The 110,757-nt window shown below is 66.1% G+C and carries 82 protein-coding genes, 1 tRNA gene, 4 other RNA genes and 2 pseudogenes; 35 read left to right on the forward strand and 54 right to left on the reverse strand.

Features of this window, described 5'->3' with window-relative positions:
* The 5 genes from LL972_RS07850 to LL972_RS07870 form a co-directional block, all read right to left on the reverse strand.
* Positions 1-4,242: RHS repeat domain-containing protein (locus LL972_RS07850; protein WP_228327110.1), on the reverse strand; the 4,242-nt coding region annotated here is incomplete at its 3' end.
* Positions 4,243-4,381: 139 nt separating this feature from the next.
* A complete protein-coding gene (locus tag LL972_RS07855; RefSeq protein ID WP_228327111.1) occupies positions 4,382-4,702 on the reverse strand; it encodes a hypothetical protein in 321 nt (106 codons plus the stop codon).
* A 364-nt stretch (positions 4,703-5,066) separates the two neighbouring features.
* A complete protein-coding gene (locus LL972_RS07860; RefSeq protein WP_228327112.1) occupies positions 5,067-5,288 on the reverse strand; it encodes a hypothetical protein in 222 nt (73 codons plus the stop codon).
* Between the two features lie 209 nt (positions 5,289-5,497).
* Positions 5,498-9,352, reverse strand: a complete 3,855-nt coding sequence (locus tag LL972_RS07865) for a translocation/assembly module TamB domain-containing protein (protein WP_228327113.1) — start codon at positions 9,350-9,352, stop codon at positions 5,498-5,500.
* The gene (locus LL972_RS07870) at positions 9,349-11,130 is read right to left on the reverse strand and encodes an autotransporter assembly complex protein TamA (RefSeq protein ID WP_228327114.1); all 1,782 of its coding nucleotides are present in this window, start codon (positions 11,128-11,130) and stop codon (positions 9,349-9,351) included. The genes LL972_RS07865 and LL972_RS07870 overlap by 4 nt, the downstream gene beginning before the upstream one ends.
* A 238-nt stretch (positions 11,131-11,368) precedes the next feature.
* On the opposite strand from LL972_RS07870, the gene LL972_RS07875 reads away from it, so the two are divergent.
* The gene (locus tag LL972_RS07875) at positions 11,369-14,065 is read left to right on the forward strand and encodes a TonB-dependent receptor domain-containing protein (protein WP_228327177.1); all 2,697 of its coding nucleotides are present in this window, start codon (positions 11,369-11,371) and stop codon (positions 14,063-14,065) included.
* Between the two features lie 225 nt (positions 14,066-14,290).
* On the opposite strand, the gene LL972_RS07880 is transcribed toward LL972_RS07875, so the two are convergent.
* The 3 genes from LL972_RS07880 to glyQ all read right to left on the reverse strand — a co-directional run bounded on the left by LL972_RS07880 (position 14,291) and on the right by glyQ (position 19,277).
* Positions 14,291-15,880: a tetratricopeptide repeat-containing sulfotransferase family protein gene (locus LL972_RS07880; protein ID WP_228327115.1), complete on the reverse strand. Its 1,590-nt coding sequence runs from the start codon at positions 15,878-15,880 to the stop codon at positions 14,291-14,293.
* Complete coding sequence (gene glyS, locus LL972_RS07885; RefSeq protein ID WP_228327116.1) at positions 15,880-18,075, reverse strand: glycine--tRNA ligase subunit beta; 2,196 nt, start codon at positions 18,073-18,075, stop codon at positions 15,880-15,882. The genes LL972_RS07880 and glyS overlap by 1 nt, the downstream gene beginning before the upstream one ends.
* Before the next feature lie 293 nt (positions 18,076-18,368).
* Positions 18,369-19,277 carry a glycine--tRNA ligase subunit alpha gene (gene glyQ / locus LL972_RS07890; RefSeq protein WP_228327117.1) on the reverse strand — a complete coding sequence of 303 codons (909 nt, stop codon included), beginning with the start codon at positions 19,275-19,277 and terminating at the stop codon, positions 18,369-18,371.
* Between the two features lie 90 nt (positions 19,278-19,367).
* Here glyQ and LL972_RS07895 point away from each other — a divergent pair, with 90 nt between their 5' ends.
* From LL972_RS07895 to LL972_RS07905, 3 genes are all read left to right on the forward strand, one after another.
* Positions 19,368-21,182 carry a GspE/PulE family protein gene (locus LL972_RS07895; RefSeq protein ID WP_228327118.1) on the forward strand — a complete coding sequence of 605 codons (1,815 nt, stop codon included), beginning with the start codon at positions 19,368-19,370 and terminating at the stop codon, positions 21,180-21,182.
* A 492-nt stretch (positions 21,183-21,674) separates the two neighbouring features.
* Entirely contained in the window at positions 21,675-22,439 is a 765-nt protein-coding gene (locus LL972_RS07900; protein WP_228327119.1) for a glutamine amidotransferase, read from the forward strand.
* 45 nt (positions 22,440-22,484) lie between these two features.
* On the forward strand, positions 22,485-23,384 hold the full coding sequence (locus tag LL972_RS07905; RefSeq protein WP_228327120.1) for a BPSS1780 family membrane protein: 900 nt from the start codon (positions 22,485-22,487) through the stop codon (positions 23,382-23,384).
* A 294-nt stretch (positions 23,385-23,678) separates the two neighbouring features.
* On the opposite strand, the gene tatC is transcribed toward LL972_RS07905, so the two are convergent.
* From tatC to LL972_RS07925, 4 genes are all read right to left on the reverse strand, one after another.
* Positions 23,679-24,416 (reverse strand): twin-arginine translocase subunit TatC, encoded by a 738-nt coding sequence (tatC, locus tag LL972_RS07910; protein ID WP_104534832.1) that lies wholly within the window; start codon positions 24,414-24,416, stop codon positions 23,679-23,681.
* Positions 24,413-25,075 carry a Sec-independent protein translocase protein TatB gene (gene tatB / locus LL972_RS07915; protein ID WP_228327121.1) on the reverse strand — a complete coding sequence of 221 codons (663 nt, stop codon included), beginning with the start codon at positions 25,073-25,075 and terminating at the stop codon, positions 24,413-24,415. The genes tatC and tatB overlap by 4 nt, the downstream gene beginning before the upstream one ends.
* Positions 25,076-25,090: 15 nt before the next feature.
* Positions 25,091-25,318 carry a Sec-independent protein translocase subunit TatA gene (gene tatA / locus LL972_RS07920; RefSeq protein WP_228327178.1) on the reverse strand — a complete coding sequence of 76 codons (228 nt, stop codon included), beginning with the start codon at positions 25,316-25,318 and terminating at the stop codon, positions 25,091-25,093.
* Between the two features lie 73 nt (positions 25,319-25,391).
* Positions 25,392-26,294 (reverse strand): lipid-binding SYLF domain-containing protein, encoded by a 903-nt coding sequence (locus LL972_RS07925; protein WP_228327122.1) that lies wholly within the window; start codon positions 26,292-26,294, stop codon positions 25,392-25,394.
* 152 nt (positions 26,295-26,446) lie between these two features.
* On the opposite strand from LL972_RS07925, the gene hemH reads away from it, so the two are divergent.
* Positions 26,447-27,412 (forward strand): ferrochelatase, encoded by a 966-nt coding sequence (hemH, locus tag LL972_RS07930; RefSeq protein ID WP_228327179.1) that lies wholly within the window; start codon positions 26,447-26,449, stop codon positions 27,410-27,412.
* Between the two features lie 2 nt (positions 27,413-27,414).
* On the forward strand, positions 27,415-28,281 hold the full coding sequence (locus tag LL972_RS07935) for an alpha/beta fold hydrolase (protein ID WP_228327123.1): 867 nt from the start codon (positions 27,415-27,417) through the stop codon (positions 28,279-28,281).
* Positions 28,282-28,423: 142 nt separating this feature from the next.
* On the opposite strand, the gene LL972_RS07940 is transcribed toward LL972_RS07935, so the two are convergent.
* Positions 28,424-29,209 (reverse strand): SprT family zinc-dependent metalloprotease, encoded by a 786-nt coding sequence (locus LL972_RS07940; RefSeq protein WP_228327124.1) that lies wholly within the window; start codon positions 29,207-29,209, stop codon positions 28,424-28,426.
* Positions 29,210-29,866: 657 nt separating this feature from the next.
* Between LL972_RS07940 and LL972_RS07945 the strand changes: the two genes are divergently transcribed.
* Positions 29,867-31,159: a DEAD/DEAH box helicase gene (locus tag LL972_RS07945; protein ID WP_228327125.1), complete on the forward strand. Its 1,293-nt coding sequence runs from the start codon at positions 29,867-29,869 to the stop codon at positions 31,157-31,159.
* A 60-nt stretch (positions 31,160-31,219) separates the two neighbouring features.
* On the opposite strand, the gene LL972_RS07950 is transcribed toward LL972_RS07945, so the two are convergent.
* Complete coding sequence (locus LL972_RS07950; protein ID WP_127169788.1) at positions 31,220-31,552, reverse strand: DUF6172 family protein; 333 nt, start codon at positions 31,550-31,552, stop codon at positions 31,220-31,222.
* Between the two features lie 220 nt (positions 31,553-31,772).
* Entirely contained in the window at positions 31,773-32,177 is a 405-nt protein-coding gene (locus LL972_RS07955; RefSeq protein ID WP_228327126.1) for a winged helix-turn-helix transcriptional regulator, read from the reverse strand.
* A 156-nt stretch (positions 32,178-32,333) separates the two neighbouring features.
* Between LL972_RS07955 and LL972_RS07960 the strand changes: the two genes are divergently transcribed.
* Complete coding sequence (locus LL972_RS07960) at positions 32,334-33,062, forward strand: SDR family oxidoreductase (protein ID WP_323134211.1); 729 nt, start codon at positions 32,334-32,336, stop codon at positions 33,060-33,062.
* A 330-nt stretch (positions 33,063-33,392) separates the two neighbouring features.
* On the opposite strand, the gene LL972_RS07965 is transcribed toward LL972_RS07960, so the two are convergent.
* From LL972_RS07965 to LL972_RS07980, 4 genes are all read right to left on the reverse strand, one after another.
* Positions 33,393-34,199 (reverse strand): oxidoreductase, encoded by an 807-nt coding sequence (locus LL972_RS07965; protein WP_228327128.1) that lies wholly within the window; start codon positions 34,197-34,199, stop codon positions 33,393-33,395.
* Positions 34,200-34,333: 134 nt separating this feature from the next.
* Positions 34,334-37,426, reverse strand: coding sequence for an efflux RND transporter permease subunit (locus LL972_RS07970; protein ID WP_228327129.1), 3,093 nt, complete (start codon positions 37,424-37,426; stop codon positions 34,334-34,336).
* Positions 37,423-38,565 (reverse strand): efflux RND transporter periplasmic adaptor subunit, encoded by a 1,143-nt coding sequence (locus LL972_RS07975; protein ID WP_228327130.1) that lies wholly within the window; start codon positions 38,563-38,565, stop codon positions 37,423-37,425. The genes LL972_RS07970 and LL972_RS07975 overlap by 4 nt, the downstream gene beginning before the upstream one ends.
* 78 nt (positions 38,566-38,643) lie before the next feature.
* Positions 38,644-39,261 (reverse strand): TetR/AcrR family transcriptional regulator, encoded by a 618-nt coding sequence (locus tag LL972_RS07980; protein WP_228327131.1) that lies wholly within the window; start codon positions 39,259-39,261, stop codon positions 38,644-38,646.
* Between the two features lie 88 nt (positions 39,262-39,349).
* Between LL972_RS07980 and LL972_RS07985 the strand changes: the two genes are divergently transcribed.
* Positions 39,350-40,825 carry an efflux transporter outer membrane subunit gene (locus tag LL972_RS07985; RefSeq protein ID WP_228327132.1) on the forward strand — a complete coding sequence of 492 codons (1,476 nt, stop codon included), beginning with the start codon at positions 39,350-39,352 and terminating at the stop codon, positions 40,823-40,825.
* A gap of 266 nt (positions 40,826-41,091) precedes the next feature.
* On the opposite strand, the gene LL972_RS07990 is transcribed toward LL972_RS07985, so the two are convergent.
* The 4 genes from LL972_RS07990 to LL972_RS08005 all read right to left on the reverse strand — a co-directional run bounded on the left by LL972_RS07990 (position 41,092) and on the right by LL972_RS08005 (position 44,306).
* Entirely contained in the window at positions 41,092-41,529 is a 438-nt protein-coding gene (locus LL972_RS07990; protein WP_228327133.1) for a VirK family protein, read from the reverse strand.
* A 138-nt stretch (positions 41,530-41,667) separates the two neighbouring features.
* On the reverse strand, positions 41,668-42,099 hold the full coding sequence (locus tag LL972_RS07995) for a VirK family protein (RefSeq protein WP_228327134.1): 432 nt from the start codon (positions 42,097-42,099) through the stop codon (positions 41,668-41,670).
* A 480-nt stretch (positions 42,100-42,579) separates the two neighbouring features.
* On the reverse strand, positions 42,580-43,989 hold the full coding sequence (locus LL972_RS08000) for an FAD/NAD(P)-binding protein (protein WP_228327135.1): 1,410 nt from the start codon (positions 43,987-43,989) through the stop codon (positions 42,580-42,582).
* 242 nt (positions 43,990-44,231) lie between these two features.
* Positions 44,232-44,306, reverse strand: a non-coding RNA gene (locus LL972_RS08005) — sX9 sRNA.
* Positions 44,307-44,519: 213 nt separating this feature from the next.
* Between LL972_RS08005 and LL972_RS08010 the strand changes: the two genes are divergently transcribed.
* Positions 44,520-45,296, forward strand: a complete 777-nt coding sequence (locus LL972_RS08010) for an SDR family NAD(P)-dependent oxidoreductase (RefSeq protein ID WP_429002129.1) — start codon at positions 44,520-44,522, stop codon at positions 45,294-45,296.
* Positions 45,297-45,465: 169 nt separating this feature from the next.
* Here the strand turns inward: LL972_RS08010 and LL972_RS08015 are convergent, their stop codons facing one another.
* The 8 genes from LL972_RS08015 to glgA all read right to left on the reverse strand — a co-directional run bounded on the left by LL972_RS08015 (position 45,466) and on the right by glgA (position 58,707).
* Entirely contained in the window at positions 45,466-46,098 is a 633-nt protein-coding gene (locus tag LL972_RS08015; protein ID WP_228327136.1) for an NAD(P)H-binding protein, read from the reverse strand.
* A 16-nt stretch (positions 46,099-46,114) separates the two neighbouring features.
* A complete protein-coding gene (gene glgX / locus LL972_RS08020) occupies positions 46,115-48,277 on the reverse strand; it encodes a glycogen debranching protein GlgX (RefSeq protein WP_228327137.1) in 2,163 nt (720 codons plus the stop codon).
* A 125-nt stretch (positions 48,278-48,402) separates the two neighbouring features.
* A complete protein-coding gene (locus LL972_RS08025; protein WP_228327138.1) occupies positions 48,403-48,576 on the reverse strand; it encodes a DUF2934 domain-containing protein in 174 nt (57 codons plus the stop codon).
* 13 nt (positions 48,577-48,589) lie between these two features.
* Positions 48,590-51,193, reverse strand: coding sequence for a malto-oligosyltrehalose synthase (gene treY / locus LL972_RS08030; RefSeq protein ID WP_228327139.1), 2,604 nt, complete (start codon positions 51,191-51,193; stop codon positions 48,590-48,592).
* Positions 51,190-53,139, reverse strand: a complete 1,950-nt coding sequence (locus LL972_RS08035; RefSeq protein ID WP_228327140.1) for a 4-alpha-glucanotransferase — start codon at positions 53,137-53,139, stop codon at positions 51,190-51,192. The genes treY and LL972_RS08035 overlap by 4 nt, the downstream gene beginning before the upstream one ends.
* Positions 53,136-54,893 (reverse strand): malto-oligosyltrehalose trehalohydrolase, encoded by a 1,758-nt coding sequence (treZ, locus tag LL972_RS08040; protein WP_228327141.1) that lies wholly within the window; start codon positions 54,891-54,893, stop codon positions 53,136-53,138. The genes LL972_RS08035 and treZ overlap by 4 nt, the downstream gene beginning before the upstream one ends.
* A 2-nt stretch (positions 54,894-54,895) precedes the next feature.
* A complete protein-coding gene (locus LL972_RS08045) occupies positions 54,896-57,127 on the reverse strand; it encodes a 1,4-alpha-glucan branching enzyme (RefSeq protein WP_228327142.1) in 2,232 nt (743 codons plus the stop codon).
* Positions 57,124-58,707, reverse strand: a complete 1,584-nt coding sequence (glgA, locus tag LL972_RS08050; RefSeq protein WP_228327143.1) for a glycogen synthase GlgA — start codon at positions 58,705-58,707, stop codon at positions 57,124-57,126. Before glgA ends, LL972_RS08045 begins: the two co-directional genes overlap by 4 nt.
* A gap of 485 nt (positions 58,708-59,192) precedes the next feature.
* Here glgA and LL972_RS08055 point away from each other — a divergent pair, with 485 nt between their 5' ends.
* A complete protein-coding gene (locus LL972_RS08055) occupies positions 59,193-60,821 on the forward strand; it encodes a GGDEF domain-containing protein (protein ID WP_228327144.1) in 1,629 nt (542 codons plus the stop codon).
* 110 nt (positions 60,822-60,931) lie between these two features.
* Here LL972_RS08055 and LL972_RS08060 read toward each other — a convergent pair.
* Positions 60,932-62,235, reverse strand: a pseudogene (locus LL972_RS08060) (glycoside hydrolase family 10 protein).
* Positions 62,236-62,664: 429 nt separating this feature from the next.
* A complete protein-coding gene (locus LL972_RS08065; protein ID WP_228327145.1) occupies positions 62,665-63,606 on the reverse strand; it encodes a DUF808 domain-containing protein in 942 nt (313 codons plus the stop codon).
* A gap of 241 nt (positions 63,607-63,847) precedes the next feature.
* Between LL972_RS08065 and LL972_RS08070 the strand changes: the two genes are divergently transcribed.
* The 3 genes and pseudogenes from LL972_RS08070 to LL972_RS08080 all read left to right on the forward strand — a co-directional run bounded on the left by LL972_RS08070 (position 63,848) and on the right by LL972_RS08080 (position 68,195).
* On the forward strand, positions 63,848-65,572 hold the full coding sequence (locus LL972_RS08070; RefSeq protein WP_228327146.1) for an ABC1 kinase family protein: 1,725 nt from the start codon (positions 63,848-63,850) through the stop codon (positions 65,570-65,572).
* A gap of 387 nt (positions 65,573-65,959) precedes the next feature.
* A pseudogene (locus tag LL972_RS08075) lies at positions 65,960-68,067 on the forward strand (phosphoglycerol transferase I).
* Between the two features lie 51 nt (positions 68,068-68,118).
* A non-coding RNA gene (locus LL972_RS08080) (sX9 sRNA) lies at positions 68,119-68,195 on the forward strand.
* A 627-nt stretch (positions 68,196-68,822) separates the two neighbouring features.
* On the opposite strand, the gene LL972_RS08085 is transcribed toward LL972_RS08080, so the two are convergent.
* Entirely contained in the window at positions 68,823-71,246 is a 2,424-nt protein-coding gene (locus tag LL972_RS08085) for a DUF3772 domain-containing protein (protein WP_228327181.1), read from the reverse strand.
* Positions 71,247-71,598: 352 nt separating this feature from the next.
* Here LL972_RS08085 and LL972_RS08090 point away from each other — a divergent pair, with 352 nt between their 5' ends.
* Positions 71,599-71,940, forward strand: a complete 342-nt coding sequence (locus LL972_RS08090; RefSeq protein ID WP_104534447.1) for an HPF/RaiA family ribosome-associated protein — start codon at positions 71,599-71,601, stop codon at positions 71,938-71,940.
* A gap of 164 nt (positions 71,941-72,104) precedes the next feature.
* Here LL972_RS08090 and LL972_RS08095 read toward each other — a convergent pair.
* Positions 72,105-72,181 (reverse strand) — tRNA-Arg (locus LL972_RS08095).
* Positions 72,182-72,409: 228 nt separating this feature from the next.
* On the opposite strand from LL972_RS08095, the gene ubiA reads away from it, so the two are divergent.
* Entirely contained in the window at positions 72,410-73,315 is a 906-nt protein-coding gene (gene ubiA, locus LL972_RS08100) for a 4-hydroxybenzoate octaprenyltransferase (protein WP_228327147.1), read from the forward strand.
* Positions 73,316-73,429: 114 nt separating this feature from the next.
* On the opposite strand, the gene LL972_RS08105 is transcribed toward ubiA, so the two are convergent.
* The gene (locus LL972_RS08105) at positions 73,430-74,155 is read right to left on the reverse strand and encodes a ComF family protein (protein WP_228327148.1); all 726 of its coding nucleotides are present in this window, start codon (positions 74,153-74,155) and stop codon (positions 73,430-73,432) included.
* A 49-nt stretch (positions 74,156-74,204) separates the two neighbouring features.
* Between LL972_RS08105 and bioB the strand changes: the two genes are divergently transcribed.
* The 5 genes from bioB to bioC all read left to right on the forward strand — a co-directional run bounded on the left by bioB (position 74,205) and on the right by bioC (position 79,576).
* Positions 74,205-75,239 (forward strand): biotin synthase BioB, encoded by a 1,035-nt coding sequence (bioB, locus tag LL972_RS08110; protein ID WP_228327149.1) that lies wholly within the window; start codon positions 74,205-74,207, stop codon positions 75,237-75,239.
* Between the two features lie 97 nt (positions 75,240-75,336).
* Positions 75,337-76,542 carry an 8-amino-7-oxononanoate synthase gene (gene bioF, locus LL972_RS08115; protein WP_228327150.1) on the forward strand — a complete coding sequence of 402 codons (1,206 nt, stop codon included), beginning with the start codon at positions 75,337-75,339 and terminating at the stop codon, positions 76,540-76,542.
* A gap of 295 nt (positions 76,543-76,837) precedes the next feature.
* Positions 76,838-77,599 (forward strand): pimeloyl-ACP methyl ester esterase BioH, encoded by a 762-nt coding sequence (gene bioH, locus LL972_RS08120; RefSeq protein ID WP_228327151.1) that lies wholly within the window; start codon positions 76,838-76,840, stop codon positions 77,597-77,599.
* 43 nt (positions 77,600-77,642) lie between these two features.
* On the forward strand, positions 77,643-78,425 hold the full coding sequence (locus LL972_RS08125) for an SDR family oxidoreductase (protein WP_228327152.1): 783 nt from the start codon (positions 77,643-77,645) through the stop codon (positions 78,423-78,425).
* A gap of 266 nt (positions 78,426-78,691) precedes the next feature.
* Positions 78,692-79,576, forward strand: a complete 885-nt coding sequence (gene bioC / locus LL972_RS08130) for a malonyl-ACP O-methyltransferase BioC (protein WP_228327153.1) — start codon at positions 78,692-78,694, stop codon at positions 79,574-79,576.
* Between the two features lie 169 nt (positions 79,577-79,745).
* Here the strand turns inward: bioC and LL972_RS08135 are convergent.
* Positions 79,746-79,821: non-coding RNA, sX9 sRNA (locus tag LL972_RS08135), on the reverse strand.
* Positions 79,822-79,921: 100 nt separating this feature from the next.
* On the opposite strand from LL972_RS08135, the gene lpxO reads away from it, so the two are divergent.
* Positions 79,922-80,827 carry a lipid A hydroxylase LpxO gene (gene lpxO / locus LL972_RS08140; RefSeq protein WP_104598001.1) on the forward strand — a complete coding sequence of 302 codons (906 nt, stop codon included), beginning with the start codon at positions 79,922-79,924 and terminating at the stop codon, positions 80,825-80,827.
* 206 nt (positions 80,828-81,033) lie between these two features.
* Here the strand turns inward: lpxO and LL972_RS08145 are convergent, their stop codons facing one another.
* The 3 genes from LL972_RS08145 to LL972_RS08155 form a co-directional block, all read right to left on the reverse strand.
* Positions 81,034-81,453, reverse strand: a complete 420-nt coding sequence (locus tag LL972_RS08145) for a nuclear transport factor 2 family protein (protein WP_228327154.1) — start codon at positions 81,451-81,453, stop codon at positions 81,034-81,036.
* Between the two features lie 80 nt (positions 81,454-81,533).
* Entirely contained in the window at positions 81,534-82,151 is a 618-nt protein-coding gene (locus LL972_RS08150; RefSeq protein ID WP_228327182.1) for a YdcF family protein, read from the reverse strand.
* The gene (locus LL972_RS08155; RefSeq protein WP_228327155.1) at positions 82,136-83,095 is read right to left on the reverse strand and encodes a pyridoxal-phosphate dependent enzyme; all 960 of its coding nucleotides are present in this window, start codon (positions 83,093-83,095) and stop codon (positions 82,136-82,138) included. Before LL972_RS08155 ends, LL972_RS08150 begins: the two co-directional genes overlap by 16 nt.
* A gap of 157 nt (positions 83,096-83,252) precedes the next feature.
* Between LL972_RS08155 and LL972_RS08160 the strand changes: the two genes are divergently transcribed.
* From LL972_RS08160 to LL972_RS08170, 3 genes are all read left to right on the forward strand, one after another.
* A complete protein-coding gene (locus tag LL972_RS08160; protein ID WP_228327156.1) occupies positions 83,253-83,720 on the forward strand; it encodes a hypothetical protein in 468 nt (155 codons plus the stop codon).
* A 581-nt stretch (positions 83,721-84,301) separates the two neighbouring features.
* Complete coding sequence (gene mnmG / locus LL972_RS08165) at positions 84,302-86,206, forward strand: tRNA uridine-5-carboxymethylaminomethyl(34) synthesis enzyme MnmG (RefSeq protein WP_228327157.1); 1,905 nt, start codon at positions 84,302-84,304, stop codon at positions 86,204-86,206.
* Between the two features lie 219 nt (positions 86,207-86,425).
* Complete coding sequence (locus LL972_RS08170; protein ID WP_429002131.1) at positions 86,426-87,136, forward strand: DUF2490 domain-containing protein; 711 nt, start codon at positions 86,426-86,428, stop codon at positions 87,134-87,136.
* A gap of 129 nt (positions 87,137-87,265) precedes the next feature.
* Here the strand turns inward: LL972_RS08170 and LL972_RS08175 are convergent, their stop codons facing one another.
* The 3 genes from LL972_RS08175 to LL972_RS08185 all read right to left on the reverse strand — a co-directional run bounded on the left by LL972_RS08175 (position 87,266) and on the right by LL972_RS08185 (position 89,416).
* Entirely contained in the window at positions 87,266-88,234 is a 969-nt protein-coding gene (locus tag LL972_RS08175) for an alpha/beta hydrolase (protein WP_228327158.1), read from the reverse strand.
* Positions 88,235-88,285: 51 nt separating this feature from the next.
* The gene (locus tag LL972_RS08180; protein WP_228327159.1) at positions 88,286-88,456 is read right to left on the reverse strand and encodes a hypothetical protein; all 171 of its coding nucleotides are present in this window, start codon (positions 88,454-88,456) and stop codon (positions 88,286-88,288) included.
* A 99-nt stretch (positions 88,457-88,555) separates the two neighbouring features.
* On the reverse strand, positions 88,556-89,416 hold the full coding sequence (locus tag LL972_RS08185) for a PA4780 family RIO1-like protein kinase (RefSeq protein ID WP_228327160.1): 861 nt from the start codon (positions 89,414-89,416) through the stop codon (positions 88,556-88,558).
* A gap of 147 nt (positions 89,417-89,563) precedes the next feature.
* Here LL972_RS08185 and LL972_RS08190 point away from each other — a divergent pair, with 147 nt between their 5' ends.
* The gene (locus LL972_RS08190; protein WP_228327161.1) at positions 89,564-90,421 is read left to right on the forward strand and encodes an IclR family transcriptional regulator domain-containing protein; all 858 of its coding nucleotides are present in this window, start codon (positions 89,564-89,566) and stop codon (positions 90,419-90,421) included.
* 16 nt (positions 90,422-90,437) lie between these two features.
* On the opposite strand, the gene LL972_RS08195 is transcribed toward LL972_RS08190, so the two are convergent.
* The 9 genes from LL972_RS08195 to LL972_RS08235 form a co-directional block, all read right to left on the reverse strand.
* Positions 90,438-91,364, reverse strand: coding sequence for an alpha/beta hydrolase (locus tag LL972_RS08195; RefSeq protein ID WP_228327162.1), 927 nt, complete (start codon positions 91,362-91,364; stop codon positions 90,438-90,440).
* 264 nt (positions 91,365-91,628) lie between these two features.
* On the reverse strand, positions 91,629-92,033 hold the full coding sequence (pcaC, locus tag LL972_RS08200) for a 4-carboxymuconolactone decarboxylase (protein WP_228327163.1): 405 nt from the start codon (positions 92,031-92,033) through the stop codon (positions 91,629-91,631).
* A gap of 271 nt (positions 92,034-92,304) precedes the next feature.
* The gene (gene pcaD, locus LL972_RS08205; protein WP_228327164.1) at positions 92,305-93,093 is read right to left on the reverse strand and encodes a 3-oxoadipate enol-lactonase; all 789 of its coding nucleotides are present in this window, start codon (positions 93,091-93,093) and stop codon (positions 92,305-92,307) included.
* 10 nt (positions 93,094-93,103) lie between these two features.
* On the reverse strand, positions 93,104-94,456 hold the full coding sequence (locus LL972_RS08210) for a 3-carboxy-cis,cis-muconate cycloisomerase (protein WP_429002130.1): 1,353 nt from the start codon (positions 94,454-94,456) through the stop codon (positions 93,104-93,106).
* Between the two features lie 341 nt (positions 94,457-94,797).
* Positions 94,798-95,361 carry a protocatechuate 3,4-dioxygenase subunit alpha gene (pcaG, locus tag LL972_RS08215; RefSeq protein WP_228327166.1) on the reverse strand — a complete coding sequence of 188 codons (564 nt, stop codon included), beginning with the start codon at positions 95,359-95,361 and terminating at the stop codon, positions 94,798-94,800.
* A gap of 4 nt (positions 95,362-95,365) precedes the next feature.
* Entirely contained in the window at positions 95,366-96,094 is a 729-nt protein-coding gene (gene pcaH / locus LL972_RS08220) for a protocatechuate 3,4-dioxygenase subunit beta (protein WP_228327167.1), read from the reverse strand.
* 80 nt (positions 96,095-96,174) lie between these two features.
* Positions 96,175-97,383 carry a 3-oxoadipyl-CoA thiolase gene (gene pcaF / locus LL972_RS08225; RefSeq protein ID WP_228327168.1) on the reverse strand — a complete coding sequence of 403 codons (1,209 nt, stop codon included), beginning with the start codon at positions 97,381-97,383 and terminating at the stop codon, positions 96,175-96,177.
* Positions 97,380-98,168 (reverse strand): CoA-transferase subunit beta, encoded by a 789-nt coding sequence (locus tag LL972_RS08230; RefSeq protein ID WP_228327169.1) that lies wholly within the window; start codon positions 98,166-98,168, stop codon positions 97,380-97,382. The genes pcaF and LL972_RS08230 overlap by 4 nt, the downstream gene beginning before the upstream one ends.
* Positions 98,165-99,028: a CoA transferase subunit A gene (locus tag LL972_RS08235; protein WP_228327170.1), complete on the reverse strand. Its 864-nt coding sequence runs from the start codon at positions 99,026-99,028 to the stop codon at positions 98,165-98,167. The genes LL972_RS08230 and LL972_RS08235 overlap by 4 nt, the downstream gene beginning before the upstream one ends.
* A gap of 255 nt (positions 99,029-99,283) precedes the next feature.
* On the opposite strand from LL972_RS08235, the gene LL972_RS08240 reads away from it, so the two are divergent.
* The 8 genes from LL972_RS08240 (at position 99,284) to glpK (ending at position 107,521) form a co-directional block, all read left to right on the forward strand.
* The gene (locus LL972_RS08240; RefSeq protein WP_016904721.1) at positions 99,284-100,360 is read left to right on the forward strand and encodes an aromatic ring-hydroxylating dioxygenase subunit alpha; all 1,077 of its coding nucleotides are present in this window, start codon (positions 99,284-99,286) and stop codon (positions 100,358-100,360) included.
* 21 nt (positions 100,361-100,381) lie between these two features.
* Entirely contained in the window at positions 100,382-101,185 is an 804-nt protein-coding gene (locus tag LL972_RS08245) for a GntR family transcriptional regulator (protein ID WP_228327171.1), read from the forward strand.
* Entirely contained in the window at positions 101,178-102,161 is a 984-nt protein-coding gene (locus LL972_RS08250; protein ID WP_228327172.1) for a PDR/VanB family oxidoreductase, read from the forward strand. The genes LL972_RS08245 and LL972_RS08250 overlap by 8 nt, the downstream gene beginning before the upstream one ends.
* 59 nt (positions 102,162-102,220) lie before the next feature.
* A non-coding RNA gene (locus LL972_RS08255) (sX9 sRNA) lies at positions 102,221-102,311 on the forward strand.
* 11 nt (positions 102,312-102,322) lie between these two features.
* Positions 102,323-103,150 (forward strand): DeoR/GlpR family DNA-binding transcription regulator, encoded by an 828-nt coding sequence (locus LL972_RS08260; protein ID WP_228327173.1) that lies wholly within the window; start codon positions 102,323-102,325, stop codon positions 103,148-103,150.
* A 223-nt stretch (positions 103,151-103,373) separates the two neighbouring features.
* On the forward strand, positions 103,374-104,888 hold the full coding sequence (gene glpD / locus LL972_RS08265) for a glycerol-3-phosphate dehydrogenase (RefSeq protein ID WP_228327174.1): 1,515 nt from the start codon (positions 103,374-103,376) through the stop codon (positions 104,886-104,888).
* A gap of 178 nt (positions 104,889-105,066) precedes the next feature.
* Entirely contained in the window at positions 105,067-105,888 is an 822-nt protein-coding gene (locus LL972_RS08270) for an MIP/aquaporin family protein (RefSeq protein WP_104650579.1), read from the forward strand.
* 133 nt (positions 105,889-106,021) lie between these two features.
* Positions 106,022-107,521 carry a glycerol kinase GlpK gene (gene glpK, locus LL972_RS08275; protein ID WP_047126261.1) on the forward strand — a complete coding sequence of 500 codons (1,500 nt, stop codon included), beginning with the start codon at positions 106,022-106,024 and terminating at the stop codon, positions 107,519-107,521.
* Positions 107,522-107,656: 135 nt separating this feature from the next.
* On the opposite strand, the gene LL972_RS08280 is transcribed toward glpK, so the two are convergent.
* Complete coding sequence (locus tag LL972_RS08280) at positions 107,657-108,169, reverse strand: nuclear transport factor 2 family protein (protein ID WP_104583857.1); 513 nt, start codon at positions 108,167-108,169, stop codon at positions 107,657-107,659.
* 259 nt (positions 108,170-108,428) lie between these two features.
* Entirely contained in the window at positions 108,429-109,613 is a 1,185-nt protein-coding gene (gene pobA, locus LL972_RS08285) for a 4-hydroxybenzoate 3-monooxygenase (RefSeq protein WP_228327175.1), read from the reverse strand.
* 98 nt (positions 109,614-109,711) lie between these two features.
* Here pobA and LL972_RS08290 point away from each other — a divergent pair, with 98 nt between their 5' ends.
* The gene (locus LL972_RS08290) at positions 109,712-110,608 is read left to right on the forward strand and encodes a helix-turn-helix domain-containing protein (protein WP_228327176.1); all 897 of its coding nucleotides are present in this window, start codon (positions 109,712-109,714) and stop codon (positions 110,606-110,608) included.
* The last annotated feature ends 149 nt before the right edge of the window (positions 110,609-110,757 follow it).

Raw genomic sequence — 110,757 nt, forward strand, 5'->3', positions numbered from 1 at the left:
ACGCCCGCCGAGTTCCGTGATCAACATCAACCGCAGACCTCTAGTTTTGGCTGGCATTGAATTAGGGGGAGTCGACAGAACGATATCTGCAGCAGAACGCTTGACATGCGAAACCCCAGTCAATGGAGTGCATGTTCCGTCCTGCGTACAGGCAAGCACACGATACGAATAGGTTCCCGAGGGGCGGGACAACGAAGTCCACGTGGCTTGATCGCCCTCGTAAACAGAAGTCCACGTCAATCCGTCGATACTTTCCTCAACCACATAGCGCACGCTTCCAGGAGTAGCGGCCCAGGTTAAAGCGTCCTTCATTGCAGGCACCTGTCCAAACGGCCACTCAACTTCCGCCACGTTGCTGCCGCCCAGCAAAACATATTCGGTCATTTTGGAACGGCGTTGATTCTTCTGAAAGCGCAGAACTCCAGATTGATCATACATCGACCCTACGCTGCCGCTCGATTGTGTTGCCTGGGTTCGCCTACCGTTGCCGTCGTACCGATAGTCTTCCTTATTTGTCGCTGCACGCAAGCGATTCCCAAAGTCGAAGACGTACGCCTGCCCATTCTTATTGGTGAGATTGCCCTGCAGATCGTACGCAAAACCGACGACGGTGCTTCCGGAGCACTCGTTGATCTTGATATTGGTGAGATGCCAATACGGATCGTAGCAATAGTAGTGCTCGCGCCCGGGTGCTCTAACATAGGTCAGATTATCCAGGGAGTCGTAGCGATACTCAGCGTTGCCGAACATAGGAGATACAGTAGACCTCAAACGATCCAGCCCGTCATATGTCATCGTTCGGTTACCGCGCTGATTGCGGCCAGTCGCCCCGTCTGTAATGGCTGCAACATTACGGTTTGCGTCATAGTCATAGCCATCACTAAATACGACATTGCCACCAAAGGCATCTTCGCTCGTGTCTGGCAGCTGTCGTGCGTTCTGCACCATATTGTGAAAAATGCCATTTCCATATGTAAACTGCCGAAGCGCTCCGTTTGGATAATAGCTAGCGCCTGTCGCGTAGCTCCCGGATCGTGTGGCTTGGCCCAACGCGTTTGGAGCGTAGTCAACAGTCATACCCGTAGGATAACGCTGCATCGCCAAGTGACCGTTTGCATTGTAGATCGAGCTAATCGCCCAGGTTTCTCCATCCGCCTGCCCTTGACTCTCGCCAATAAGAAAACGACGCCTGTTGTAGGTGTAACTGTTGTAATTGGCTACACCGCCGTTGATTGTGGTTATCTGCTTAACTAAACCATCCGGCCAGTACGTCCGGCGCTGATTCCCGTTTCCATCAGGGAAGAGCAGCGCAGTTAAACGACTGCGCGAATCATAGGTTCTATCTACTCGACGCGCCGCGATCGTGGCACTTGTTCCATTCAGATCACAACCCACATCCGCTGGAAGTCCGGCAGCTGACCATTTCATGTTTCCCGCAGGGTCGTATCCCATCAAGGTGGCGCCCGTCTCAGGCTCCACTGAACGGCACAGCTCTTGATTACCGTTGTAGGCGTAACTACGCGTAAGCACCTGAGATGAATTTGCGTTACGCCGGGTGATCGATGTTGGTTTACCAAATAGATCCCGCGGAATATCGGTGTAGGTTCCTTCCGGGTGCTGGATCCAAACAGGCTTGTCATAGGCTGGCTGATCGAAGACTTGATAGCCTGTAACAGTGACCTGTCCGCGCGGATCGGCGACGCTGGTTTGATTACCGGCAAGATAACTAGTAACTGTGTTTAGTCGACCGAGTTCAGAGTCTTGGGAGGACAAGGTCATTCTTCCCAGCACGTCGTAGCCGTTCCGATAACCCGTGTTGAGCGCACTGCTGTTTCCCGCGTACGAAGAAAAGATCAATTGCCCCATACTATCGTATGAAAAACTCTGAAACCGCTGCGTACCAGACTCGTTTGCTGCGTCGTACTCCCGCGTCAGTAGCGGTTGCATCATTGCATCGAAATAAGTGATCTTGCGAGCGTTGCCGGTGGCTACCGTTTGGCGCCAATGACCTGCCGCAATGTCGTATTCCTGAGCGCCCACTTGCTCGAAGGATTGCACGGTCGCATTCCAAGCAGAGCTATCGTTCGTAGGATAGGCAATTGCAGACAGGCGGCCCATTGCATCGTAGCTATAATTGGTTGTGTAACCATTCTGATCAGTCGCTGACGTTATCCAGCCACTGTCGTTGACGTATGCAGAGATTGCAGTCCCATCCGAAAAACGAATCGACTGAGGTATACCTCTTTTCCATAATCCAAGCGTGGTAGAGTTATTATTTCCATCTATGACGGAAGCGATTGTGCCATCGCTGTTATAACTAATTGTCTGCTTCATTTTTCCGAAATTATTGATTACGGTTGGCTGCGCATTGCCGTTGTACGATATTTGCCTTTCGACTAGCCCGGTATCACTGTTCGTCGAGCTGGCCTCCTGGCCAAGCACCCATTTCTGGATATTGTCGTAGTATGCTTTAACGTCGGTTCGCCCGTACCACGGCGTATACCTCAAGACAGTAATCGGCCTCGCAAAAGTGTCGTAGTTGCCCACTGAGTATGTGTAGGCCGTACCGTCTTGTCCGATTACTCTGGAGCCGAGCGGGGAAACACGAGTCATTTGATCAGAATTTAAATTGGCGGCAAACCCTGTTCCAAGACGAGCTGGCCAAGGGCCATTAGTAGCCGAGACATACCAATTTTGTTCAGTTCTAACCAAATTTGTCCCGATAGCTCCCGAAAATTGCTCCGATTTAAGTAATTGGCTTTCACTTACGTCAAATCTATTACTGTACGTGTAGCGAGTTGCGCTTCCGTTAGGCCCTATAACATCGGTCCAGACCGTCGAAGAGCAGCCGGCTCCACAGTCTTTGCTCCAGCTATTGTTTGGGACCGAATAAGCGTATGACCATATCCGTGAGGCAACGCCAGGCCCATAGAATTCTTTCTTAGCAAGCGTTCGAGAGACATATACATTGGGATGAACAAGCGTTCTTCGATTGAATGAATTATCACAAAGATAAGGTACGTACGAACGACCTCTGATAGTCGATCCCACTGTAAAAGCGCCCGTCAGCCCTGACGGGTGGCGCATAGTTCCTATGGCGGTAACTGTGCTCGGCCTGGTGACAAAAGAGCATCCGTTATCGGTCGGATATACGACGGCGGAATATCCTGGTGCTGTCCCTAATGCTCCGACATCAAAAGCCCACGAGGAGCCATCGGGTTGGATAATTGATACCAGATGAGTACGCCCGTCCGATAACACGCCGTATCGGTATGACCAAGCCCTCGATGGAATATCTGAAGTCTGAAGTACTGCAGAGGTGATACGTATTCCCCCTTCAGTTGTTCCGCCTATTCGCTGCGACCACGATTCATAACTCAAAGTGAGCAAACGGCCATCGCTCGCGGCGATTCTAGCTAAATTACCTTCTGAGTCATATTGATAGATGAGCGTGTTTCCGAATCTATCTTCCACCTTGGAAACAAGACGCATCGCTATACTCCGCGCTACTCCTCCGAAGTTTGGCTGAGCGAAGCCGACGTTGGTGTATGGCTTGGTGACAGCCCAGTCCATCCAGTACTTCGTGCCCTCGGGAGAGACCACAAAAAATCCGTCACCGACCACACCGTTTGCGGCTCTTTGCAAGCAACCAATCGCCCATTGGCTTTTAGTTACCAGTGAAAAGTTGACCGCTGCGCCATCTACGGTCATAGCTTGTGGAATATTTCCGTTCGCTCCATCTTTCGCTAACAACTCCTGACGGCCGCTTCCGGGAATAACAAGCTGATAACCTCCCCACCATTGTTCACTGGGATAAAATATCGGCCTAGACGAAGCACTGCTATTCAATACAATTGTCGGGGCGGGTGAGATATTCTTGCACCCCAGGCCAAATCTTTCGGCGCCAATTATGGTTTCAATTTTTGGAATTTCTAGCCGCCAATCAGCAAACGCGCGCGAGGGTGCTTCCGCGAAACTGCGATCATTAATTTCTAAAGTTCTCGAAAGCTCAATGGGAAGCCCTTGACCTTCTTGGACTATGTCAGCTTGCCGGAACGAAATCGCTCCTGTGTAGAGGTCGATCAGTTCGCCAAAGGGCTTTTCGCCAAGCGGCTGCACTGTTTGGGAACTGCGCACGCGCTTGTCGAACTCTGATTCAGGAGAAACCATTTGTGCCTGCAAGGGCAGCGCTAAAAAAATAGCGCCTAATGCGATTAGGCTTTTATACTTTTCGCCCAACATATATTTACCTTGATTTATATTGACTTGATAGCTCTATCGGCGGACGAATAAGTAATGCGCGATCTTTCTTAAAAATCTTGATCGCACTTAAATATCCATGCTTGGAGGACTGCTTTAGAGCCGATATTTAGATGCGCCATTATTCTTCAAGATATAAAAACTTACCCTTACAAGATTGATCATTATCATCAACTATGATCGTTATCTTCTTTCCGGCAGTCATTGCCGCAATCAGGACGGCATAGATCGCCTTGTTGTTTTCGGTGTTTGAATTCGACCAGTACACTGGCTTCCCGGCAGGACATACGGCATTTCCTTCGGTCAGGATAAATGGAATTTGCGTTGGCATATAAGTCGCCTCGACCCGAACCACGCGTCCGGTGATGTACTGCAATGCAGCCGCAGGACCCGATATCGCAAACATTCCCAAAACCATGGCTAGTCCTGCAAAAATCTTCATCATTTCCTCGTGATTATTTTATTGACCATATCTGCTTGCAGAACGTCCTGTAAGTCGACATGCATGCATTTGATGCGCAGTGGAAGCGGCCTTAAGACGATCGTAGTAGTGGCTTTCAATATCTGTCTGCGTCAACTAGTTGAAGACATCGCGTCCTAGCAACACTGTCAAAGTCGACTTGTATGAACCGTAAGAACCTCCCGACCCGTGCTCCAGACAGTCCAATGGTCTGCGAGCTCCCGTAGACCATTCCGCAGACGTTGGTACGTTGCCAAACGCATCGCCAATATCTTGGTGCGCCCACCAAATCCACAGTCGCCTTTTTCTACAATCAGCTGCACATCAAGATCACGCGTACACGCTGTCAGAGCCATGGCAGCAGTTCTTGGTATGCCGCATGGTTGCGATCGATAACGAAGTCGTTTGGACCAGCGGTGCAACCTGTGATCGACCCAGTGGAATGATGTAGAGCGATCCCCTCGCCATACCAGCCATTCTCTACGTAAGTGATTTTTCCGGGGCCAGTGCCCTCGGCGGCCATGGTCGCACCAGACAATGACGCCACCAGCGCCAGCAAATACTGCAAGCACGATCTTTTACCAAGATGCACCTTAGCTTCCCTTGCTATCAGCTATAAAACGATATCAACGGCCACAAACAGCGCCACGCATGTGCGCAGGCTAGTTAGTAGTTACGTTCCCCTGGTACCCCTGCACGACAAGCAAAGCTGGCCACCCCGGCAGAATGAACAGCCAAGTCAGCTTTGTCAATATGTGATGAAGAGCAAGCGGCGGGTTACTTCTCCCGCCGCCAGTTCACCGACCCCTTGGTCTCCACCGTGCTGGATTCGGCTTCGATATCGAAGCCGCGGCTGAGCAGGTATTTGAGCGTCAGCACCGAGCCGCTGCCGACCATCGAGACGCCGTAGCCGACGTAGAGTTTGGGCGAGAGGTACTTGCCGAAGCCCACCACCGAGCCGACGGTGCTGGATTCGCTGACCCCCGCTTCGTCCAGGCCGAGCTTGGCGCCGATCTGCGAGGCGATCAGGCTGCTGCCGGCCGACAGGGCGGCCGAGGCGGCGCTGACCTGCTGGGTTTCGTCGCTGCTGGCGGTGGACAGGCCGCGGCCGAGCACCAGGTAGGACAGTGCTTCGGATTGCGACATCGCCGGCTCCGACCACACATCGGCACGCGGCGATTCGGCACGGCCGCTGACGTCGATACCGGCGGTGACATCGCCGACCTTGCGTTCGGCGCGCAGGCTCACGCGTGGGTCGGAAACGATGTTGTTGTTCCAGGTCAGCTGGCCGCGGCTGATGGTCAGATCCTGGCCATAGGCCTTGTAGCGGCCGCGCACGTCCAGCCCGCCGTTGGCGGTCATCTCGCGGCCCGGGCGCGCGCGGATCTGCATCTGCCCGCTCAGTCCACCCTTCAGGCCGAAGCCGCTCATATTGACCTTGTCGCCAAGCACGATGGCCAGGTCCATATCCAGCGGCGAGGCCGGCGCTTCTTCCGGGTCCACCGGGTCCAGCACCACCACGTCCTCGGACACCGAGGTGCCGCGATCCAGGCGTTCCAGGTCGATATCGGCTTCGGGCACGGTGACCTTGCCGCGCAGTTGCATGGTGTTGTCGGTGATGCCGAACTGCATGTCCGGATTGGCGATGATGCGCAACTCGCTGGTGTTGTAGGCCAGCACGTTCTGGCCGCGGATATTCAGCAGCAACGGCGTGCTGGTGCCGAACCACGACAGCCCGCCATCGATGTTGAGCGTGCCTTCGCCCGACTTGGCCGATGCGGTGATCTTGGCCGAGCCATCCGGCAGTGCGTCGAAGCGCCCCTTGCCCTCGCTCAGGGTCAGGCCCATCGACGGATATTCGGCGGTGAAGTTGCTCAAGGTGGCATCGCCGCCCAGCAGCGGTTTATCGCGGGTGCCGCGCAGGCTCACATGGCCTTCGACCAGGCCCTTGGGCTGCACCACATCGGCCACCACCAGCTCCAGCCAGTACAGTCGCGACATATTGAGATACAGCTCACCGTTGAGCGGCGCGTAGGCATCCCAGCCGGTGTTGAACTTGGCATCGACAAAGCCGGCGCCCTGGAAGCCGATACCCAGCTTGGCCTGGATCTGCTGCGGGGTGAAATCGGCCTGCACGCTGAACTGGTCGTAGCGCAGCAACTCGCCGCGGTTGGGATTGCCGGCCACCGCCGCGTAGCGGGTTTCGCCGAGGCGAATGCCGCCTTCGGGCGAGGCGATGCGGAACGAGCCTTCCCAGGCATTGCCGCGCGGCTTGAAGCTGCCATCGAGCGCCAGCTCGCCGCGCAGATAGATCTGCCGCCCCTCCTGCTTGGGCAGCCACGGCTGCACCAGCGACAGCGGCAGCGCATCGCCGTGCACCACCATGCCCTCGCGCGGCCAGTTCGCGCTGGCGCACAGCGCGCCACCGGTGGCTGCGCCCAGGCAGGTGTCCGACAGCGTGAATGCCGCACCGTCGGTGCTGAACTGCGCCGGCTGACGCAACGCCCAGGCGTCGCCCTTGGCCGGTGCAATCCGCAGCGTGGCGACCTGGCCCTGCCAGCGCTCGCCGTTGCGACGGACATCGCCCTGCAGGGCGAGGTTGGCCATGCTGTTGGCGATATCGGCATCCAGGCGCAGCGCTTCCACCGCGCCGCGTGCCTGCACGCGCACGCTGTCCAGCACCACGCCGGCTTCGATCGCGGTGCCCTGCAAGGCCAGTTGCCCGTCGCTGCCGCGCCACGGCAGCCGCCCACGCAGACTGATGCTCTGCGCGCTGTAGTCGTTCCAGCGCAGGCCGTTGCCGACGATGTCGGCAGTGATGTCCGGGGCATCGCGCTTGCCGCTGACCTGCAGCTGCCCGCGCACCGTGCCAGTGGCGCCGGGCAGGACATCGTCCAGCTGCAGCGGCTGCAGTTGCGCGGCAATATCCAGTTGGTCGCCGACCTTGCCCTTGGCGTTGATGCGGCTATTGCCCAGCGACAGCTGCAATTCGCCCTCGCCCTGTTCACCACGCAAGGCGAACTTGCCGTTGGCCGATAGCGCGCGCTGACGCAGCTGGCCGGTCAGGCTCGGAATATCCGCGGTGGCTTCGAAACCCGGCGACACGCCACCGGCCGGCGCCGGCAACTGGCGGCCCTTGGAGGCGACCTTGCAGGAGAGATTGCCGTTCCAGCCCGGCGCGAAATAGCCCGGATCGAACTTGGCCAGCTGGGCAGTGACATCCCATTGCAGCTCCGGCGTCCAGCCCACTTCGCCGGTGAGATCCAGCGAGCCGCCCGGGGTTTTGGCCTGCACCTGCTTGAGCTGTGCGCGTTGATCGTTGCCGCGGCTGTCGAACACCAGCGCGGCCTGCTGCCCATCGCGCTCCAGCGTGGCGCGGCCGATCGCCGCCCACGCCTTCAGGTTACCGGCCACGCCCAGGCGCGCATCGACCAGTTCCACCGGCACCACCGGCGCATCGGGGGTGGCCGGGTCCGGCGTCGGGGTGAAGCGCAGGCCACTGGCGTTGACCGCAAAACGGAAGCTCGGATTCTGCGTGTCGCGGAAATCCGCAGTCCCACGCAACTGCGCGCGGCCTTCGAAGGCATCGATCACCAACGGCTCGACCGTGATCACCTGGTCCAGCAGGCTGATGTGTGAGGGCTGCAAGCTGGCGCTCAACTCGCCCTGCTTGATGCTGCCTTGCAGGTCGGCATTGCCGCCCTTGCCGGAGGCCTGCAGGTTCAGCGCGATCGGTGTGGCCGGGGCGGCGTACTGCCCATTGGTGGCCGGCATCAGCAGCGAGGTATCCAGCGCCTCGGTGACGGCCTTGAAGGTCCAGGTCGGATCATCGCGCCCGGTGAACACTAGGCTGGCCTGCAGTGGTGCCGGCGCGCGGCCGGCGATGGCCACTTCCATCTTGTCCAGATCACCGCGTGCCACCAGCCCCAGGCTGGCCGGGGTGCGCCCACGTGCGGCCGGCAGCACCGCAGTGGCGGTGAGGTCGGCGCGGTAATCGTCGTTGGGCACGTAGTCACCGTGCAGGCGGAAGTCGCCCATGTCGGTATCGACCACCAGATTGCGCGTGCGCAGTTCGCCGGTGGCCACTTCCAGCCCGCCCTGCACCTTATGCAGGACGATCATCGGCTGCTGCAGCTGGGTGATGCGCAGGTTCTCCACGTCGATCTTGTCGGCCTGGATCGCCAGCGGCACGTTGATCTGCGGCAGCGACTCGGGCCAGCTCGGCAGCGTGAACGGCTCATCGCTCTTGCCCAGATTCAAGGTGGCATTGCTGACCTGCACGGCATCCAGTTGCAGCTTGCGCCCGAGCAACGGGCGCAGGTCCGGTTCCAGATACACGCGCTCGGCGGTGAAGTGGATGTCCTGATACCGGAAATCGACATCGCGCAAGGTCAGCGGGCCGGCCACCGGGCCTTCGACCTTGCCGTAGGTGAAGCTGGCACCGACCGGCAGGCGCGCGGTGACCTGGGCCAGCAATACATCGCGCCCGGCCACGGTCTGCAGCAGCCAGTACACCGCGATCAGGGCCAGCAACACCAACCCCAGCAAGGTCAGCCCGGAGCCCACCCAGAACCGGCGGCGGCGGTAGAAACGCGCGCGGCGCGGCGCGGGGGGCGGCGTCGGTGTGCTCACAGGTTGGCCCCGATATCGATATAGAGCTGGAACTGCGAGTCGGGGTCGTTCAAGCCATGCGCGATGTCCACGCGCACCGGGCCCACCGGCGAGCGCCAGCGCAGACCGAAGCCGATACCGGTGTGCCAGTCGGGCGTGTCGTCGAACGCGCTACCGCTATCGACGAACACCGCGCCACCCCAGGGGCCACCCTTGAGGTAATGCTCGTATTCGGCGCTGGCGGTCACCACGTTCTTGGCACCGAGCGCGAATTCGTCCGGCTTGGGCGTGCGCGGGCCGACTTCGCGGAAGGCATAGCCGCGGATGCTGTTGGCGCCACCGGCAAAGAAGCGCAGGCTCGGCGGCATCGCCACCAGGTCGCTGGTCCAGGTGGTGCCGCCTTCGCCGCGCAGGATCACCCGGCCATTGTCGCCGGCGCCCAGGAACCAGCGCAGCTGGCCGTAGAGCTGGCCAAAGTTGGTATCCGAGCCGGCGCCTTCGGCACCGCCGCGGATGAAGGCCTGCCCGGACACGCCGCTGCGCGGAAACAGGCGGTCATCAACATTGACGTAATTGACCTGCAACTGCGGATAGATCAGCGTGGAGGTCTCGTAGACCGCATCGGTGAAATCGCTGCCGCTGCTGAACCGCCAGCGCTCGCGCAAGGCGTTGATCGAAGCGATCGCACTCCAGTGCTCGTTGATCTGGCCGCTGCGGCTGCCGGTGAGTTTGACGTTGCGCAGGTCGATGTATTCGGTCTGCTCGTCATAGAGCCGCGCCGAGGCGGTGTACCAGCCATCCAGCCAGCGGAACGCCGGCACGCGGTAGCTGGTGGTCAGGCTCTTGCGGTTCTGCGCGTAATCCAGCTGCGTGTCCATCTTGTGGCCGCGCGAATTGACATAACGCCGCTCCACCCCGCCACGCACACCGGCGCCGCTCTCGCTGCCGTAGCTCAGGCCCGAGGTGTACACGGTGCGCTTGGCACGGGTGAGCTTCACATCCACCGGCACCCGGCCCTGGTCGTCGGCTTCTTCCGGCTTGGGCTGGATGTCGATGGTGCTGAAGTAATCCAGCTTGGTCAGCGACTCGCGCAGGCGATCCAGCTTGCCTTCGTGGTAGTAGCTGCCCTCGTCCCAATACACCAGCGGCTCGAACAGGCCGGGGCGGAAGTAGTCGTAGTCGAAGCGCACCTTGCCCATGTCGTAGCGGCGGCCGCTATCCCAGTTCAGATCGATATCGGCAGCGTGCTCGGCGCGCGTCACCGCAACGCGGCGCTGGGTGAAGTCGGCATCGAAGTAACCGCGCTCGGCCAGACGGCGAGTGATGCGCACCTTGCTCGCTTCGTACTGCGGATGGCTGAAGACCTGGCCTTCGCGCGGTTCGAATTGCTTGAGATCCTGGCCCAGGTAACGGTCCTGCTCGGCCCAGCCGGTGATGGAGATATGTGATTGCCGCACGCGCACCGGTTCGCCGCGCTCCACGGTGATCACCACCGTCACCTTGTCGCCGCTGCGCGGCGCGGCCAGATCGATGGTTGGCGAGTAGTAGCCAAACGGTTCCAGCGCTTCGCGCGTCTGGCGTTCGGCCTGCGCCAACAGATATTCCAGTCGCGACTCGCCCTGCTCCTTACCGACGGCCTCATACAGAGACAGGGAGACCTCGATGTTCTCGATCATCTCGGCGTCGGCGTCGTCGTCCAAGCCCTTGATTTCGATCTTGTCGATGGTGGCCCGGGCAACCGCTTGCAGCGGAACGAGCAGAGTGCACAGCAGGGAGAGAGCAAACGCGACTTTAAGCATCGGCAAAGGATACCTAGCCTAGGCGTGAAGGGACAAAAAATCTGAGCAATCTCGACTATACGGAGGCGTGGGGGCTGGTTAGAGTCGGGGTGTTGTTAACGTTTCGTTGACAGCGATGCCACGCGGCCCTCCCCCGATCGCCGCGCCCTGTTCCACACCTTTGGAGAGAGAGGTTTCCATGAAGCGCCATTTGTTGGTCAACGCCGTATGCGCCGCCCTGGCCATGCCATCGCTTGCGATGGCCCAGAGTCAGAGTCAGGAGGCAGTGACGGAATTGAACAAGATCACCGTGACAGGCTCATTGATTCCACGATCGCAGGTCGAAACAGCCACCCCGGTGTTCTCCATCACCGCCCAGGACATCCAGCGCCGCGGCTTCAAGGATGTCTACGATGTGCTGCGCTCGCAGCCGATGGCCACCGGCTCGGTGCAGGATGGCCAGTTCAGTGGCGGCTTCACCGCCGGCGCCAAATCGCTGAGCCTGCTCGGCCTGGATCCCGGCTTCACCCTGGTGCTGATCGACGGCCGGCCGATGGCCGATTACCCGCTGCTCTACAACGGCCAGAGCAACTTCGTCGACCTGGCCAGCGTGCCGGTGGGTATGGTCGAACGCATCGACGTGGCGCCCGGCAACCAGTCCTCGATCTACGGCTCCAGCGCCATTGCCGGCGTGGTCAACATCATCCTGAAGAAGCACGTCGATGGCGTGCAGATGAATTACCGCATGGACACCTACGACGGCGGTGGCGGCAACAACCAGCGCTTCCAGCTTACCGGCGGCAGTACCCTCGGCAAGGCCGATCTCGTCTGGGGCCTGCAGCTCAACAACCAGGATCCGATCTACGGCTACCAGCGGCGCGATTTCGATTCCACCTCCGACAATCCGGATCCCACGCTGCGCTACGGCTCGCGCATCGCGCTGCACAACACGCCAACCACCTACATCGACCCCGGCGCCGCAAACTGCGATGCACTGGGCCCGCTGTTCAACGGCACGGTGCAATACGACAACCGCGCCAATCGCGGCAACTTCTGCAGCAGCCGCACCGAGCCCGGTTACGCCAGCATCCTCAACAAGGAACGCAGCGCCAGCGGCTACGCCAACCTGACCTACGCCTTCAACGACAACACCCAAGGCTACGCGACGCTGCTGCTCAATCGCACCAAGGTGGAGGTCAACAGCGGCTCACGCTTCTGGCAGACCTCGTCCGATACCGGCGGCTTGTTCTACAACCAGGACAGCCAGCAACTGGAAGGCTACCAACGCATCTTCGCGCCTGAAGAGACCGGCAACCTGAACTTCAACAACAATCGCCAGACCGCCGATTCCTACAACATCGCCGCCGGCATCAAGGGCGGGCTGGGCGCCAGCAACTGGACCTACGATGCGTACTACGCACGCGCCGAATACCGCATCGACAGCCGCCAGCAATGGCCGTTGGCCGATCGCATCGAAGACTTCTTCCGCGAGCAGTTCCTGGGGGCCCAGCAAGGCGAGTACTACGGCTACCCGATCTATTCGCCCAACGACGCCAACTTCTATCGCGCATTGACGCCGGCGCAATACAGCAGCTTCAACGACGAGATCCGCACCAAGTCCAGGACCTGGACCCAGAACGTCAACCTGCAGCTCACCAACACCGAGTTGTTCAACCTGCCGGCCGGTGCCGTGGGCGTGGCCGGCGTGCTGCAGGCTGGCAACCAGTATTGGGAAAACCCGACCGATCAACGCGTGATCGCCGGCGACTTCTACCAGCTGACCGGCACCCAGGGCAGCGGCAAGCGCGAGAACTGGGCGGCGGCGTTCGAAATGCGCGTGCCGATTCTCTCGACGTTGACGGCCAACCTGTCCGGACGCTTCGACGACTACAAGAACCAGGGCGGCGGTGGCGATTCCAAGTTCACCTACAAGGCCGCGCTGGAATTCCGTCCGATCGATTCGCTGCTGTTCCGCGGCAACTATGCCACTGCGTTCAAGGCACCGGACATGGCGTTTTCCTTCGCTGGCGACAGCGGCTTCTTCCAGGGCGTCAACGATTACTACCGGTGCGCAATCGAAGAGCCCAACGTGCCGATCGCCGACTGCACCTACGCGGGCACCTCGATCGCCGGACGCCGCGCCGGCAATCGGGACCTGCAGTCGATCACGGCAAAGTCCTGGGGCTATGGCGTGGTGTGGTCGCCGAGTGCGCGCTTCAGCGTCAACGCCGATTATTACAACATCAAGATCGACCAGAAAGTCAGCGACCTGAGCACCGACAACCTGCTGCAGACCGAATCGGCCTGCCGTCTCGGTAACCTGGATATCAGCTCGCCCACCTGTGTGGATGCACTGTCGCGCATCGATCGCACCGCCGCCGATGCACCGGTACCCAATCGCCTGAGCGACATCCGCATCAACCCGATCAATATCTCCAACGAGGAGATCTCCGGCGTACTCAGCAAGGCGACGTACAGCCTGGCGACCGAATCCTGGGGCCTGTTCGTCTTCGATGCGCAATACAACCTCACCCTCAAGCACGAAAGCCAGCAGTTCCCGCAGGATCCGGTACGCGACCTGCTCAGCGAACCATTCTTCTCCTCCGAGTTCCGCAGCATCGTCAACGCCTCGGTGACGTGGCAGAAAGATGCATGGACCACCACGTTGTTCGGTCAACGCAATGGCCGCACGCCCAACTTGGTGGCGCAACAAAGCACCGACGGGTATGCGGTGGAAGGCGCACGCAAGGTCGGGGCGTGGACCACGCTCAATGCCACGCTGGACTATGCGCTCAACGACGACATCTCGCTGACCGCAACGGTCAACAACCTGGCCGACACCCGCCCGCCACGCGACCGCACCTACACCAGCTACCCGTACTACAACATCTTCAACTACACCGGCTACGGCCGCTCCTACATGCTGGAGCTGAACTGGCGTTTCGGCGCGCACTGAGTGATCCAAGGCGGTAGCGTCCAGCGGCAGCCATGGGGCTGCCGCTGGTTTTTTTTGGCCAAGGCTTAGGGCAAGTGTTCTTGAATCGAGCGCTCGGGGAGCGCCGCGACTGCGATTGAGCGAGTCTGGAGCGGCCGGGAAGGATGCGCAGCCCAAGCTGACGACACGCAGCGGGCACGCCGCATGCACCGATGCGGCATCCTCGCGTCGTCTTGCTGGCCGTTGTCAGCGTGCGTCGGCCTGGATCAGGCCGGCATGCAGCAAGTCCAGCCGCAGCGGCTCCAGCTGTGCGGCATAGCGCCGCCACTCGTCCAGGTTGCGCCCATGCACGCCTTCGCGCACCTGCACGCTGCTCAGCGTGGCCGATGCGGCCGCATTGCGGGTGATATCGATCTGCCCGGGCTCGATCTCCAGCCCGCAGCGCGCCATCAACTGCTCAAGGACCGCGGATGGATCACGCACCATCTGCGCATAGTCCACATCGATCACCCGGCCCGGCAATGCCGCGCGCCATTGCGCCATCAACCCGTGATACGCCTGATAGTGACGCGCCAACGTGTGCAGGTCGTAGCTATAGGCGTAGGAGTCGCCGAACAGCGCGCGGTAATTGGAGAAGCACACCGCCATCGGCTCGCGTACCAGATGCACGATCACTGCACCCGGCAAGGCGCGCGCGATCGGGCCGATCGCCACCGCATTGGCCGGTAACTTGTCGATGTACCAACGCGCCGATCCGGCTCGCCATTGCGTCTGTTCCAGGTAGCGCGCGCCGATCTGCGCGTAATCCAGCGTCGGCAGCGCCTGCAGCAGACGCGCATCCAGCAGGCTGCGACCGGCCTGGTCGGCGCCCCAACGCAGTTGATGGCCGAAGTCGTTCAACTCGCCAGCCGACACGATCTGGGAATGATTGCCCAGCATCCGCTCCAGCACCGTGGTGCCCGAGCGCGGCAAACCGAGCACGAAGATCGGTTGCGGGCCCTGCGCGGCGGGGGCTTGCTGCGCGGCGAACACGCCTTGTTGGGCCAATGCTCCCAGCTGCGTGTAGAGCGCAGCTTCTGCATCGGCATCATGGCGCAGGCGCGCATGCATCACCGCATTGCCGTGCTGCAGCGCGTCCCAGGCGGCATCGGTCTGGCCGAGGTCTTCCAGCTCCTTGTACAGCGCGAACGCCAGCCCGGCGCGATCTTCGCTGTCGGGCTTGGCGCGTTGCAGTTGCTCACGCAGTTGCTCGACATGGTTGCTGCTGGCGGTCTGGTGGCGCAGGCGTGCACGCGTCAACGCCGCGCGGCCATAGCCGGGCTTTTGCGCCAGCGCATGCTCCAGCGCCTGCGCCGCTTCATCGAGGCAACCATTGAATTGCAGCTGCACCGCAAGAAAGAAACGGAAATCCGGTCCATCGAATCCGCAGGCCTGCGCGCGCTGCATCATCGCCAGTGCGTTGCCATGTTCGCCCAGCGATTGATGCACATGCGCGAGCAGGGCCAAGGTCGGGCCATCGTTGCACTGCATCACCGACGGATGCCGCAGCAAGGCATGCAGTGCGCGATGCTCGCCGACACGCAACAAGGCTTGCGCCACGCGGCAACGCATCGCCACCTCGTCACCCAGATCGACTGCGGCCAGCCGCAACTGCGCAACCGCCTCGCGCATCCTGCCATTGGCCAACACGGTGCCGGCCAGCAGCACGCGGGCCGACACATGCGCCGGCTCCACCTCCAGCAGCGCCTGCAAGGCAGACGCCGCCACACCCAGGTCGCGACGTGCCAACGCGGCCTGCGCGGTCTGCCAGTGCACCGCGCCGGCGGAGGCGGCCATCAACTGGACAGATGCTCGATGGCGGCGACGCTGCCGAGGCGGTCGCCGAGCTTCTTCAGCAGGGCCAGGCGGTTGGCGCGCAGTTGCGCGTCCTCGGCGTTGACCATGACCCCGTCAAAGAACGCGTCGACCTGCGGGCGCAGCCGCGCCAGGCGTGCGAGCACGGCAACATAGTCGTGGCGGTGCAGCGCATCGCCGGTGTCGCCGATGGCCGCTTCCACCGCTTCGGCCAGGGCTTCCTCGGCCGGCTCGCGCAGCAGCGTGGTGTCGATATCGCCGGGGATCTCGCCCTCGACCTTGCGCAGGATATTGCGGATGCGCTTGTTGGCTGCGGCCAGGGCTTCGGCTTCGGGCAGCGTGGCGAAGATGCCGATCGCCTCGATGCGGCGGTCGAAGTCGTAGAGGGAACCGTGGGTCGCGCCCGGGTGCGCTCCTACGCTGGCCGATGCAGGAGCGCCCTCGGGCGCGACCGAGAACAGTGCGGCGACCGCGTTGAAGTGCGTGGCAGCAACGCCCTTGTCTGCGTAGTAGCCGCGCAGGCGGTCGAGGATGAAATCGAAGATTTCAGAAGCGAGCTGCGCGTATTGCGCGGAGTCGATATCAGCAATTTTTTCTGCGTCTTTCAGCGTCGCTTTTCTCACGAGGCGATCCCATGGCAGCAACTTGACCGCAGTCACCAGCGTCGCCTTCAGATCCAGCTCAAACCCACTCTCGATCACCGTCCGCGCCAACCCCAGGGCATTACGCCGCAGCGCAAACGGGTCCTTGTTGCCGGTCGGCTTCAACCCGGCCGCAAAACCACCGGCCAAGGTATCCAGGCGCTCGGCGATCGCCAGCACCTTGCCCAGTGGCGACAGTGCGATGTCATCGCCGGCAAAACGCGGCTGGTAGGCCTCGTCGATCGCCAGCGCAATCTCGCCGGGCTCGCCGGCGGCCTTGGCGTAATGGCGCCCGGCAATGCCCTGCAACTCCGGGAATTCGTTGACCATGCGCGACTGCAGGTCGTTCTTGGCCAGCTGCGCGGCGCGACGTGCCTGCACCGGATCGGCACCGACCTGCGGCGCGATCACCTCGGCCAGCGCCGCCACGCGCGCGACCTTGTCGGCCACCGTGCCCAGCTTGGCCTGGTAAGTCACGCTGGCCAGACCGGCGCCCATCGCCTCCAGCCCCTGCTTGAGGTCTTCGTCGAAGAAGAACTTGGCGTCGGCAAAACGTGGACGGATCACCCGCTCGTAGCCCTTGGCGACTTCGGCCACATCCTTGGAGACGATATTGGCGATGCCGATGAACTGCTCGGTCAACTTGCCGCCGTCGTCCAGCACCGGGAAGAATTTCTGGTTGATCTCCATGGTCTCGATCAGCGCTTCCTGCGGCACCGCCAGGAACGCGCGCTCGAAACTGCACAGCACCGCCGACGGCCATTCGACCAGGTTGACCACCTGTTCCAGGTTGTCGTCGCTGATGCGCGCACTACCGCCGGCCTGCCTGGCGGCAGCTTCGACTTCCTCGACGATGCGCACACGGCGTGCGTCCGCATCCACCAGCACATACGCGGCGCGCAGCGCCTCGACGTAGTCGCCCGGCACCGCCAGCGACACCTCGCCCTGATGCATGAAGCGATGCCCGCGGGTGAGGCGATCGCCACGCACGCCCAGCAGCTCGGCCGGAATCACCGCATCGCCGAACAGCAGCACCAGCCACTGCACCGGCCGCGCGAAGGCGTATTCGTGCGCGCCCCAGCGCATCGGCTTGGGGATCGGCATCGCGGCGATCGCCTCGCGCAGGATGTCGGGCAGCAGGTCGGCGGTGCGCGCGCCCGGCGTCACCGCGCGGTGCACGAAGCGCTCGCCCTTGGCATCGCTGGTGCGCTCCAGCGCGGTCCAGTCGATGCCGGCCTTGGCGGCGAAACCGGCCAGCGCCTTGGTCGGCTTGCCCTCGGCATCCAGCGCGATGTTGAGATACGGCCCCAGCACTTCGGAGCGCTGCTCGGGCTGCTCGGTGGCCACGCCCGGCAGCAGCACCGCCAACCGGCGCGGCGTGGACAGCGGCTTGGCATCGCCACGGGTGACGGCGACGCCGCGCTTTTCCAGACCGGCCAGCACGCCATCGAAGAAGGCCTGCGCCAGACCCGGCAGCGCCTTGACCGGCAGCTCTTCGGTGCCTAGTTCGATCAGCAGGGGAAGTTGTTCGCTCATAAGACGTGGACCTTTACGTGTTCCCTTCTCCGGTCGGGAGAAGGTGCCTCGAAGAGGCGGATGAGGGTACGGGCGAAGCTCTGTGGAGTTTGGATGCAGGAGGGCTGCGCCCCGTCCCCTCACCCCAACCCCTCTCCCGCAGGAGAGGGGCGTTTGGTCCCTTCTCCCCTCGGGAGAAGGTGCCCCGAAGGGGCGGATGAGGGTACGGGCGAAGCTCTGGGGAGTTTGGGTGCAGGAGGGCTGCGCCCCGTCCCCTCACCCCAACCCCTCTCCCGGGGGTAGAGGGGCTTTGGTTACTTCTTTACTCCGGGAAAGCCCAGCTTCTCGCGTTGTGCGTAATACGCCTGCGCCACGCCCTGCGCCAGCGCGCGCACGCGCAGGATGTAGCGCTGGCGCTCGGTCACGCTGATCGCGCGGCGCGCGTCCAGCAGATTGAACGCGTGGCTGGCCTTGGTGACCTGCTCGTACGCCGGCAGCGGCAAGCCGACCTCGATCAACTGCTTGGCCTCGGCTTCGCAGGCATCGAAGCGGTGGAACAGCTCGGCCACATTGGCATGCTCGAAGTTGTAGGCGCTCTGCTCCACCTCGTTCTGGTGATAGACATCGCCGTAGCTCACCGGCGTGCCGTCCGGGCCGTAGGTCCACACCAGGTCGTAGACGTTGTCGCAGCTCTGCAGGTACATGCACAGCCGTTCCAGCCCGTAGGTGATCTCGCCCAGTACCGGCTTGCACTCCAGTCCGCCGGCCTGCTGGAAGTAGGTGAACTGGGTGACTTCCATGCCGTTGAGCCAGACTTCCCAGCCCAGGCCCCAGGCGCCCAGCGTCGGCGATTCCCAGTTGTCTTCGACAAAGCGCAGGTCGTGCACCAGTGGGTCGATGCCCAAGGCCTTGAGCGAGCCCAGGTACAGGTCCTGGATGTTGTCCGGGTTGGGCTTCATCGCCACCTGATACTGGTAGTAGCGCTGCAGGCGGTTGGGGTTTTCGCCATAGCGGCCGTCAGTGGGGCGACGCGAGGGCTGCACGTAGGCCGCATTCCACGGCTCCGGTCCCAGCGCGCGCAGGAAGGTGGCCGGATGGAACGTGCCTGCGCCCACTTCCAGGTCCAGCGGCTGGATCAGCACACAGCCTTGCTCGGCCCAGTACTGGTTGAGGGTCTGGATCAGGCCCTGGAAAGTGATTGGAACGCGCCGGGAATCGGACATGCAGCAAAGGCCGTGCGGAAGGGGTGCGCTAGTATACCGGCCGACCCGCAGCGCTTTGCCGCGGAGCACCGCTGCGGGGGACGAACAAGCATGGAACAGCGGCGTACGGCCGATACTGAAAGCGCAGCGGCACTGTTGCCGCGCGGCCGCCTGATGTTCGACCCGGTGGCCGCCGCGTTGCTCGCCGATGGCATGGTGGTGCCGCACGAACACGAGCGCGTGCAGTTCTCCGCCGCCGGCGTGCGCAATGCCAGCGAAGTGCATCCGCTGGTGCTGCTGGCCAATCTCAAGCTGCATGCCGCGCAGCCGCCGGCCGGCGAACTCGGGCTGGAACGGCTGACCGAATGGCTGGCCACCCGCACCGGCCTGCGTTATCTGCGCATCGATCCCACCCGTATCGATGTGGCCGCGGTCACCGGCGTGGTCTCGCATGCCTATGCGCGCCGCCACCGCATCCTGCCGCTGGCGCTGGATGCCGAGCGCGTGCTGATCGCCACCAGCGAGCCGCTGGCGCTGGAATGGCTGGCCGACGTGCAGCACCTGAGCCGGCGCCGCATCGAACTGGCGTTGATCAACCCGCTGGACCTGCACCGCTACACGATGGAGTTCTTCGGCGTGACCCAGTCGGTGCGCGGCGCGCGCGGCGATGTACGCAGCGCCGAACCCGGTGCCGGCCTGCCCAGTTTCGAGCAGCTGGTGGAACTGGGCCGCGCCGGCGACGTCAATGCCGACGACCACCACATCGTGCATATCGTCGACTGGCTGCTGCAGTACGCCTACGAACAGCGGGCCAGCGACATCCATCTGGAGCCGCGGCGCGAGGCCGGGCGCATGCGTTTCCGCATCGACGGGGTGCTGCACAAGGTGCTGGAAGTGCCGCCCTCGGTGATGACAGCGGTGGTCAGCCGCATCAAGGTGCTCGGCCGCATGGACCTGGCCGAACGCCGCCGCCCGCAGGACGGCCGCATCAAGACCCGTTCGCCGGGCGGGCGCGAGGTGGAAATGCGCCTGTCCACGATGCCCACCGCCTTCGGCGAGAAGTGCGTGATGCGCATCTTCGACCCGGATTCGGCGTTCAAGAGCATCGAGCAGCTCGGCTTCAGCCCGGAAGAGGCCGCCGGCTGGAGCGCGCTGGTCGAGCGCCCGCACGGCATCGTGCTGGTCACCGGCCCCACCGGCTCGGGCAAGACCACCACGCTGTATTCCACGCTCAAGCGCCTGGCCACGCCGGACGTGAACGTGTGCAGCGTGGAGGACCCGATCGAGATGATCGCGCCCGAGTTCAACCAGATGCAGGTCCAGCAGAACATCGACCTGGATTTTGCCAGCGGCGTGCGCACGCTGCTGCGCCAGGACCCGGACATCATCATGATCGGCGAAATCCGCGACCTGGAGACCGCGCAGATGGCGGTGCAGGCTTCGCTCACCGGGCATCTGGTGCTGTCCACGCTGCACACCAACGACGCCGCCTCGGCGATCACCCGTTTGCTGGACCTGGGCGTGCCGCATTACCTGGTGGCCTCCACGCTCAACGGCGTGCTGGCGCAGCGGCTGGTACGCACGCTGTGCGTGCACTGCAAGCGCCCGCAGACGCTCAGCGACGACGACTGGTCGGCGATCCGCGAGCCGGGCGAAACGCTGCCGGAAGTACTCAATGTGCACGCGCCGGTCGGCTGCCTGGAATGCCGCCGCACCGGCTACCTGGGCCGTGTCGGCCTGTACGAGTTGCTGCCGGTGACGCCGCGTTTGCGCAGCCTGATCCGCGCCGACACCGACCTGGCCAGCTTCAGCCACGCCGCGCGTGGCGAGGGCCTGCGCACGCTGCGGCGCACCGGCCTGGAGAAGGTCGCCGCCGGGCTGACCACGGTGGAAGAGGTGTTGTCGGTGTTGCCACCGCGGGACTAGGCGGATCGCCTGGGACTTGCACGGTTATCGGTACAGGCGACCCTCACCCCAACCCCCGCTCCGCGCCCCGGCCCGCGTCCCCCGGCCCGCGTTTGCGACGCGGGCGCTCCAAGGCACGCGCGCCAGTGGCGCGCAAGCAGTGCCTTCTCGCCCCACCGGGAGAAGGTGCCCGGAGGGCAGATGAGGGTACGTCGGCACGCACATGGCGCCATTGGCAGGGACTCGGCCTCACCATTGACCAAGTACACGGCACGGCCGAGTACAACCAGATCAGCGGCGCACGATCACCCCGACAACCGACGTGGCACAAGCCATCTCAGCCATCACTGCTCTTACATCCACACAGCGCAAGTAACCAGCGCCCCGCCCCCAGCCATCAGCACATAGCCATCCGGAATAACCTTAGCTGCATGCGTTGGCACGCCACTTGAAAAAAACCGGTGGGAGCTGCCTACAATCGGGCACATCAGTCGCTGCTGGATTTTCATCCGCATGTCCGCCTTGCCGTTCCTGATCATCGAAACCGGGCACCCCGTGCCGGAGATGAAGCGATACGGCCGTTTTCGGCACTGGATCCGCGTTGCGGCCGGGCTGGCCGAGCATGAGACCGTCGCCATCGATGTCGCCAACGGCGACCGCCTGCCCGACCGCGACGGCTTTGCCGGCACCATCGTCAGTGGCTCGGCGGCCTACGTCACCGACCGCGCCGACTGGAGCGAGCGCAGTGCCGCCTGGCTGCGCGATGCCGCCCACCAGGGCATGCCGCTGCTCGGCATCTGCTACGGCCACCAGCTGCTGGCGCACGCGCTGGGCGGCGAAGTCGATTACAACCCGGCCGGGCGCGAGTCCGGCACGATCGCGCTGGAATTGCACCCGCCAGCCGAACAGGACCCCTTGTTTGCCGGCCTGCCGGCGCATTTCCCGGCGCACGCCACGCACATGCAGACCGTGGTGCGCGCCCCGGACGGGGCCATCGTGCTGGCGCATTCGCGGCAGGACCGTTGCCATGCCTTCCGCTGGGGCCAGGCCACCTGGGGCGTGCAGTTCCACCCCGAGTTCGCCACCCACCACATGCGCGGCTATGTGCAGGCGCGCGCCGAGTGCATCGCCCGCCACGGCCACTGCGCCCGTACGGTCGCCCGGGAGGTCACCGCCGCGCCGATCGCCCGCAAGCTGCTGCGCCGATTCGTGCATCACGCACGCGGCCTGCAAACAGTGACCACTCATCCCGCCGCACACACGCAAAAGCAGCGATAATCGCGCTACGCCGGATGGTCCGGTGCGTATCGATCCGGAATGGGAATGAGCGAAATCCGCAAGGTGCCGGCGTCTGCCGGCGCAGAATGGCTGTTGACCGGTTTCTCGCTGTTGAAGCGGGCGCCGCTGGCGCTTGGCTCGCTGGGGGTGATCTGGAGCGTGGCCGCCACCCTGGTGGTGTCCCTGTCGGTGCTGGTGCCGCTGCTGGGCCCGGCCCTGCAGTTCCTGCTGGTGCTGGCCGGCCCGCTGTTCATGGGCGGCCTGCTGTGGGCAATCCGCGAAGTCGACGAAGGCCGCATCGCCAAGCCGTCGCATCTGCTGCACGGCCTGCAGGACGGCCGCGCGCCGCACCTGCTGGTGTCGCTGCTGCCGCAGCTGATCGCCGGCCTGCTGCTGGGCGTGCTGCTGCTGGTGATGATCGGCGCCAGCGGGCTGCAGCAGCTGTCCGAGGTGATGATCAAGATCAACCAGATCAGCCAGTCCGGCGCGCAGCCGGACCCGGTGCAGATCGAGCAGCTGGCCGCCAGCCTGCCGGCCGGCCGCATCCTGCTGTGGCTGCTGCTGACCATCGCCACGTTCGCGGCGATGACCCTGGCACTGTTCGTGATGCCGCCGCAGGTGATGTTCGACCGCAGCACCGGCGGCCATGCGCTGCGCGAGAGCCTGCGGGCAAGCCTGCACAACCTGCCGGCGATGCTGGTGTTCTTCGTGCTGGCTTTCATCGCCATCTTCGCGATCTATTTCGCGGTGATGATCGTGGCGCTGATCGTCGGCCTGGTCGCCGGCCAGACCGTGGCGATGTGGCTGGCCCAGCTGCTGTTGATGGCGGTGCTGATGCCGGTATTCGCCGGCTCGGTGTATGCCGCGTGGAAGCAGATGTTCACCCACGACGGCAGCGTCGCGCAGCCAACTGCACCGTCTCGCCCGGATGTGTTCGCGGCCTGAGATCCTGACCTGCGGATGTATCTGCCGCTTCAGGCCCCCGATCCGTAGGAGCGCACCCGGGCGCGACAGGCTTTCCCCGGGACGCTCTCGTTCACGCGCGAGCGTGTTCGCCGCGCCAGACCATCCCAACCCGTAGGAACGCACCTGGGCGCGACGAGGCCCGTCGGGAGAGCCCCGGTCGCGCCCGGGTGCGCTCCTAAGTGGGTGATTGCGTCCAGAGCGATGCCAGGCAGTGTTTGGAAGCGACTGCATCGCGCACCTGCATCGTCGGCGCGCCTCACCGCAACGAACGCGCTAGGCTGCCTTCGGCCCCACCGCCCGCGAGGCGATGATGCCAAGCTCGTAGAGCAGGCACATCGGGATGGCCAGCATCAGCTGCGAGACCACGTCCGGCGGGGTGAGCACGGCGGCCAGGATGAAGATGCCGACGATGGCGTAGCCGCGGCCTTCGCTCAGTTGCTTGGGGCTGACCCAGCCCAGCAGCACCAGGATCACCAGCGCCACGGGCAACTCGAAACTCGCACCGAAGGCGAAGAAGATCGCCAACACGAAATCCAGATAGGAATTGGCGTCCGGGGTAATGGCGATCACGTCCGGCTTGAACGTGGTCAGGAAGTGGAACACCGCCGGCAGCACCAGGAAATACGCGAACGCGCAGCCGATGTAGAACAGCGCCACCGCCGAGGCCAGCAACGGGAATGCAAGTTTCTTCTCGCGCTGGTACAGGCCCGGCGCCACGAAGGCCCAGGCCTGATAAAGCAGCCACGGCACGCTGAAGAACACCGCCACGAAGAAGGTCAGCTTGAGCGGTGCGAAGAACGCGCCGGCCGGATTCATCGCGATCATCGTCTGCCCCAGCGGCAGCTGCGAAATCAGCGGCGCGGCCAGCCACGAATAGATCGCGCGGGAAAACGGCAGCAGCGCCAGCAACACTACGCCCAGGCCGATCAGGGCGCGCACCAGGCGCGCGCGCAGTTCGACCAGATGCTCGATCAGACTGCTTTCGGCCTGTGCGTCGTCGAACAGGCTCACGGCTGTTTCTCCTGGATCTTGCTTGGCGCGGCCGGCTCGGTCGGCGCCTTCAGCGTGTTCGGCGCCTTCAGCGTGTTCGGCTCCATCAGCGTGGTGGTGGCCGGCGTCTGCGCCTGCGCCTGCGCACTGGTGCTGCTGAGATGCGCGGCATGCGGCGCCGGCACCACGGTGTCGTGCGGGGCCGGTACCAACGTTTGATGCGGCGCCGGCGCAATCGGCTGGGCCTGGGCAATGACCGGTGCGGCCTCATGGTCAGCCGCATCCGCAGCGCCCGCTGCCGACGCAGCAGTTGCCCCGGCCGACAGATCCGCATGCGCCAGCTCCAGCGGTGTCGCCACCGGTGTGGCCGGACTGCGGATATCGATATCGCGGCCCACCTCGTCGTGCAACGCGCGCGCACCCTGCTCCAGATGCTGCTGCTTGTTGCGCAGCTGGTCTTCGGCTTCGCGCAGCGAAGCCTGCACGTCCTGCAGGCTGCGCTTGAGCTCTTCGGCCTCCAGCTCGCGCTCGAGTTCCTGCTTGACCGAGTCCCATTGCATGCGCGCGCGGCGCACCCACAATCCGGCGAACCGGGCCGCCTTGGGCAGGCGCTCGGGACCGAGCACCACCAGGGCGACGATCGCAATCAGCGTCAGTTCGCCAACACCTATGTCAAACACCGACGCCGCTCCGGATCAACGCGCGTCGCGATCGCGCTCGGCCTGCGCCTCACGTGCCTGCTCGGCCGTGCGGGTGTCGTCACCGAGCTTGCCGGCCGGCTTGTCCTCGTCGTGCATGCCTTTCTTGAATTCCTTGACCGCGCTGCCGAGATCCTTGGCACCGCTGGTGAGCCGCTTGGTACCGAACACCAGCAACACGATCACCAGCACGATCAGCCAGTGCCAAATGCTGAAACCGCCCATGATCTGCTCGCTTGCTGAAGAAGAAGGAAGGCGCAGGATACCCCAGCGCACCGCGCAGGGGGATGACAGCGCGTCAGCGGTTGCCGTCCAGCGATTCGGTGCGGATCTCGCCATCAGACACCGGCTGGAAACCCTGCTGCGGCGGTGGCGTGGTGCTGGGCTGCATCGGCACGGTGCTGGCCTCGTTGACCGCAGGCGGCGGTGTGGTGGCCGCCTGCGCCGGCGGCGGCGTTGCCGGGCGCGGCGCGCTGGCGCCGTCGTCGGCGCTGCCATCGGTGCCGCGATTGGCGCGTGCGGTGTAGGTCGCCTCTTCCAGACGGTCGCGGAAGGCGATCACGTCGGTGGAGGCACGCTCGTTGGTACGGCCCTCGAAGATCATGCGCGGGGTGGCGCCGCCACCGTAGGCGTTGAGGTCGGCGGCATCGTCGATCTGCAGCACCGCACCGTCCAGCGCCACGCCGGCGAACAGGCCACGGGCGCGCGACCACGACCAGATTTCGGCCTTGAGCTGGCCATCGGTGGCCGCGGCGGCATTGCGGCCGACCGGGCCGGCGGCCACGCCGGCATCGGCGCCGAGGGTGAACTTGCCGTTGACGATGTTGTCCAGGCTGCGGTCGTTGCGGAACACCAGCACCACGTCGGAGGACTGCACGCCGGCCTGGAAGCCGATGCTGCCGCCGGTGAGCTTGACGAACACCGGCTGCGACCAGCTGCCGTCGGCATTCTTTATCGACATCAGGCCATGGCCGCGACGGCCGCCGATCACCAGCCCGGCCTTGAGCGTGTCGGGGATGACCACGATGGCGCGCGCCTCGTCGAGCAGCTTGTCCGGGATCGCTTGCTCGGGAATCTTCATGATCTCGTTGAGCACGCGCACCGCGTTACGCGCGCGCTGGTCCTCTTCCGGGCCGGCGACGGCATGGCCGGCGGCGAAGGTCAGCGACAACAACAGGGCCAGGCGCGACAGACGAGGCATGACAAGCTCCAAAGGACAATCCGTCAAAGATAGCAATGGCGCGACGTTAGTGGTGGCGCAATGAATCGGTGGTGAGCGCAACCGGGTGCCAGAGGCGATCAATGGGGGCGATCGATGCGCTGTCCTCGGCAGCACTGCTGCGCTCTGCCAGAATGGCGCGCATGAATACCACTTCCGATACCGCCCTGCTGGTCGTCAATCTCGGCACCCCCGAGTCGCCCACCGCCCCGGCCGTGCGCCGTTACCTGGCCGAATTCCTCAGCGACCGCCGCGTGGTCGCGATCCCGCCGCTGTTCTGGAAGCCGCTGCTGTACGGGGTGATCCTGCCCATCCGCGGGCCCAAGTCGGCCGAGAAGTACGCCAAGGTCTGGCTGCCGGACGGCTCGCCGCTGGCGGTGTACACGCGCCGCCTGGCCGAGGGCCTGAAGGAGGTCATGCCGGACTGGCACGTGGAATGGGCCATGCGCTATGGCGCCCCGGCGCTGCGCAAGACGCTGGACGGCCTGCGTGCGCGCGGCATCAAGCGCATCGTGGTATTGCCGTTGTATCCGCAGTATTCGACGACCACGACCGCGTCGATCCAGGACGTGATCGATGCCTGGCGCCCGGGCGCGCCGGAGATCGCGGTGGAGGTGATCCAGGACTATTGCGAAGACGCCGGCTGGGTCGCGGCGATCGCCGATTCGATCCGTGCGCACTGGCAGGCGCACGGGCGCAGCGAGAAGCTGATGTTCTCCTTCCACGGCCTGCCGCAGCGCGTGGCCAATGCCGGCGACCCGTATCCGCAGCAATGCGAGCGCAGCGCGCAGGCCATCGTCACCGCGCTCGGCCTGGGCGCGGATGACTGGGAGATGGGCTACCAGTCGCGCTTCGGCGCGGAGCGCTGGCTGCAGCCCTACGCCGAACCGACCTTGTGGAAACTGGCCGAAGGCGGCGTGCGCAGCTTCGACCTGGTGTGCCCGGGCTTTGCCACCGATTGCCTGGAAACCCTGGAAGAAGTCGCCTTGGGCTTTGCCGAAACGCTGGCCGAGCGCGGCGCCACCCTGAGCTACATCCCCTGCCTCAACGCCAGCCCGGCGCATGCGCAGGCACTGGCCGCAGTGGCACGGCGCGCGTGAGGTTGGAGCCGTTTGCGTGCGAGCTGGCGATCGGCCGGATCACCGGACTGCGCAACCCCGATCGTGGCCCGCGCCGGGTGCTGGCCCTGCATGGCTGGCTGGACAACGCGGCCAGCTTCCTGCCGCTGAGCGCGCATCTGCATGCGCAGGATCTGGACCTGGTGCTGCTCGACATGCCTGGTCACGGCCACAGCGCGTGGTTGCCGACCGGTGCCGAGTACACGCTCAGCAGCGCGATCGGGATTCTGTTGCAGGTCGCCGATGACCTGGGCTGGGACCGCTTCAGCGTGCTCGGCCACTCGCTGGGCGGTGGCGTTGCCAGCCTGCTCGCCGCCGCGGCGCCGGAGCGCGTGGAGGCACTGATCGCGATCGAGGCGCTGGGCGCACTGGCCGAGCCGGTGGAAGGCACCGCCACCCGCCTGCGCGATGCGGTGGCATCGGCACGCACGCTGGCACAGCGGCCTTTACGTGTGTTCCCCTCGATGGAAATGCCGGTGCGCGCACGCATGATGGCCAACCAGCTCACCGAACCGGCAGCACGGCTGCTGGTGGAGCGCGGGGTCTGCGCGGTCGAAGGCGGCTACAGCTGGTGCAGCGACCCGCGCCTGACCTTGCCCACGGCGATCCGCATGACCGAAGCGCAGATCGACGTGCTGCTGGCCTCCATTGCCTGCCCGACCCAGGCCATTTTCGCCACGCCGGCGCAGGTGTACTTCCCCGACGCCTTGCGCGACCACCGCGTGGCGCTGATGCGCGATGCGCGCCTGCATCTTTTGCCCGGCACCCACCATGTGCATATGGAAGCGCCGGAAGCGGTGGCGGCGGTGATCAACGGATTCCTGGCGTCGTTGCCGCCGCCGCACGCGTGATGCGTGGAATGCATGCATGCGTCCTGCGCGATGCCACGGCGCTGACGCTCGTGCTTATTGCCCGGCATGCGACAGCAGACCTCAGTGCCGGCAGCACCGGCAGGTAGCGTCAGCGGCGGCAACTGCATCGCGACGACCTGCCTTACTCCACCTGCAACAACCGCCGCAGCTGCGCCTTGAGCTGGCGCCCGTGCTCGTGGAAATAGCTGCGCTCGTCGCGCCAGGCGGGAAAGCGCTGCTCCACCTCGGCCCAGAACGCAGGCGAGTGATTGGCCTGCAGCAGGTGGCAGAGCTCGTGCACCAGCACGTATTCGAACGCGGACGGGCGGCCGAGCACCAGCGCCAGATCCAGCGCCATCGAACCATCCGGTGCCAGCGAGCCCCACTGCGAGGACATCACCTTCAGCCGCACCCGCGCCGGCGCGCGCGGCAGGCCGGGCAGATAGCTCGGCAACCAGCGTCCGACATCGGCGCGCGCCTGTGCTTCGTAGAATTCCTTCAACGTGCGGCGCAGGCCTGCATCGCCCAGGCGGGTCGGCACATGGAACTGCGCGCCGTCATCGGTAATTTCGATACGCGCGTAGCGCCCGTCATGCCAGCTCAGCGGCAACAAGGCGCCGCGTAACGGCAGCAACCCCGGCACGCCACGCTCCAACGCCGGAAAGGCATCGACCTGCTGATAACGCGACAGCTGCGTGCCCAACCAGTCCAGGTGCGCCTGCAGAAAGCGCTCGCCCGACACCAGGCTTGCGCGCAGCGGCAAGGTCAACCGCGCGCCGCGTTCGTCGACGCTGAGCTTGATGCGCCGCGCACGCGGGTCGCGCACGCGCAAGACCGCGATTTCGCGCCCATCCAGTTGCACGCGCACGCAGTCGCGTTCGACAACCTGCGGGGCGGGCGCGATCAGACGGCGGACGGGCTTGAACATGGACACAGGATAGCGCTGCGATGTGTCAGGTGGTGAGATGGCGCGATTGATACATGCGATGTGACGGCGTGTCCTGCGAGCGGTGAGGGCACCGCGCCCTCGACGCTGCGCGTTGGCTGCAGGGCCCTTGCCCGCCCACCATCGCGGGACACGCCGTGAATCCGTCCATGGAGGCTCTTACGCGGCATCCATGCCGCGTAAGGTCCCGCGACGGTGAGCGGGCAAGGACCTATCGATATAGTCGGTGTGTTTAGTTGCAAGCAGTACGTGATGCGCACGACGTGCACTGGTTGGATCACCAGGCGTTCGCTCCACTCCCACCAGTGCTCCATCGCAAGTCGAACGGCAGATAGACCTCCAACACGTAACCTGCAAACGTCTCGTCTGCCACGCAAGCGGAGCATGCTTTCAGGAAAGCAGCCGACCAACTGCCTGGTGCGGTGTCCTCGCCGATTGCGGGACCGTGTGGCGGCATGGATGCCGCCACCGAGCCTCCAGGGACGGATTCACGGCGTGTCCCGCAAGCGGTGAGGGCGCCGCGCCCTCGACGCTGGGGCTTGGCTGCAGGGCCCCTGCCCGCGCACCGACGCAGTGCCTGCGGCGACCCCACATGAGTCCCACCGACCATTGCAGTGCAAATGCCTGGATAATCGGTCCATGTCATTTGCCCATCTTTCGCTGTCGCCGCAGCTGCAGCCATTCTTCGACACCGCGCTGGCACGCGCCGGCCACCACACGCCCACGCCGATCCAGCAGCAGGCGATTGCGCCGATGCTGCAGGGCCGGGACCTGATTGCGATGGCGCAGACCGGTTCGGGCAAGACGCTGGCCTATGCGCTGCCGCTGCTGCAGCAACGTTTCCTGGCTCCGGACACCGCGCCGCGCGTGCTCGGTGCGCTGGTGCTGGTGCCCACGCGCGAACTCGCTGCGCAGGTCGACGACACGCTGCGCCAGCTGGCCGCGCATCTGCCGCGGCGGCTCAGGATCGTTGCGGCCACCGGCGGCAGTTCGATCAATCCGCAGCTGCTTGCCCTACGCGGTGGTGCCGATATCGTGGTCGCCACGCCCGGCCGGTTGCTGGACCTGGTGGATCACAACGCGCTGCGCCTGGGCGAGGTTGCCACGCTCGTGCTGGACGAAGCCGACCGCCTGCTCGAACTGGGCTTCGGCGCCGAGCTCGATCGCATCCTGGCCTTGCTGCCGACGCAGCGCCAGAGCGTGCTGTTTTCGGCCACGTTTCCGCCCGGCATCGCCTCGCTGGCCAAGCGTCGCCTGCGCGACCCGCTACGCATCACCGTTGATGCCACCCCGGAAGCTGCGCCTGCGATCGAACAACGCGCGATCGCCGTCGATGCCGGCCAGCGCACGCAGCTGTTGCGCCACCTGCTGCAGGAACACGGCTGGTCGCATGTGCTGGTGTTCGTCGCCAGCCGGCACACCGCCGAGAAAGTCGCCGAAAAACTGACCAAGACCGGCATCAACGCCCAGCCGCTGCATGGCGAACTGAGCCAGGGTCGCCGCGAGCGTACGTTGCATGCCTTCAAACAGCGCGAGCTGCAGGTGCTGGTGGCCACTGATCTGGCCGGGCGCGGCCTCGATATCGAGGCGCTGCCGGCAGTTGTCAATTACGACCTGCCGCGCTCGACGGTGGACTACACCCACCGCATCGGCCGCACCGCGCGCGCAGGCGCCAGCGGCCTTGCGATCAGCTTCATCACCGTAGAGAGCCAGCCGCAATGGCGCCTGATCGAAAAACGCCAGGGCCTGCGCGTGCCCACCAGCGTGGTTGCCGGTTTCGAGCCGACCCTGGCGGCAACGACGCCTGCGACGCAGACGCCACATGTCGGCGCGCGCGCTCCGGACGACAACGGCGGCATCAAGGGCAGGCGGCCGAGCAAGAAGGACAAGCAACGCGCAGCGGCCGCGACGCAGGCTGGCAAGCCCGACTGACAGCAGGGAGTGCCACCTGACGCGCCGTCGTCACGCGAAGGTGGACGGTGCGACGATGCCTCAGTCCTGCTCGAAATCCAGCTCGCCGCCCGGCGCGTTGTCGCCATCCGCACGCGGGGTGCGTTTGCCGGGCTTGCGCAGGATTTCCACGAAGAACTGCTCGCCGCCCTCGCTGGTGAGCGCATTGATCGAGCGGATCAGCTCGGCAGGCGGCAGCGGTGCGGCGCTGGCCTCGTCCACCCCGAAGCGCATGTCGAAGTCCCAGTAATCCGCGCCTTCGGGCAAATCCTTGCGGCGCTCGCGGCGAATGTACTTGCGAATATCGTGTTTGCTGGACTCCAGCAGACGATCGCGGTTCTTGCCTTCGAGGTTGAGCTGGTAGGTCTTGCGCATGACGACATCGGTTGGGAACTGGCCGCCTATTGTGAGGCCATGCGGCCACTCTGGGTGAATCGCCGGCCATTGGCGTGGACCGAGCAGGCACCTGCATGGGCATGCGCTCGATTGCGTGGTCGCGTTCGTGCCGGGGTGCACGCCGATGCCAGGCAGCACCACGTGCAAGATTCCGCCACCTCAACTCGTCATCGCGCACACGTGCATCAGCCGCAGTCCCTCACCCCACCGTTGCCGTTGCTGGCGCCACCGCTTGCGTGCCCGCGCCGAACGCCTGCTCGGCCGCAATCACCTCATCGGCGTGGTCCTGGCACCAATGCAGCAGTGCCATCAGCGGTGCTTCCAGAGTATCGCCCAAGGGCGTGCGCCGGTATTGCACGGCCACAGGGGACGAGGAAATCACTTCCCTGCTGATCAAGCCGATCCGCTCCAGCCGCCGCAGCGCTTCGGTCAGCGACTTGTGCGTCACCCCGTCCAGTTGCCGCTTGATCTGATTGAAGCGCGTCGGCCCGTTGCACAGCACCGTCATGATCATGATCGACCACTTGTTGGCGATCGGCTCCAGCACGGTGCGGATATCCGAGATGCGATAGAGGTCGCAGGGCGCAGCGGTTTCCTCGGCCATATCTAGTTACCTCAAAGTGCGTAATTGAAACTAAGTATAGGATGGATATCATCTCACCGGTACTGAAAACCGACTGGACGCGGCATCGCCGCGTCCATTCCCGTATCGACAACCAGCGAGAGACTGTCCATGTCAACGAATGAGCTCCACGGCAAAGTGGCCCTGATTACCGGCGCCTCCAGCGGCATCGGTAGCGCAACGGCCAAGAAACTCGCAGCGGCAGGAATGAAGGTGGGCCTTGCCGCACGTCGCATCGACCGGCTGCAGGCATTGAAGTCAGACATCGAGCAGGCGGGCGGCCAGGCCGTCGTGCTGGAAATGGATGTCGCCAGCAAGGACTCGGTCACTGCCGGCGTCGCAGCACTGATCGCCGCTTATGGCGCCATTGATGTGCTGGTCAACAACGCCGGCATCATGCCGCTGTCCAGCATCGATGACTTCCATACCGACGAATGGGAACAGATGATCGATGTCAACGTGAAAGGCGTGCTCAACGTGGCCGCAGCGGTGCTGCCGCAGATGATCAAGCAGCATTCCGGCCATGTCTTCAATACTTCCTCGATCGCCGGGCGCAAGGTCTTTGGCCAGGGATTTGCGGTGTACTCGGCAAGCAAGTTTGCGGTGACCGCGTTCACCGAAGGCCTGCGCATGGAAGTCGGCAAGAAGCACAACATCCGCGTCACCAGCATTCAGCCAGGCATCGTTGCAACCGAGCTTCCGGCACAGACCACCAGCGCGGAATATCAGGCAATGATGGCCGGTTATGCCGGCACGGTTCGGATGCTGGATCCGATGGATATTGCCGACACCATCCTGTTCGCAGCGCAGGCACCGGCGAACGTCAATATTGCCGAAGTCTATGTGGTGCCCACCGACCAGGTGTAACGGATGCTCGACCACTCCATGCAGCCGGCTCCCCGGCGGCATGGGGCACGCGACGCTTTGGAGCAGCTAGCAAAACCCCTGTGCGCACCGCCACCCGGGCGTGGTCGGTGCTCGAAATCGGTGCGCTGGTCATCGCTCGGCACGCGGTCGACCTGGCCGCCGCTGCCAAGCGTTGACGGGTCGCCCCACATGGATGGGCGAGACACATAAGGCCGGCGATGGACAGGCGGTGCGTGGCGATTGCAGGCACCCCCCGCATCTGCCCGGCGACGCGCAGTGTTTGTCGATGCGCAAGGTGTCACGCATCCACCCGCAGGTGCGCTACGTGCGTCAGGCCAGCCCAAGCTGCTTGCGCAAACTGCCATCCACCGCGCTGGCGGGCATGAACCGGCGCAATTTGCTCAGCAGCGATGCCTGGCCGGGCGGGGTGCAACGCATGCGCCACTTGCCCAGTGCGGCCTCCACCACGGTGGTGGCCACGTCCTGCGGTCCCGGCGCATTGTCGATGTAGCCGGTGACCGCAAGGCTGACCACCCCACGTTCGCGGTCGTACTCGGCGATGGTGGTCTGCGCCACCGGCGAATTGCTGCCCAGACTGGTCTTGGTGTACGCCGGTTCCACCAGCGTCACCCGGATACCGAACTGGCGCAGCTCGTGGTCCAGCGTTTCCGACAAGCCTTCCACCGCGTGCTTGGAGGCGGCATACACCCCCATGTACGGTGCCGGCAAAAGGCCCAGCACCGAGCTGACATTGACGATGCGCCCTCGGCGTTTGTCACGCATGTATGGCGCCACCGCCTGGACCGTGCGCAGGATGCCCAGCACGTTGGTATCGAACAGCACGACAGCTTCCTCGGGGCTGGTTTCCTCCACTGCGCCGACAAGGCTGCTGCCTGCGTTGTTGACCAGCACATCGACGCGGCCGCTGCGGCCGACGATACCGTCGACGGCGCGCCGCACAGAGGCAGCGTCGCGGATATCCATCTCGACCAATTCCACATTGGCCAGCGGCGCGGCGCCGGAAAGCGCGCGCACGCTGCCGTAGACGGTGCAGCCGCGCTGGGCGAAGCGCTCTGCGGCAACGCGGCCGATGCCGGAGGACACACCGGTGATCAGCACAACGGACTGCTGTTGCATGGTAATTCCTTTATCTCTGAGGGAAGAGCGGCCGGCCAGGTGCGCAGCCGTTGGCGGCGCGCGGATCGAACGCGAGGATGACAAGGGCCTATAGCGAAAGGCGACGGCAGCATGGCCGCCGTCGCCAATGGAGCTCAGGCGTGCTGCGCAACCGCCGCGGTGCCGTTGCCGGGGTCGGGGCGGATCTTGAACCAGATCGAATACATCGCCGGCAGGAACACCAGCGTCAGGATCGTGCCGGCCAGGGTGCCGCCGATCAGCGTGTAGGCCAGCGTGCCCCAGAACACCGAGTGCGTGAGCGGGATGAACGCCAGGATCGCCGCCAGCGCAGTCAGGATCACCGGCCGGGCGCGCTGCACGGTGGCTTCCACCAGGGCATGGAACGGATCCAGGCCCTCGGCCTCGTTGTGGTGGATCTGCCCGATCAGGATCAGCGTGTTACGCATCAGGATGCCCGACAACGCGATCAGGCCCACCAGCGCATTGATGCCGAAGGGTTGCTGGAACAGGATCAGGGTCGGCACCACGCCGATCAGGCCCAGCGGGCTGGTCAGGAACACCATCACCATCGCCGAGATCGAGCGCACCTGCAGGATGATGATCAGCAAGGTGGCCGCCAGCATGATCGGGAACAGCGGCAGCATCGCGGTGGTCGCCTTGCCGGATTCCTCGATGGAACTGGCCTCCTTGATCTGATACCCGCTGGGCAGCTTTTCGATGATCGGCTGCAATTGCCTGGTGATCACGGCCGAGACATCCGGCGGCTGCAGTTGGTCATCGACATCGCCGCCCACGGTAATCGTCGGCACGCGATCGCGACGCCGCATGATCGGCTCTTCCATCCGCACATCCACCTTGCCCACCTGCGCCAATGGCACCCGCTGGCCATTGGCGCCGGCCAGGGTGAAGTCGGCGATGCGCGCCGGATCGAAGCGCGTGTCGCCGGCCGAACGCGCCATCACCTGCACGCTGCGGATATCTTCGCGCACCAGCGTGACCGGCACGCCACTGAGCAGGAACTGCAGTTGCTGGGCCACCGCGGTCGAGGTCAGCCCCACTGCCTGCAGGCGGTCCTGGTCCAGGGTGAAATGCAGCGTGGGGGTGCGCGTGCCCCAGTCGGTGTTGACGGTGCGCAGCATCGGGCTGTCCTGCATCACCTGCCTGACCTGCGCGGCGATGCCACGCAACACCTGCGGGTCCGGTCCGCTGACCCGGTACGCCACCGGGAACTGCGAGTACGGTCCGAAGGTGAGCTGGGTGACACGCACGCGTGCTTCGGATGCGAGGCCTTCGGAAATGGCCTTGCGCAAACGCAGCTTCAATGCATCGCGCTGGTGCTGGTCATCGGTGCGGATCACGATCTTGGCAAACGACGGGTCCGGCAACTCCGGGCCCATGGCCAGGAAGAAGCGCGGCGCGCCCTGCCCGATGTAGGCGGTGACGATCTTGGCTTCGTCCTGCCTGGCGAGCCAGGCTTCGGCCTTGGCGGTGGCCGCGCTGGTCTGGTTGATCGAGGTTCCGTACGGCAGTTGCACTTCGACCAGCACTTCGGGGCGATCGGAGATCGGGAAGAACTGCTTCTTGACGATGCCCATGCCCAGGATCGCCAGCACGAACAGCCCGATCACCGAGCCGGCCACCAGCCACTTGCGCGCAATCACCCGTCCCAACGCATTGCGGAAGCGGTTATAGCGCGGTGTGTCGTACATCGCGGCATGGCCGCCTTCGATCTTCTTCAGGTCCGGCAGCAGCTTGACCCCCAGGTAGGGCGTGAACACCACCGCCACCACCCACGACACGATCAATGCAATCCCCACGATCCAGAACATGTTGCTGGTGTATTCGCCGGCAGTGGAGGCGGCAAAGCCGTTCGGCATGAAGCCGACCGCGGTCACCAGCGTGCCGGACAGCATCGGCGCGGCGGTATGGCTCCACGCATAGGCCGATGCGGCGACGCGGCTGTAGCCTTCCTCCATCTTTACCACCATCATCTCGATGGCGATGATGGCATCGTCCACCAGCAATCCCAGCGCCAGGATCAACGACCCCAACGTGATGCGGTCGAAGTTCTTGCCGGTGGCCAGCATCACCACGAACACCGCCGCCAGCGTCAGCGGCACCGCCGCCGCCACCACGATACCCACGCGCCAGCCCATGCTGACGAAGCACACCAGCATCACCACCAGCAATGCGACGAAGAACTTGGTCATGAATTCGCCCACCGACGCGTCGATGTTGACCGCCTGGTCGGTGACCTTGCTCAGGGTCATGCCCAGCGGCAGCTCGGCATTGATTGCGCTCACTTCGCTGTCCAGCGACTTGCCCAGATCCAGCCCGTTCCAGCCATCGCGCATGATGATGCCCAGCAGCAACGCCGGCTCGCCGCCACTGCGGATCATGAAGGTGGACGGATCTTCGTAGCCACGTTTGACCGTGGCGATATCCGACAGCTTCAGGGTGCGGCCCTGCACCACCAGCGGGGTGTCGCGGATCTTCTGCAGGCTGTCGAGCGCGCCGTCCAGGCGAATGAACACCTGCGGCCCACGCGTCTCCACCGAACCTGCCGCATTCAAGGCGTTCTGCGCATTGAGCGCGGCAAACACGTCCTGCGGGCTGATGCCCAACGTGGCCAGGCGCTCGTGCGAGAACTCGACAAAGATGCGCTCGGGCTGTTCGCCGATGATGTTGACCTTCTTGACGCCCGGCACATGCAACATGCGTTGGCGCAGGGTCTCGGCATCGCGCGCGAGCAGGCGTTGCGGTTCGCCCTTGGCCTTGAGGGCGAACAGCGCGAAGGTGACGTCCGCATATTCGTCGTTGACCATCGGCCCGATCACACCGGCCGGCAGGTTGCCGACTTCGTCGCCCACCTTCTTGCGTGCCTGGTAGAACTGCTCCTGCACCTGGCTGGGCGGCGTGCTGTCCAGCAAGGTCAAGGTGGTGAACGCAAGGCCGGGGCGTGTATAGGTTTCGCTACGGTCGTACCAGCGCAGTTCCTGCAGGCGCTTTTCGAGTTTTTCGGCCACCTGGTCCTGCATTTCCTGCGGCGTGGCACCCGGCCAGGCGGTCACGATGGTCATCACCTTGACGGTGAAGGCCGGGTCTTCGGCGCGGCCCAGCTTGAGAAATGCGACCAGGCCGGCCAACGAAATCAGGAAGATCAAAAACAGCGTGATCGAGCGCTCGCGTACCGCCAGTGCCGAGAGATTGAATCGGCCCTCGCTCACGGCTGCGCTCCTGCCGCGGCCGCGGTCTTGGCGCCGGTCGCGCCAGTGGCAGGCGCGATCGTGTTGGCGACCCGCACCCGCTCGCCGTCGCGCAACAGGTGCGCCCCCAGCGCCACGATGCGCTCGCCGCGCGCCAGCTTGCCGGCGACATTGGCGTGGTCGTCATCCAGGCCCAGCACCGTTACCGGCCGCCAGCTCACCCGGGTCGGGTTGCCAGCGATAACCCACACGCCTGGCCCCTTGCCGGCATCGAACACCGCAGCCAGCGGCACCTGCAGCCCGGCCTGGGTGCCGGCGGTCGTGCCATCGGCGATGCGGAGGCTGACGGTGGTCCCCAGTGGCGCGTCGGCCAGTGCGCCGTCCAGCACGTAGCGCGCCTCGAAGGTGCGCGTCAGCCGGTCGGCGCTCTCGGAAAGCTGGCGCAAGGTGGCCGGCACGCTGACCGCGGCGTTGCCGAACAAGGTGGCCTGGGCCACCGAGCCAACCTGCGGGCGCAGGGTTTCCGGCAACTGGATCACCGCCTCGCGCGGCCCGGCATGCGCTAGGCGCACCACCGGCTGCCCGGCAGCAACCACCTGGCCCGACTCGACCAGGGTCTCCATCACCACGCCGTCGGCATCAGCCAGCAGGTCGGTATAGCGATTGGCATTGCGCGCCACATCGGCCTGGGCCTGGGCGGCGCTCAGCTGCGCCCTGGCGGCATCGGCGGCCGCCTTGATCTGATCGTAGGCCGAGGCGGAAATCGCGCCGGTGCCGCGCAGATCGCGGTAGCGCGCTTCATCCTCACCCGCCTGCTGGGCGCGTGCCTGCGCCGCCACCACCGCGTCCTGCTGCGCCCGCGCGGCGAGCTTGAGGTCGACCGGGTCGATCCGCAGCAGCGGCTGGCCCCGTTTCACGCGCTGGCCAGCATCGACCAGCCGCTCCTGCACCTTGCCCGCGACCCTGAAGCCCAGATCGCTCTGCACCCGGGCCGCGACCGTGCCGGAAAAGCTGCGCGACGCTGCGCCAGCGTCTGCAACGATCGCCACGCGCACCAACGGGGCCGCGGTACGCGGATCGGACGGTGGTGCCTTGCCGCAGGCGATCAATGCCAGCGGCAATACACAGAAGGCGGCGGAGGTAACGAGGCGCCGAAGCATGGCAAATCCCGGAGCGAGCTGATGAAGGCTCGCATCCTGAGACCTGTGACCAAATCAGTCAATAGTCACAAACAATATTCAGGGCGACAGACTGCGCAACACCAGGTTCGACAACAGCACGGGTACCTCGTCGGCCTGTTCCAGGCTGTGCTGCAGCAGCAACGGGTTCATATATGGGCGCAGCACCATGTAAATCGCCTGGGTGGCCTCGTCCAATGGCGTCTTGCGCTCGAAATCGCCACCTTGCCGGCCTTGCTGCAGCACCTCCTGCAACAGCTTCTGGATGCGTACCTCATAGGCCCGGACCGACTGCCAGCGCTCGGTGGCCGCCGACGTGGCGATCTCGTATAGCTTGCGATCCTGGAAGAACAGTCGAAGGCTCGCGTCGATCATGACCTTGAAAAGCCGCCGTAATTTCTCCGGCGGCTGCTCCGCCTCGTCCACTGCGGCACGCACCTCGGTCTCGATTTCGCGCAGGCAGTTGCTGCAGATCATCTCGCCGATGGCCTGCTTGGATTCGAAGAACTTGTAGATATAGGCCTTGGAGAACCCGATCGCCTTGGCCAGGTCCGAGACGGCGGTCTTCTCGTAGCCGTAGCGGCTGAAATGCTCGGTGGCGGCAATCACGATCTGATTGCGCACGTCATGGTCGGCCGGGCCGCGGCCTGAAACGGGGTAGCTGGGTGTCTTGCTCATGCCGCCAGCTTAGCGCCGTCGCGCCCGACATACAAAAGTGACCATTTCGTATTATAGTCACAACTCATTCCTGCCTGTTTGGTCTGCCATGTCCCCGTTCCGTCCTGTTGCCGTGCTTGTCGTTGCCAGCCTTGCCGCGGGCTGTGCAGTCGGTCCGACCTACACCCGCCCCGCGGCACCCCTGCCCGACCGTTATGCGGGGCAGGCAGCAGTCGACCTGCGCCCTGCCGCGCGGCAGGCCGAGCTATCGACCTGGTGGACCGGCTTCAACGACCCGGACCTGAGCCGCTACGTCACCCAGGCGCTGGTGCAGAACCTGGACCTGGCCCAGGCCACCGCACGCGTCACCCAGGCCCGCGCCGGGCTGACCGCCGCCACCGCCGCGCTGCTGCCTTCGGGCAACATCAGCGGCAACGCGACCCGCGCCTACCAGTCGCTGGAAACGCCGCTTGGCCAGGTGCTCAGCAGCACGCCCAACTTCGACCGCTATGCCAGCACCTACGAAGCCAACCTGGGCGCGAGCTGGGAGCTGGATCTGTTCGGCGGCCTGCGTCGCGGGCGCCAGGCCGCCCTGGCCGACTACCAGGCCAGCGAAGCCGGTGCCGCCGCCACCCGCCTGGCGGTGGCGGCGCAGACCGCCGATATCTACATCAGCATCCGCGGCCTGCAGGCCCGGCTGGAGATGGCGCAGCGCCAGGTCGCCACCCAGCAGGGGCTGCTGTCCATGGTGACGCTGCTGCATGGCAAGGGACTGGCGCCCGAGCTGCAACTGCACCAGGCGCAAGGCGCGCTAGCGCAGGCGCAGGCATCGGTGCCTGGTATCGAAAGCGGCCTGGTCGCGGCGATGAACGCCCTGGACGTGATGCTGGGTGTGCCGCCCGGCACGCACCGCGCGGAACTGGCCGCCACCAAGCCGATTCCGCTTGCACCGCAGATCGCCGAGACAGGCACGCCCGGCGACCTGCTGCGGCGCCGCCCGGACCTGATCGTTGCCGAGCGCCGGCTAGCAGCGTCGAACGCGCGCATCGGCGTGGCGATGAGCGAGTACTACCCCAAATTTTCGCTCAGCGGACTGCTCGGCAGCGCCACGGCCATCTCCGGCGGCAACCTGTTCACCGGCGATGCCGCGCAGTCGTCCGGTGTGCTGGGGCTGCGCTGGCGGCTGTTCGACTTCGGCCGCATCAATGCGCAGATCGCCCAGGCCAAGGGTCAGGAAGCCGAGCAGCTGGCCGCGTATCGCCTGGCCGTGTTGCGCGCCACGGAAGACGTGGAGAATGCGTTGACCGCACTGGTCAAACGCGAGCAGCAGGCAGCGGTGTTATCTCAAGGTGTGGATGCACTCGGCAAGGCGCGTGGCGCCTCGGCGCTGGCCTATGAGAAAGGCGCGGTCAGCCTGATCGAAGTGCTGAATGCCGACGACACGCTGCTGCGCGCGTCCGATGCGCAGGTGCAGGCGCGCACGGATGCAGCGCGCAGCGCAGTGGCCACCTTCAGGGCGCTGGGCGGTGGCTGGCAATCCAACGCCGCCGACGCGGTTGCGGTGCAGCAGTCCTCACCGCGGTAACGTCGACACAGGCAAGAGGCGGCCATGCAATCGCCGACCGCGGCGATTGCATGGCATCGGCACGCGCGGTCTGCTCGCGTTAGACGCACCCCATGCGCTTCCCCGGTGAGAACTCCGTGTGATCGGCGCAGCATTGGTGCTGATGGTGACTATGCATCGCCTGCATTCTGCGAACGTGCGCCACTGGCCAGGCCGCATCGATGTTGACGCTGCCGCGTCATCGATGCGATGCCACCGGCAGCGTGGCCGCGCAACGTGTCGGCGCTCTAGTGCGCGTGGAAGCGAATGCCTTGATCGATCGCGCATTGATATGCCAGCAATGGCCCGCGTTGCTGCAGGCTCGGCAGGTCGTACATGTAGGTAGTGAGCCGCACGCGGTTGTCCGCGCCCACCTGATAGCGCTGGAACTGCTGGAATGGCATGCCATCGCTGCTGGCGGCAATGAACTGGGTATCGGAGAACGCCAGCGTGCCATCGGCGGTCAACCGGTACGCACCGATGCGCACGCCGCCGCGGCTCTGGCTGGATGCAGTCCCCGCCTCGGCCGTGCAGCGCGACAGATCGACCGACACCGCAACCGAGCGCCCCGCTTCCAGCGCATCGATCAAGCTGGCCTGGCTGCTCAACAATTCAGTGGCGAACGCAGGCATCGCCGCGCTGCATAGCGCGGCAACAACGAGTGACAAACCTGGATGTGACGGCATGCGGGTTTCCTCAGGAAGTGATTGGCGGTCAAGTGCATTGCAGGACACGCGGGTGTTGGAGCCGTTGCGACGGCTGCTGGCTGCAGTGCAACGCGATGGCGCTGCGCTGCAGACCGCAGTCATCACTGCGCAACGCACTCAATCGGCGTGGAAGCGAATGCCTTGATTGATCGTGCATTGATACGCCAGCACCGGCCCGCGTTGCTGCAGGCCTGGCAGGTCATACATGTAGGTGGTGAAACGCACGCTGCCATCCGGGCGCAACTGGTAGCGCATGAACTGCTGGATCGGCTTGCCGTCGTTGGCCACGGTGAAGTGCGAACCAGAGAACGCGGCGGTGCCGTCTTCGGTGATGCGGTACGCGTCGATATGGCGGCCGCCACGGGTCTGCGTGACCGGCGTGCCTTCTTCGGGTGTGCAGCGGCCAAGGTCGGTGGTCAGGCTGACGTCATAGCCGGCCTCCAGGGCCGCGAGCACTTCAGCACGGGTATTGAGCGATTCACTGGCCCAGGCGGGCAGCGCACAGGCGCACAGCGTGGCGAGCAAGGTGATGGGAGCAAGACGGGGCATGGCGACCTCCAGGACGAGGGAATGAAGCGACCTGGACTGTAATCAGCCCAGGGCCGTCAACATGACCCAGTCCTGTCTGCACCGGCGCGCTGCGCTACGCATCACGCTGCATGATTGCGCTGTTTGGCGAAGTCCGCACGAAATTGCCGGATGCGGGCTATGCCTGCGCGCGCAGAGGCTGCTTGCAGCGTGATCGGGCGTTTCTATCGCCAGAAAAAAATGACAAAGGAAAGTCGGTCGTCGGCAGACGATACGAGCATTACCCAAGTGTCTAATGCACGCGTAAAGCAATGCAGCTGACGCGCGTCGACCGGAACCAACTTTTTCAAAGCGGAATCACCCAACCCCACGAGGCTGCGCGCGCACCCTCATCCGGCGCTAGCGCGCCACCTTCTCCCGATGGGAGAAGGGTTCGAACCCAAGCTCGTCCAAGCTTCAACGCCATGCCTCCATCAAGAGCTGGAATGAACGCACACCCCACTACAAACGCGCATTGACCTCGCGCGGCACCTGCTCCGGCTCCGGCTGTAACGCCGGCATCGCACCCAGCAACAGGCGTTCTGCCAATGCACGTGTGGCCACGCGCAACTCGGGCACGGCGGTGATTTCCCAATAACGCCCGCGCAATAACGGGCCCACGCAATACAACCCCGGCACGATCTGCCCGGTGCCATCGCGCACGCGCAGTTGCGCATCGGTATCCACGCCCAGGCCCAGCGGGTCGGCCCGCAACAGGCCGGCTTCGCGCATGCCGGCGATCAGCGGGTCACTGGTGCGGTCGATATCGGTATCCAACCCGGTGGCGCGGATCACCGCATCGTAATGACCGGTCTGCGCGTCGGCCGATCCACGCGGGCGGATCACCGCTTCCACGCCGTCGGGTACCCAACGCGCACGCAGCAGCCGCGCCGCGACGATCTGCAGTTGCCCCGATTCCTGCAATTGCGCCATCTGTTCCGCCGCGCCCGGCGCAACCCGATGCCGCGCCACTTCCCAATACGGGCGCAGATGGCGCAGGAAACGCGCACGCTGCGGCAACTCCAGCCGCTGCCACAGCGGTTGCAGATGCGGGCGCAAGGCATCCACCACGCGTCGCCAGTCGTCGACCACGGCGCTCAGCTGGCGCACGCCGCGTAGCAGGCCGCGCAGGTCGGCATCCTTGAGCGCGCGCTGCAGATGCGGCGGCAACTCCAGCGCCGTGCCAGGCTGGCGCAGATGCGCCTGCGGCGCCAGGCCACGCCGCGAAATCGCCAGCAGGCGGCCGCGGTGCCCGCGTGTGTGCAGGGTCAATGCCACGTCCACCATGGTCAGCCCGGTGCCGACGATCAGCACGTCGTCGTCCGGCGACAAGCGCGCCAGGGCATCGCCCTGCCACGGCCAGCCGATATAGCGCGGATGCACGCTCAGGCGCGGGCCGATCCCGGCCAGTGCCTGCGGCTGCAATGCGCCCACCGCCAGCACCACCCGATCGCTGTGGAAGGCGTCACCATTGGCCAGGAATACACGGAAGCCCTTGCGCGCACGCTCCACCGCCACCGCTTCCTGCGACAGCCGCACGATCGACGCCTGCGCGCCACTGACCGCGGTATCCAGCTCGCTGCGCAGATAATCGCCATAGGCAAGCCGCGGCAGGAATTCCAGCCGCCCGCTGTCGCCCAGGTGCAAGGTGTCGGCGAAGGCGCCTGGCGCCTGCGCATCGATTCCCAGGTCCTTGGCGCGCACGTTGAGCAGGTGCTCCGGCCGTGCGGCGCCATAGGCGATGCCGCTGCCGAAGGTGTCGGCAACGCCGACCAGGGTGATGCGCACCTGCGCATCGGCCGTCTGCGCCAGTGCACGGACCAGCGCGGTGCCGCAAAAGCCGGCACCGATGACGGTGATATGGGTTTCCATGTGCAACTCCCACTGAATGACCCGCACGTTTTGCCCGCAGCGCGATGCAAGCGTGTAAACAAATGGTTAGTAGCGAACAACCGAAAACGCATGAGCTGATCATGCTTGGTGATGAGGCTTGCGTCGCAAGCTGCGCGCACACCGGATTGCACGCAGATGACAGCGCACGCGACCGCAGGCAGGTGCCGGTGCATGGCTCCCAACCTGGCGCGTAGCGCAGCGCTGCGCACCGCCATTAGGGTGACTGATAAAACGTAGCGAGCAATCGCTCGGGGCGTGTGGACGGCGCTCAAAACCTGAGTGTACGAGTGGCACATGGCAATTCCGGGCACCGGCCGCGCGCGCCTGGGGATGAGCGCAGTAGATCGCCAGCCCGCTATGCGCGGTGGTCGACGCGTCGTTGGCAGAAGCGGTGGAAGAGTGAAACGGACAGCAGACATTGCGATGCTGCGTTCAACACTGCAACGGCACCGGGCACCGCGTCATGACCGGGCTGCTCGATAATGCCGGTTTCCGATCGAGTGTCCGTCATGTCCATTTCCGCAGCACCCATGCAAAACTCGCCGCGCAATCAACGCGTGCTGATCGCAGGCGGCAGCCGTGGCATCGGCCTGGCCATTGCCGAAGCGTTCGTGCGCAACGGCGCGCAGGTCTCGCTGTGCGCACGCAATGCCGATGGCCTGGCACAGGCCGCCCACGCGTTGGCGCCTCATGGAGCTCCAGTACACACCTTCACCTGCGACCTGTCGGATGCTGCGCAGATCGAGGCCTATGTGCAAACCGCAGCGCAGGCGCTGGATGGCCTGGATGTGGTGATCAACAACGCCTCCGGCTATGGACACGGCAGCGACGATGCCAGCTGGCAGGCCGGCCTGGATATCGACCTGATGGCCGCCGTGCGCTGCAATCGCGCCGCGCTGCCGTACCTGCGCAACAGCGCTGCTGCGGTGATCCTCAACATCAGCTCGATCAATGCGCAGCGCCCCACGCCACGCGCAATCGCCTATTCCACCGCCAAGGCGGCACTCAATTACTACACCACCACGCTGGCCGCCGAACTCGCGCGCGAACGCATCCGCGTCAACGCGATCGCGCCCGGTTCGATCGAGTTTCCCGACGGGCTATGGGCGCGGCGTCGCGACGCAGAGCCGGACCTGTATGCACGCATCCGCGACAGTATTCCGTTTGGCGGATTCGGGCAGGTGCAACACATTGCCGATGCGGCGTTGTTTCTGGCATCGCCGCAAGCGCGCTGGATCACCGGGCAGGTGCTGGCGGTGGATGGCGGGCAGTCGTTGGGGGTGTGAGACGGTATTTGTGCTGGCAAGATGCCGATCCGCCGCGTGGACCCGTAGGAGCGTGCCTGCGCGCGACGAAGCCTTATCGGTAACGCCTCGTCGCGCGCAGGCACGCTCCTACGACACGGCGGCTTCTCACCTCTATCCCACTGCCTCGCGACGAGGCGACGAGACAGCGTTAGTCAACCAGCTCTGCAGCCTCGACACTGTGCTCCCCACGCGCCGGTGCCAGCGCGGCGCCCACCATGGCGGCGGCGATGCGTTCAGACGGGTTGATGCGGAAGCGGCGCGGCAGCAGCGGGCCGAGCGCGCCCAGCACGAGGCTGCCGATGTGTTCGCCGGTACGCCGCTGCTCGCGTTCGCCGCCGATCAGGCCCGGGCGCACGAAGGTGAGCGAGGGGAAGCCGACCGCGCGCAGGTCGCGTTCCAGTTCGCCCTTGACGCGGTTGTAGAAGATGCGCGAGTGCGCATCGGCACCGGCCGCCGAATTCAGCACGAACACCGAGGTACCCTGCGCGCAGGCCGCGCGTGCCAGCGCCATCGGGTAATCGTGATCGATGCGGTAGAACGCCTCACGCGAGCCGGCCTGTTTCATCGTGCTGCCCAGGGCGCAGATGGCCGCTTCCATGCGGGGTGCGGTCCAGTGGTCCAGGCGATCGAAATCGATCACCTGGTTGCGCAGCTTGGGATGGATCTGCGACAACGGCCGGCGCGTGATCGCCACCACACCGGTGCAGCGCGCATCGGCCAGGAGTTGTTGCAGGACATGTCTGCCGACCAGACCGGTGGCCCCTGCCAGCAACACATCCATCAGACCACCCCCGCCATCAGCGCGCGCCCTCGGAGACGATACGCGCGCTGCTGGCGATGCGATCGCGCTCCACTGCCAGCAAGGTCAGCGAGTGCGCCGGCGCCTTCCATTCGCTGCCGCCGGCCACCACGCGGCCGCCGTGGCGCGCGGTGTCGACCAGCACGCGCCAGTGCTCGTCATGCATCGCTGGCAGCGTGAACGACACGCTGGTGGAGGCGGCATTGATCAGCATCAGCAAGGTCACGTTGGCGGCGATCTCGCGCAAACCGGTGGTCGGCGAGCGGCCATCCAGGCGCAGCATCAGCGCGCGCGCTTCCGGGTCGTGCCAGCCGGCTTCGTCCATCTCGTGGCCGTCCGGTGCCAGCCAGGTGAGATCCTTCAGGCCCAGCGCTTCGTCGAACTTGCCGTCGAAGAAGCGGGCGCGATGCAGCAGCGGATAACGCTGGCGGATACGGATCAACCGCCGCACGAAGGCAGCCTGATCGGCGGCAGCGGCCTTGGTGGCGGCAGTCCAGTCGATCCAGGTCAGCTCGTTGTCCTGGCAATACGCGTTGTTGTTGCCGTTCTGGCTATGGCCGAACTCATCGCCGGCCAGCAGCATCGGCGTGCCTTGCGAAAGCAGCAACGTGGCCAGCAGGTTGCGCATCTGCTGACGGCGCAGCTGCTTGATGGCGGGATCGTTGGTGTCGCCTTCGACGCCGTAATTGGCCGAGATATTGTGGTCGCTACCGTCCCTGCCCTCTTCGCCATTGGCGAAGTTGTGCTTGCCTTCGTAGCTGACCAGATCACGCAGGGTGAAGCCATCGTGCGCGGTGACGAAGTTGACCGACGCGGTGGGGCGACGCCCACTGTGGTTGAACAGATCGGCCGAGCCGGTCAGGCGCGTGGCCAGTTCGGCCAGCTGGCCGCCGTCGCCACGCCAGAACGCGCGCACGTTGTCGCGGAACTTGTCGTTCCACTCCACCCAGCCCGGCGGGAAATTGCCGACCTGGTAACCGCCCGGGCCGATATCCCACGGCTCGGCGATCAGCTTGGTCTGGCTCAGCACCGGGTCCTGGCGCACCGCATCCAGAAAGCTGCCCGATGGATCGAAGCCGTAACGCTCGCGCCCGAGGATGGTGGCCAGGTCGAAGCGGAAACCATCGACATGCATTTCCTGCACCCAGTAACGCAACGAGTCCATCACCATGCGCAGCGCGCCGACGTTGGTCAGGTCGAAGGTGTTCCCGGTACCGGTATCGTTGATGTAGAAGCGGCGGTCGTCGGCCAGGCGGTAATAGCTGGCGTTGTCGATGCCCTTGAACGAGAGCGTTGGCCCCAGCTCGTTGCCTTCAGCGGTGTGGTTGTAGACCACGTCCAGCAGCACCTCCAGCCCGGCGTGATGCAGCCGCGCCACCATTTGCTTGAACTCGGCCACGGTGCGCGTGGACATGTAACGCGCCTGTGGGGCAAAGAACCCCAGCGTGTTGTAGCCCCAGTAGTTGCGCAGGCCTTTTTCCAGCAGATATTGATCGTCGACGAAGGCGTGGACTGGGAGCAGTTCCACCGCAGTGACGCCGAGTGAGCTGATGTGGTCGATCAGCTCGTCGGTCTTCAGGGCCGAGAAGGTGCCGCGGTTTTCCGGCGGGACCGACGGGTGCAGCATGCTCAGCCCACGCACGTGCGCCTCGTAGATCACCGTGCGGTTCCACGGCGTCTGCGGCGGGCGGTCCTGGCCCCAGGTGAAGGCCGGGTCGATCACCGCGGATTTGGGCATGAACGCGGCACTGTCGCGGCGATCGAAGCTCAGATCCTTGTCGCGGTGGCCAATGGTGTAGCCGAACAGGTGCGGCGCCCATTTGAGCTCGCCGACGATCTGCTTGGCATACGGGTCCAGCAGCAGCTTGTTGTGGTTGAAGCGATGCCCGGCATCGGGCGCATAGGGTCCATGCACGCGATAGCCGTACAGCTGGCCGGGGCGTGCGTCGGGCAGATAGCCGTGCCAGACCTCGTCGGTATATTCGGGCAGCGCCAGGCGCTCCTGCTCGCGGCCACGCTCGTCGAACAGGCACAGCTCCACCCGGGTGGCATTGCGCGAATACAGCGCGAAATTGACCCCCAGGCCATCCCAGGTGGCGCCGAGCGGGTTGGGACGGCCTTCGCGGATGCGCGAGCGCTGAGTGAACTTGCGGGTGGCCATCGGTAACTCCTGAGAACGGTGAACTCAAAACGCTGAGCGAATGCGGCTGCCTGCGTGCCTGTGCACGCTCACCCCTGACACGGCGCAGCCTGCAGGGTGAACCATGCAAAATGACAGAGGGACCGTTACTGGCGTGCAGTCGCCGGCGGGCCGGCCTGCTCGGCAGCGCGTTCTTCGGCATCCACCAGCCGCTCGGCCATGGCCCAATGCCGATCTGCGTGGCCGTCCGGGCGGCCTTCGGCCTCCCAGATCTCCTGTGCCAACTGGCGAAGCCGCGCTTGCCGTTCCGTGTCGTTCATTGCGTACGTTCTCTTAGGGGGTCAACAACACTGCCACTGGCGCACGTGCAAACAGCGTGGATATCGCCACGCGGCCGCCTTGCGGCTGCAGCGTGCTGCCATCGAGCACATTACGATACGTGGCGGGCGGCAATGCCAACGACGCCTGACCCCAGGCTGCCGGCGGCACCAGCAGCGGCAGGTCGCCATCGCCCTGGTTGCCGGCCCCCAGCCGCGTCACTGCCACCACCAGCGACTGGCTGCGGTACTGGCGGCGAAACGCCAGCACCTGCGCATCGCCGCTGACCGCCACGGTCAAGGGCTGATAGTCGCCCTTCGCAAACAGCGACGGATGTTCGGCACGCAGCTGCAACAGCAATGCGGTGAGACGTGCCTTGACCGCGCCATCGCGCCAGCTGCGCAGCAGCGTGTTCCAGTCGCGCGCCTGGGCCAGCCATTGCTGGCGCTGCGCATAGTCGACCGGGCGGCGGTTGTCCGGATCCACCAGCGACAGATCCCAGCCTTCGGTGCCTTGGTACAGATCGGGCACGCCCGGCACGGTCAGGCGCAACGTGGTCTGCACCAACGCGTTGCGGGCACCGGCCGCGGCGATGTGGTTGCTGGCGCGCAGCAGCGCCCGCCGCAGCGGCAGCCCGGCGCGGCTGCACAGCACCTGCTCCACCGTGGCCTGCACGGCCTGCTCGTAGGCCGGCGAGCCGTCGGTCCAGCTGGTGTGCAGCTTGGCTTCGCGCACCGCCTTGAGCAGCCATTGCGCGATACGCTCGGCGTAGTCGGCCAGCGGCTCGGTCTGGTCGGCGCCCAGGCCGATCGGCCAGGCGGCCACCAGCGTCTGCCAGAGCATCTGCTGGTCGCCACCGGCCAAGGCCGGCGCCTCCAGCGTCTCGGTCAAGGCATCGAACTGGCTGCTCTGCTCGATCCACCAGCGCGGTTGCTCGGACAGCACCGCCAGCCGCATGCGCAGGTCTTCGCCGCGCTTGTGGTCGTGCGTGGCGGTGGCCAGCAACGCACGCGGGAAGTGCTTGGCGCGCTCGAGATTCTGCGCGTGGAAGTCGGCGGCCTCGTTGGCGAAGTGGGTCGGATGGCTGCCGACCTCGTTGCGCGACAACAGCACGCCGTGACGGTAGAACGCGGTGTCTTCCACCGACTTGGCATTGAGCGGTGCGGACAACTGCTCCACGCGACGACGCAGGATGCGCCGCAAGGCGATCTGCGCACGATCGGCGCCGGCGTCGTCGAGCAGCCAGCGCTCGATCGCATCGACGGCCGCAACGATGGACTCCGGCATGCCCTCGCGCGCGCACGCGGCGGTGGCGCGCAGGCGCTCGGCTTCGCTACCGGTCACGCCCTTGGCACCCGCATAGGTGCGGTACACCGGGAACCAGCGCAGCAACACGCACAGGCCGCGTGCGAGCATCTGCGGGCTGAACTCGCGCGTGGGCGGGTCCAGACGCGCCAATGCCGACAACGCACCGACGGCGCGATTGAATTCGGTCTGCAGCGGGCCACGCAGGATATCGTCGCGGGCGGCGCGTTCTTCCTGTGCGAAGTCGCCACTGCGCCCGCTCACCTTCTGCCAGGCACGCGCCAGCGGCCTGAAGCCGGCCGCGTCATGCAGCACGCCGCCCACCTGGTCCATGAAGTCGTAACCGGTGGTGCCATCGCAGGGCCAGTCGGCCGGCAGGGCTTCGCCGGGCGCCAGGATCTTTTCCAGATACAGCCCCAGCGTGCCGGGCTTGAGGCCGCGGGTGCGGCCGGCTGCATCCAGCCGGCTGCGCAGCTTGCGCACATAGCCGGTGGGATCGGTGAGCCCGTCCACATGGTCGATGCGCAAGCCATCCAGATGGCCCTCGGCAACCAGCCGCAGCGGCAGCGCATGTACCGCGTCGAACACCGCCGGCAGCTCCACCCGCAACGCCACCAGCGAGGTGATGTCGAAGAAGCGACGGTAGTTGAGCATGTCGTTGCCCACGCGCCACCAGTTCAGGCGATACGGCTGGCGCTCGATCAGCTTGTGCAGGCGGCCATCGCCGCGCTTGGCGCCATCGTTGTAGTCGCGCAGCCACTGCGCACGCGCGGCCTTTTCCGGCACCTCCAGCGTCTGCGGACGGATCGGGTACCGCTGGTCGTAGTGCGCCAGTGCCGCGCTGCCGTCGTCCTCGACCACCAGGGTGATCAGGCCTTCGGCAAGCGCGGTGGCATACGGGCGGTCCAGCACCGCCAGCCACAACTTGCCGTCGCGCCCCGGAGCGCGCCAGTCGATGTCGAACCAGTCGGCATGCTTGGCGCTGCGGCCGTTGCGCAGCACATCCCACCACCATGCGTTGTCCGCATGCGTGGCCATGTGGTTGGGCACGATGTCGGCGATCAGGCCCATGCCGTGTTCACGCGCGGCCTGCGACAGGGCGCTCAGCGCCTCTTCGCCGCCGAGCTCGGGATTGACCACGGTCGGGTCGATATTGTCGTAGCCGTGGGTCGAGCCCGGCACCGCGGTGCCGATCGGCGACAGGTACAGATGGCTGATGCCCAGCCCGGCGTAGTACGGCACCTGCGCGAGCGCATCGTGCAGGGTGAAGCCGACATGCAGCTGCAGGCGGGCGGTGGCGCGAAGCTCGATCATGGATGCGGTTCCGAAACGGCCGCGACGCGACGCGCCTCGGCAAAGCCCTGCAGCGCCGTACTCAGGCGCGCATGCGGCAAGGGATCAGGCAGGCGTCGACGCCAGTTGGGATGGACCTCGACGGTGCCTGGCAGATTGGGTTGTTCTTGCAGCGCCAGCGCGTCTTCCACCGGCAACAGGGCAAGTGGCGACACGCTGGTGGCGGTGAAGCGCAGCGCGCCCAGCAGCGGGTCGTCCGCAGCGCTCAGGCCGGCATGTTCGACCGCCGCATCCAGCCGCGCCAGGTCCTTGCTGCGCGCCTTTGCGTCATCGCTCGCCTGCGCGGGCTGGATCAGTTCCAGCTTGCGTCGCCAGTCGATATCCCGACCTTCGCGCCAGCCGGTCAGCGTGGGCAGATCGTGCGTGGTGGTGGTGGCCACCGCATCCGGCCGCCACAACGCCGGCGACACGAAGGCGCCGTTGTCGTCGCGGGTGAACATCAACACATCGATGCCCATCACTCCGCGCCGCGACAGTTCTTCGCGGATGCCCGGCGGCACCACGCCGAGATCCTCGCCGATCACGATCGCCCGGTGCCGCCACGATTCCAGCGCGAGCAGATTGAGCAGGTCGTGCAGCGGATAGGCCAGATACGCGCCTTCGTTGGAGCTGGCCCCTTCGGGCGCCACCCACAGCCGCAACAAGCCCAGGATATGGTCGATGCGAATGCCGCCGCGATCGCGCAGTACCGCGCGTAGCAGCGCGATATACGGCGCATAGCCGCTACGCCGCAATGCGGTGGGCGAATACGCACCGATGCCCCAATGCTGACCGTCGGCATTGAAGGCATCCGGCGGCGCGCCCAGCACCAGGCCACGCAGCACGGTGTCTGCAGCCGCTGCGGCTTCGGCGCCATTGGGATCGAAGCCGACCGCCAGATCGGCGATCAACCCGATCTTCATGCCGCGCTCGTGCGCCTCGCGTTGCGCATTGGACCAGCTGCGCGCCGCCAGCCATTGCGTGAACACGTGCAGCTGCGGATCGCCATCGCCGAAATCCTGTGCGGCAAACCGCGCAAAGCCTTCCAGCGCCGCGCCGCCCTCGCTGCGGAAGGCGAGCAGATCGGGGTGATCGGCGGGCACGCGGGTGTACAGATGACGCAGCAGCTGCCACTTGGCCTGCGCGGAAGCCGGCCAGTCGATCAGGGCGCTGTGGTGCAGCGTATCGAAGCGCTCGCGCAGGCCGGGCACCTCGTTGATGGCCTCCAGTGCGCGCTCGCCCAGCACGCGCACCGGCGCGGCATGCAGCGGATCCAGGAAGCGCCGGTCGCTGGGCGAATACGGGCTGTAGCCGCCGGTGACCGGGCGCGCGGCATGCACCGGGCTCAGGGCCAGGGCATCGGCACCGGCCAGTGCGGCATGCCGCACCCATTCCACCGTACCCGCTGCGTCGCCGATGCCGGCATCATCGATGCTGCGTGCCGAATACACCTGCAGTGCCATGCCCCAGGCACGCGGTGCCGGCAGGCCACAGGCGTCGGCCACGCTGAAGCAGCGTTGCGGGGCGACCGCGACCTGCTGGGTCAGGTTGCCGATCTGCAGCGTCCAGTAACCGAAACGCTGCGGCGCACGCACCTGGCCTTGCGCATCGGCAAGCGCCGGCTCGCTGGCGCCGCTGTCGTCCACCCAACGGCCGCTGGCATTGGCGGCAACCGACACCGGCAGCAACCCTGCCACCTGCACGGTCAGCAGCGGCGCCGGCTCGGTGGCTTGCGCCTTGCAGCGACGCAGGCTGTCTTCGCGCTGCGCAGCGGTGCCGGCAGGCAGTTCCAGCGCGGTGAGCACCGCATGCAGCGATTGGTCGGACACCTGCCGTGGCTGGTCGCTGGCATCCACCCAGTCCACCATCACCCCGGCCGCGCCGGCCAGCGCATGCAGATCGCTCCTGCTCAGATCGCGGGTACTCATGCGTGCGCCTCGTGCCAGGCGATGAAGCCATCGACCGGCAACTGCTGCGCGTCGGCGGCGACGTTTTCGGCATGCGCCACGCGGCCGCGCAGCGGCGGCATCGGCACCGCCGAGGCGCCGACGTTGAAGGCGATATGCCACAGCCCGTCGGGCACCTCCCAGCTGGCGGTCACTGCACCGTCGGCCAGCACGCTGGCGCCCACCGCGCGCGCCTGTGCAAGCCCCGGTACCAGCCACTGGCGGCGTACGCCCAGCAGCGCCTTGAACCAGGCTGTCCACTGCACGCCTTCGCCCTGCGCAGCGTCTTCGATCGGCGACCGCGAGGCGGCGAAGGTGTCGTGGCTGTTCGGATCGGGAATGGTGGCGCGCTGCGCTTCGTCGGCGCATGCGGCGAAATGCGCGAATTCGCGACGGCGCCCTTCGCGTACCGCATCGTCCAGCGGCGGGCCGAAGTCGGTGAAGAACAGAAATGGTTGTTCGGCGCCCCACGGCTCGCCCATGAAGAACAGCGGAATCATCGGCGTTAGCGTCGTCAGTGCCAGCGCAGCGCGCAGGCGTTGCGGCGAGACCAGCACACTCAGCCGCTCGCCGCGCGCACGGTTGCCGATCTGGTCGTGGTTCTGCGCGAAGACCACGAACTTGTGCGGCGGCAGCGCCCCGCTCGGCTCGCCACGCACATGCCCGCGCGGGTCCGGCTCGCCCTGGTAGGCGAAGCCCTCGCCGAGCACGCGCGCCAGGTGTTCGGTGGGCTTGTCGGCGAAGGCGGCGTAATAGCCTTCGGTTTCGCCGGTCAGCAACACATGCAGGGCGTTGTGGAAGTCGTCGTCCCATTGCGCGGTGTAGCCGCGTTGCAGCTGCGAGGCCTGGTTGGCCTCGTTTTCCAGCACCAGATGCACATGGCGGCCGGCCGGCAGGCTGGCCTGCACGGTCTGCCGCAAGGTATCCAGGAAGGCGTTCGGGGTGATTGCATGCACCGCGTCCAGGCGCAGGCCGTCAAAGCCGTATTCGTGCAGCCACATCAGCGCATTGTCGAGAAAGTAACGCTGCACCTGCGGCTTGCGGAAATCGATCGCCGCGCCCCAGGGAGTGGGCTTGTCCTCGTTGAAGAACGGGGCGGCATAGCTATGCAGATAATTGCCGTCCGGGCCGAAGTGGTTGTAGACCACATCCAGCAACACCATCAGGCCGTGTCCGTGCGCGGCGTCGATCAGCGCCTTCAACTGGTCCGGCGTGCCATAGGCTTCCACCGGCGCGTACGGCAGCACGCCGTCGTAGCCCCAGTTATGCGCGCCCGGGAATGCGCTCAGCGGCATCAGCTCGATCGCGGTGATGCCCATCGCCGCCAGCTGCGGCAATTGCGCCTGCACACCGGCATAGCCGCCGCAGGTGCCGACGTGCAGTTCGTAGATCACCGCCTCGTCCCAGGGACGTCCCTGCCATTGGGTGTTCTGCCAGGCGTAGCCATCGCTGGGCTGCACGGCGCTGGGGCCATGCACGCCCTCGGGCTGCCAGCGCGAGGCCGGATCCGGTACCGGTTCGCCGCCATCGACGCTGTAGCGATAGCGCGCATCCGCCGCGCAGGCGATCACCGCGCTGAAGAAGCCATCCTGCGCGGCCTGCAACGCGACGCGCGCGCCGTCGTCGAAGACCACCTCCACGCTGCTGGCATCCGGTGCCCAGAGCGCGAAGCGCACCTGTCCCTCACCCGCTGGCCATGCGCCCCATGCCGGCGTGGTGTCGTTGCGCTCGTTCATTGCTATTTCTCCGCTTGCAGATAGATCGTGGCCAGCGGCGGTAGGGTCAGGCGCAGGCGTTGTGCGTGCCCGTGCATGCCCATCGGCTCGGTCGCCAGGCGACCGCTGTTGCCGAGGTTGCTGCCACCGTAATGGGCACTGTCGGTGTTGAGGATTTCGCGCCAGCCGCCGGCACGCGGCACGCCGACGCGATAGTCGTGGTGCGGTTGCGGGGTGAGGTTGCTCACCGCCAGCAGGGGTGCGCCGCCATCGGGATCGTGGCGGATGAAGGCCAGTACGCTGTTGCGCGCGTTGTCGGCCACGCTCCAGTCGAAGCCGTCGGCACGATGCGTGCCGCGATAGAGCGCCGGCAGCCGTCGCAACGCGGCATTAAGATCGCCGACCAGTTGCTGCACGCCGCGATGCGCGGCCCCGGCGAGCAGATGCCAGTCCAGCGATTGATCGTGATTCCAGTCGTTCCACTGGCCGAACTCGGCGCCCATGAACAGCAGTTTGTCGCCCGGATGCGCCCACATCAGCGCCAGATAGGCGCGCAGGTTGGCAAAGCGCCGCCAATCGTCGCCGGGCATCTGCCCGAGCAGGCCACCGGTGCCGTGCACCACCTCGTCGTGCGAGATCGGCAACACGAAACGCTCGGAGAATGCGTACACCAGGCCAAAGGTGAGCTGGCTATGGTGCTGCGCGCGCTCGGCCGGATCGCGCTGCATATAGTGCAGCGTGTCGTGCATCCAGCCCATGTTCCATTTGTGGGTGAAGCCCAGGCCACCCTCGCTGATCGGCGCGGTCACGCCCGGCCAGGCGGTGGACTCTTCGGCGATGGTCAGTACACCGGGAAAGCGCGTGGCAATCTCGCTGTTGAGCTGGCGCAGGAAGGCGACCGCTTCCAGATTCTCGCGGCCGCCATGCGCGTTGGGCACCCACTCGCCTTCGGCACGGCCATAGTCGCGATACAGCATCGAGGCCACTGCATCCACGCGCAGGCCGTCGAGATGGTAGTGGTCGATCCACTCCAGCGCGCTGCCCAGCAGGTAGGCCGTCACTTCGGGCCGGCCGTAGTTGTAGATCAGCGTATTCCAGTCCCGATGCATGCCTTCGCGCGGGTCGGCATGCTCGTACACCGCCGCGCCGTCGAACTGCGCCAGGCCGTGTGCATCATCGGGAAAGTGCGCGCTGACCCAGTCCAGGATCACGCCGATACCGGCCCGATGACAGGCATCGACGAACTGGGCAAAGCCATCCGGGCTGCCGTGGCGCGCCGTCGGCGCATATAGCCCCAGCGGCTGATAGCCCCAGGAGCCGCCGAACGGATGCTCGGTGATCGGCAGCAACTCGATATGGGTGAAGCCGAGCTGCTGCACATAGGGGATCAGTTGTGCGGCCAGTCCTGGCCAGTCCAGCGGCTGGTTGTGCCCATCGCGCCGCCAGGATGCGGCGTGCACTTCATAGATGGACAGCGGCGCCGGCGCAGCACTGGCATCGCGCGCGGCCATCCAGGCGGCGTCGGTCCAGGCAAAAGATGCCGCTCCCGGCACCACCGAGGCGGTGGCCGGCGGCAATTCGCTTTGACGCGCCACCGGGTCGGCCTTGAGCAAGATGCGGCCATCGGCAGCGGTGATGGCGTACTTGTAGCGCGTGCCGGCTTCCACACGCGGCAGGAACAACTCCCAGAACCCGCCGATGCGCTGGCGCATCGGGTGCCGGCGCACATCCCAGCCATTGAAATCGCCCACCACCGCCACACGCTGCGCATGCGGCGCCCACACCGCAAAGCGTACCCCCGGCACATCGTCGCAGCGCAGGTGTTGGGCACCCAAGGCGCGACGCAATGCCTGGCCGTCGCCGGCAGCGATCTGCAGCAGGATGGATTCGTCCAGCGTGGCGGCAAAGGCGTAAGGGTCTTCGATCTCCTGCACCACGTCCGGCCACACGATGCGCAGCCGATACGGGCCTTCGACCGCCAGCGTGCCCTCGAACACGCCATCGACTGGGCCGGCCTGCATGCGCGCCAGCAACTTGCCGCGCGGATCGATCAGGCCCATCGCCTCGGCGCCGGGCGCCAACACGCGCACCAATCGGCGGCCATCGGCCTGGACATGCGGGCCCAGGACCGCGAATGCATCGGCAGGCAGGCCATCGGCCAGCGCCTGCACGCTCTGCGCTGAATCTGACATCCCGTCCATGGTCACCGCCGTCGCTTCCGTCTCCTGCCCCTGCACGCCCAGCCGTTCGCTCATGACACCGTCGCAAGCGCGGGAGCGGTTGCGGCGGTGCGTTCGTACAGCGAGAGGTACTTCTTGCCCGCCACATCCCAGCCACTGGGACGCAACATTGCCGCGCGGCGCATCGCCGACAGCAGGCTGGGCAGGCGGAAGGTGCGGAAGGCACGCTCCAGGCAACGGCGCAAGGCCTCGACGCTGGCGTGCTGGAACAAAAAGCCGGTGACGCCGTCATCCACCGTGTCGATCAGGCCGCCGGTGGCGTGCGCGATCGGCAGGCAGCCAAAGCGCTGCGCATACATCTGGCTCAAGCCGCACGGCTCGAAGCGCGACGGCATCAGCAGGAAGTCGGCACCGGCAAACATACGCCGCGCCAGGCCTTCTTCGAAACCGATGAAGGCACCGATCTGGCCGGGATAGCGCCGGGTCAGCTCGGCGACCTGTTGCTCGATCTCCGGCTCGCCGCCGCCGATCACCGCAATCTGGCCGCCGGCGGCCACGATCTGCGGGGCGACCTCGCAAATCAGGTCCAGTCCCTTCTGGTGCACCAGCCGCGACACCACCGCAAACAGCGGGCCGGTGCTCTCGCGCAGCCCGAAGGCCTTGCGCACCTGCGCGGCATTGGCCTGCCGGCCCTGCCACTGATTCACGCTGAAGTGCGTGTCCAGATATTCGTCGGTGCGCGGGTCCCAGCTGGCGTCGATGCCGTTGACGATGCCGGTCAGCGCGCCCTTGGCGGCGCGACCGGCCAGCAGGCGGTCCAGGCCACAGCCCTGCGCCGGGCCGGTGATCTGCTGGGCATAGCTGACGCTGACCGTGTTGACGTGGTCGGCATGCACGATGCCGCCACGCAGGAACGACATCTGCCCGTAGAACTCCAGCTCGGCCACGCGCTCGGCGGGGATGCCCAGCGCCGAGGCCATCGAATACGGCACCAGGCCCTGGTAGGCCAGGTTATGGATGGTCAACAGGCATGGCGTGGTGCCGCCGGACCAGCGCACATAGGCGGCCGCCAGCGCGCACGGCCAGTCGTTGAGGTGCAGCAGGCGTGGTTTCCAGCCCAGCCCGGCATGGCCGGCGGCGATCTGCGCGGCGGCATGCGACAAGGTGGCAAAGCGGATCGCGTTGTCTTCGAACTCCGAGCCGCTGGTGCTCACATATGGCGAGCCGTCGCGTTCGAACAATTCCTTGGACAGCAGGATGTAGATCGGCAGGCCATCCGATTGCACGATGCGGCCGATGTCGCAGGCCGGCAGTGCCGCATGCGCCAATACCCGTCCGACGATCTCCACCTTGCCCGCGCGCGCCAGCACCGCGCGGTAGCCGGGGATCAGCACACGGACGTCGTAGCGATGGCGCAGCGCGCGCGGCAGCGCCGCAGCCACATCGCCCAGACCGCCCGCCTTGATGAAGTCCGCCATCTCCGACACCACGAACAGGGCGCCGCGGGTGTCGGCCGGCGACACCGGCAGACGCTCGTGATGGCGAATGAAGCGACCGCGTGCATCACGCGGCCGCCCGCTCTTCTTCAGAGTGGGGAGCATCGTGCTGCGCTCGAAGCGTGCGGTAGTGGCGTGAAGCGGCATCATGGCAACCATCTAAACGTCCGTCGTAAAGTGGGTGGAGACGGAAAACAGCGAAGCGACAACCATCATCTGCCGATTCAGCCAGACGACCTGCTACGAATGAGGAGCGGGGCCAACGCGCGTACTCCACGTTGTCCTTGAGATGAATCTACACCCCGTGCAAATAAAATATGCGTGAATACGTGCTGACTTTTCTGCGACAGCTACATTCCCTTGCGCATGGTCGCGCGTGCATTCCGGCATAAGCGGCGCATTGCAGTGCGATGACATCCCTGCCGTGGTGCGTGGTTGTTGAAACGCACCGAAAGCGGGCGGTGGCCGCGGCGCCCGCCATCACCCGCCTGACTTGTTCAGCCATACACGTCCATCACCTGTCGCCCGCAGTCTGGCGTCGAGGGCGCATGCGGGAACTGCGCACCCCGGTCCAGACCGCTTAAGCGCGACGCCTGCGCGCCGATAACCAGCGATGGCACCAAGACTTTCCGAGATCCCGGCGCATGGCAGACCAGCCTGACCTTCCAAGCCGCCCCCGTGGCGGGCTGCGCCGCCTGTTGCCCTGGGGCGGCGCGGACAGCGCACGCCCGGCCGCCGCCCTGCCCAGCGTGATCGGCGGCGAGCGCGGCGGGCATGGCCTGGCCGCGCATCAGCTGGTGCCGGCCAAGAACAAGTCCGGCGCGCATGACCCGGCGGCCGCCACCGCCCTGCTGATGCGGCTGTTCTCGCATGCCGCGCATCCGGAGGCGCTGCTGCTGGCCTTTGCCGAGGGCATCACCAGCCTGCACGGTGAACTCGGCGACATGGGCGTGCGCCTGAGCGCAGCCTATGCGGCCGGCGACTGGCCCGGCTACGGCCGCGCCTTGCGGCAATTGATCGACAAGTACATCCGCACCATCGATACCGGCGACTCGCTGGCCGAAGGCCGCACCGAGGCCGAACAACTACGCGACCTGCTGCGTCACGCGCTGGGCAATGCCCTGGCCACCCTGCTGCAACGCAGCCCGGAGCTGGCCGAGGAAGCGCAGACCCTGGCATCGGCGCTGCGCCATTGGCGCCCCGGCCATGAACTGATCACCCTGGAACAACGCCTGCGCGAACTGAGTCATCAGATCGGTCTGCGTGCCGAAGATGCCAGCGAGCAACAGAACCTGCTGCTCGGCCTGTTCGATCTATTGTTGGAGAACGTTGGCGAACTGCTCGACGATCGCAGCTGGCTGCAGGGGCAGATCTCGGTGGTGCGGCAGCTGATCTCCGGGCCGCTGGATGTCAGCTCGATCGAACAGGCACGCGGCACCCTGCGCGAGGTCATCTACAAGCAGGGCCTGCTCAAGCAAGGCATTGCCGACTCCAAGACCGCCATGCGCGAGATGATGGTGTCCTTCGTCGACCGGCTCGACGGCATGGCCACCAGCACCGGCGAATACCACGATCGCGTTGCCGGCTATTCGCAGGCGATCGGCGACGCTCGCAGCATTCCCGACCTCAATCGCCTGCTGCAGGACGTATTGCAGGACACTGCCGGCGTGCAGGCGCAGGCGCTGGCCGCGCGCGACGAACTGATCGCCGCGCGGCGCCAGGTTGAAGACTCCGAGCAGCGCATCGCCCTGCTGGAGCAGGAACTCAAGGATGTGGCCGGCCTGGTGCGCGAAGACCAGTTGACCGGCGCGTTGAACCGCCGCGGCTTCGAAGAGCTGTTCCAGCGCGAAGCCGCACGTACCCAGCGCGGCGGCCAACCCTTGTGCGTGGCGATGCTGGATCTGGACGACTTCCGCCGCCTCAACGAGACCCACGGCCATGCCGGTGGCGACGCTGCGCTGCGCCATACCGTGGATGTAGCCAAGTCGGTGCTGCGCACCACCGATGCCATCGCCCGCTTCGGCGGCGAGGAGTTCGTGTTGCTGTTGCCGGACTCCACCATCTTCGAAGCCAGTGCAGCGGTGATCCGCCTGCAGCGCGCCCTGGCGCAACGCTCGCTGCTGCACGACGACGTGCGCGTGTTCATCAGCTTCAGCGGCGGCGTGGCGCTGCGCCATCTGGACGAAGCCCAGGACGATGTCATCCGCCGTGCCGACCGTGCCATGTACGACGCCAAGTCCGCTGGCAAGAATCGCGTGATCAGCGCCGATTAGCGGCACGTGCCGACCGGTGCGTCCCCGCACCGGATCCAACGCCTGCGTGGGACAAGCAGCGTCAGCGCCCCCCTCGGCTCATTGGCTGGGCAGGCCTCTTGCCAATCGCTTCAAGGGCTCTGCCAACGCAGCGTGAGATAGTCCACCACCTGTTGCGTCTGGGCCGCAGCGAGAAATCCGTGGCGAAACAACATGCAGCCGCCAACCTCGGGCAGCGATGCATTCACGTCCAGCTGGCGAGCGATCTCGGGCACACCGCCGTCCACTGTCCAATCCGGCTCCAGCGCGTTGGCAGTGCCCACCTTGTACAACGCCATGCCGATATAGAGTTGCACGCGCCGGCCGCGCACGGTGTCCGCCCACCAGCGTGCGATGGTGTCGTAGCGCACTGTCTGGCGTGCCAGCGGCCAGTAAATCTGCGGCACGATGTAGTCCACGAGTTCTTCGCGAACCCACCGGCGGGTGTCGGCGTAACTGGTATCGAATGCGGGCGCACCGGCCTGTGTGTCCGAACCCAACGGATCATCCTGACGATTGCGCCACACCCCGGCCGGGCTGACCCCGAATGCCACCCCTGGCCTGATCGCCCGAATGGTTCTGCCCACCGCTCGCATCAATCGATAGGTGTTGTCGCGGCGCCAGTCCCCTTTGTCGGCAAATCCGGCCCCATGGTCGGCATAGCTCTGTGCGTCGTCGAGGGGAGACTGCGCCGATTCGGTGTAGAAGTAGTCATCGAATTGCACCCCATCCACGTGGTAGAAGGCCACCAGTTCCGCGACCACACCACAGATCCAGCGGCGCACGGCCGGAATGCCGGGATCGAGCACCAGCCGATTGGCCGCCACGCCCACCCAGTCGGGGTGGCGCAGATACACGCTCTGGGGCGAATCGCTAGACGCAGTGGCAAACGCATCGAGCGTGGCCTGGTCCAGGCCGGTCGAAACACGATAGGGATTGAGCCAGGCATGCACCTGGATGCCCCGCGCATGTGCATGCCGCAGCAGGAATGCCAGCGGGTCGAAACCCGGGTCCTTGCCTAGAACGCCGGTCATGACCGGCGACCATGGCAGGATGCGCGAGCGGTACAGCGCATCGGCACAGGGCTTGACCTGGAAGACCAAGGTATTGAGATGCAGCGCCTGGGCCTGATCGACGATTGCCAGCAATTCCCGTGCTGTACCTCGATGCGTTCGGCAGGGTCGACGATTCGTGCGGACGCGGCGCTTGGCCAGTCGAGATTGAACACGCTGGTGATCCAGGTCGCGCGCATCTGAACGCTCGCGGGCGTGGCTGCGCTGGCTGGAACGCCCACGATGGCCGCGGCCATTCCTGCCGAACCCAAGCCGAGAAAGCGCCGCCGACCGATCACGGGGGAGCCGACGGCCGGGGCCGCATCCGGATCCTCTGCAGGCATTCCCTGGGGCACTTGATCCGTCTGCTGCACGGCAGGCCGCGCCGCACGCGTGGTGTCTTGTTCTTCAGCCGTCTTCTTCACGCATCCCTCCTGCATCGCGCCGCTGCAGTCGTGGCCCGGTCTCTCCGCCAGGCCCGGCTGCCGTCATGCAGCACATTCCGATACACCCCACGAGGCACACCCTAGCAATGGCGACCGCCGGAACGCGCGCGCAACATCGGAATCGCACACCTCGCTTCGTCAGGCATGCAGCCGCCGTGACGCAATGCCCGAAACGGCGGCGCCATCGCGCAGATGGGCGCTCGCAAACGGTCGACAGTCAGTGGCGGATCGCTGGCAGCCACCGTCATCGCCATTGCGCTCGACCGACGTCAGCTGACGATGCCACCGGTGCCGAGTCCCTCCCAACCCGGCAGCCGTGACGCGGCATCAATGCGCCGGCTGCTTCCCGCGCAGCTTCTGGAACAGCATCACCGCGCCCAGCACGATCGCACCGGCCACCACGCCGACCAGCATGTTGCCCAACGCATCGACCAGCCAGCCCATGCCGCCGGCCGACTTGGTCAGGTCCTGCACGATGTGGTGCAGCGCCGGGATGTTGTGCACCAGGATGCCGCCGCCGACCAGGAACATCGCCAGCGTGCCGGCCACCGACAGGAACTTCATCAGCCACGGCGCCGCCACCAGGATGCCGCGACCGAATGCCGCCAGCGCCGCGCCCTGCTTGGTCAGGTACAGGCCCAGGTCGTCCAGCTTGACGATGGCCGCGACCAGGCCATACACGCCGATGGTCATCGCCAAGGCGATCGCCACCAGCACTGCGACCTGCTGGCCAAACGACACCCCGGCCACCACGCCCAGCGACAGCACGATGATCTCCGCCGACAGGATGAAGTCGGTGCGGATCGCGCCCTTGACCTTGTCCTTCTGCAGCGCCACCACGTCCACGCTCTGGTCGGCCAGCGCGCGGGTGCGTTCGGCATGCCGCTGCGCTTCGTCTTCCTCGTTGTGCAGGAACTTGTGGGCCAGCTTCTCCACGCCCTCGAAGCACAGGTAGGCACCGCCGATCATCATCAGCGGCATCACCAGCGGCACGTTGTAACCGCGCCCGCGCAGCCAGGCCTCCAGAGCGCTGATCGCCAGCGCCGCCGGCACCAGGATCACCTTGTTCATCAGCGACCCCTTGGCCACTGCCCACACCACCGGCAGCTCGCGGTCGGCGGTGACGCCGGTGACCTGCTGCGCATTGAGCGCCAGGTCGTCGCCGAGGACGCCGGCGGTCTTCTTGGCCGCGACCTTGGTCAGGATGGAAACGTCGTCCAACAGCGTGGCGATGTCGTCGAGCAGGGTGAACAGGCTGGCACCGGCCATGCGGGGGGTCCTTCGTGAGTGGCGGTGGATTCTCGCCGATCCTGCGCCGGTATGGGGTGATGGCAGGCCGTTGCCGGCTGTTGGCGACCGTTGCTGCGCGATGCCGCCGCCCGCCAGCCGGGCGATCCGGCCGTGCCCGCCGGTCTCGGGCAGCACATCACCGCGCCGTGGCGACGCGGCTGGATTCACTACCTGACGACCCGCCGCTGGCCACACTCGCCGTCTTGCACGACCGCCGGAGATGGCCTTGAGTCCGAACGACCCGTACCGCACACCGGCCCAGGCCGCGATCCCCGCCGACACCGGCGTGGTGGGCGGCATGAGCCGTCGCACGCAGATCCTGCGCCTGCTGCTGCGGTATCGCGGGTCGGGCGTGTTCGCCGGCATGAATCTGGATCCGGCCGCGATCAACGAGTACGAAGTGCCCGCCGAAGGCACGCCCGACCAGTTTGTCTCCGACCTGGAAGCGCTCGGCCCTACCTTCGTCAAGCTCGGCCAGATGCTGTCCACGCGCCCGGATATCGTGCCGCCGGAGTTCGCCACGGCGCTGGAGCGCATGCAGGAGAACACCAGCTCGGTGCCGGTGGAGCGCATCCGCCAGATCATCGAAGAAGAACTCGGCGTATCGGTCAACAAGGCGTTCTCGTTCTTCGATCCGGTGCCGCTGGGCTGCGCCTCGCTGGCACAGGTGCACCGCGCGGCGTTGCGCGACGGCACGCCGGTGGCGATCAAGGTGCAAAAGCCCGAGGTCGCCGCCCAGGTCCGTTCGGACCTGGACGTGCTCAAGAGCTTTGCCACCGCCGCCGACCGCCTGACCGGCATCGGCCGGCGCGTGCGCTTTGCCGACTGGCTGGGCGAGTTCGGCAAGACCCTGCGCGCCGAGCTCAATTACGAAGACGAAGCCGAGACGCTGGTACGCTTCGGCAAGCATCTCAAGCCGTTTCCGCTGCTGTGGATCCCGCAACCGGTGTGGGACCTGAGCAGCCGTAAGGTGCTGACCATGCAGCTGGCCGAAGGCGTGCGCGTGGACAAGATCTCCGGCCTGCGCCGCACCGAGCAGCCGATGGACAACTTGGCCGCAGAGCTGGTCAAGGGCTACCTGGATCAGATGTTCGTGCATGGCGAGATCCATGCCGACCCGCATCCGGGCAACCTGCGTGTGCTGCAGGACGGGCGCCTGGCGATCTTCGACCTGGGCATGGTCGCGCACGTGCCGCCGCGCCTGCGCGAGCGTTTGCTCAAGCTGCTGTTCGCCGCCGTCGACGGCCGTGGCGAAGAAGTCGCCGAAGAGACCATCGCGCTGAGCACGCGCCTTGAGGATTACGACGAGGACCGCTACCAGCGCGAAACCGGGCAGATGATCGCCCGGTATGCCGCCCACGACACCACCTCCGAAGGCCGCGTGGTGCTGGATCTGGTGCGCATCGCCACCTCCAACGGCTTGCGCACGCCACCGGAGCTGAGCCTGCTCGGCAAGACCTTGTTGAACCTGGAAGGGGTGTGCCGCGCGCTGTCGCCGCACCTGGACACGCGCCGCATCGTCGAACGTCATCTGCAGCATGTGATGCGCGCGCGCCTGAAAAAATCCCTGTCGGCGGCCAACCTGGCCAGCGAGGCGATGGAACTGCAGCATCTGGTGCGCGAAGGACCGCGCCGCATGTCCGAGATTCTGTCGCTGGCGGCGGAAAACCGCCTGCAGATGCGCGTCACCGGGCTGGAAGAATCGCATCTGATGGAAAGCCTGCAGAAGATCGCCAACCGCGTGGCGGCCGGCATCGTGACTGCGGCGCTGATCATGGCCTCGGCGCAGATGATGCGCATCGAAACCGGCTTGAAGCTGTGGGGCTATCCGGCCATTGCGATGGTGCTGTTCCTGCTCGGCGTCGTGCTGGGCCTGGGCATCGTGCTCAGCGCCCTGCTGTTCGACCGCCGCGTGCGTGCGCGCGAAGAACGCGGGCATCGATAGCACTACATACAGCCCCCCCCCCCCCCGCGTAGGAGCGCACCCGGGCGCGACATCGCTTCACGCGGCGTCGCTTGCCAGGACAGCCGCGTCAAACTGTCAAAGTGGATCGGGCGGTGCAGGGTTATTGCGACATCGCTGATATGCGAGAGGCGCGCCAAATGCGGAATGCAGATACCGCGGATCTCCAGCGGACGCCACCGCGAACATGTGATCGTCAACGCGCGCAATTCGACGTGCCGCAACGATGGCTGAACCCGAACAAACATTTCAGTCAGCTTCAGCGCGGCATAGTCCGTCATCCGGGTGTCACATTGGGTGTGGCGCACAGGACATGGCGAGCAAGGCGTCCGGTACGCGCTCGCATCATTCCCCCACGGACGCTGCCGCATGCATTGGATGTTGTTGTTTTCGCTGTTGCTCCTGCTTTGGCTATTGGTCGCCTCGCCGCGTCTGGCGTGGCTGAAGGCCGGTCTGTTGTCGTTGCTGCTGCTGTTGCTTAGTGCCTGGGGCTTGGTGGATCGGCTCAGTGGCGATGGCATCAACGCCGCCACGCTGTATCACCTGCGCGCGGACATGGACGGTGCCGGCGTCAGCGATTTTTCCGGCTATATCGCCGTGTTTATCGGCATGGTGCTGCTGTCGCTCAGCCCGCTGGTGTTGCTGAAGGTGCGGCGTTTCCGTCGCCCGCGCGGAGGCAACGCGGTGTTTGGCGCCTTCGTGGTGATGTTGCTGGTGAGCATCGCGGTCAGCCCCTTGTACCGCGACGGCAAGCGCCTGTACTACCAGTTGCGCCCGGTGGATTACGCCACCGTGGTACCGGAATACCTGGTGCCGCAGCAGCCCTTGCAGAAGCGCAAGAACATCGTGTGGATCTACGGCGAGAGCCTGGAACGCACCTATTTCGATGAAGCGGTGTTCCCGGGCCTGATGCCCAACCTGCGCGCGCTGGCCAGCGAGGCAGTGGACGTGCGCAACCTCACCTCCACCGAAGGCAGCGGCTGGACCATCGCCGGCATGGTCGCCTCGATGTGCGGCGTGCCGCTGACCACCGCGCCCGGCGATGAAAACAGCATGGGCCGCATGGGCCTGTTCCTGCCCGAGGCGCGCTGCCTGGGCGACTATCTCAAGGATCAGGGCTACCGCAATCACTATGTCGGCGGCGCCGATGCAAGCTTTGCCGGCAAGGGCAGTTTCCTGTCCAGCCATGGTTTCGATGTGGTGCACGACGTCAGCTACTTCCGCGACAAGGGCGTGGCGCCCAAGCACTTTTCCGCCTGGGGCGTGCACGACGATGTGCTGCTGGACGATGCCTGGGACAGCTTCCAGACGCTGTCGCGCGCCGGCCAGCCGTTCATGCTCACCACGCTGACCATGGACACCCACCACCCTGCCGGCCATCTGCCGCTGGCGTGCAAGGGCCAGCACTACGACAGCGCGTTGGGCGACATCGGGCTGCTGCATGCGATCAAGTGCAGCGACCGGCTGATCGGCGAGCTGGTCGCGCGCATTCGCAATAGCCGCTACGGCAAGAACACCATCATCGTGATCGCCTCCGATCACCTGGCGATGCCCAACGATCTCAGCGACGTGCTCGCCAAGCAGAAGCGCGAAAACCTGCTGCTGTTCCTCGGCAAGGACATCGCCCCGCAGCAAGTGGTCACGCGCGCGGGCAGCACGCTGGATTCGGGTGCAACGCTGTTGCAGTTGCTGGAACCGGGCGTGCGCACGCTGGGTTTCGGCCGCTCGCTGCTGGCCAGCGATGCCCCCCCAGCGCCAGCGTCGCGGCCAGCCGTGACAGCGGCAAGGACTACCCGCGCTATCTCGCCTACGCGCGCACGCTGTGGACCGGGCGCAGCACACGCATGCTGCGTATCAACGGCAATGGCGATGTGGTGGTGGGCGTGCAACAGGTGCGCCCGCCGGTGCTGCTGGAATACGACGACGACACCAATCTCAAAACCGTCTATCTGGAAAACACCTCGCGCCAGTTCGATCGCACCCACACCGAGGGCACGCTGGCATATGTGGATCGCTGCACGGCGTTCGAGGACGGCTCGGCCGATGGCGATTGGTGCGCATTGGTGGTCGACCGCCACCAGAGCATGAAGCTGTATCGCGATCCGGACCTGACCCGCGGCATCGCCGTGGACGCGCCGCTGGAGGCCAGCCAGCAAGGCCCGCGCCCACGCGTGCGCCAACCGATCATGCTCACCCAGACTGCCCGCAAGACCGAGGCCGGTCGTTACATGCTGGAGCTGTACGCCAAGCGCCGACCAATGCGGGCCTTCTGGGTGGAAGCCGTCTCGTCAGAACGCAAGGTAGTGCTGGCCCAGCAATGGGTGGTTCCGGATGCAGCGGGACGCATCCGCATGCCGGTAGGCCTGGAACATGCGGTGGAGGACCTGGAAATCCGTGCCTGGCTGGATTACACCGAAGACGTCAGCGTGGACGATCTGGCACTGGTCAAGGAAACGCCTGTCGCAGACCGCTCCTGAGTTGCGGCGCTGTACGGCCATCAAGCGTGCGCCGCTGTTGATCGATGCGGCATGTACCTCTCGTACATGTCGGTCTGAGTGCGCCGTCCACACCCATGTGCCCATTGCTCGCGACGTTTTTGTCAGCCACCTGAAGACCATGAGATTTCGGTTTTCCTGGATTGGCTGGACAGCGCGGATAGATCACTTGTAGAGCGGCTGATCTGCTTCTTGGCTGAAGGGCCCTTGCCCGCCTACCATCGCGGGACACGCCGCAAGTACGTCCCTGTAGGCTCTTACGCGGCATCCATGCCGCGTAAGGTCCCGCGACGGTAGGCGGGCAAGGGCCAGGCGAGAGTGTCGTTTTGCACGGTTGCAAGCAATGCACGACGCTCGCTGTTCGGGTAAGGGCGTGTCCTATCAGCTTTCCAATGCAAGCCGAGCAACCAACAAGCTTTTAAGAAAGCAGCCGACCAACTTTCTGGTGCGGTGTCCTCACCGATTGCGGGACCGTGTGGCGGCATGAATGCCGCCACCGAGCCTCCAGGGATGGATTCACGGCGTGTCCCGCGAGCGGTGAGGGCACCGCACCCTCGACTCGACTCGAAAACAACCAAGCTTTTGACTTAATCGTTTGACTGTATCCAAACAAAGCGAAGCCTCGACATCCCGGTTATTTTGGAGCAGCTGGACAGTGCGGATAGATCAGTCGTACAGCAGCTGATCTACGGCGTGGCTATGGGGCCCATCCCCGCACACTGCGTGCACTCGCAGGCTCAGTCTTCCGATGCAGGCGTGCCATCGCCTGCATCGCGCGCCACCGCAGCACCTGCACGGCTGAAGCGGATTTCCTGCGGCGATTGCAGCGCAATTCCCGCCGTTTCCATCCGCTCCAGCAGCGCGAAGAACAGCTCGCTGCGCACCCCGTACGAATCGCGCGGGCTGCGCACGTAGGCAAACGAGTTGAAGTTGACGTGCCCGCCGGCCAGCGAATCGATGAATACCGAGGGTGCCGGATCGGCCAGCACCTTGGTGTGTTCGGCGAATAGGTCCAGCAGCATGTTGCGCACCTTTGCCACGTCGGTTTCCAGCGGCACCGAGAACTGCAGCTGCACCCGGCCCATCGGGTTGGACAGCGTCATGTTGCGCACGCTCTTGGTGATCAATTCCGAATTGGGCACGATCAGGGTGGAGCGGTCGCCGACCTGGATCTCGGTCGCACGCACGCTGATTTTGCGCACATCGCCTTCCTGATCGCCGATGCGCACCCAATCGCCGATCTTCACCGGCCGCTCGGCCAGCAGGATCAGACCCGACACGAAGTTCTGCGTGATCGCCTGCAGACCGAAGCCGATGCCCACCGACAACGCGCTCAACACCAGCGCAAGCCGCTTCAGATCCAGACCCAGTGCGGTCAGGCCCCACACCACCACGATCAGCCAGCCCAGATAACGCGCCACCGTGCTGATGGAGTTACGCGCGCCGTCATCGAGCTCGGTCTTGGGCAGATAGGTGTTGAGCAACCATTGCTGCACCACGTGCACCAGTCCCATGCCGAGCAGGAACACGCACAGCGCCCTGAACACGTCGCCCGGGGTGATCACCAGCTCCTTGCCGATGGTGATGCCGTGGGCGATGCTCTCCGCCCAGTCGGTCACCACGCTGATATTGGCGCCATACGGCGTCAGCAGCACCGCGATGCCCAGCAACACCAGCAACACCCGGGTCGCCGCCGATATCAGCAACCCGAGCTGCACCAAGCGCCCGCTGCCGATGCTGAGCGCATGCGACAACGCCCGGCTGAAGCGGCCGTCGGGCTTGAACAACCAGGTCATCAGATCGTCGGCAAAGACCACCAGCAGGCCGAGCAGGCTGCACACCAGGGTGATCCAGATGATCTGCCGCTCCACGAACAACGCCAGATTGAGATAGCCGAACAAGGCCGCGATCAGCGCGAAGATCACCGCCAGATGGCCCAGCAGGCGGATCAGCACGATGAAGCCGCCACCGCGCGAGACCACCGGCGGCGGCGCATCGCTGTCAGGATCGGCCACACCGGCATTTGCCGCATGCGCGCGCAAGGACAGACTCAGCCCGGCCAACGCCGACAGGATCAGCCCCGCGTACAGCAACGCCGCCACCGCATCGGTGGCGGTGGTCAGCGCCGGACTGCTGCCGGCCACCTCGTTGATCTTCATCGCCATGCCGCTGAACCAGATCACTGCCGCGGTGGCCAGGCAATGCACACGCAGGCGATCGACGGTGGCGTCGTCCAGCGGGAACAGGCGCCAGCTGGGCTGGTGTTTCATCAACAGGCTGGCACTGAGCGAACCGACGAAGGCAGCCACCACGCTGATGGCGACAAACCCGGTCAGCAGCTGGTCCAGATCGTCGGGCAGCTCGCCGAGCGCGCGGATGCCTTCGACCAGCACGAACGCCGCAATCCCAAGGCTCAGCGTGCCGACCAGCAGAAACCACAGTGCCAGCCCCGAGCGCCGCAGGCGTCCGCCGGGTGCACGCGAGGCCGCATAGCGGCGCCCCAGGTGGCGCAGGAAGATGCGTAGCGGCAGTGCCAGCAGCAACGCGATGACGGCAGCGGTGATCAGCCCGCCCACGCCGTTGGCTGCGACACCTGCCTGCACCATCTGCACCGTCTTGTCGGACAAGGCCTGCAGGCGGGCGCGATCGTCGGGCCATTGCTGCCCGATCTGATGCCACAACGTCGGCGACAACGGCGAGGCCACCCGCGTGGAAAGCTTCACGCTGAAGCGTTGCACGCGCTCGCGTTCGAGCCGGTCGGCCAGGTCCTTGGCGTTGGAGACCAGCAGGGTGGCCCGGATGAACTCGGCATTGAGCTGATCGCGCTCCTTGGTCAGCGCCCTGCGCTGTTTTGCCAGGTCGGTCGGTTCGTTCGGCGCCGCGACACCGAGTCCCCCCAATCGCCCGTTGAGCTCCTTGAGCGGTTGCTCCAGCGTGCGCACCAGATCCTGCGCCTGCCGCTGCGCGCCGGTGACGTCCTCGGTCAGCTTGCCCAGTTGCTCGGTATCGGCCTTCTCCATGCCCGCATCGGCCTGGGTCAGCACCTTCTGCATGCTGTCGAGCTGCGTCTGCGCGTTCTCCAGCAGCGTATCGTCGTCCTGCGCCACGGCGGCGCCCACGCACACCATCCACAACGCGACCAGCAGCAGCACACGTCGCAGCACGCCGTGATGGGCACCCAGGGCAACTCGGAATTCAGACACAGGCAGACATCGGACAGGCGCACACCAGCGCGGTGCCGGCATCTTAATCCACTGCTCCCGGCCAAGCCGATTGCCGCTGCGGTGAGGGTTCAGCCCGGCAGAGCTCGCCAGCGACCGCTGGCAGTGCGCGATTGGCAGCTCTTGCGCGATCACCTCTACAACGCCAGGCGCCGTAGTGGATGCGCCTGCCGGCCATCCCGACCTGCGCATGAACGCGGTGCAGCTTGTCACCTTGCGGCAACGGTGCGCTGTCGCAGAATCGAGTCACCGCTACGGCAGACGCAGCGGATGACCGCGAAGGAGACACTCTATGCAGATTCAGATCCAGACCGACAAGCACGTGCCGCATGACCCATCAGTCGTGCAGCATGTCGAGAAGACCTGCTCCGCCCAGCTGGCGCATTTCGCCAACGACATCACCCGCGTCGACGTGCATTTGCGCGATGAAAACGGCCAACGCGGCGGCGCGGCGGATCGAACCTGCAGCATTGAGGCGCACGTCGCCGGCCTGCCGCCGATCGCGGCCACCAATAGCGCCGAAACCACCGCCTCGGCCGTCACCGGCGCCGCGCGCAAGCTGCGCACCGCCATCGAACATGCACGTGGCAAGCAGCACGCCAAGGCCACCGCACCGCCGCCGGAAGTGCTCTGATCCGAGCCTTGGCAGGGCCGCGCTCGGCGCGCCCTGCCAAGCGATGCATCGCTGGCGTTGCAGTGCCAACAACGCGTCGACGCTAAAGGCACCATCCGTACCCTGATCCAGAAACGCCATCGGCCCGCTGCAGTGTCACTGCAGCGGGCCGATGGGTTTTGATCTGGTGCGCCCGGAGGGATTCGAACCCCCGACCAATGGCTTCGGAAGCCACTACTCTATCCGGCTGAGCTACGAGCGCCTGGCCCGGCATTATGCCAGAACCGCCGCCGCGCGCGTGACACCCCGCAGCGCAGGCTTGCCGAACGACTGCGCACCACCGCGTTGCCGACCTGGGCTCACCGGATCCAGCGCCCCATGCTAGCCGGCTGGCGCGACGTCGGCAGCCGCCTGGGAGCCTGGACGATGCACTGCGCGATCACCGGCCAGCGCATGACCGCAGCCGAGCCGCGCTGCTACCCTTTGCAGCATGAGCAAGCATGGTGTTGAACAGCTGCCGACAGCGCCCGCGCTGACCTGGCCGCAGCGACTGGGGCAGTACTGGAAGCTGGTCCGCGGCGATCGTCCGATCGGCAGCCTGTTACTGCTGTGGCCCACCTGGTGGGCATTGTGGCTGGCCGCCGATGGCCTGCCGCCGCTGTGGACGCTGTTCGTATTCACCGCCGGGGTCTGGCTGACCCGCTCGGCCGGCTGCGTGATCAACGACTATGCCGACCGCTGGCTGGACCCGCATGTGGAGCGCACCAAGTCGCGGCCGCTGGCCACCGGTGCGGTGTCCGGGCGCGAGGCGCTGTGGGTGTTCGTGGTGCTGATGCTGGTGGCGTTCGCGCTGGTGCTCACGCTCAACTGGCTGACCGTGGCGTTGAGCGTGCCGGGCGTGTTCCTGGCCGCCAGCTACCCCTATCTCAAACGCCACACCCACCTGCCCCAGGTCTATCTGGGCATGGCCTTCGGCTGGGGCATCCCGATGGCCTTCGCCGCGGTGCAGGGCAGCGTGCCATGGCTGGCCTGGCTGCTGTACGCGGCCAACATCCTGTGGGCGACGGCCTACGACACCTGGTACGCCATGGTCGACCGCGAGGACGACATCCACATGGGCAGCAAGTCCACCGCCATCCTGTTCGGCAGGTTCGACCTGCTCGCGCAGGGCCTGCTGTATGCGTCGATGTTTGCGGCACTGGCACTGGTCGGCCTGCGTGCCGATCTCGGCATCGCCTATTGGACAGGACTGGGCGTGGCCGCGTTGCTGGTGGCCTACGAATTCCGCCTTGCCCGCCACCGCGAACGCGGCCCCTGCTTCCGCGCCTTCCTGCACAACAACTGGGTGGGCCTGGCGATCTTCGTCGGTATCGCCGCGGCCCTGGCAGTGCGCTGACGCGCAGACAGGCAAACCACCTCGGCTTGAGTCCCTCTCCGCGCGGGAGAGGGGTTGGGGTGAGGGTACGGGCAAAGCCCCATGGCGCAGCTCACAACCTACAGCCACCAGGCCTCACGGCACCCGCGCACATACCCACGCATCCACCCTCTGCACCCCTGCGCGCCGCAACGCCTGCGCCGCCGCGTGCAGCGTCGCACCGGTGGTCATCACGTCATCCACCAAGGCCACATGCGCCGGCAAGGTGCCACGCGTGACGAAGGCCTGCCGCAGATTGCGCTGGCGCTCGGCCGCATCCAGCTCCGATTGCGGCGCGGTCGCGCGAACCCGGCGCAGCAATGGCAGGCAGGGCAACCGCAGCGCGCGGCCAAGCGGTCTGGCCAGCTCCAGGGCCTGGTCGTAACCACGCTGGCGCAAGCGCTGCCGATGCAGACTCACCGGCACCAGCGCCTGCGGACGCGGCAGGCCCGCACAACCTGTGGCCATCAACTCGCTGAGCAGGCGCCCGGCGGCCAGATCCTGGTGAAACTTGAAACGCCGCAGCAAGCCATCCACCGGCCAGCGATAGGTGAAGCACGCATGCACGCGCTGCAGCGGTGGCCGATGCTGCTGGCATTGCCCGCACAGCAGCACGCCATCGGAGGCGGACAACGGGGTTGCGCAACACAGGCAGGCCTGCCCGTGATCTGGCAATGCGGCGCGACACGACGGGCACAGATCGCAATCGGCAGTGCCGGCCTCGGCGCATACCAGGCACACACTCGGCAGCAGCAGCCGCAACACCCGTCGTGGCCACCTGTAAACCGAGCGCACCTCCTCGAAGTTGACAGCCTCTCGCATGCTCACCAGACTGCCTGGCTTCCAAGCCGCTGACTGTCAGGAAACCCCGATGTCTGTTGTCGTCCGCCATGACTGGGATCGCAAAGAGCTGCAGGCGCTGTTCGATCTGCCGTTTCCGGAGCTGCTGCACCGCGCCGCCAGCGTGCATCGCGCCCATTTCGATCCGGCCGAAGTGCAGGTCTCCACGCTGCTGTCGGTCAAGACCGGCGGCTGCCCGGAAGACTGCGCGTACTGCCCGCAGGCGCAGCGCTACGACACCGGCGTGACCGCGCAGAAGCTGATGGAGACCGAAGAGGTGGTCGCCAAGGCGCGGCAGGCCAAGGCCGCCGGCGCTTCGCGCTTCTGCATGGGCGCGGCCTGGCGCTCGCCCAAGGAGCGCGACATCCCCAAGGTTGCCGCGATGATCCGCGAGGTCAAGGCGATGGGTCTTGAGACCTGCGCCACGCTCGGCATGCTCGACGCCGGCCAGGCGCGCGCGCTTAAGGACGCCGGGCTGGACTACTACAACCACAATCTGGACACCGCGCCGGATTACTACGACTCGATCATCCACACCCGCCAGTATCAGGACCGCCTGAACACGCTGGAGCATGTGCGCGACGTCGGCCTGAAGACCTGCTGCGGCGGCATCGTCGGCATGGGCGAAACCCGCGAGCACCGCATCGGCCTGCTGCTGGCACTGGCCACGCTACCGGCGCATCCGGACTCGGTGCCGATCAACCAGCTGGTGCAGGTTGCCGGCACGCCGTTGCACGGCACCCAGCAACTGGATCCGTTCGAATTCGTGCGCATGATCGCCGTGGCCCGCATCACGATGCCGCATTCGATGGTGCGCCTGTCCGCCGGCCGCGAAGCAATGAGCGACGAGCTGCAGGCGCTGTGCTTCCTGGCCGGTGCCAACTCGATCTTCTACGGCGAAAAACTGCTGACCACCGGCAACCCGGACACCGAACGCGACCAGGCCCTGTTCCAGCGCCTGGGCCTGCGCCCGATGCAGATCACCGTCGACGCCGCCGACCACGACCACCCCGGCACCGTGCATGCGGAGATCACCCGCAGCACGGCCTGCGAGCACGCTGCCTGACCGCGAAGCGAGCACCAGGCACCGATCGTCGGTGCCGGCTGGGCGCGCCGAGCGCGGCAGGCTACGCTAGCGCACCTTTCTGCCGCTGAACGCCCCCATGGCTCGCCCCGATCTGCACGAACGGATTTCGTCGCTGCGCACCTTGCGTGTGGCCCAGGAACGGGTGCGGGTGCGGCGGCTGGTGGGCCGTCGCGATGGCGTGCGGCTGGAAGTCGATGGCCGCTGGCTGACCGGTTTCTGCTCCAACGACTATCTGGGCCTGTCGCAGCAGTTCGAAGTGGTCGCTGCGTTGCAGGACGCCGCCGCGCGCGATGGTGCCGGCGCCACCGCCTCGCACCTGATCTGCGGCCACCACACCGCGCACGAAACGCTGGAGCGCGAGATCGCGCAGTGGCTCGGCTATCCGTCGGCCCTGCTGTTCGGCAGCGGCTTCATCGCCAATCTGGCCGTGCAGCAAGCCTTGCTCAGCGAAGACGACGATGTCTGCGTGCAGGACCGGCTCAACCACGCCAGCCTGCTCGATGCCACGCGCCTGGCCGGCTGCCGGCTGCGCCGCTATCCGCATCTGGATGTGGAAGGCGCGATGCGTCAGCTCAAGGGCGCGCCCGAGGGCGCGGCGATGCTGGCCAGCGATGGCGTCTTCAGCATGGATGGCGATGTCGCCCCGCTGCGTGCGTTGAGCCTGGTGGCGCGCATGCAGCAGGCGCTGTTCTATGTCGACGACGCACACGGCGTGGGCGTGCTCGGCCCGCAGGGGCGCGGCTGCGTGGCCGATGCCGGACTAGGCGTGGCCGAGGTGCCGCTGCAACTGGTGACCCTGGGCAAGGCGCTCGGTGGCTATGGCGCGGTCGTTGTAGGCGATGAAGCGCTGGTACGCCATCTGGCCGAAACCGCGCGCCCCTACATCTACACCACCGCGTTGCCGCCGGCGCAGGTCGCTGCAACCCTGGCGGCGGTGCGCCTGGCGCGTCGCGATGATTGGCGGCGTGCCAGGCTGGTCGAGTCGATCGGCAGTTTCCGCGATGGCGCACGCCGCCATGGCTTCGAGCTGATGGCCTCGGATACGCCGATCCAGCCCTTGCTGTGCGGCGAAGAAGCGACGGTGATGGCGATGTCCGCCGTGCTGGAACAGGCCGGCTTCCTGGTCGGCGCGATTCGCCCGCCCACCGTGCCCGAAGGCAAGGCGCGTCTGCGTGTGACCCTGTCCGCCCTGCATACGCCGCAGCAGGTGCAGGCCTTGATCGAGGCCATCGTGCAGGCGCGCGATGTGGTCAGTCGGCAGCCGCTGCGCGCCTCGGCCTGAGAGCGGCGATCAAGACGATTGCCTAGCAGCCGGGCAGCGCTGCCGGTGCTCGGGGTGGCACGGATCGCTCGACTGAAACTGCAGCGCTGCGCGCGCAATCCACACCCAGCTGACACCTGATGGATCACCGGCGTTGGCACTACTGCGGTCATGGTCATACGCGCATGCAAGCGAACTGACTCGAATCCCAGGGTCAACGCGCCACACGCAAGCACCATGCACTGACCCAAGACTCACCGTCCCTTCCGCATGGATCTGCGCGCGCCGATCCGTGCCGATCGGCGACAATGCCCGCATGCATATCGATGTCATCGGCCACGGGCCTGCGCTGGTTCTTCTGCACGGTTGGGCATTGCACGGCGGCGTGTTCGCGCCGTTGGTGGAACGTCTGGCCGCGCACCATCAACTGCATCTGGTGGATCTGCCCGGGCACGGTTTCAGCCGCGACGACAGCACGCCGCTGGCGCTGCCGGACGTGGTCGCCGGCATCGCCGCCGCCACCCCGCCGGCGGTGTGGGTCGGCTGGTCGCTGGGCGGGCTGTTCGCACTGCATGCCGCCGCCACCCAACCGAAGGTACGCGGGCTGGCGATGATCGCCGCCACGCCGCGCTTCGTGCGCGGCAACGAGTGGCCCGACGCGGTCGAGCGCGAGGTATTCGTGCAATTCGGCCAGGACCTGGCGCGCGATTATCGCGGCACGCTGGAACGCTTTCTGGCGCTGGACACGCTGGGTTCGGCGCATGCCCGCGCCGAGTTGCGCAGCCTGCGCGAGACGCTGGTGGCGCGCGGCGAACCGGCCGCCGCGGCGTTGCAGCAAGGTCTTGGCCTGCTGGAACGCAGCGACCTGCGCCGCGCGCTGCCGCAGCTCGCACGCCCCAGCCTGTGGATTGCCGGCCAGCGCGACCGGCTGGTGCCGGCCGCCGGCATGCAGGCCGCTGCGGCGCTGGCTCCGCACGCGCAGGCATTGACCATTGCCGGTGGCGGGCACGCACCGTTTCTTGGCCACGCCGATCAGGTCGCCGAGGCGCTGCAACGCTTCGTTGCGTCCGTGCCGTGAACCGATCGTCGATCATGCGCCATCGCTGATCGAGGACACACGCATGGATCTGGGAATCGCCGGGCGCTGGGCATTGGTGTGCGCCGCCAGCAAGGGCCTGGGATTGGGCTGCGCACGCGCGCTGGCCAGCGAAGGCGTCAACGTGGTGATCGTCGCGCGCGGCCGCGATGCCCTGGAGCAGTCCGCCGAGGCGTTGCGCGCACTGCCGGGCGCTGGCGAAGTGCGCAGCGTGGTGGCCGATATCGCCACCCCGCAAGGACGCAGCGATGCGCTCGCCGCCTGCCCGCAGCTGGATATCCTCATCAACAACGCCGGTGGCCCGCCGCCCGGCGATTTTCGCCAGTGGGAACGCGACGACTGGCTGCGCGCACTGGATGCCAACATGCTGGCGCCGATCGAGTTGATCCGCGCCAGCGTCGATGCGATGCGCGCACGGCGCTTCGGCCGCATCGTCAACATCACCTCCAGTGCGGTGAAGGCGCCGATCGACATCCTGGGCCTGTCCAATGGCGCGCGCGCCGGCCTTACCGGCTTCGTCGCCGGGCTGGCGCGCAGCACGGTGGCCGACAACGTCACCATCAACAATCTGCTGCCCGGCCAGTTTGCCACCGACCGCCTGCGCGGTAACTTCGCGGCGATCGCCCGACAGCAAGGCCTCGGCGCCGAAGAGGTCGCCGAGCGCAAGCGTGCGGGCATTCCGGCCAAGCGCTTCGGCGAGCCGGACGAATTCGGCGCGGCCTGCGCGTTCCTGTGCAGCGCGCAGGCCGGCTACATCACCGGGCAGAACCTGCTGATCGACGGCGGCAGCTATCCCGGCACGTTCTAGGACGCGTCGGCCACGCCGATGGGTGTGACCAATGCGGTGGCGGACGCGCTCTGGGCGGACGTTGCGGGCCGATGGTTGTGGCAACTGCGGCGGACGTTCCGGTTGTTTCCGGCCACAACGCGCTCGTCGACCCATATTGCCGGTCCGTTGCGGTCGCCACGCAGCCGCTGGCTGACCGACCGCTTGCAGAACTCCCCAGCCGATTGCCGGTCCGCCCCACGCATCGATTCCCTCCGCCCCGGCCACAAGCGACAATAGCGCCGCTCATGAACAGTACTTTCGACCCCCGCCACGTCCGGCGCGCCTTTGCGCGTGCCGCCAGCAGCTATGCCGCCGCCGCCGCGCTGCAGCGCGAAGCCGAAGCGCGCCTGCTCGAATCGCTCGACTATTTGGGCGACCAGGTGCCCAAGGTGGTGCTGGATGTCGGCGCCGGCCCCGGCCATGCCAGCGGCGCGATCAAGAAGCGCTGGCCCAAGGCGCAGGTGATCGCGCTGGACCAGGCCATGCCGATGCTGCGCCAGGCGCGCAAGGCGGCGGGCTGGTGGAAGCCGTTCGCGCAGGTCTGCGCCGATGCGCGCGCCTTGCCGGTGGCCGACGGCAGCGTGGATGTGATCTTCAGCAACCTGTGCCTGCAATGGATGGAAGACCTGCCGGCAGTGTTCGCCGGCTTCCGCCGCGCGCTGCGCCCGGGCGGCTTGTTGCTGTGCTCCACCTTCGGCCCGGAGACGCTGATCGAATTGCGCGAGGCCTTCGCCCAGGCCGACCCGGCCCCGCATGTCAGCCGCTTCCCGCCGATCGCCCAGTTCGGCGATGCCTTGCTGATGTCCGGCTTCCGCGACCCGGTGCTGGACCGCGACCTGTTCACCCTGACCTACAGCGACCTGCCCGCGCTGATGCGCGAGCTGCGCGCGATGGGCGCCACCAACGCGCTCAGCAATCGCCGCGCCACCCTGACCGGACGCGGCCGCTTTGCCGCCGCCAGCGCCGCCTACGAGCCCTTGCGGCGGCCGGACGGCACCTTGCCCAGCTCCTGGGAAGTGATCTACGCCCATGCCTGGGCACCGGCGCCGGGCGCGCCCATCCGCGAGCAGGGACACGATGTCGCCAGCGTCCCGGTGGCCTCGATCCCGATCCGCCGCCGCATCGATTAGCGGCGGTGCAGATCGCCGGCAGCAACGCAGCCGTTGCCGGCGAGACACACAGTTTTGCGACGACACCAATGCGGACCTGTCAGGCTCGGTCGCGACACCCGGTAGAATTCAGCAGTCAACGGCCGCATGTTCCTGGTACGGCTTGCCTTTTCGACGCCTCAACCAGAGTGGCTAGCAAAACGTCGCAAGCCGTCGTCAGGTGGCTGCAGACGGCGCGCAGGAACCGCCATGTACGCGTGGTACATGCCGGTTCCGAGCACCGGCAGCGCCCCGCCCGGCCGCTGCACTGTCGTTTTGATAGCCGCTCTTAGGTTTGCGGCCCCCGTCCCCCAATCGGCCTTCCCAATGTTGAAGTGGCTCATCATCGCGCTGTTCATCGCATCGGCGCTGTACATCCATTACCGCGGTCGCGTGCGGCACCGGCTCAGCCGGCAGCTGCTGGACCATTCCACCTTCATGGCGCCGATCAACACACTGATGTATCTGTGTTCGCGGGTGCCGACCACACCGTTCATCGATCCCGGCAAGGAATTCCCGGAACTGGCGCCGCTGCGCGCCAACTGGTCGCTGATCCGCGATGAAGCGGTGGCGCTGCAGCAGATGCAGAAGATCCGCGCCGCCGACGGCTACACCGACATCGGCTTCAACTCGTTTTTCCGCCGCGGCTGGAAGCGCTTCTATCTCAAGTGGTACGGCACCGCGCACCCGTCGGCGTCCGAACTGTGCCCGCAGACCACCGCGTTGCTGAAGTCCATCCCCACGGTCAAGGCCGCGATGTTCGCCGAACTGCCACCGGGCAGTGAACTGCGCCCGCACCGCGACCCGTTCGCCGGGTCCATGCGCCTGCACCTGGGGCTGGCCACGCCCAACGACGACCGCTGCTTCATCGACGTGGATGGTCAGCGCCACAGCTGGCGCGATGGTGAATGGACGATGTTCGACGAGACCTACATCCACTACGCGCGCAACGACACCGACCAGGACCGCATCATCCTGTTCTGCGACATCGAGCGCCCGATGCGCTGGCGCTGGGCGGCGGCGGTGAACCGCTTCGTCGGCCGCAGCCTGCTCTCGGCCGGTGCCTCGCCCAATCAGGAAGGCGACAAGACCGGTGGCATCAACCGCGTGTTCCGCTACTTCTATGCCGCGCGCCTGAAGGCCAAGGCGCTGAAGGAACGCAACAACCCGCTGTACCAGACGCTCAAGTGGGGCATCTTCATCCTGGTGGTGGTCGGGATCGTGTTGCTGTAATACGCGACCAACCACGTAGGAGCGCACCCGGGCGCGACCCGCATCGCCGGTAACGCCCCATCGCGCGCAAGCGCGCTCCTACATAAGCACAGCTCCGGCCGCAATACCGCACCAATCACGTAGGAGCGCACCTGGGCGCGACCAGGCATTGCCGGTAGCGCCTCATCGCGCCCTGGTGCGCTCCTACGCAGCGCCGATCGATGCACTCAGCGCGACACCTGCGCGATCCATTCCTGCAGGTTGTAGTAGTTGGTGACGCGGGTGATCCTGCCGTCGTGCACAGCGAAGAATGCACCGCCCGGCAGCACGTAGGTCTGCCCGTTGGCCTCCGGCAGGCCCTCGTCGGTGGTGTGGTAGACCCCGTGCACCACGTACTCGGCACCCACCCGCGTGCCGTCCTCGTTGGCTGTGACCACGACATCGCGCAGCTGCTCGCGGTAGCTGTCGTTCATGCGTTGCAGGAAGGCGGCAAATGCCGCCCGGCCGATCTCGCGCGGGCCCTGATTGAGGTCGTGCGCGACATCGTCGGCCAGGAACGCCAGCATGGCATCCCAATCGCCGCGGTTGAATGCGTCGTAATAGGCCTGGACCAGGCCGATGGCGTGTTGCCGATTGCGCTCGCTCATGCTCGCACCTGCCGCTGGGAAAGCCGCATCATAGAGCGCGTGCTGCGCTTCGACACGCCTGCCATGCAGTACACCCGGCATCAGGCGCCCTGCACCACCAGATCGCGATGGAAGTAATAGACCTCCTGCAGCAGGAAGCGCCAGCTGGTGTGGAAGCTGCGAAAGCGCGTGCTGGGCGTGGAGGAGGCCAGCGCGTCCACCCCCAGCTCCTGGCTCAGCCGCAGCGCGCGCGCCATGTGCAAGGGGTCGCTGACGATGATCGCCCGGTGCATGCCGTGCCGGTCCATCAGCGCGCGCGCCTGTTGCAGATTCTGCCGGGTGGTGCGCGAGACCGTCTCGATCACGATCGCTTCCGGCGGGACGCCGTGGCGGAGCGCATAGCGCCGCGCCACCTGCGACTCGGCAAAGCGCGCGCCGTTGCCGAACCCACCAGTAAACAGCAGCCGCGGCGCGTAACCCTGCGCGTACAGGTCCAGCGCATGGCGGATGCGCTCTTCGAACACCGGCGAGGGGCGCGCATCGTAGGCGGCCGCACCCAGCACGATGATCACGTCGGCCGGCGCGGCCTGGTCGCGATCGCCGACCCAGACGATCCAGCCGGCCACGCCCACCAGCCAGATCAGCGCCAGCATGCACAGGCGCCAGCACCAGCCCCACAGACCGATCCCGCGCGAGCGCCTGCTCACGCCGCGGCCCAGGGCAATGCGTCCAGATCGACATTGCCGCCGGACAGGATCAGCCCGACCCGCCGCCCGGCAAAGCGCGCCGGTTCAGCCAGCACCGCTGCCAGCGCAATCGCCGAGGACGGCTCCACGACCTGTTTGAGGATCTGCCAGATCAGCCGCATTGCCTGCACCGCCGCCGCATCGTCCACGGTGATCACCTGCGCACCGGCGGTCCGCAACAGCGCGAAATTCGGCGCCCCCAAGGTACCGCGCAGCCCGTCGCAGAGCGTGTTGGGCACGAAGTCGACCAGGCGCTCGCCAGCCGCCAGCGAGCGCGCGGTGTCGGCCGCCCCGCTCGGCTCGGCCAGCACCAGCGCGCAGCCCGGGGCCGCTTGCAGCGCCAGCGCAGTGCCGGCGGCCAGCCCGCCGCCGCCAACCGGTGCCACCAGCACGTCCAGCCCGCCGCTCTGCAGCAGCAGCTCCAGCGCGGCGGTGCCCTGCCCGGCGATCACCGCCGGGTCGGTATACGGATGCACCAGCGTCGCGCCGCTGCTCACCTGGACCTCGGCGCACATCTGCTCGCGCGCGGCGATGGTGGGCGCGCAGCGCCACAGCGTGGCGCCGTGGCGGGAAATATTGGCCAGCTTGGCGGCCACCGCGCCTTCGGGCACCACTACGTGGCAACCGATCCCGCGCGTGCGCGCGGCAAGCGCCAGTGCGGCGCCGTGATTACCGGACGAATGGGTGACCACGCCGCGCGCGGCAAGCTCGGCCGACAACGACCACACCGCATTGCAGGCACCACGGAACTTGAATGCGCCGCTGCGCTGCAGGTGTTCGGCCTTGAAGAACAGCTGCGCACCGCAGAGGGCGTCCAGGCTGTGCGAGGTCAGCAGCGGAGTCGGCGCGCACTGCGGCGCGATGCGCGCAGCGGCTTGCAGGACGTCGGAATGGGCAAGAGGGACCGTCTCGATCATGCCTGCAAGATTAACGTATCGTCCCCGCCTTCACGGCTGCAGGCACATTGCCCGCGCATGCTGGATCGATGAAGAAGCGCCACATTGCGGCACAGTTAAGGACCGATTCAATGCATCGGCTCGAAAGTGGCACCATGGTTGCAGGAGGGCACCATCGATGAAATTCCGTCTGATCTTCGCCGCCGGGCTGTTGGCCCTGGGCGGCTGCGCAACCTACGACTACACCGGCGCGGGGTCGGGCGGCTATTACCGCGGTGCGCCTGCGGTGCAGTACCGCTATCCGCCGGGCTACTCGCCGTATTTCTACGGCAACCCGTACGGCAACCCTTACGGCGCCGGGTCGATCGGGCTGTACGACTACCCGGTGTATCCGGTCTACCGCGGCGGTGGCGGCTATTACTACCGCCAGAACGATCGACGCCCGCAATACCGGCCGCCACGTCCGAACGGCTCGTTCAACAACGGTCCGCGTCCCAACGGGCCGCGCCCGCAACAACCCAATCGCCCACCGGCAACCGGCGCCCCGCCGTCGCGGCCGCCGCCTCGCATCGGTGCGCCGCCGCGGGTGATCCGGGAGATTCAACGGCAGACCGCGCCCCGCAACACGCGTGAACAGATTCCCTGAGTTGCTGACTGCGACATGGCCCACAAATGGTGATGTTGGGGGCTTGCGTTCAGCCGGCACTTGGTTGCAAGCTAGGTGCTCTGTGTGACCCGCCACGTCATTTTTTGACCTGACCCGTCTCACTGACCGACTTATGTCGATGTCCGACAGGGAAATCTGGATCCCCCCTGTTCCGGCCCTGTCGGATATCGGCGCCTCCAACGCATAAAGCCCCGGCATGCCGGGGCTTTATGTTTTTGTCGTCTGGTTTGCCATTGCGTGCCTGTGATACCCAGCCCGACAGGCAGGGCTGCGGCCGGTGTCGGATCGCGGAAAAAAATAAGGGCCGGCAGTCCCCCGACTACCGACCCTTACGCGACCCCGTCGCACGCGTGGCTGGCCCCTGTTCCAATTCCAGCCTTGCGCCCATGTCGCAATGCCACGACGGGTGCAGTAGGGATATCCGCACGGAACATGCCAACTTGAGGGTCAGTGTTGGATAATGTGATTCACATCACACTTTTACCCATCCAGTGACCTCGATCGGCCTTCAGCCGATACTTTCGCGGCCGCCAACCTCCTTCTGCTCCTGGTCCACGCCCATGTCCGACTCCTTCTATCGCTACGACGTCATCGTGATCGGCGGCGGCCATGCCGGCACCGAAGCGGCGCTGGCCTCCGCGCGCGCCGGTGCACGCACCTTGCTGCTGACCCACAACATCGAGACGGTGGGCGCGATGAGCTGCAACCCCGCCATCGGCGGGATCGGCAAGGGCCATCTGGTCAAGGAGATCGACGCGCTGGGCGGGGCGATGGCACGCGCGGCGGATCAGGCCGGCATCCAGTGGCGCACGCTCAATGCCTCCAAGGGGCCTGCGGTGCGCGCCACCCGCTGCCAGGCCGACCGCAACCTCTACCGCAACGCGATCCGCCGCATCGTCGAGACGCAGCCCAACCTGACCGTGTTCCAGGCGGCGGTGGACGACTTGATCATCCACCACGGCGCCGCCGAAGCCGACAGCGTGCGCGGCGTGGTCACCCAGACCGGGCTGCGCTTCGAAGCGCCGGCGGTGGTGCTGACCGCCGGCACCTTCCTGGCCGGCAAGATCCATGTCGGCGAAACCCAGTACGCGGCCGGGCGCATGGGCGACCCGCCGGCCACCACGCTGGCGGCGCGTCTGCGCGAGCGGCCGTTCGCGATCGACCGGCTCAAGACCGGCACCCCGCCGCGCATCGACGGGCGCACGCTCGACTACGGCGTGATGGCCGAACAACCCGGCGACGATCCCCTGCCGGTGATGTCGTTCATGGGCCAGCTCGGCGATCACCCGCGCCAGGTCAGCTGCTGGATCACCCAGACCACCGAACAGACCCACGACATCATCCGCAGCGCGCTGCATCGCTCGCCGCTGTATTCCGGGCAGATCGAAGGCATCGGGCCGCGTTACTGCCCGTCGATCGAAGACAAGGTGGTGCGGTTCGCAGAGAAGACCAGCCACCAGATCTTCGTCGAGCCCGAAGGCCTGGAGGTGGCCGAGATCTATCCCAACGGCATCTCCACCTCGCTGCCGTTCGACGTGCAGCTGGCACTGGTGCGCTCGATCCACGGGTTTGCGCAGGCGCATATCACCCGCCCCGGCTATGCGATCGAATACGACTTCTTCGACCCGCGCGGGCTCAAGGCCTCACTGGAAACCAAGGCGGTGGGCGGGCTGTTCTTCGCCGGCCAGATCAACGGCACCACCGGCTACGAGGAGGCCGCCGCCCAGGGCCTGCTGGCCGGGCTCAATGCCGCGCGCCACGTGCAGGGATTGCCGGCCTGGTCGCCGCGCCGCGACCAGGCCTACCTGGGCGTGCTGGTGGACGATCTGATCACCCACGGCACCACCGAGCCGTATCGCATGTTCACCAGCCGCGCCGAATACCGCCTGCAGCTGCGCGAGGACAACGCCGATGCGCGCCTGACCGGCGTCGGCCGCGCGATGGGCCTGGTCGACGATGCGCGCTGGGCGCGCTTTTCCGCCAAGCAGGAGGCGGTGCAGCGCGAAAGCGCGCGCCTGTCGGTGCTGTGGGCGACCCCGGGCAATGCGCTGGGCCGCGAAGTGGCCCAGACCCTGGGCGTGGCGGTGAGCCGCGAAACCAACGTGCTGGACCTGATCAAGCGCCCCGAACTCAATTACGCCGCGCTGATGCGCGTGCCGACGCTGGGGCCGGGCGTGGACGATGCGCAGGTGGCCGAGCAGGTGGAGATCAGCGTCAAATACGCCGGCTACCTGGATCGCCAACGAGACGACATCGCACGCCAGCAGCGCCACGAAACCACGCCGATTCCGGAAGGATTCGATTATGCCGGCGTGCGTGGGTTGTCGATCGAAGTGCAGCAGAAACTCGAACGTGTGCGCCCGCAAAGCATCGGCCAGGCGCAACGCATCCCCGGCATGACGCCGGCGGCGATCTCGCTGCTGCTGGTGCATCTGGAACGTGCGCGCCGCAGCCAGGTGGCGTAAGCGCTCGCCGGTGCGCTGGCAGAGGAATGTCGGCGATCGGTTCGAACCCATGGCTTTACACGCTGAAAACGTGTGGATGATTGTCAACAGATGTCATAGCGCGATGCCATGTCGCCGCATGCGAAGCAAAACGTCGGTATTGCGGGGGCAATGCCGGGAAGTTTGATGGTGGTCGCGACCGAGTTGGTATGCTCCGGCATCACTGACGACGTCCTGATCATGAACCCACTGCGTGCGCTGCTGACGGCAACCTACCGAATCGCCTGTCCCGCCCTGCTGCTGATGCTGGGCGGCACCTCGCACGCGGCGGCGCAGACCGAGGAAGACGGCCGTTACTGGCTGAGCGTGTACGCCCAGGGCAAGCTGCCGGTCGAAAACCTGTACTGGAGCATGGATGTGCATCCGCGCTGGCGCGAAGAAGGCGAGCAGTTCGATCAATTGATTTTGCGCCCCGCGGTGTTTTACCGGTTCACTCTCAAGGCCAGTGTCTGGATGGGCTACGACACCATCATCAGCCACCCCGCCGGGCAATCCTCCAACCGCGAAAACCGCTGGTGGGGACAGTTTCAATATCAGTTCGATCCGATTGCCAACATCACCATCACCAGTCGCACGCGCCTGGAGCAGCGTCACCGCGAAGGTTTCAGCGACGAGGGGTATCGGGTGCGCCAGATGATCAGAGCCGTCCGGCCCAGTGCGTTGTCTGCGCAACTGTCGTGGGTAGCGTTCAACGAACTGTTCGTCAATCTCGACCAGACCGAATGGGGCGCCCGACGCGGCCTGGACCAGAACCGCGTCTTCGTCGGCATCAACTGGAAATTCAACGACATTGCCAATGTCGACGTCGGTTATCTGAATCAGTTCGTCAACACCAGTACGGTGGACCGCGAAAACCACGTGCTGATGACCACGTTCCGCTTCAACTTCTAGGGCTCGATGGGCGGTCGAAGGCGTGCGCAACCACCGGCTTGGAGGGGCATTTTCCGGAGCCGGTGATCTGCATGCGCAATTTGCTGCAGCGCCGCGGCAACCCACGCATGGCGCGCCTGTCGCACGCCCTTACGCCGCCCTACGCTCGACGGCAGGCAGCAAACGCTGGCGCAATAGGAGTGCCGCCATCTCCAGCGTTTCGCCGGCGGCGCGCAGGACCCCGCCCATATTGATGAAGCCGTGGATCATGCCCGGAAAGCTGTGCAGGGTGACTTCCACGCCGGCGGCGCGCAGACGTTCGGCATAGCCGCGTCCTTCGTCGTAGAGCATGTCGCGATCGCCCACCACGACCAGTGCGGGCGCAACGCCGGTCACCTCCGGCACCAGCATCGGCGAGACGCGCCAGTCCTGTGCAACGGAGGGATCGGACAATAGATGGCGATTGAAGAAGCGCACCGCCTCGGTGGTCAGTGGCGGCAGGCCGGCATTGTGCGATCGCGACGGATACTGTCCATTGTCCTCGCGCGCATCGGTGAGCGGGTACACCAGTACCTGGCAGCGCAACGCGATCCCGGCGTCGCGCGCGGCCAGCGCCGCGACCGCGGCCATGGCGCCGCCGATACTGTCGCCAGCCACTGCCAGGCGCTGTACATCGGCACCGACCGCATCGGGTTGGGCAACCAGCCAGTGCAGGGTCGCAATCACGTCCTCCACGCCGGCCGGCGCGGGATGTTCCGGCGCAAGGCGATAGTCGACCGCCAGCAGTTGGCAGCCGGCGCGCGCCGCCAGTTGCCGGCAGATGTCGTCGTGGGAGTCGAGGTCGCCCACCACGCCGCCGCCGCCGTGCACGAACAGGCAGGTCGGTGCCGGACCGGCAGCCAGCCCGGACGGGCGATACAGGCGCAAACGCACCGGGCCGACAGTGGTGTCGGCCTGCAGATCGCGCACCTCGGCCATCTCCACACGTGCAAAACCCAGCTGCGCGCCGAGTGCACGCATCATTGCGCGCGCGCCCTCGATCGGCAGGGTTTCCATCGGTGGTTGAGCGGCGTGTTGAAGCTGGGCAAACAGGCGCACGACATCGGGATCAAACGACATGGCGGACTCTCCAGGAGACGATGGCTGAGCCTGCCAGATACTTATGATCAATCACCATTCGACGCCATCAATCATTTCAATGGCATTGCCAAATCTGCACCGAAGTACCGCAAAACCCAGTGCTGCCGTTGCCTGCGCTTGCAATGGCGATGCCTGGCGAACAGCCGCCGCAATCAGCATCCGTTGATTTTTTGCTGCACTGCGTCGCGTCTGCGCCTGCATCGGCGCGCACCCGTCTGATGCGCATGAGCGGTGCATGCCGGCAGTGATCCAGGCGTGCCGCTGCTGTCGCGCCGACTCGCGCGCGACAGCAGCGGCGGTCTAGTCTTCGTCCTCGGCAGCGGCCTCACGGCCTTGCTGCCGGATGAGGTTCTCCTGGCGCGCGTCCTCGATCGAGGCGCGGATGGCACGCACGTCGGCGCGGCGGGTGTCGAACTTGAAGCGTCCGGTCAGCACGCTGTCCGGGCGCAGCTCGCCCTTTTCGAACAGCGCCCACATCTCTTCGCCGTAGTAGGTTTCCAGCAACTCCGGCGCGAAGCGGCCGAGGCAATCGCGCAGGTTGTGCACGTCGCGCAGCAGCATGTCGCGCGCGGCATTGTTGCCGGCGGCGCTGACTACCTGGGGGAAGTCGATCAACACCGGGCCCTCGGGCGAGACCAGCACGTTGTATTCGGACAGATCGCCGTGCACCAGGCCCAGCGACAGCATCTTGACCACATCGCCGATCAGGCTGGTGTGGAACACGCGCGCCTGCTCCGGTTCCAGCTCCACTTCCCCCAGCCGCGGTGCGCTGTGGCCGGCCTCGTCGGTGACCAGGTCCATCAGCAGCACGCCGTGGAAATAGCCGCGCGGTTTGGGCACGTGCACGCTGGCGTCCATCAGTTGATAGAGCACCTCGGCTTCGGTGTTCTTCCATGCGGTCTCGGCCTCGCGCCGGCCGAACTTGGTGGCCTTGCCCATCGCGCGCGCCTGGCGGCTGCCACGCACCTTGCGGCCTTCCTGGTATTGCACGCGCGCCTGGAAGCTGCGTTGCGCCATGTCCTTGTAGACCTTGGCGCACAGGATGTCGGCGCCTGTGCTGACCACGTAGACAGATGCTTCCTTGCCGCTCTTCAGTGGTCGCAACACTTCGTCGATGATGCCGTCGTCGATCAGCGGTTGCAGGCCCTTGGGGGTTTTCATGGACTAAGGGGACCGATCCGAAACAAACCAGCAGCGATTATGCGGCAACCAGGGTGAAGCGCTTACATGTCCGGGCACAAGCTGCGACCGGGCGCATGCATCGGCGTGAGCGCTTACCATGCATGGACCCGTCCAGCCCGCGATCCGATGCCCGAGCCCGCCTCCAGCCGCCGCAAACGCCCCGCCGCCGTGGCCACCACCGGTAGCGAACGCGGCCTGCCGCATGAGTTGATGCAGCAGATCGCCGCGGCCCAGGGCGACCCCGACTTCATGACCTCGCTGGGCCGCGGGCTGGTGGTGCTGAGCGTGTTCGCCCAGCACGCGCGCGAGGTGACGATGTCGCAGATCAGCCTGGAGACCGGCATCTCGCGCGCGGCGGTGCGGCGGGTGCTGCACACCCTGGCCAAGCTGGGCTATGTCGGAGAGCAGGGCCGCGGCTACGTGCTGCTGCCGCGCGTGCTGGGGATCGGCGGCGCCTATGCGGCGTCTTCGTCGATGACCGCGGCGGCGCAGCCGGTGCTGGACGGGCTGCGCGACCAGTTGCACGAATCCTGCTCGCTGGGCGTGCTGGACGGCGACGACCTGCTGTATGTGGCGCGCGCCGAGACGGTGCGCATCATGTCGATCGGGCTGCGCCCGGGCACACGCCTGCCGGCCTACTGCACCTCGATGGGCCGGGTATTGCTGGCCGCCCTGCCCGGCGACACCTTGCAGGCGTACCTGGAACGCACCACGCTGCGCCCGCGCACCGACCGCACCGTGACCCAGGCATCGGCATTGCTGGAGGTGCTGGCACGTACGCGCCGCGAAGGCATGTGCCTGACCGACCAGGAACTGGAAATCGGCCTGCGCTCGATCGCAGTGCCGGTGCGCAACCTGCGCGGCGAGGTGATCGCCGCGCTCAACATCGGCGCCCAGGCCGGGCGCGTGAGCCTGCAGACGATGCAGACGTTGCTAGACCCGTTGAAGCAGGCGGCGCAGCGGCTGGGTGCGTTGTTGAGCTAACGGGCTGCCGGCGCGCTCAGCGCGGCCGGCGCAGGAAGCTGACCACCGCATCCACCCAGGCGGCATGGCTGTCCTCGACATGTGCCACGTGGTCGGCGTGCGGCAGCGTGACCCAGCTGCGGTCTTCGCTGCGCAGGCGTGCGTACAGGTGCGCGTTGTCCGCCTGGGTCGCGATGGGATCGTCGACGCCACGTAGCAGCAATACCGGCAGCGTGGTCACCTGCTCGGGCTGGAAGGCGAACTGCTCCATGGCGCGCCAGTCGGTGCGCACCGGGTCAGCCAACACCGCCTGTGCCACATAGGCCGCACGTACGCCAGGCGGTGCGGCGTTGGCGGTGATGAAATCCTCGCCGGCCGCCGCGGCCGTGGTGCGCGCACGCACTGGCTGGGCGGGCGCCGGGGTGGTGCCGGGGGCTGCGTCGACATCGTCCGGGAAGCCGTACAGCACCAGCGCCGAGAGCGCCTGCGGGTGTTGCTGGCCGATCAGCAGCGCCACCCGCGCGCCATTGGAATAACCGAGCAGCGCCGGCGGCGGCAGCTGCGGGTGCTGACGGGCGACCCAGGCCAGCACTGCACTGACGTCGGCCACTGCGCGCGCGGGCGTGTTCCAGCCGCTGCGATCGCGCGCACTGCCGCCATAGCCGCGCAGATCGACCGCGTAGGCGGCATAGCCGGCCTGCGCCAATGCCGCCAGCACCGAGCGCGCATCGCGCGGTTCGTCGGGAACCTGCAGATCGAAATTGGGCAACGCGCTCCAGGTGCGCCCATGCACCAGCAGGATCGTGCCGCGCGGCTGCACCGGAACGCGCGACCACACTGCCAGCGTCTGGCCATCGTCGCTGCGCACCTGCGCCAGCTCGGTCCCGGGCCCGGGATGCGGTTGGGCCTGCAGCCCGGAGGCGGTGAGCAGCAGCAAAAGCAAACAAGCGGTACGCAGCAGCATCGGCAACCTCGTGGGGAATGTCCTGTGCGAACGGAAGCGGTTGTCCGTCGCCGCATGTCCATCATCCCGTCGTCGCTGGGCGATGTCATCACCGGCCGGTGTGCTCACGGTGCCGCCAGCGCGATCCGGTGCGTTGCGTCTGCATTCTTGCCGCCGCCTGCGCTGCTGGTCGAGCAGGGCGATGCCAGCCGAACCGATCGCCTGGCATCGCCACTTGGCGTGTCCGCGACGCGCGCCTGCTGCAGTCGCGCGTGGCCGTGGCCGTCAGCCTTCGCTTGCCGGCCCTGCGTCGCGGGCCTGCTCTTCGAGGATGGGCATGGCCAGCGCAAAGGCATGGTTGGCGGCCGGCACGCCGCAATAGACCGCGGCCTGCAGCAACACTTCCTTGATCTGCTCGGGGGTGACGCCGTTGTTGCGCGCGGCGCGCACGTGCAGCTTGAATTCCTCGTCGTGGCCCAGTGCGACCATCATCGCCAGGGTCAGCAGCGAACGGGTGTGTGCGGGCAGGCCATCGCGGGTCCAGATGGTGCCCCAGGCGTAGCGGGTGATCAGCGCCTGGAACTCGTCGGTGAACGCGGTGCGTGCAGCCAGCGAGCGCTCGACATGCGCATCGCCCAGGACGCGTCGGCGCTCGCGCAGACCTGCCTGGTAACGCTCGTCTTCGTGCATCGGAGTTCTCCTGCGTGGGAATGGGGAATGGGGAATGGGGAATGGGGATTCGGGAATCGGGAATCGGGACGTTGCACATCACCTGTGGCCGCAGGGTAGGCGCTGACGTGTCCGGTGCATGGGTCGCCGTCGACGTTGCCGACCTGGTGCGGCAGGCACGGGTCAGCTGGGCATAGATGCAAGCTACGACCGGGAATGCCGAGCGTCGCACCTGCTGGATCGGGGTGCCGGCTTCCCGCGTGGGACAACTGTCTGGCTGGGCGTGCCAGGGTCACACCTGGTCGGCCTGCAGAAACCCAAGCACGCTGTCGTTGAAGGCGGCCGGCGATTCGAGGTTGCAGATGTGCCGGCCGGGCACCTGTGCGTAGTGGCCGTGCGGGGCGGCGTAGGCGATCTCGCGCAGATCGGCCGGCGGACAGACTGGATCGTCGTCACCGGCCAGTGCGAGCAACGGCAATTCCAGCGTGTCGAGCGCGCCGCGGAAGTCGGCGTCGGCCACCGCCTGACAGCAGGCGATGTAGCCCTGCGGCGAGGTCGATACGAAGGCGGCCACGATCATGTCCAGGCGCTGCGCATGGCTCAACGCAAACGGCGGGGTGAACCAGCGCTGCAAGGTGGCATCGACCAGCCCCGGCAGGCCTTCGCTGCGCACCTGTTCGATGCGCGCGTTCCAGCTCTGGCTGCTGCCGATCTTCTGCGCGGTGGCGCACACCACCAGCCGGCGCAGGCGCTGCGGCGCATGCAGGCCCAGCCATTGCCCGGTGAGTCCGCCGATCGACAGGCCGCAGAAGTCGCTCTGCGCGATCTGCAAAGCATCCCACAGCGCCAGCACGTCCTGGCCCAGGTCGGCAACCTGATACGGCCCGGGCGGCGTATCCGAATCACCATGGCCGCGGCGGTCGTAGCGCAGGATGCGGTAATGCGGCGCGAACGCGGCGATCTGCACGTCCCACATGTGCAGGTCGGTACCCAGCGAATTGCAGAAAGTCAGCCAGGGACGGCCTTCGGTGCCGTCGAGGCGGTAATGCAGGCGATGCGTGGGCAACTGGAGATAAGCCATCGGAGCACCGTCAGCGGGATGAAGAACCGGCCAGCACGCGATCGATCCAGACCGAGGACATGCCGCGCCAGCTGTCCACATCGAACACCGCCTGCAGTTGCGCCTGTGTGAGTACCGCGCGCACCTGCGCGTCGTCGCCAAGCACCTCGCGCAGATGGCGCTGCTGCGCCTGGGCGCGTGCCACCGCCTGTTCGACCAGCGCATGCGCCTGTGGCTTACCGAGCCGTGGTGCCAACGCAAACACCGCCGCCTCGGCATACAGCGCGCCGCCATGGCTGTGCAGGTGCGTGCGCATGGCGGCGCGATCCAGTTGCAGGTCGGCCAGGCAGGCCTGCATCTGCGCCAGGCTGCCAGCGGTGAGGCAGACGATCTGCGGCAAGGTCTCCCATTCGGCATGCCATTGCCCGGCGGCACGCTCATGCGGCTGCGCCATCGCGCTGAACAAGGTCGCCACCAGCCCGGGCACGCGTGTGGCGGCAGCAACGGCGGCGACGCTGGAGACCGGATTGCGCTTGTGTGGCATCGCCGAGGAGCCGCCCTTGCCGGCCGCGGCCGGCTCGAACACCTCGCCGACTTCCGACTGCATCAGCAGCACCACGTCGCCACCGATCTTGCCCAGGGTGCCGGCCAGCAGGCCGAACGCACAGCCGACTTCGACCAGGCGATCGCGTGCGGTATGCCACGGCAACGCGGGCAACGGCAGCGCCAGCGTGGTTGCAAGTGCCTGGGCGACAGCGAGACCGCGCTCCTGCAACGATGCCAGCGTGCCGGCCGCACCGCCGAACTGCAGCACCAGGCCATCGTGCTGCAGGGCCTGCAGGCGGTAGTGCGCGCGCTGCAGCGCATCCAGCCAACCGGCGACCTTGAGCCCAAGGGTGACCGGCACCGCCTGCTGCAATAAGGTACGACCAGGCAGGCCGGTATTGCGTTCGCGTTCGGCCAGTGCGCCCAGCTCGGCGCACAGGCCTTGCAGACGCGGCAGCAGCAGGTCGAGCGCGGCGCGCAACTGCAGCACGGTGCCGGTGTCGATGACGTCCTGGCTGGTGGCGCCCCAGTGCACCCAGCGCGCGGCCTGCGCATCTTGAGCGGTTACGCGTGCGGTCAGCGCCTTGACCAGCGGAATGGCGGGGTTGCCGGCAAGTGCGGTGGCCTGGGCCAGCGCGGCCAGATCGTAATGCTGCACGTCGCAGGCGGCCGCAATGGCCTGCGCGGCATCGGCGGGAATCACGCCGCATTGCGCCTGCGCACGGGCGAGCGCGGATTCGAATTGCAGCATCGCCTGCACGCGCGCCGCGTCGTCGAACAAGGCGTCGCAGGCAGGCTCGCCAAACAGGGATCCCAACAGGGAAGACGTCGCAGTCATGCAGGGTCTCTGGTGGCGTGCCGGCAGCATGGCACCGATGCGCGGGAGTGCCAACTGGCATGCGCGGTGGTGTATGGCGCAAAAGCAGGTGTGCTTGGCGTGCACGCGCGTTTGCCTGGAGTGGTCATGCGCGCGTCCTGCGTATTTCGCCAATGCAGTGACGCTGCGGATCACGGCGCCGCGCACGGGTCGCGTGCGGATCGCGAGGATTCATCGACAGCATCGCGTCTTGCCACGTGGTTGCTCGCCGCGCTGCATCTGCGCGCAGCGCCTGCACGCAGATGCAGGCGTCGTGCTCACCCGGACACATCGCAGCAGCCAACAGCGCGCTGACGATGCGATCAATAGTGGAAGAACACGGTTTCTGCATCACCCTGCATATGAATGTCCCACACGTAGTCGCTGCCGCCACGCGACTGGGCCAGCAGCGTACCGCGACGTTCTGCCGGCACCAGGGCAAGGATGGGGTCGCTGCCCAGCTGCGGGTCGTCGGCGAAGTACAGCCGCGTCGACACGCCGCGCAACAGGCCGCGCATGAACACCAGCACGGTCAGATGCGCGGCCTGCGGCACGCCGCCGGGGCCAGCGACCCGGCCCGGCTTGATGGTGCTGAAGGAAAAACGCCCCTGCGCGTCGGTCGGCACGCGGCCCCAGCCATCGAAGCCTGGGTCATGCGTTTCGAAGCGGGTATCGGCGGCATGCGCATAGATGCCGGCCGCATCGGCCTGCCACAGTTCCAGCACTGCATCGGCCACCGGGTTGCCGGCGCCATCGAACACGCAACCGCTGACCTGCACGTGCGTGCCCGCGGCCTGCGCAGGCGCGAGTTGCGCGCGATACAACGGCTCCAGCCCGAGCCGGTAATACGGGCCAACGGTTTGCGACGGGGTGGTGTGCAAGCTCATCGATTCACTCCCAGACCGTTTGCTTGCGACCGCGCAACACGATGTCGAAGCGGTAGGCCAGCGCGTATTCGCTCACCGCGTTTTCCCAGTCGAAGCTGGACACCATGCGTTCGCGCGCCTGCGCATCGTCCACGCAGTTGTAGATCGGGTCGTGCGCCAGCAAGGGGTCGCCGGGGAAGTACATCTGGGTGATCAGCCGCTGCCCGATGCCATCGCCATGCAGCGAAAAATGGATATGCGCCGGCCGCCAGGCGTTGTAGTGATTGCGCCACGGATACGCGCCCGGCTTGATGGTCTTGAACGCATAGCGGCCGTGGTCGTCGGTGAGCACCTGGCCGGTGCCACGGAAGTTGGGATCCAGCGGTGCGTCGTGCCGGTCGCCGGCATGTTGATAGCGGCCGGCGGCATTGCATTGCCACACTTCGACCACGCTGTTGCGCACCGGCTTGCCGTTTTCGTCGAGCACGCGGCCGGACACGATGATGCGCTCGCCCAACGGCTCGCCCGCAAAGCCGGCAGTGAGGTCGGCGGCATGCGCGCCCAGGGTGAGCCGATTCAATTGCGGGCCGGTGACTTCCGACAGCGTGGCCGGGATCTCGATCGGCGCACGCGTGGGGCCGCGCAATGCGGTGGATGCGTAGGGCAGATGCAGGTAGGCCGGCTGCGTGCCGATCCGCGGGCGGCGATAGCCGAGCAGCGGATCGATCGACGTGTCAGAGCTGGGGTCGCGCATGCGGGATCTCCATCGGTTGCGCTACGGCAGGATCAAAACGTGGGTGTGCGGTCTTGGCGGCGGCGGTTGCAATCGGCGCACTACACGCGCTCGATTGCCAGCGCCACGCCCTGCCCCACCCCGATGCACATGCTGGCCAGCCCGAGCCGCCCGTCGACCGCCTCCAGTTGCCGCAACAAGGTCAGTGCCAGCCGCGCGCCGCTCATGCCCAGCGGATGGCCCAGCGCGATGGCGCCGCCATTGGCGTTGACGTGCGCGGCATCGTCGGCCAGGCCGAACGCGCGCGTGCAGGCCAGTACCTGCGCGGCAAAGGCTTCGTTGAGTTCGATCGCATCGAACTGCGCGATGCCCAGGCCCAGGCGTGCCAGCAGGCGCTGCGTGGCCGGCACCGGGCCGATGCCCATGTAGGCCGGCTCCACACCCGCCGAGGCGAAGCCGAGCACGCGTGCGCGCGGGGTCAGCCCATGCGCGTGCACGGCCTGCGCGGACGCCAGCAACAAGGCGGCAGCGCCGTCATTGAGACCGGACGCATTGCCGGCCGTCACCGTGCCGGGCTGGCGGAACACCGGCTTGAGCTTGGCCAGCATCTCGGCGGTGGTGTTCGGGCGTGGATGCTCGTCGCGATCGACCGCGGTCGCCTCGTCCCCTTTGCGTGCGGTCACGGGCACCGGGGTGATCTCCCCCTCGAAAAATCCCGCTGCCTGTGCGGCGGCGGCGCGTTGCTGGCTGCGCAACGCAAACGCGTCCTGGTCTTCGCGCGCGATGGCATGGCGCTGTGCCACGTTCTCCGCGGTCTCGCCCATCAGCTCCACGCCATAGGCACCCTGCAGGCGCGGATTGATGAATCGCCAGCCCATGGTGGTGTCTTCCAGCTGTTGCGTGCGCGCGAACGCGCTCTCGGCCTTGCCCATGACCCAGGGCGCGCGGGTCATCGATTCGACCCCGCCGGCGATCGCCAGGCCCAGTTCGCCGGCACGGATGCCGCGCGCCACGGTGCCGACCGCGTCCAGCCCGGAACCGCACAGGCGATTGAGCGTGCTGCCCGGCACCGAACTGGGCAAGCCCGCCAGCAACAGACTCATGCGCGCGACATTGCGATTGTCCTCGCCGGCCTGATTGGCGCAGCCCAGGTACACGTCGTCGATCAGCGCCGGTTCCAGTTGCGGATTGCGTGCCATCAACGCGGCGATCGGGACCGCGCCCAGGTCGTCGGCGCGCACCCCGGCCAGGGCGCCGCCGTAGCGGCCGATCGGCGTGCGGATGCCATCGATCAGATAGACCTCGCTCATGCCTCGGCTCCCGCTGCCTGCTTGCCATGCGCTGCGTCGGTGCGTGCCTGCAGCGCGCGCAGTGCCTGCAATTCCGCAGCGCTGGGTGGGGTGGTCTGCGCCAGATCGGCAGCGAAGCGGATCGGCCAGCCGGTGGCCGCGCTCACCTGCTCGCGGGTGCTGCCGGGATGCAGCGCGGTGACGGTGAGTTCGCGGGTCACGGGATCGGGCTCCATCACGCACAGGTCGGTGACGACCACGCTGGGACCGGCGCCGGGCAGGCCGGCACGCTGCCGCGCATCGCCACCGTCCAGATGCCCGACCGTGGTGACGAAGTCCAGCGCGGGCACGAAGCTGCGTATGGATTGGCGCATGATGATGAACACCTGTTTGGCGCTGGCCGCGATCTCCGGTGCCCCGCCTGCGCCGGGCAGCCGCGTCCTGGGCGCCGCGTACGGGCCGATCACCGTGGTGTTGAGGTTGGCATGGCGATCGATCTGCGCCGCACCCAGGAAGCCCACATCCACGCGGCCGCCCTGCAGCCAGTAGCGGAAGATCTCCGGCGTGGAGACCACAGTGTCGGCGGTATCGGCCAGTTCGCCGTCGCCGATCGACAACGGCAGCACATCCGGGCGCGCGCCGATCGGGCCGGACTCGTAGATCAGGGTGACATCCGGCGCATGCGTCAGCCGCGCCAGGTTGGCGGCGGTGGATGGCAGGCCGATGCCGACGAAGCACACCGCGCCATCGGGCAGGCGCCGCGCCGCCGCCACGGTCATCATCTCGTTGGTGCTGTAGTCGCTCATGCGGCCACCTGCAGCAGCGAGTGCGCGTACACGCGCTGGAACGCTGCGAAATCGTCGGTGTCGAGAATGTGCGTCTGGATCCAGGCCTGGAAGCGTGCGCGGTCGCGCGCGATCGCATCCCAGGCCAGATAGAAGCGGTTGTCGCGGGCGTAATAGCCATGCGCGTACGAGGGCGCGGCGCCACCGGGCACGTGGCAGACCGCATCGACCACCCAGCGCGGCAGGATGCAGGCGTTGGGCGGCGCATCCAGCGTGTCGACGATCTCTTCCACCGTCACGATCACCTTGCGCGCGGCCAATGCAGCCTCTTTCTGCACGCCCAGGATGCCCCACAGCAGCACATTGCCGCGGCGGTCGGCCTGCTGCGCATGGATCACGGTGACATCGGGCTTGACCGCCGGCGTGGCGGCCAGCGTCTCGCCGGTGTACGGGCATTGGAGGAACCTGATGCTGTCGTTGACGCGCGGCAGGTCCGAGCCGACATAGCCGCGCAGCACCGCGAACGGCAGGCCCGAGGCACCGGCTACGTACGCGTTGGCCATGTCGGCATGGCTGTGTTCGCGGATCTGCAGCGGCTGCGGCCAGCCGTGTTCGACCGCATCGCGCAGCCTGTGCAGCGAGCCGACGCCGGGATTGCCACCCCAGGAAAACCGCAATGCCGATGCGCAACCAGCGCCGATCAGCTGGTCGTAGATCAGGTCCGGGGTCATGCGCACCAGGTGCAGGTCGCGCTTGCACTGGCGGATCACCTCATGGCCGGCCGCATGCGGAATCAGATGGGTGAAGCCTTCCATCGCCACGCAATCGCCGTCGGCGATCAGTTGGGACATTGCTTCTGAAAGGGGGACGATCTGGGCCATTGCCTGGGTCCTGCGCAGCGAGCGTGTGGTCACGTTAGGCGTAGCTGCACGGCCCGGTCAATGCGATTATCGGTGCATCAATTCGATAATCGCACAATTTCGCTGCGCGACTGACGCTCCAACATTGTCTCCGGTGTATACATAACTTCGCTTGCAAGCAGACGCCAGCGCTGGCATGGGCGTCAACTGGTTGCCAGCCGGCGCACTACTGCCGATCCGCACCCAGGTTGTATACAAACCCCAGGAGTCACGGTCATGTCCCAGTCCAAGCAGCTGTTTCCCCTCAACGCGTGGTACGCCGTCGCCTGGGACCACGAGATCAAGCACGCACTGACCCCGCGCAAGGTCTGCAACCTGGATGTGGTGGTCTACCGCACCACTGCCGGGGCGGTGATCGCGCTCGAAGATGCGTGCTGGCATCGCCTGGTGCCGCTGTCGATGGGCAAGCTGCGCGGCGACGATGTGGTGTGCGGGTATCACGGGCTGGTCTACAACAGCCAGGGCCGCTGCGTGCACATGCCCTCGCAGGAGACCATCAACCCCTCTGCGTGCGTGCGCAGTTTTCCGGTGGCCGAGAAGCATCGCTATGTGTGGATCTGGCCGGGCGACCCGGCGCAGGCCGACACCCGCCTGATTCCCGACCTGCACTGGGCGCATGACCCGGCCTGGGCCGGCGATGGCCGCACCATCTACGCCAAGTGCGACTACCGGCTGGTGCTGGACAACCTGATGGACCTGACCCACGAGACCTTCGTGCATGGCTCCAGCATCGGCCAGGACGAGATCGCCGAAGCGCCGTTCGAGGTGATGCACGGCGACCGCTCGGTGGTGGTGTCGCGGTGGATGCGCAATATCGACGCGCCACCGTTCTGGGCCAGCCAGATCGCGCGCCACCTGGATTACCGCGGCAAGGTCGACCGCTGGCAGATCATCCGCTTCGAAGCGCCCGGCACCATTGCCATCGATGTCGGCGTGGCCATCGCCGGCACCGGTGCGCCGGAGGGCGACCGCAGCCAGGGCGTCAACGGCTACGTGCTCAATACCATCACGCCGGAAACCGACACCACCTGCCATTACTTCTGGGCGTTCATGCGCAACTACGCGCTGCACGATCAATCGCTGACCACGCTCACCCGTGCAGGCGTCACCGGCGTGTTCGGCGAGGACGAGGCGGTGCTGGAAGCGCAGCAACGCGCCATCGACGCGCATCCGGATCACACCTTCTACAACCTCAACGTCGATGCCGGCGGCATGTGGGCACGCCGTGTGATTGATCGGCTGATCGCCCAGGAACAGCGCGCGCAGGAACTGTCGCTGCGCATGGTGGGCTGACGCAGCGCGCCGGAGATCCGTATGGCACCCACTACGCCGTTTCGCAGCAGTGCCGCGCAGACCACGCGCGCACTGCTGTCGCTACGCGAACTGATCCTCGACGGCACCCTGCCGGCCGGAACGCGCTTGTCCGAGCTGGCGGTGGTACAGCGGCTGGGCATGTCGCGCACGCCCGTGCGCGCCGCGTTGCAGCGGCTGTGCGAAGAAGGCCTGGCCAGCGCACTGCCGGGCGGCGGCTATGCGGTACAGGCCTTCAGCGAACGCGATGTGCACGATGCAATCGAACTGCGCGGCACGCTCGAAGGCCTGGCCGCGCGCATGGCAGCCGAACGCGGGGCGTCCGCCGCGGCGCTGGCCCAGGCACGCCAGTTGCTGGACACGCTCGACGGCATCGTCGGCCCGCCGCTGCAGGCCATCGACTTCAGCGCGTACGTGCAGGGCAATGCGCAGTTCCACGCGCTGCTGGTGGCCATGGCCGGCAGCGATGTGCTGGGCCGCGAACTCACCCGCGTGCTGCAGCTGCCGTTCGCCTCGCCCAACAGCCTGGTCATGGCGCAGACCACCAGCGCCGAGGCGCGGCTGATCCTGACCCTGGCGCAGGACCAGCACCGCGGAGTCCTGGCCGCCATCGAAGACCGTCAGGGCGCGCGTGCCGAAGCGCTGATGCGCGAACACGCACGGCTGGCCCACCGCAATCTGCGCCACGTGCTGCAGACCCCGGCGGCGATCACCAAGGTGCGCGGTGGCACATTGATCGGCCGCGCCCATCCCGCCACTGCCGGCAGCAGCCGGCCCACCCTTCTGCCTGGAGTTCCCAATGCGTAAAGACACCCAGTGGCACCGCGCCCATGTGGTCAGCATCGCCGATGCCTGCGAGGGCGTGCGCGAGATCGTGCTCGACCCGGGCACCGCGGCGCGCGGCTTCGAGGTCGGCAGCCATCTGGATTTTCGCCTCCAGCTGCATGGCCGCGCCGACGTGCGCTCGTACTCGCTGGTGGGCGAGCCGCGTGCCGATGGCTACTACCAGATCGCGGTACGGCAGATGCCCGACAGCCGCGGCGGCTCGCGACATATGTGGACGCTGCAGCCCGGCGATGTGGTGGAGATCTCCCCGCCCAGCAACAACTTCGCGCTGGATGAAGGCGGCGAGGAGATCCTGCTGATCGCCGGCGGGATCGGCATCACCCCGATCATCGGCATGGCGCAGCGGCTGGCGCGCCGCCACCGCGCGTTCCGCCTGCTGTATGCCGGGCGCACGCGCAGTGCGATGGCCTATGTCGACGAACTGGAAACGCTGCTTGGCGAGCGCCTGCAACTGCAATGCGACGACGGCGCCGGCCCGGCGGAGCTTGTCGCCGAGCTGGCGCGGCTGTCGCCCACTGCCGAGGTGTACGTGTGCGGCCCGCTCGGCATGCTTGAGGCGGTGCGCCAGCACTGGCACGCCACCGGGCGTCCGCGCGCGCGGCTGCACTTCGAAACCTTCGGCAACAGCGGGCGGGTGCCGGCGCAGGCATTCGTGGTCAAGCTGCCCGGGCTCGGCCTGGAAGTGCCGGTGGCCGAGAACGAATCGATGCTGGATGCGCTGGCCGACGCCGGGGTGGAGCTGATCGCCGAATGCCGGCGTGGCGAATGCGGGCTGTGCGCGGTCGAGGTGCTGGACAGCGCGGCCGATATCGATCACCGCGACGTGTTCTTCAGCGACGAACAGCGGCGCGAGAACCGCAAGCTGTGCGCCTGCGTCTCGCGCGCGGTGGGTGGCAGCATCAGCATCGATACCGGCTACCGCGGCGAGCTGGGCTGAGAGCGCAGCAAAACTGCTGCGCCAACCATCGGGCAGGCGCGGCCGGCGCTCGCTGCGGCGTGTGCCACTCGCACACTGCGGTTTTTTGCGCACTCCGTCCATGCCCACCTGACGACTGCTCGCTACGGCGTGCACGCAGCCGTGTTTGCATCCTCACGCGCATGCGCGATCATCTGCGCATGGAGTCGACTCACTACAGGACGGTCCCGGCGCCGGCACTCAACCCGCGCCAGGAACAATTGGTGGCATTGGTGCGGCAGCAGGGCTTTGCCGAGGTGGAAGGGCTGGCGACGCGCTTCGAGGTGACGCCGCAGACCATCCGTCGCGATCTGACCCTGCTGTGCGATGCCGGCGTGCTGCGCCGCTACCACGGTGGCGTCAGTATGCCCTCGAGCGTGGAAAACCTGGCCTATACCGCGCGCAAGGCGCTGCAGGCGCGCGAGAAACAGCACATCGCCGCGCAGGTCGCCCGCTTCATTCCCGACGATGCCTCGCTGTTCATCAACCTGGGCACCACCAACGAAGAGGTCGCACGCGCCTTGCTGCAGCACCGCGGCCTGCGCGTGATCACCAACAACCTCAACGTGGCGGTGATGCTCAGCGCCAACCCCAGCTTCGAGGTGATCGTGGCCGGTGGCGTGGTGCGCGGGCGCGACCAGGGCGTGACCGGCGAGGCGACGGTGGAGCTGATCCGGCAGTTCAAGGTGGATTTCGGGGTGATCGGCATTTCCGGCATCGATGTGGATGGCACCCTGCTGGACTTCGACTATCAGGAAGTGCGCGTGGCCCAGGCCATCATCGAGCACTCGCGGCAGGTGTTGCTGGCCGCCGACCACAGCAAGTTCGGTCGCAACGCCATGGTGCGACTGGGCGCGATCGCCCAGGTGCACGACTGGTTCACCGACCGGCCGCCGCCGCAGGAACTGGCCACCGTGCTGGCCGAGGCCGGCACCCGCGTGCACTTGGCCGCGCCTGGCAACGCCGGCTGAGCCGATTGTTCGTTTTTGTGCGTTTGCGGAACGCATACCCCGGTTGAATCACCCGATCGATCGGCCCTGGCGATCGAATTTGAGTTCCCGATAGGCTCAAACATTGCAGCTTCGTCCGCAGCCCGGGCGTTGCAGCTCTTCACGTTCCAAAAAGGTTTGATGTTCGAATATGTTCGAACATGACATCTTGGGTTCGCTCCTGCGCGCCCGGACGGAGGCACCGATGGGCGAGACATACGATCTTCTGGTGATAGGCGGCGGCATCAACGGGGTCGGCATCGCCCGCGATGCGGCCGGACGCGGCCTGTCGGTGTGCCTGTGCGAGCAGGACGACCTGGCCGCGCATACCAGCAGCGCCAGCACCAAGCTCATTCACGGCGGCCTGCGCTACCTGGAGCAGTACGAGTTCGCGCTGGTCGGCAAGGCGCTGGCCGAGCGCGAAGTGCTGCTGCGGCTGGCGCCGCACATCATCTGGCCGCTGCGCTTCCTGCTGCCGCATCAACCGCATCTGCGTCCGGCCTGGATGATCCGCGCCGGCCTGTTCCTGTACGACCATCTCGGCGGCAGCAAGCGCAGCCTGCCGCGCTCGCGCCGGCTGTCGCTGCGCACGCACCCGGTCGGCCAGCCGCTGCAGGAATCGCTGCGCACCGGCTTCGTGTACTCCGATGCCTGGGTGCAGGACGCGCGGCTGGTGGTGCTCAATGCGATGGACGCCGCCAGGCGCGGCGCACAGATCCGCACGCGCACACGCTGCGTCGGTGCCTGGCGCGATGCGGGCTTCTGGTACGCCGAACTGGAAGACCGTGACGGCCGCCGCCGCACCGTGCAGGCGCGTGCGCTGGCCAATGCGGCCGGGCCGTGGGCGGTGTCGTTCCTGGACAAGGTGGCCGCGGTACCGCACAAGCACGCACTGCGGCTGGTCAAGGGCAGCCATATCGTGGTGCCAAAACTGTTCGACCACGACCATGCGTACATCTTTCAGCAACCGGATCGGCGCATCGTGTTCGCCATTCCGTACGAGCACGACTTCACCCTGATCGGCACCACCGACGTGGACTACCAGGCCGACCCCGCCGCACCCAGCATCGATGCGGCCGAGGTGCAGTACCTGTGCGAGGCGGTGAACCTGTATTTCCAGCAGCAGATCACCCCTGCCGACGTGGTGTGGAGCTATAGCGGCGTGCGTCCGCTGCTGGACGACGCCGAGGACAACGCTGCCGAAGTCACCCGCGATTACCAGCTGGAAGTGCTTACCGACGGCGCGCCGTTGCTCAACGTGTTCGGCGGCAAGCTCACCACCTATCGCAAGCTGGCCGAAGAAGCGGTCGACCGCCTGACCCAGGCGCTGGGTGCCCGCAAGCCGGCGTGGACCGCGCGCGGCGATGCATTGCCTGGCGGCGAACAACGCGATATCGCCAGCCTGCTCGAGCGCGTGCGCCACGCATACCCGTGGCTGCCGGCGCCGACTGCGCAGCGGCTGGTACGCAACTACGGCACCTGTGCGGAGCAGCTGCTGGGCCAGGCGCAGGACATCGCCGCCCTGGGCACGCACTTTGGCGCCGATCTCTACCAGGCCGAGGTGGATTACCTGCGTGCCCACGAGTGGGCCGTGACCGCAGACGACATCCTGTGGCGTCGCAGCAAACTCGGCCTGCGTATCGACGCGGCCGGGCGCGAACGCCTGGAAGCGTATCTGCAGACGCACTCGGTCCAGCAGGCGGACGTCGTGCCGGCCTGATCGAACCGCGTTGCCGGCGAGGACGGGTCGTGCGGCAACGTATCCTGGCGCATTCGCCAGCATCATCCTGAGTCATGTGGAGGGCACCCCTGATGAGCATTACCGAACACCCCTGCGCGCCGACGCGCGCATCGCACCACCCTGCCTGCGTCATCGCCATCGGCATGAGGTCGCGCGCATGAGCCGCCAACTCGTGGGTGAGTTGATTTCCGAAGCGGTGGCGATGTTCATCATCATCGCGCTCGGCGACTCGGTCGCGGCGATGTACGTCCTCTACGATCCCAGCCCGTACCAGAACGCCTATTGGGGCGTGTGCATCGCCTGGGGCCTGGCGGTGACGCTGGCGATCTATGTCACCGGCTCGGTGTCCGGCACGCATGCCAATCCGGCGGTGACGCTGGCGCTGGCATTGTTCCGCGGGTTCTCCTGGAAGAAGGTGCTGCCGTACTGGGGCGCGCAGGTGATCGGTGCGTTTCTGGGCGCGGCCATCGTCTACCAGTTGTATGGCCCGGTGATCGACCACTACAACCAGGTGCAGCAGCTCACCCGCGAAGCCGGTGGCGCCGCCGGGGTGTTCTTCACCGCGCCCGGCCTTGCGGTCACGCCGATGCATGCGCTGGTCGACCAGATCATCATCACCGCGTTCCTGATCTTCGGCATCTTCGCCATCACCGAGCAGTTCAACGAAGCTGCGCCGACCGCCAATTCCGGCGCGCTGATGATCGGCCTGCTGGTGGCGACGCTGGGCGCGTCGATGGGCTATCTCGAAGCCTGGGCGATGAATCCGGCGCGCGATTTCGGCCCGCGTCTGTTCGCCTACCTTGCCGGCTGGGGCGAGGCCGCCTTGCCGGCCAAGGACAATTACTGGTGGATACCGATCGTCGGCCCGTTGATCGGCGGCCCGATCGGCGCGCTTGCCTACCAGTGGCTGATCCTGCCGTTCCTGCCGGCACGCGTGCGCCACCTGCAAGGCGGCAAAGCGCCGCTCGATCCGCGCTGACCGCGTTGCTGCACGACTGACAGCACCGCGCCGCCGCCGAGCAGGCCCCGGTTTCCTTGGCCTCTCGAACAGCGGCGCGGACTGCCCACTTTCTCGCCGTGCGCCAGCGCCGGCATTGTTTGAGGAATCTCCGATGGAAAAGCAATACGTCCTTGCGATCGATCAAGGCACCACCAGCTCACGGGCGATGTTGTTCGATCGCAACGGCAAGGTGGCCGGCGTGGCGCAGCGCGAGTTCGGCCAGATCTTTCCGCAGCCGGGCTGGGTGGAACACAACCCGCGCGAGATCATGACCAGCGTCTACACCACGATCACCGAGCTGCTCAACAACGCGCAGATCGATGCGCGCTCGATCGCCGGCATCGGCATCACCAACCAGCGCGAGACCGCGGTGGTGTGGGACAAGGCCACCGGCCAGCCGATCTACAACGCCATCGTGTGGCAATCGCGGCAGACCAAGGACATCTGTACGCAACTCAAGGAGGCCGGGCACGAGCAGATGGTGCGCGACAAGACCGGCCTGCTGATCGATGCGTATTTTTCCGGCACCAAGGTCAAATGGATCCTCGACCATGTCGACGGCGCCCGCGAGCGTGCGCGTAACGGCGAGCTGGCGTTCGGCACCATCGACAGCTGGCTGATCTGGAATCTCACCGGCGGCAAGGTGCACGTCACCGACTACACCAACGCCTCGCGCACCTTGATGTACAACATCCACACGCTGGAATGGGACGCTGAGCTGCTGGCCATGCTCGACGTGCCGAAGGAGATGCTGCCGGAGGTGCGCTCGTCCAGCGAAATCTACGGCATGACCCAGACCCAGTATTTCTATGGCGAGCAGGTGCCGATCGCGGGGATCGCCGGCGACCAGCAGGCGGCGTTGTTCGGCCAGGCCTGCTTCGAACCGGGCATGGCCAAGAACACCTATGGCACCGGTTGCTTTGCGCTGATGAATACCGGCGACAAGGCGGTCGCGTCCAAGGCCGGCTTGTTGACCACGATTGCCTGGGGCATCGACGGCAAGGTCGAATATGCGCTGGAAGGCTCGATCTTCGTCGCAGGGTCGGTGGTGCAATGGCTGCGCGACGGCCTGCGCATGCTCGGCAAGGCCAGCGACTCGCAGGCCTATGCCGAACGCGCCGGCGACAACGACGGGGTCTATCTGGTGCCGGCCTTCGTCGGCCTGGGCGCGCCGTACTGGCGCAGCGATATCCGCGGCGCGGTGTTCGGGCTGACCCGCGGCACCACCAAGGAACATTTCGTGCGCGCGGCGGTGGAATCGATGGCGTACCAGACCCGCGACGTGTTGACCGCGATGCAGGCCGATTCGGGCATCGAACTGAAGGAACTGCGCGCCGACGGCGGCGCAATCGCCAACGATTTCATGGCGCAGTTCCAGAGCGACATGCTCAACGTACCGGTGCTGCGCCCGGAAGTGGCCGAAACCACTGCGCTCGGCGCGGCCTATCTGGCCGGCTTGGCAACCGGGTTCTGGAGCAGCCGCGAAGAGATCGCCAAGCAGTGGGCGGTGGATCGCCGCTTCGAGCCGACCATGCCCGACGACAAGCGCGAACAACTCTATGCCGGCTGGCAGCAGGCGGTGGAGGCGACGATGGGCTTCCGTATCAGCTGACCGCTGCCATCAAGACGACGACGCCCGCCATCAGGCGGGCGTTGTCGTTTTCGTCAACCGCTTGCATGTTTGTTACTTCCTGCATGGATCACGCATTGCAGAGCTGCACGCTGCAGCCCTGCAACGCAGCAGCAATTACTGCCCGCCGGTATTGGCGCGGCCGGCAATGGTGTCCGGATCCCAGTGCTCCTTGATCAGGCCTTTCTCGATGCGGAACATGTCGAACCAGGTGGTGGTGTAGGTCTTGCTCGGATCGCGCGGATCCGGCAGCGTGCGCACCGACACCAGCGTGACCAGGTCACGGTCGGCGGTGATGGCCACCAGCGGCAGCTGCACGCGTTCCTGCACCGGTGTCGGCGGCACGAACGCGGTCAGGAACGCGATGAAGGCATCGCGGCCGTTCGCCACGTTCGGGTTGTGCTGGATGTAGTTCTTGTCCATGTATTTCGGTGCTTCCTGCACCTGCCCGGCTTCGAACACGATGCGCCAGAAGTCGTAGACCAGCCGCTTGTTGACAGTCTCGGGCCAGGTGGAACCGAGCAGCATCTTCTGGTGGTTGGGATTTTCAGTCACTGCGGTTTGCGCGAACGCAGCCACCGGCGCTACCAGCATGACCAGCAGCAAGGCGCGGGAGAACAGCTTATTCATGGAAGACTCCTTATGTGGAGACGGGCGCTACGCTGGCTGGGACGCCAGCACGGTGCGCCGCTGATTGGGGGATGACGCGCCTTGGCATACAGGGGTTTCTACGCGTCGTCGCCAGCCTAACGGCCGCGTCTGCCGGTCCGCTAGCCGCCCCGGAGTGCACCAGGGCACTTCCGGCATTGGTGGTAATCCGAAGGTAACCACTGCAGCCGAATTCTTTCGCGCGCACATGAGACATCTCCGGCAACGGCCATGGCGACGCTCACTCCGGCAGTTCCACCAGTGGCAGGCCGGCATAGTTTTCGGCCACGGTAGCGCGCCCTGCCTCGCTACCCAGCAGATACTCCAGTTCTGCGGCATGAATGCGTGTGGTGAACGCGTCCTGGTCGTCGAAGGTATGCAGCAAGGTGGTCATCCACCATGAAAACCGTTCGGCCTTCCAGACGCGCTGCAGCGCCAGCGCCGAGTACTGTTGCAGCACCTCGGCGTCGCCACGCGCGTTCCAGCGCTCAAGCAATTGCGCAAGCAGACCGACATCGGCCAGTGCCAGATTCAAGCCCTTGGCACCGGTGGGCGGCACGATATGCGCCGCATCGCCAGCCAGGAACAGACGTCCGTACTGCATTGGTTCGGCGACGAAGCTACGCAACGGCGCAATGCTCTTTTCGATCGATGGCCCGGTGACCAATTGCGCAGCCAGCGTCTCGGGCAACCGCGCACGCAACGCATCCCAGAATGCCTGGTCGCTCCATGCCTGTACCTGCGCATCGGCCGGTACCTGCACGTAATAGCGCGAACGCGTCGGCGAGCGCATCGAACACAACGCGAAGCCGCGCGGGTGCTGCGCGTAGATCAACTCGTCGTGCACCGGCGGGGTGTCGGCAAGCACGCCAAGCCACCCGAATGGATACACCCGCTCGAACAGGCGCAGTCGCTCGGGCGGAATGCTGGCGCGGCTGATGCCATGGAAGCCGTCGCAGCCGACGATATAGTCGCAGTCGATGCGCTGACGCCGGCCGTCATGGGTGAACTCCACCGCAGGCGCATCGCCGTCCACCCCGCACAGCGTCACGTCTTGCGCGCTGTAATACGTTGGCGCGGCGCTGCGCGCGCGGGCCTGCATCAGATCGGTAGTGACCTCGGTCTGGCCGTAGACGGTGACACTGCGTCCGCAGCCGCGCAGCAGATCGATGCGCTCCCGCCGGCCATCCAGCGACAGTTCGAAGCCGTGATGCGGCAAGCCTTCGCGCTGCACGCGTGCGCCAACGCCTGCCCGCTGCAGCAGCGCCACGCTGCCCTGTTCCAGCACGCCGGCACGGATACGCCCCAGCACATGCTCCGGGGTCTGCCGCTCGATCACCACGGTATCGATACCGGCCCGCAGCAACAACTCGCCCAGCAACAGGCCGGAGGGGCCAGCGCCGATGATCGCGATCTGGGTTCGCATGCAATGCTCCTGCCTCAGCCGACGGATGCAGGCCAGTGTGGGTAGCCAAGCACATGCTTTGAAGGGATGATTGCGTGCAGTGCTTGGACTTTTCGACGATGCCCACACGCGCGCACGCCACTGCCGCAGCTACTGCGGTTCCCGCCTTCGGCCTGTACGGCGAGCAGCATGCCGACACACCCGAGTTGCTGCACTGGGAGTCGATTGCCGCACGCAGCCGGCTACATGACTGGCACATCGCTCCGCACCGGCACGAGGACCTGGCACAGTTGCTGTACGTGCAACGCGGGCCGGCGACGCTGCAGCTGGATGGCCGCAGCCAGCACGTGCGTGGTGCGCGCGTGATCTGGCTACCGCCACTGTGCGTGCATGGCTTCGGGTTCGATCCGCGGGTGCGCGGCCACATCATCACCTTGTGCATGCCGCTGGTACGCAGCGCCTTGAGTGCTGCACCGCTGTTGCAGGCTGCCCTGACCATCCCGCAGGTCCTGCGCGCACAGCGCGCACGCGGATTACTCGACGTGCTGTTCGCCAGCATTGCCGACGACCATGCCTGCCGACGCGTCGGCCATGAGGCCGCAACGCACGCCGCCGCAGCGCAGTTGTTGATCTGGACCGCCCGCAAGGCGCTGGAACACGCACAGGATGCTGCCGCAGTCAGCCCGTATGCCGACCCCGCATTACGCCATCTCCGCAGCTATCAGGCCCTGATTGACCAACACTACCGCGCGCACTGGCCGATCTCCCGCTATGCCGAGCAATTGGGCCTGACCCCGGGCCATCTCAACGCGTTGTGCCAGCGACTGGCCGGCGCCTCGGCACTGCAATTACTGCAGCGCCGGATCATGCTCGAAGCACGCCGCAGCCTGCGCTACACCAGCCTGAGCGTGCAACAGATCGCCGCCGACCTTGGATTTTTCGACGCTGCGTATTTCAGCCGCTATTTCGTACGTCACGCCGGCTGTTCGCCGACGCGCTTTCGCGCTGGCGATTAAGAGCGGCTGATCTGCTGCGTGGTTGCAGGGCTTTCAACAAAGTAACCAGCAGACTGTCTGGTGCGGTGTCCTCGCCGGTTGCGGGACCGTGTGGCGGCATGGATGCCGCCACCGAGCCCCCAGGGACGGGTTCACGGCGTGTCCCGCAA

Origin of the sequence: Xanthomonas campestris pv. asclepiadis, from assembly GCF_020784175.1 — a bacterium.
GTDB classification, from domain to species: Bacteria; Pseudomonadota; Gammaproteobacteria; order Xanthomonadales; family Xanthomonadaceae; genus Xanthomonas; species Xanthomonas campestris_D.

Bases quoted from the DNA above. Each gene is read 5' to 3' on its own strand.
- LL972_RS07855 (WP_228327111.1), bottom strand. From the start codon at position 4,702: ATGAAGATTTTTGCAGGACTAGCCATGGTTTTGGGAATGTTTGCGATA.
- LL972_RS07870 (WP_228327114.1), bottom strand. From the start codon at position 11,130: ATGCTTAAAGTCGCGTTTGCTCTCTCCCTGCTGTGCACTCTGCTCGTT.
- LL972_RS07875 (WP_228327177.1), top strand. From the start codon at position 11,369: ATGGCCCAGAGTCAGAGTCAGGAGGCAGTGACGGAATTGAACAAGATC.
- LL972_RS07880 (WP_228327115.1), bottom strand. From the start codon at position 15,880: ATGGCCGCCTCCGCCGGCGCGGTGCACTGGCAGACCGCGCAGGCCGCG.
- glyS (WP_228327116.1), bottom strand. From the start codon at position 18,075: ATGAGCGAACAACTTCCCCTGCTGATCGAACTAGGCACCGAAGAGCTG.
- glyQ (WP_228327117.1), bottom strand. From the start codon at position 19,277: ATGTCCGATTCCCGGCGCGTTCCAATCACTTTCCAGGGCCTGATCCAG.
- LL972_RS07895 (WP_228327118.1), top strand. From the start codon at position 19,368: ATGGAACAGCGGCGTACGGCCGATACTGAAAGCGCAGCGGCACTGTTG.
- LL972_RS07900 (WP_228327119.1), top strand. From the start codon at position 21,675: ATGTCCGCCTTGCCGTTCCTGATCATCGAAACCGGGCACCCCGTGCCG.
- LL972_RS07905 (WP_228327120.1), top strand. From the start codon at position 22,485: ATGAGCGAAATCCGCAAGGTGCCGGCGTCTGCCGGCGCAGAATGGCTG.
- tatA (WP_228327178.1), bottom strand. From the start codon at position 25,318: ATGGGCGGTTTCAGCATTTGGCACTGGCTGATCGTGCTGGTGATCGTG.
- LL972_RS07925 (WP_228327122.1), bottom strand. From the start codon at position 26,294: ATGCCTCGTCTGTCGCGCCTGGCCCTGTTGTTGTCGCTGACCTTCGCC.
- hemH (WP_228327179.1), top strand. From the start codon at position 26,447: ATGGCGCGCATGAATACCACTTCCGATACCGCCCTGCTGGTCGTCAAT.
- LL972_RS07940 (WP_228327124.1), bottom strand. From the start codon at position 29,209: ATGTTCAAGCCCGTCCGCCGTCTGATCGCGCCCGCCCCGCAGGTTGTC.
- LL972_RS07945 (WP_228327125.1), top strand. From the start codon at position 29,867: ATGTCATTTGCCCATCTTTCGCTGTCGCCGCAGCTGCAGCCATTCTTC.
- LL972_RS07950 (WP_127169788.1), bottom strand. From the start codon at position 31,552: ATGCGCAAGACCTACCAGCTCAACCTCGAAGGCAAGAACCGCGATCGT.
- LL972_RS07955 (WP_228327126.1), bottom strand. From the start codon at position 32,177: ATGGCCGAGGAAACCGCTGCGCCCTGCGACCTCTATCGCATCTCGGAT.
- LL972_RS07965 (WP_228327128.1), bottom strand. From the start codon at position 34,199: ATGCAACAGCAGTCCGTTGTGCTGATCACCGGTGTGTCCTCCGGCATC.
- LL972_RS07975 (WP_228327130.1), bottom strand. From the start codon at position 38,565: ATGCTTCGGCGCCTCGTTACCTCCGCCGCCTTCTGTGTATTGCCGCTG.
- LL972_RS07980 (WP_228327131.1), bottom strand. From the start codon at position 39,261: ATGAGCAAGACACCCAGCTACCCCGTTTCAGGCCGCGGCCCGGCCGAC.
- LL972_RS07985 (WP_228327132.1), top strand. From the start codon at position 39,350: ATGTCCCCGTTCCGTCCTGTTGCCGTGCTTGTCGTTGCCAGCCTTGCC.
- LL972_RS07990 (WP_228327133.1), bottom strand. From the start codon at position 41,529: ATGCCGTCACATCCAGGTTTGTCACTCGTTGTTGCCGCGCTATGCAGC.
- LL972_RS07995 (WP_228327134.1), bottom strand. From the start codon at position 42,099: ATGCCCCGTCTTGCTCCCATCACCTTGCTCGCCACGCTGTGCGCCTGT.
- LL972_RS08000 (WP_228327135.1), bottom strand. From the start codon at position 43,989: ATGGAAACCCATATCACCGTCATCGGTGCCGGCTTTTGCGGCACCGCG.
- LL972_RS08010 (WP_429002129.1), top strand. From the start codon at position 44,520: ATGTCCATTTCCGCAGCACCCATGCAAAACTCGCCGCGCAATCAACGC.
- LL972_RS08015 (WP_228327136.1), bottom strand. From the start codon at position 46,098: ATGGATGTGTTGCTGGCAGGGGCCACCGGTCTGGTCGGCAGACATGTC.
- glgX (WP_228327137.1), bottom strand. From the start codon at position 48,277: ATGGCCACCCGCAAGTTCACTCAGCGCTCGCGCATCCGCGAAGGCCGT.
- LL972_RS08025 (WP_228327138.1), bottom strand. From the start codon at position 48,576: ATGAACGACACGGAACGGCAAGCGCGGCTTCGCCAGTTGGCACAGGAG.
- treY (WP_228327139.1), bottom strand. From the start codon at position 51,193: ATGATCGAGCTTCGCGCCACCGCCCGCCTGCAGCTGCATGTCGGCTTC.
- LL972_RS08035 (WP_228327140.1), bottom strand. From the start codon at position 53,139: ATGAGTACCCGCGATCTGAGCAGGAGCGATCTGCATGCGCTGGCCGGC.
- treZ (WP_228327141.1), bottom strand. From the start codon at position 54,893: ATGAACGAGCGCAACGACACCACGCCGGCATGGGGCGCATGGCCAGCG.
- LL972_RS08045 (WP_228327142.1), bottom strand. From the start codon at position 57,127: ATGAGCGAACGGCTGGGCGTGCAGGGGCAGGAGACGGAAGCGACGGCG.
- glgA (WP_228327143.1), bottom strand. From the start codon at position 58,707: ATGGTTGCCATGATGCCGCTTCACGCCACTACCGCACGCTTCGAGCGC.
- LL972_RS08055 (WP_228327144.1), top strand. From the start codon at position 59,193: ATGGCAGACCAGCCTGACCTTCCAAGCCGCCCCCGTGGCGGGCTGCGC.
- LL972_RS08065 (WP_228327145.1), bottom strand. From the start codon at position 63,606: ATGGCCGGTGCCAGCCTGTTCACCCTGCTCGACGACATCGCCACGCTG.
- LL972_RS08070 (WP_228327146.1), top strand. From the start codon at position 63,848: ATGGCCTTGAGTCCGAACGACCCGTACCGCACACCGGCCCAGGCCGCG.
- LL972_RS08090 (WP_104534447.1), top strand. From the start codon at position 71,599: ATGCAGATTCAGATCCAGACCGACAAGCACGTGCCGCATGACCCATCA.
- ubiA (WP_228327147.1), top strand. From the start codon at position 72,410: ATGAGCAAGCATGGTGTTGAACAGCTGCCGACAGCGCCCGCGCTGACC.
- LL972_RS08105 (WP_228327148.1), bottom strand. From the start codon at position 74,155: ATGCGAGAGGCTGTCAACTTCGAGGAGGTGCGCTCGGTTTACAGGTGG.
- bioB (WP_228327149.1), top strand. From the start codon at position 74,205: ATGTCTGTTGTCGTCCGCCATGACTGGGATCGCAAAGAGCTGCAGGCG.
- bioF (WP_228327150.1), top strand. From the start codon at position 75,337: ATGGCTCGCCCCGATCTGCACGAACGGATTTCGTCGCTGCGCACCTTG.
- bioH (WP_228327151.1), top strand. From the start codon at position 76,838: ATGCATATCGATGTCATCGGCCACGGGCCTGCGCTGGTTCTTCTGCAC.
- LL972_RS08125 (WP_228327152.1), top strand. From the start codon at position 77,643: ATGGATCTGGGAATCGCCGGGCGCTGGGCATTGGTGTGCGCCGCCAGC.
- bioC (WP_228327153.1), top strand. From the start codon at position 78,692: ATGAACAGTACTTTCGACCCCCGCCACGTCCGGCGCGCCTTTGCGCGT.
- lpxO (WP_104598001.1), top strand. From the start codon at position 79,922: ATGTTGAAGTGGCTCATCATCGCGCTGTTCATCGCATCGGCGCTGTAC.
- LL972_RS08145 (WP_228327154.1), bottom strand. From the start codon at position 81,453: ATGAGCGAGCGCAATCGGCAACACGCCATCGGCCTGGTCCAGGCCTAT.
- LL972_RS08155 (WP_228327155.1), bottom strand. From the start codon at position 83,095: ATGATCGAGACGGTCCCTCTTGCCCATTCCGACGTCCTGCAAGCCGCT.
- LL972_RS08160 (WP_228327156.1), top strand. From the start codon at position 83,253: ATGAAATTCCGTCTGATCTTCGCCGCCGGGCTGTTGGCCCTGGGCGGC.
- mnmG (WP_228327157.1), top strand. From the start codon at position 84,302: ATGTCCGACTCCTTCTATCGCTACGACGTCATCGTGATCGGCGGCGGC.
- LL972_RS08170 (WP_429002131.1), top strand. From the start codon at position 86,426: ATGAACCCACTGCGTGCGCTGCTGACGGCAACCTACCGAATCGCCTGT.
- LL972_RS08175 (WP_228327158.1), bottom strand. From the start codon at position 88,234: ATGTCGTTTGATCCCGATGTCGTGCGCCTGTTTGCCCAGCTTCAACAC.
- LL972_RS08180 (WP_228327159.1), bottom strand. From the start codon at position 88,456: ATGCAGGCGCAGACGCGACGCAGTGCAGCAAAAAATCAACGGATGCTG.
- LL972_RS08185 (WP_228327160.1), bottom strand. From the start codon at position 89,416: ATGAAAACCCCCAAGGGCCTGCAACCGCTGATCGACGACGGCATCATC.
- LL972_RS08190 (WP_228327161.1), top strand. From the start codon at position 89,564: ATGCCCGAGCCCGCCTCCAGCCGCCGCAAACGCCCCGCCGCCGTGGCC.
- LL972_RS08195 (WP_228327162.1), bottom strand. From the start codon at position 91,364: ATGCTGCTGCGTACCGCTTGTTTGCTTTTGCTGCTGCTCACCGCCTCC.
- pcaC (WP_228327163.1), bottom strand. From the start codon at position 92,033: ATGCACGAAGACGAGCGTTACCAGGCAGGTCTGCGCGAGCGCCGACGC.
- pcaD (WP_228327164.1), bottom strand. From the start codon at position 93,093: ATGGCTTATCTCCAGTTGCCCACGCATCGCCTGCATTACCGCCTCGAC.
- LL972_RS08210 (WP_429002130.1), bottom strand. From the start codon at position 94,456: ATGACTGCGACGTCTTCCCTGTTGGGATCCCTGTTTGGCGAGCCTGCC.
- pcaG (WP_228327166.1), bottom strand. From the start codon at position 95,361: ATGAGCTTGCACACCACCCCGTCGCAAACCGTTGGCCCGTATTACCGG.
- pcaH (WP_228327167.1), bottom strand. From the start codon at position 96,094: ATGCGCGACCCCAGCTCTGACACGTCGATCGATCCGCTGCTCGGCTAT.
- pcaF (WP_228327168.1), bottom strand. From the start codon at position 97,383: ATGAGCGAGGTCTATCTGATCGATGGCATCCGCACGCCGATCGGCCGC.
- LL972_RS08230 (WP_228327169.1), bottom strand. From the start codon at position 98,168: ATGAGCGACTACAGCACCAACGAGATGATGACCGTGGCGGCGGCGCGG.
- LL972_RS08235 (WP_228327170.1), bottom strand. From the start codon at position 99,028: ATGGCCCAGATCGTCCCCCTTTCAGAAGCAATGTCCCAACTGATCGCC.
- LL972_RS08240 (WP_016904721.1), top strand. From the start codon at position 99,284: ATGTCCCAGTCCAAGCAGCTGTTTCCCCTCAACGCGTGGTACGCCGTC.
- LL972_RS08245 (WP_228327171.1), top strand. From the start codon at position 100,382: ATGGCACCCACTACGCCGTTTCGCAGCAGTGCCGCGCAGACCACGCGC.
- LL972_RS08250 (WP_228327172.1), top strand. From the start codon at position 101,178: ATGCGTAAAGACACCCAGTGGCACCGCGCCCATGTGGTCAGCATCGCC.
- LL972_RS08260 (WP_228327173.1), top strand. From the start codon at position 102,323: ATGCGCGATCATCTGCGCATGGAGTCGACTCACTACAGGACGGTCCCG.
- glpD (WP_228327174.1), top strand. From the start codon at position 103,374: ATGGGCGAGACATACGATCTTCTGGTGATAGGCGGCGGCATCAACGGG.
- LL972_RS08270 (WP_104650579.1), top strand. From the start codon at position 105,067: ATGAGCCGCCAACTCGTGGGTGAGTTGATTTCCGAAGCGGTGGCGATG.
- glpK (WP_047126261.1), top strand. From the start codon at position 106,022: ATGGAAAAGCAATACGTCCTTGCGATCGATCAAGGCACCACCAGCTCA.
- LL972_RS08280 (WP_104583857.1), bottom strand. From the start codon at position 108,169: ATGAATAAGCTGTTCTCCCGCGCCTTGCTGCTGGTCATGCTGGTAGCG.
- pobA (WP_228327175.1), bottom strand. From the start codon at position 109,613: ATGCGAACCCAGATCGCGATCATCGGCGCTGGCCCCTCCGGCCTGTTG.
- LL972_RS08290 (WP_228327176.1), top strand. From the start codon at position 109,712: ATGCCCACACGCGCGCACGCCACTGCCGCAGCTACTGCGGTTCCCGCC.